This is a genomic window from Pectobacterium polonicum (assembly GCF_005497185.1).
Taxonomy (GTDB): Bacteria; Pseudomonadota; Gammaproteobacteria; order Enterobacterales; family Enterobacteriaceae; genus Pectobacterium; species Pectobacterium polonicum.
This window is the reverse complement of sequence record NZ_RJTN01000001.1, coordinates 172,687-288,029: the sequence shown is the minus strand read 5'-3', so window position 1 is coordinate 288,029 and position 115,343 is coordinate 172,687. Positions and strand designations below refer to the sequence as shown.

94 protein-coding genes and 1 other RNA gene (1 of these 95 running past the window's edge) are annotated in these 115,343 nt (G+C 50.6%); 37 read left to right on the top strand and 58 right to left on the bottom strand.

The features are described from left to right. Nucleotides 1-17: 17 nt before the first annotated feature. Nucleotides 18-497, top strand: coding sequence for a Cys-tRNA(Pro)/Cys-tRNA(Cys) deacylase YbaK (gene ybaK / locus EDI29_RS01245; RefSeq protein ID WP_137739395.1), 480 nt, complete (start codon nucleotides 18-20; stop codon nucleotides 495-497). A gap of 380 nt (nucleotides 498-877) precedes the next feature. Here ybaK and EDI29_RS01240 read toward each other — a convergent pair whose 3' ends face one another. The 6 genes from EDI29_RS01240 to ushA form a co-directional block, all read right to left on the bottom strand. Continuing rightward, a complete protein-coding gene (locus tag EDI29_RS01240) occupies nucleotides 878-2,260 on the bottom strand; it encodes a glycoside hydrolase family 28 protein (RefSeq protein WP_137739394.1) in 1,383 nt (460 codons plus the stop codon). Between the two features lie 268 nt (nucleotides 2,261-2,528). After that, nucleotides 2,529-3,530, bottom strand: a complete 1,002-nt coding sequence (gene yjiA / locus EDI29_RS01235) for a GTPase (RefSeq protein ID WP_137739393.1) — start codon at nucleotides 3,528-3,530, stop codon at nucleotides 2,529-2,531. A gap of 16 nt (nucleotides 3,531-3,546) precedes the next feature. Beyond that, nucleotides 3,547-3,750: a YbdD/YjiX family protein gene (locus EDI29_RS01230; RefSeq protein ID WP_137739549.1), complete on the bottom strand. Its 204-nt coding sequence runs from the start codon at nucleotides 3,748-3,750 to the stop codon at nucleotides 3,547-3,549. Between the two features lie 145 nt (nucleotides 3,751-3,895). Next, nucleotides 3,896-6,049: a carbon starvation CstA family protein gene (locus EDI29_RS01225; RefSeq protein WP_137739392.1), complete on the bottom strand. Its 2,154-nt coding sequence runs from the start codon at nucleotides 6,047-6,049 to the stop codon at nucleotides 3,896-3,898. Between the two features lie 293 nt (nucleotides 6,050-6,342). Then, nucleotides 6,343-8,340, bottom strand: a complete 1,998-nt coding sequence (locus EDI29_RS01220; RefSeq protein WP_137739391.1) for a discoidin domain-containing protein — start codon at nucleotides 8,338-8,340, stop codon at nucleotides 6,343-6,345. Nucleotides 8,341-8,575: 235 nt separating this feature from the next. Beyond that, on the bottom strand, nucleotides 8,576-10,225 hold the full coding sequence (gene ushA / locus EDI29_RS01215; protein ID WP_137739390.1) for a bifunctional UDP-sugar hydrolase/5'-nucleotidase UshA: 1,650 nt from the start codon (nucleotides 10,223-10,225) through the stop codon (nucleotides 8,576-8,578). 666 nt (nucleotides 10,226-10,891) lie between these two features. Between ushA and ybaL the strand changes: the two genes are divergently transcribed. Next, the gene (gene ybaL / locus EDI29_RS01210; protein WP_137739389.1) at nucleotides 10,892-12,577 is read left to right on the top strand and encodes a YbaL family putative K(+) efflux transporter; all 1,686 of its coding nucleotides are present in this window, start codon (nucleotides 10,892-10,894) and stop codon (nucleotides 12,575-12,577) included. Nucleotides 12,578-12,686: 109 nt separating this feature from the next. On the opposite strand, the gene hemH is transcribed toward ybaL, so the two are convergent. From hemH to EDI29_RS01170, 8 genes are all read right to left on the bottom strand, one after another. Further along, nucleotides 12,687-13,649, bottom strand: a complete 963-nt coding sequence (hemH, locus tag EDI29_RS01205) for a ferrochelatase (protein ID WP_137739388.1) — start codon at nucleotides 13,647-13,649, stop codon at nucleotides 12,687-12,689. A gap of 418 nt (nucleotides 13,650-14,067) precedes the next feature. Next, nucleotides 14,068-14,712, bottom strand: coding sequence for an adenylate kinase (adk, locus tag EDI29_RS01200; protein ID WP_137739387.1), 645 nt, complete (start codon nucleotides 14,710-14,712; stop codon nucleotides 14,068-14,070). Nucleotides 14,713-14,974: 262 nt separating this feature from the next. Beyond that, nucleotides 14,975-16,858, bottom strand: coding sequence for a molecular chaperone HtpG (htpG, locus tag EDI29_RS01195; RefSeq protein ID WP_193555631.1), 1,884 nt, complete (start codon nucleotides 16,856-16,858; stop codon nucleotides 14,975-14,977). Between the two features lie 175 nt (nucleotides 16,859-17,033). Then, nucleotides 17,034-17,639 carry a recombination mediator RecR gene (recR, locus tag EDI29_RS01190; protein WP_014914551.1) on the bottom strand — a complete coding sequence of 202 codons (606 nt, stop codon included), beginning with the start codon at nucleotides 17,637-17,639 and terminating at the stop codon, nucleotides 17,034-17,036. After that, nucleotides 17,639-17,968 carry a YbaB/EbfC family nucleoid-associated protein gene (locus tag EDI29_RS01185; protein ID WP_010286242.1) on the bottom strand — a complete coding sequence of 110 codons (330 nt, stop codon included), beginning with the start codon at nucleotides 17,966-17,968 and terminating at the stop codon, nucleotides 17,639-17,641. The genes recR and EDI29_RS01185 overlap by 1 nt, the downstream gene beginning before the upstream one ends. A 40-nt stretch (nucleotides 17,969-18,008) precedes the next feature. Further along, nucleotides 18,009-20,072 (bottom strand): DNA polymerase III subunit gamma/tau, encoded by a 2,064-nt coding sequence (gene dnaX, locus EDI29_RS01180; RefSeq protein WP_137739385.1) that lies wholly within the window; start codon nucleotides 20,070-20,072, stop codon nucleotides 18,009-18,011. A gap of 74 nt (nucleotides 20,073-20,146) precedes the next feature. After that, the gene (gene apt, locus EDI29_RS01175) at nucleotides 20,147-20,701 is read right to left on the bottom strand and encodes an adenine phosphoribosyltransferase (RefSeq protein ID WP_137739548.1); all 555 of its coding nucleotides are present in this window, start codon (nucleotides 20,699-20,701) and stop codon (nucleotides 20,147-20,149) included. A gap of 217 nt (nucleotides 20,702-20,918) precedes the next feature. Then, on the bottom strand, nucleotides 20,919-21,314 hold the full coding sequence (locus tag EDI29_RS01170; protein ID WP_137739384.1) for a DUF454 family protein: 396 nt from the start codon (nucleotides 21,312-21,314) through the stop codon (nucleotides 20,919-20,921). Nucleotides 21,315-21,542: 228 nt separating this feature from the next. Here EDI29_RS01170 and priC point away from each other — a divergent pair, with 228 nt between their 5' ends. After that, nucleotides 21,543-22,079, top strand: a complete 537-nt coding sequence (priC, locus tag EDI29_RS01165) for a primosomal replication protein PriC (protein ID WP_137739383.1) — start codon at nucleotides 21,543-21,545, stop codon at nucleotides 22,077-22,079. 35 nt (nucleotides 22,080-22,114) lie between these two features. Then, nucleotides 22,115-22,285 (top strand): pleiotropic regulatory protein RsmS, encoded by a 171-nt coding sequence (gene rsmS / locus EDI29_RS01160; RefSeq protein ID WP_137739382.1) that lies wholly within the window; start codon nucleotides 22,115-22,117, stop codon nucleotides 22,283-22,285. Between the two features lie 57 nt (nucleotides 22,286-22,342). Here the strand turns inward: rsmS and acrR are convergent, their stop codons facing one another. After that, nucleotides 22,343-22,984 carry a multidrug efflux transporter transcriptional repressor AcrR gene (acrR, locus tag EDI29_RS01155; protein ID WP_040031230.1) on the bottom strand — a complete coding sequence of 214 codons (642 nt, stop codon included), beginning with the start codon at nucleotides 22,982-22,984 and terminating at the stop codon, nucleotides 22,343-22,345. A gap of 165 nt (nucleotides 22,985-23,149) precedes the next feature. Here acrR and EDI29_RS01150 point away from each other — a divergent pair, with 165 nt between their 5' ends. From EDI29_RS01150 to EDI29_RS01125, 6 genes are all read left to right on the top strand, one after another. Further along, nucleotides 23,150-24,346 (top strand): efflux RND transporter periplasmic adaptor subunit, encoded by a 1,197-nt coding sequence (locus EDI29_RS01150; RefSeq protein WP_137739381.1) that lies wholly within the window; start codon nucleotides 23,150-23,152, stop codon nucleotides 24,344-24,346. A 28-nt stretch (nucleotides 24,347-24,374) separates the two neighbouring features. Next, nucleotides 24,375-27,503 carry an efflux RND transporter permease subunit gene (locus EDI29_RS01145; protein WP_137739380.1) on the top strand — a complete coding sequence of 1,043 codons (3,129 nt, stop codon included), beginning with the start codon at nucleotides 24,375-24,377 and terminating at the stop codon, nucleotides 27,501-27,503. Between the two features lie 228 nt (nucleotides 27,504-27,731). Further along, complete coding sequence (locus EDI29_RS01140; protein WP_137739379.1) at nucleotides 27,732-27,980, top strand: type B 50S ribosomal protein L31; 249 nt, start codon at nucleotides 27,732-27,734, stop codon at nucleotides 27,978-27,980. A 17-nt stretch (nucleotides 27,981-27,997) separates the two neighbouring features. Further along, complete coding sequence (gene ykgO, locus EDI29_RS01135) at nucleotides 27,998-28,141, top strand: type B 50S ribosomal protein L36 (RefSeq protein ID WP_005976091.1); 144 nt, start codon at nucleotides 27,998-28,000, stop codon at nucleotides 28,139-28,141. A 596-nt stretch (nucleotides 28,142-28,737) separates the two neighbouring features. After that, on the top strand, nucleotides 28,738-29,106 hold the full coding sequence (gene tomB / locus EDI29_RS01130) for an Hha toxicity modulator TomB (RefSeq protein ID WP_005976089.1): 369 nt from the start codon (nucleotides 28,738-28,740) through the stop codon (nucleotides 29,104-29,106). Nucleotides 29,107-29,159: 53 nt separating this feature from the next. After that, nucleotides 29,160-29,363 carry an HHA domain-containing protein gene (locus EDI29_RS01125; RefSeq protein ID WP_005976087.1) on the top strand — a complete coding sequence of 68 codons (204 nt, stop codon included), beginning with the start codon at nucleotides 29,160-29,162 and terminating at the stop codon, nucleotides 29,361-29,363. Nucleotides 29,364-30,020: 657 nt separating this feature from the next. On the opposite strand, the gene ffs is transcribed toward EDI29_RS01125, so the two are convergent. After that, nucleotides 30,021-30,117: signal recognition particle sRNA small type (gene ffs, locus EDI29_RS01120), an RNA gene on the bottom strand. A 174-nt stretch (nucleotides 30,118-30,291) separates the two neighbouring features. On the opposite strand from ffs, the gene EDI29_RS01115 reads away from it, so the two are divergent. After that, a complete protein-coding gene (locus tag EDI29_RS01115) occupies nucleotides 30,292-30,612 on the top strand; it encodes an MGMT family protein (protein ID WP_137739378.1) in 321 nt (106 codons plus the stop codon). A gap of 19 nt (nucleotides 30,613-30,631) precedes the next feature. On the opposite strand, the gene EDI29_RS01110 is transcribed toward EDI29_RS01115, so the two are convergent. Continuing rightward, on the bottom strand, nucleotides 30,632-31,216 hold the full coding sequence (locus tag EDI29_RS01110; RefSeq protein ID WP_137739377.1) for a YbaY family lipoprotein: 585 nt from the start codon (nucleotides 31,214-31,216) through the stop codon (nucleotides 30,632-30,634). Between the two features lie 212 nt (nucleotides 31,217-31,428). On the opposite strand from EDI29_RS01110, the gene tesB reads away from it, so the two are divergent. Beyond that, entirely contained in the window at nucleotides 31,429-32,292 is an 864-nt protein-coding gene (tesB, locus tag EDI29_RS01105) for an acyl-CoA thioesterase II (protein ID WP_137739376.1), read from the top strand. Nucleotides 32,293-32,375: 83 nt separating this feature from the next. Here tesB and amtB read toward each other — a convergent pair whose 3' ends face one another. From amtB to EDI29_RS01080, 5 genes are all read right to left on the bottom strand, one after another. Then, nucleotides 32,376-33,662 carry an ammonium transporter AmtB gene (amtB, locus tag EDI29_RS01100; protein WP_165800659.1) on the bottom strand — a complete coding sequence of 429 codons (1,287 nt, stop codon included), beginning with the start codon at nucleotides 33,660-33,662 and terminating at the stop codon, nucleotides 32,376-32,378. A 39-nt stretch (nucleotides 33,663-33,701) separates the two neighbouring features. Then, the gene (glnK, locus tag EDI29_RS01095) at nucleotides 33,702-34,040 is read right to left on the bottom strand and encodes a P-II family nitrogen regulator (protein ID WP_002208627.1); all 339 of its coding nucleotides are present in this window, start codon (nucleotides 34,038-34,040) and stop codon (nucleotides 33,702-33,704) included. A 359-nt stretch (nucleotides 34,041-34,399) separates the two neighbouring features. Then, the gene (locus EDI29_RS01090; RefSeq protein ID WP_137739375.1) at nucleotides 34,400-36,175 is read right to left on the bottom strand and encodes a SmdB family multidrug efflux ABC transporter permease/ATP-binding protein; all 1,776 of its coding nucleotides are present in this window, start codon (nucleotides 36,173-36,175) and stop codon (nucleotides 34,400-34,402) included. After that, the gene (locus EDI29_RS01085) at nucleotides 36,168-37,937 is read right to left on the bottom strand and encodes a SmdA family multidrug ABC transporter permease/ATP-binding protein (protein WP_137739374.1); all 1,770 of its coding nucleotides are present in this window, start codon (nucleotides 37,935-37,937) and stop codon (nucleotides 36,168-36,170) included. The genes EDI29_RS01090 and EDI29_RS01085 overlap by 8 nt, the downstream gene beginning before the upstream one ends. 77 nt (nucleotides 37,938-38,014) lie before the next feature. Then, a complete protein-coding gene (locus EDI29_RS01080) occupies nucleotides 38,015-38,476 on the bottom strand; it encodes an Lrp/AsnC family transcriptional regulator (protein ID WP_137739373.1) in 462 nt (153 codons plus the stop codon). Between the two features lie 265 nt (nucleotides 38,477-38,741). Here EDI29_RS01080 and EDI29_RS01075 point away from each other — a divergent pair, with 265 nt between their 5' ends. From EDI29_RS01075 to queC, 3 genes are all read left to right on the top strand, one after another. Continuing rightward, nucleotides 38,742-39,188, top strand: coding sequence for a hypothetical protein (locus tag EDI29_RS01075; RefSeq protein ID WP_241664873.1), 447 nt, complete (start codon nucleotides 38,742-38,744; stop codon nucleotides 39,186-39,188). A gap of 155 nt (nucleotides 39,189-39,343) precedes the next feature. Next, nucleotides 39,344-40,420, top strand: a complete 1,077-nt coding sequence (locus tag EDI29_RS01070) for a PLP-dependent cysteine synthase family protein (RefSeq protein WP_137739372.1) — start codon at nucleotides 39,344-39,346, stop codon at nucleotides 40,418-40,420. A gap of 141 nt (nucleotides 40,421-40,561) precedes the next feature. Beyond that, complete coding sequence (queC, locus tag EDI29_RS01065) at nucleotides 40,562-41,257, top strand: 7-cyano-7-deazaguanine synthase QueC (RefSeq protein ID WP_137739371.1); 696 nt, start codon at nucleotides 40,562-40,564, stop codon at nucleotides 41,255-41,257. 83 nt (nucleotides 41,258-41,340) lie between these two features. Here the strand turns inward: queC and EDI29_RS01060 are convergent, their stop codons facing one another. The 9 genes from EDI29_RS01060 to bolA all read right to left on the bottom strand — a co-directional run bounded on the left by EDI29_RS01060 (nucleotide 41,341) and on the right by bolA (nucleotide 52,301). Then, nucleotides 41,341-41,739 carry an acyl-CoA thioesterase gene (locus EDI29_RS01060; protein WP_137739370.1) on the bottom strand — a complete coding sequence of 133 codons (399 nt, stop codon included), beginning with the start codon at nucleotides 41,737-41,739 and terminating at the stop codon, nucleotides 41,341-41,343. A gap of 122 nt (nucleotides 41,740-41,861) precedes the next feature. Continuing rightward, nucleotides 41,862-42,227, bottom strand: coding sequence for a helix-hairpin-helix domain-containing protein (locus tag EDI29_RS01055; RefSeq protein ID WP_137739369.1), 366 nt, complete (start codon nucleotides 42,225-42,227; stop codon nucleotides 41,862-41,864). 138 nt (nucleotides 42,228-42,365) lie between these two features. Then, nucleotides 42,366-44,246 (bottom strand): peptidylprolyl isomerase, encoded by a 1,881-nt coding sequence (gene ppiD / locus EDI29_RS01050; RefSeq protein ID WP_137739368.1) that lies wholly within the window; start codon nucleotides 44,244-44,246, stop codon nucleotides 42,366-42,368. 416 nt (nucleotides 44,247-44,662) lie between these two features. Then, entirely contained in the window at nucleotides 44,663-44,935 is a 273-nt protein-coding gene (gene hupB, locus EDI29_RS01045) for a nucleoid-associated protein HU-beta (protein ID WP_005976031.1), read from the bottom strand. 261 nt (nucleotides 44,936-45,196) lie between these two features. Continuing rightward, on the bottom strand, nucleotides 45,197-47,578 hold the full coding sequence (gene lon, locus EDI29_RS01040) for an endopeptidase La (RefSeq protein ID WP_137739367.1): 2,382 nt from the start codon (nucleotides 47,576-47,578) through the stop codon (nucleotides 45,197-45,199). Between the two features lie 190 nt (nucleotides 47,579-47,768). Beyond that, nucleotides 47,769-49,043, bottom strand: a complete 1,275-nt coding sequence (clpX, locus tag EDI29_RS01035) for an ATP-dependent protease ATP-binding subunit ClpX (protein ID WP_137739366.1) — start codon at nucleotides 49,041-49,043, stop codon at nucleotides 47,769-47,771. Between the two features lie 162 nt (nucleotides 49,044-49,205). Continuing rightward, nucleotides 49,206-49,829, bottom strand: a complete 624-nt coding sequence (gene clpP / locus EDI29_RS01030; protein WP_014700831.1) for an ATP-dependent Clp endopeptidase proteolytic subunit ClpP — start codon at nucleotides 49,827-49,829, stop codon at nucleotides 49,206-49,208. A 536-nt stretch (nucleotides 49,830-50,365) separates the two neighbouring features. Further along, a complete protein-coding gene (gene tig / locus EDI29_RS01025) occupies nucleotides 50,366-51,670 on the bottom strand; it encodes a trigger factor (RefSeq protein ID WP_137739365.1) in 1,305 nt (434 codons plus the stop codon). Between the two features lie 316 nt (nucleotides 51,671-51,986). Then, nucleotides 51,987-52,301 (bottom strand): transcriptional regulator BolA, encoded by a 315-nt coding sequence (gene bolA / locus EDI29_RS01020; RefSeq protein WP_137739364.1) that lies wholly within the window; start codon nucleotides 52,299-52,301, stop codon nucleotides 51,987-51,989. A gap of 336 nt (nucleotides 52,302-52,637) precedes the next feature. Here bolA and EDI29_RS01015 point away from each other — a divergent pair, with 336 nt between their 5' ends. The 8 genes from EDI29_RS01015 to EDI29_RS00980 all read left to right on the top strand — a co-directional run bounded on the left by EDI29_RS01015 (nucleotide 52,638) and on the right by EDI29_RS00980 (nucleotide 61,649). Continuing rightward, nucleotides 52,638-53,216 carry a lipoprotein gene (locus tag EDI29_RS01015; RefSeq protein ID WP_137739363.1) on the top strand — a complete coding sequence of 193 codons (579 nt, stop codon included), beginning with the start codon at nucleotides 52,638-52,640 and terminating at the stop codon, nucleotides 53,214-53,216. Between the two features lie 59 nt (nucleotides 53,217-53,275). Beyond that, nucleotides 53,276-54,763 carry a muropeptide MFS transporter AmpG gene (ampG, locus tag EDI29_RS01010; protein ID WP_137739362.1) on the top strand — a complete coding sequence of 496 codons (1,488 nt, stop codon included), beginning with the start codon at nucleotides 53,276-53,278 and terminating at the stop codon, nucleotides 54,761-54,763. A gap of 421 nt (nucleotides 54,764-55,184) precedes the next feature. Continuing rightward, entirely contained in the window at nucleotides 55,185-56,147 is a 963-nt protein-coding gene (gene cyoA, locus EDI29_RS01005; protein ID WP_137739361.1) for a cytochrome o ubiquinol oxidase subunit II, read from the top strand. 4 nt (nucleotides 56,148-56,151) lie between these two features. Further along, a complete protein-coding gene (cyoB, locus tag EDI29_RS01000; RefSeq protein ID WP_107169974.1) occupies nucleotides 56,152-58,143 on the top strand; it encodes a cytochrome o ubiquinol oxidase subunit I in 1,992 nt (663 codons plus the stop codon). After that, entirely contained in the window at nucleotides 58,133-58,747 is a 615-nt protein-coding gene (locus EDI29_RS00995) for a cytochrome o ubiquinol oxidase subunit III (RefSeq protein WP_011092735.1), read from the top strand. The genes cyoB and EDI29_RS00995 overlap by 11 nt, the downstream gene beginning before the upstream one ends. Next, on the top strand, nucleotides 58,747-59,079 hold the full coding sequence (locus tag EDI29_RS00990) for a cytochrome o ubiquinol oxidase subunit IV (protein ID WP_011092734.1): 333 nt from the start codon (nucleotides 58,747-58,749) through the stop codon (nucleotides 59,077-59,079). The genes EDI29_RS00995 and EDI29_RS00990 overlap by 1 nt, the downstream gene beginning before the upstream one ends. A 14-nt stretch (nucleotides 59,080-59,093) precedes the next feature. Continuing rightward, the gene (gene cyoE / locus EDI29_RS00985; protein WP_005976015.1) at nucleotides 59,094-59,984 is read left to right on the top strand and encodes a heme o synthase; all 891 of its coding nucleotides are present in this window, start codon (nucleotides 59,094-59,096) and stop codon (nucleotides 59,982-59,984) included. A gap of 300 nt (nucleotides 59,985-60,284) precedes the next feature. Then, nucleotides 60,285-61,649 carry an MFS transporter gene (locus tag EDI29_RS00980; RefSeq protein WP_137739360.1) on the top strand — a complete coding sequence of 455 codons (1,365 nt, stop codon included), beginning with the start codon at nucleotides 60,285-60,287 and terminating at the stop codon, nucleotides 61,647-61,649. A gap of 59 nt (nucleotides 61,650-61,708) precedes the next feature. Here EDI29_RS00980 and EDI29_RS00975 read toward each other — a convergent pair whose 3' ends face one another. Beyond that, nucleotides 61,709-62,200 carry a YajQ family cyclic di-GMP-binding protein gene (locus EDI29_RS00975; RefSeq protein ID WP_005976012.1) on the bottom strand — a complete coding sequence of 164 codons (492 nt, stop codon included), beginning with the start codon at nucleotides 62,198-62,200 and terminating at the stop codon, nucleotides 61,709-61,711. A 188-nt stretch (nucleotides 62,201-62,388) separates the two neighbouring features. Between EDI29_RS00975 and panE the strand changes: the two genes are divergently transcribed. Both panE and yajL read left to right on the top strand, forming a co-directional pair. After that, the gene (gene panE, locus EDI29_RS00970) at nucleotides 62,389-63,297 is read left to right on the top strand and encodes a 2-dehydropantoate 2-reductase (RefSeq protein ID WP_137739359.1); all 909 of its coding nucleotides are present in this window, start codon (nucleotides 62,389-62,391) and stop codon (nucleotides 63,295-63,297) included. After that, on the top strand, nucleotides 63,260-63,850 hold the full coding sequence (gene yajL / locus EDI29_RS00965) for a protein deglycase YajL (RefSeq protein ID WP_137739358.1): 591 nt from the start codon (nucleotides 63,260-63,262) through the stop codon (nucleotides 63,848-63,850). The genes panE and yajL overlap by 38 nt, the downstream gene beginning before the upstream one ends. Before the next feature lie 36 nt (nucleotides 63,851-63,886). Here the strand turns inward: yajL and thiI are convergent, their stop codons facing one another. Beyond that, complete coding sequence (gene thiI, locus EDI29_RS00960) at nucleotides 63,887-65,335, bottom strand: tRNA uracil 4-sulfurtransferase ThiI (protein ID WP_137739357.1); 1,449 nt, start codon at nucleotides 65,333-65,335, stop codon at nucleotides 63,887-63,889. 253 nt (nucleotides 65,336-65,588) lie between these two features. On the opposite strand from thiI, the gene xseB reads away from it, so the two are divergent. Genes xseB through dxs form a run of 3 tightly spaced genes read left to right on the top strand, consistent with a single transcriptional unit; the run spans nucleotide 65,589 to nucleotide 68,628 of the window. Next, the gene (xseB, locus tag EDI29_RS00955) at nucleotides 65,589-65,837 is read left to right on the top strand and encodes an exodeoxyribonuclease VII small subunit (protein ID WP_137739356.1); all 249 of its coding nucleotides are present in this window, start codon (nucleotides 65,589-65,591) and stop codon (nucleotides 65,835-65,837) included. Continuing rightward, nucleotides 65,834-66,745, top strand: a complete 912-nt coding sequence (gene ispA / locus EDI29_RS00950; protein ID WP_137739355.1) for a (2E,6E)-farnesyl diphosphate synthase — start codon at nucleotides 65,834-65,836, stop codon at nucleotides 66,743-66,745. Before xseB ends, ispA begins: the two co-directional genes overlap by 4 nt. Before the next feature lie 17 nt (nucleotides 66,746-66,762). Further along, complete coding sequence (gene dxs / locus EDI29_RS00945) at nucleotides 66,763-68,628, top strand: 1-deoxy-D-xylulose-5-phosphate synthase (RefSeq protein ID WP_137739354.1); 1,866 nt, start codon at nucleotides 66,763-66,765, stop codon at nucleotides 68,626-68,628. 134 nt (nucleotides 68,629-68,762) lie between these two features. On the opposite strand, the gene thiL is transcribed toward dxs, so the two are convergent. The 5 genes from thiL to nrdR form a co-directional block, all read right to left on the bottom strand. Beyond that, nucleotides 68,763-69,743: a thiamine-phosphate kinase gene (gene thiL / locus EDI29_RS00935; RefSeq protein WP_137739353.1), complete on the bottom strand. Its 981-nt coding sequence runs from the start codon at nucleotides 69,741-69,743 to the stop codon at nucleotides 68,763-68,765. Nucleotides 69,744-69,811: 68 nt separating this feature from the next. Further along, nucleotides 69,812-70,231 carry a transcription antitermination factor NusB gene (gene nusB / locus EDI29_RS00930; protein WP_010282066.1) on the bottom strand — a complete coding sequence of 140 codons (420 nt, stop codon included), beginning with the start codon at nucleotides 70,229-70,231 and terminating at the stop codon, nucleotides 69,812-69,814. Nucleotides 70,232-70,255: 24 nt separating this feature from the next. Continuing rightward, complete coding sequence (gene ribH, locus EDI29_RS00925; protein ID WP_137739352.1) at nucleotides 70,256-70,732, bottom strand: 6,7-dimethyl-8-ribityllumazine synthase; 477 nt, start codon at nucleotides 70,730-70,732, stop codon at nucleotides 70,256-70,258. A 110-nt stretch (nucleotides 70,733-70,842) separates the two neighbouring features. Next, nucleotides 70,843-71,979, bottom strand: a complete 1,137-nt coding sequence (gene ribD, locus EDI29_RS00920; RefSeq protein ID WP_137739351.1) for a bifunctional diaminohydroxyphosphoribosylaminopyrimidine deaminase/5-amino-6-(5-phosphoribosylamino)uracil reductase RibD — start codon at nucleotides 71,977-71,979, stop codon at nucleotides 70,843-70,845. Nucleotides 71,980-72,013: 34 nt separating this feature from the next. Beyond that, the gene (gene nrdR / locus EDI29_RS00915; RefSeq protein ID WP_005975999.1) at nucleotides 72,014-72,463 is read right to left on the bottom strand and encodes a transcriptional regulator NrdR; all 450 of its coding nucleotides are present in this window, start codon (nucleotides 72,461-72,463) and stop codon (nucleotides 72,014-72,016) included. Nucleotides 72,464-72,672: 209 nt separating this feature from the next. Between nrdR and EDI29_RS00910 the strand changes: the two genes are divergently transcribed. Further along, nucleotides 72,673-73,242 (top strand): SadB/YajI family lipoprotein, encoded by a 570-nt coding sequence (locus tag EDI29_RS00910; RefSeq protein ID WP_137739350.1) that lies wholly within the window; start codon nucleotides 72,673-72,675, stop codon nucleotides 73,240-73,242. 75 nt (nucleotides 73,243-73,317) lie between these two features. Here EDI29_RS00910 and secF read toward each other — a convergent pair whose 3' ends face one another. The 5 genes from secF to queA all read right to left on the bottom strand — a co-directional run bounded on the left by secF (nucleotide 73,318) and on the right by queA (nucleotide 78,929). Further along, nucleotides 73,318-74,229 (bottom strand): protein translocase subunit SecF, encoded by a 912-nt coding sequence (gene secF / locus EDI29_RS00905; RefSeq protein WP_241664878.1) that lies wholly within the window; start codon nucleotides 74,227-74,229, stop codon nucleotides 73,318-73,320. 72 nt (nucleotides 74,230-74,301) lie between these two features. After that, a complete protein-coding gene (gene secD / locus EDI29_RS00900) occupies nucleotides 74,302-76,149 on the bottom strand; it encodes a protein translocase subunit SecD (protein ID WP_137739348.1) in 1,848 nt (615 codons plus the stop codon). A gap of 27 nt (nucleotides 76,150-76,176) precedes the next feature. Beyond that, nucleotides 76,177-76,509 carry a preprotein translocase subunit YajC gene (gene yajC / locus EDI29_RS00895; protein ID WP_010282033.1) on the bottom strand — a complete coding sequence of 111 codons (333 nt, stop codon included), beginning with the start codon at nucleotides 76,507-76,509 and terminating at the stop codon, nucleotides 76,177-76,179. Between the two features lie 109 nt (nucleotides 76,510-76,618). After that, complete coding sequence (gene tgt, locus EDI29_RS00890; RefSeq protein ID WP_137739347.1) at nucleotides 76,619-77,764, bottom strand: tRNA guanosine(34) transglycosylase Tgt; 1,146 nt, start codon at nucleotides 77,762-77,764, stop codon at nucleotides 76,619-76,621. 97 nt (nucleotides 77,765-77,861) lie between these two features. Next, entirely contained in the window at nucleotides 77,862-78,929 is a 1,068-nt protein-coding gene (gene queA, locus EDI29_RS00885) for a tRNA preQ1(34) S-adenosylmethionine ribosyltransferase-isomerase QueA (protein ID WP_137739346.1), read from the bottom strand. Between the two features lie 131 nt (nucleotides 78,930-79,060). Here queA and EDI29_RS00880 point away from each other — a divergent pair, with 131 nt between their 5' ends. The 3 genes from EDI29_RS00880 (at nucleotide 79,061) to EDI29_RS00870 (ending at nucleotide 81,933) form a co-directional block, all read left to right on the top strand. After that, entirely contained in the window at nucleotides 79,061-79,642 is a 582-nt protein-coding gene (locus EDI29_RS00880) for an acyl carrier protein phosphodiesterase (RefSeq protein WP_137739345.1), read from the top strand. A gap of 211 nt (nucleotides 79,643-79,853) precedes the next feature. Next, nucleotides 79,854-80,456 (top strand): peroxiredoxin C, encoded by a 603-nt coding sequence (locus EDI29_RS00875; protein ID WP_010299049.1) that lies wholly within the window; start codon nucleotides 79,854-79,856, stop codon nucleotides 80,454-80,456. A gap of 202 nt (nucleotides 80,457-80,658) precedes the next feature. Beyond that, nucleotides 80,659-81,933 carry a mechanosensitive ion channel family protein gene (locus EDI29_RS00870; RefSeq protein WP_137739344.1) on the top strand — a complete coding sequence of 425 codons (1,275 nt, stop codon included), beginning with the start codon at nucleotides 80,659-80,661 and terminating at the stop codon, nucleotides 81,931-81,933. A gap of 274 nt (nucleotides 81,934-82,207) precedes the next feature. On the opposite strand, the gene proY is transcribed toward EDI29_RS00870, so the two are convergent. The 6 genes from proY to phoB all read right to left on the bottom strand — a co-directional run bounded on the left by proY (nucleotide 82,208) and on the right by phoB (nucleotide 89,989). Then, a complete protein-coding gene (gene proY, locus EDI29_RS00865; RefSeq protein WP_137739343.1) occupies nucleotides 82,208-83,584 on the bottom strand; it encodes a proline-specific permease ProY in 1,377 nt (458 codons plus the stop codon). 140 nt (nucleotides 83,585-83,724) lie between these two features. Further along, complete coding sequence (brnQ, locus tag EDI29_RS00860) at nucleotides 83,725-85,044, bottom strand: branched-chain amino acid transport system II carrier protein (RefSeq protein ID WP_137739342.1); 1,320 nt, start codon at nucleotides 85,042-85,044, stop codon at nucleotides 83,725-83,727. A gap of 603 nt (nucleotides 85,045-85,647) precedes the next feature. After that, on the bottom strand, nucleotides 85,648-86,754 hold the full coding sequence (locus EDI29_RS00855; protein WP_137739341.1) for a cobalamin-independent methionine synthase II family protein: 1,107 nt from the start codon (nucleotides 86,752-86,754) through the stop codon (nucleotides 85,648-85,650). 241 nt (nucleotides 86,755-86,995) lie between these two features. After that, a complete protein-coding gene (locus EDI29_RS00850; protein WP_137739340.1) occupies nucleotides 86,996-87,934 on the bottom strand; it encodes a PstS family phosphate ABC transporter substrate-binding protein in 939 nt (312 codons plus the stop codon). Nucleotides 87,935-87,949: 15 nt separating this feature from the next. After that, nucleotides 87,950-89,272 (bottom strand): phosphate regulon sensor histidine kinase PhoR, encoded by a 1,323-nt coding sequence (gene phoR / locus EDI29_RS00845; RefSeq protein WP_137739339.1) that lies wholly within the window; start codon nucleotides 89,270-89,272, stop codon nucleotides 87,950-87,952. A 27-nt stretch (nucleotides 89,273-89,299) separates the two neighbouring features. Then, a complete protein-coding gene (gene phoB, locus EDI29_RS00840; RefSeq protein ID WP_137739338.1) occupies nucleotides 89,300-89,989 on the bottom strand; it encodes a phosphate response regulator transcription factor PhoB in 690 nt (229 codons plus the stop codon). A 295-nt stretch (nucleotides 89,990-90,284) separates the two neighbouring features. On the opposite strand from phoB, the gene sbcD reads away from it, so the two are divergent. Continuing rightward, nucleotides 90,285-91,511, top strand: a complete 1,227-nt coding sequence (gene sbcD, locus EDI29_RS00835; protein WP_137739546.1) for an exonuclease subunit SbcD — start codon at nucleotides 90,285-90,287, stop codon at nucleotides 91,509-91,511. Next, complete coding sequence (locus EDI29_RS00830) at nucleotides 91,508-95,191, top strand: AAA family ATPase (protein WP_137739337.1); 3,684 nt, start codon at nucleotides 91,508-91,510, stop codon at nucleotides 95,189-95,191. Before sbcD ends, EDI29_RS00830 begins: the two co-directional genes overlap by 4 nt. A gap of 3 nt (nucleotides 95,192-95,194) precedes the next feature. On the opposite strand, the gene mak is transcribed toward EDI29_RS00830, so the two are convergent. Beyond that, nucleotides 95,195-96,106: a fructokinase gene (gene mak / locus EDI29_RS00825; RefSeq protein ID WP_137739336.1), complete on the bottom strand. Its 912-nt coding sequence runs from the start codon at nucleotides 96,104-96,106 to the stop codon at nucleotides 95,195-95,197. 288 nt (nucleotides 96,107-96,394) lie between these two features. On the opposite strand from mak, the gene rdgC reads away from it, so the two are divergent. Then, nucleotides 96,395-97,324, top strand: coding sequence for a recombination-associated protein RdgC (gene rdgC / locus EDI29_RS00820; RefSeq protein ID WP_137739335.1), 930 nt, complete (start codon nucleotides 96,395-96,397; stop codon nucleotides 97,322-97,324). 92 nt (nucleotides 97,325-97,416) lie between these two features. Here the strand turns inward: rdgC and EDI29_RS00815 are convergent, their stop codons facing one another. Next, nucleotides 97,417-99,207 (bottom strand): methyl-accepting chemotaxis protein, encoded by a 1,791-nt coding sequence (locus EDI29_RS00815; protein WP_137739334.1) that lies wholly within the window; start codon nucleotides 99,205-99,207, stop codon nucleotides 97,417-97,419. A gap of 664 nt (nucleotides 99,208-99,871) precedes the next feature. Here EDI29_RS00815 and EDI29_RS00810 point away from each other — a divergent pair. Then, nucleotides 99,872-100,618, top strand: a complete 747-nt coding sequence (locus tag EDI29_RS00810) for a GntR family transcriptional regulator (protein WP_137739333.1) — start codon at nucleotides 99,872-99,874, stop codon at nucleotides 100,616-100,618. On the opposite strand, the gene EDI29_RS00805 is transcribed toward EDI29_RS00810, so the two are convergent. The 7 genes from EDI29_RS00805 to EDI29_RS00775 all read right to left on the bottom strand — a co-directional run bounded on the left by EDI29_RS00805 (nucleotide 100,592) and on the right by EDI29_RS00775 (nucleotide 108,524). Next, nucleotides 100,592-101,569, bottom strand: a complete 978-nt coding sequence (locus EDI29_RS00805; protein WP_137739332.1) for a PfkB family carbohydrate kinase — start codon at nucleotides 101,567-101,569, stop codon at nucleotides 100,592-100,594. The genes EDI29_RS00810 and EDI29_RS00805 overlap by 27 nt on opposite strands. Then, on the bottom strand, nucleotides 101,569-102,570 hold the full coding sequence (locus EDI29_RS00800) for an ADP-ribosylglycohydrolase family protein (protein WP_137739331.1): 1,002 nt from the start codon (nucleotides 102,568-102,570) through the stop codon (nucleotides 101,569-101,571). Before EDI29_RS00800 ends, EDI29_RS00805 begins: the two co-directional genes overlap by 1 nt. Nucleotides 102,571-102,791: 221 nt before the next feature. Beyond that, nucleotides 102,792-104,039, bottom strand: a complete 1,248-nt coding sequence (locus EDI29_RS00795) for a nucleoside permease (RefSeq protein WP_137739330.1) — start codon at nucleotides 104,037-104,039, stop codon at nucleotides 102,792-102,794. A 261-nt stretch (nucleotides 104,040-104,300) separates the two neighbouring features. Continuing rightward, on the bottom strand, nucleotides 104,301-104,585 hold the full coding sequence (gene ppnP / locus EDI29_RS00790) for a pyrimidine/purine nucleoside phosphorylase (protein ID WP_010298499.1): 285 nt from the start codon (nucleotides 104,583-104,585) through the stop codon (nucleotides 104,301-104,303). A 140-nt stretch (nucleotides 104,586-104,725) separates the two neighbouring features. After that, nucleotides 104,726-105,247, bottom strand: coding sequence for a shikimate kinase AroL (aroL, locus tag EDI29_RS00785; protein ID WP_137739329.1), 522 nt, complete (start codon nucleotides 105,245-105,247; stop codon nucleotides 104,726-104,728). 385 nt (nucleotides 105,248-105,632) lie between these two features. Then, nucleotides 105,633-106,682 (bottom strand): type II asparaginase, encoded by a 1,050-nt coding sequence (locus EDI29_RS00780; RefSeq protein WP_193555628.1) that lies wholly within the window; start codon nucleotides 106,680-106,682, stop codon nucleotides 105,633-105,635. Between the two features lie 195 nt (nucleotides 106,683-106,877). Then, on the bottom strand, nucleotides 106,878-108,524 hold the full coding sequence (locus EDI29_RS00775) for a multidrug ABC transporter permease/ATP-binding protein (protein ID WP_137739327.1): 1,647 nt from the start codon (nucleotides 108,522-108,524) through the stop codon (nucleotides 106,878-106,880). 709 nt (nucleotides 108,525-109,233) lie between these two features. Here EDI29_RS00775 and EDI29_RS00770 point away from each other — a divergent pair. Then, nucleotides 109,234-115,343: the beginning of an Ig-like domain-containing protein gene (locus EDI29_RS00770; RefSeq protein ID WP_137739326.1), read on the top strand. It continues 8,494 nt past the right edge of the window; the window shows 6,110 of its 14,604 coding nt (coding positions 1-6,110); its start codon is at nucleotides 109,234-109,236; the stop codon falls past the right edge of the window.

Genomic DNA, 115,343 nt, shown 5'->3' with positions numbered 1-115,343 from the left:
TTAAGGATAGTGAAGTCATGACACCCGCAGTCAATTTACTCGAAAAGAACAAGATCGCCTTTACACTACACAGCTACCACCACGACAGTGACGAAACCAACTTTGGCGAGGAAGCAGCCAGAAAGCTGGGGCTGAATAAAGAACAGGTTTATAAAACACTACTTGTTTCCCTGAATGGTGATGCGAAAAACCTCGCCGTGGCTGTCACACCGGTCGCAGGGATGCTGGATCTCAAGAAAGTCGCTCGCGCGCTGTCTGCCAAAAAAGCCGATATGGCCGATCCGGTCATCGCCCAGCGTGTAACGGGTTATCTGGTGGGAGGAATCAGCCCGCTCGGGCAGAAGAAACTACTGCCGACCGTGATTGATGAACCGGCACGCCAGTTCGATACCATTTTCATTTCCGGCGGTAAACGTGGATTGGACATTGAACTATCGGCAAACGATTTGGCGCAGCTACTGCGTGCCACCTTTGCTGATATCGCCAAGCATGATTAATTCCTGCGATTAAACAAGCATAACCTGCCTGACGATGTAGCATCAAAACGAAGCAGATAGCAGAGGACTCCACGGCCAGTGTGTCCCCTGCTACCGCTTCATATACTCGTCATACTTCAAGTTTCATGTGCGTTAGCTACGTTACTCGCTCCACTTGCGTGGACCTCGCCCCGTTGGGGCCGCTGCATGCAGCGTTCAAATCTGCCTTTGGCTGATTTGTCAGTCACCCGAATCACTTACTTGAGTAAGCTCATCGGGATTCCTTCCCTTGCCGCGTTACGATGCTCCTTGATGAGCATCGCCCTAAAGGGCTAACGCTTCGCGTTATTCAAAACGAACTCGTTTTGTCCCGAAACTCGAATTATTTAGGGTATGATCGATTACTGATCGACTTTCGCCCCTTTATCCAACTGCATCACCGGACCTTCCTTCACATTCAGTGTCAGGCCTTTGGTTTGCAGCTCCGCGTTCCTGATGCGAATACCTTTATCCGCATCAATGCGCACGTTATCAAAGTGGAAACCACTGAGTGGCGCTTCCGGTACGCCGATAATGTACGCTGCGGCTTTGGTCTTCCCGGTCGATTCCAAATTCTCGATCGTCACATTGCTGAAATGCGGTGTCTTGTACTGATCGAACGGCTGCTCTGGATCGGTATCCGGTGGGTAAATCTGCTCACCCATCGTGAAGCCACCTTCGGCAAGCATCTTATCTACCTCAGCCTGCACAATCGGCGCAGCTTTGTAGTAAGCGGCAAAGACCAACGGGATTTCGACATCCACCATTTTGGTATTACGGTAAGTGATGTTTTTCACTTCGCCGCCTTTACCACGCAGAGTTTTAATACGGATACCGTACATGGAACCTTCAAACTGGTTGTTTTCAACCAGCACGTTATTCACGCCGCCAGACGTTTCGCTGCCGATGGAAATACCGCGTCCCTGCTTCAGGATATTGTTGGCGATGTAGATGTTATCCACAACGCCATTCGGGAAGCGGCTATCCGGCTTCTCAGCTTTTATCGCGATATGGTCGTCATTACAGTCGATGTAGTTATTAGTAATGCGGATGTTCTGGCTATCAATCGGGTCGATAGCATCGGTGTTCGGCGCATGCCATGGTGACAGAATCCGCGTACCGTTAACATCCACATCGTGCGAGTAACGCATCACAATATGGAAGCTAGGGGAATGGGTAAGTGTGACACCATCCACCAGCACGTTGCTGGAGCTTTTGATATAAATCAGACGGGGGCGATCTGTCCCACCTTTCTTGCCCGTAGCACGAATATTCTCACGCCAGCGCTCCCACCAGACAGCACCCTGCCCATCGATAGTGCCTTCGCCGGTAATCGCCACATTCTGCGCATCGGCAATACTGATAAAGGGAAGCCAGCCATTTTCTGCTTCAGCATATTTAGTTTTTTCCGTCGCGCGATACGCCGCGACCTCGGTCGACGCGACGATAGTGGCATCTTTTGCCAGATCCAATCGGATGTTACTTTTCAGGAACAGCGGATCGACCAGATAGTTACCGCGAGGAACATGTACCGTTCCACCGCCAGCCGCAGCGCAATCATCAATTGCCTTCTGGAAAGCTTCGGTATTTAGCGCGATCTGTAGACGATGGCCTTCAGCCCCGTATTGCGTGACGTCACAGATTTTATCTGGGAATTTCACTGAACTGGCTGCCTGTGCCGTACCAGCTTGAATACCCAGTGTGATGCAGGAAGCCATTAATGACAGAGCAAGACCACTACGCATACTTAACCTCGCAGAATAATGAAATATCGTTTTAATAAAATATCACCAACACTTCATTAAAAAGCGAGGGGCGATCACGTTTTAGATCTATTTGTAATAATTACAATAAGGTAGGATTTTTTTCATGCAATTGCACTATTCCCATCCTGAGAATCAGCACTCCCCTGTCAGACCGAATGCGACACAAGCAGAACCAGGAATAGAGCGAGAATAGGATTGAAGAGACAATAGTGCTGGCCTGAATGACCAGCACAAAAAGGCAGGAACGTTATGCCGTCAGGCGAGCGAAAGCATCACGGATTTCCTGTTCAGGTAAATCCACACCAATAAACACCAGCACGCTCTTTCTGTCTTCATCTGCCTGCCATTCTCTGTCCCAGTCGGCGCTATACAAGCGCTGAACACCCTGAAACAGCAGGCGGCGGTCATCACCGTTGATGGCCAGAATGCCTTTATAGCGCAGTAGATTATCGGAGAATTGCAGCAGCAGGTTTTCCATCACATCGGAAACAGACTGAAGCTCAACCGCCTTATCGAGATACACAACGATTGATTGCACGTTATTCTGCGTGGGTGCAACAAAGCGAAATACCGGTGTTTTCACGTCCAGTTTGTCGCTGAGGACATTATCGCCAAGAACAAAGCCGTCGATGTTAAACAACACGTTCAGATCGATATCCCCGTGTACTACAGGGTAGATCGGCGCACGCGCATTGATGCGTTGCAAACGCGGTAGCAGCGTTTCGTCTTCGCTTGCCACATCAGTTTTAGTTAGCAGTATGCGGTCAGCATAGCCAATCTGCGATTGTGCAATGGTGAACTGATCGAGCTGTTGTTGCGCATGTACCGCGTCCACCAGCGTGATAATTCCGTCCAGAACAAAACGCTCACAGATAACGTCATGGGAGAAGAAAGTCTGTGCCACCGGTCCCGGATCGGCCATACCGGTGCATTCAATGATGACGTGATCAAAATCTATCGTGCCGTTATCCACACCATCGACCAGATCGAGCAGCGCATCAGCCAGCTCATTGGACTGTGTGCAACAGATGCAGCCGTTGCTCAGCGTCGTAATCTGGCTGGCACGTTCACCGATTAATGTATTATCGATTGGGACTTCGCCAAATTCGTTTTCAATCACGGCAATCTTGTAGCCGTGCTCGGCATTCAGGATATGCCGTAATAAGGTCGTTTTCCCCGCACCGAGAAACCCGGTCAGAATAGTGACATACACGGGTTTAATCACATCAGATGATAAAGGTTCAGTCATAACAGATTCCAAGTCGTTAACAGCAACGCATCCCGCCTTTGCCGTCTCCGCCGTAACGCGCCTGCTGGCGTTCGCGGAAAAATTCTTCGTACGTCATCGCAGGTTTATCCGGGTGGTTGGCCTGCATATGCTGCACATAGGTATCATAATCTGGCATACCAACCAGCATGCGCGCCGCCTGGCCCAAATATTTTCCTGCTTTTCCCAGATTGCCAAACATCATTACCTCCAGACCATCGCCTGCAATAGCAGCGAGATAAAAAATACCCTGTATAACGTTATACATTATACAGGGTATCTGTACCCGTCATCTTTCGCGTTCAACCTTGCTAGCGGTCTCGCAAAATCTGACGGGCGCGAGTGGCTTAGTGACCGGAAGAAACTTTCACGCCACCTTCAGGAACCGGAACATACGGGGTTTCCTGATCGGTGCGTTCAGCCACTTTACGTGCAGCCAACGCCGCTTTAATACCGTACGCAATAATACTGTACACCACGATCAGGAACAGAATGCTCAGACCGGCGTTGGTATAGTTATTAGTCACGATATGGTTCATATTCGAAATCTGCTGCGCGCTCAGATCCGCACCGCCTTCCGCAATTTTGCCCTTGAACATGTTCGCCATGTAGAAGAAGCCTTCCAGCTGTGGGTTGTCGCTGAACAGTTTCAGACCCAGCGCCCAGGTAGTACAGATCAGCAGCCAAATCGCCGGAACCAGCGTGACCCAAATGTACTGTGTACGTTTCATCTTAATCAGGATAACCGTACCCAGAATCAGCGCCACGGCAGCCAGCATCTGGTTAGAGATACCGAACAACGGCCACAGGCTCTTCACGCCGCCCAGTGGATCAACCACGCCTTGATACAGCAGGTAGCCCCACAGACCGACACAGCCCGCTGTACCGATCATACCGGCAATCAGCGAGTCAGTTTTCTTCAGGAACGGAACGAAGTTACCCAACAGATCTTGCAGCATGAAACGGCCAGCACGCGTACCCGCATCCAGTGCCGTCAGAATGAACAGCGCTTCAAACAGAATACCGAAGTGATACCAGAAGCCCATGTCAGCACCAGGAATGATCTGGTGGAACACGTGTGCGATACCGACAGCCAAGGTTGGTGCACCGCCTGCACGGTTCAGGACGGAAGGCTCACCGATATCTTTCGCCGTTTGCAGAATTTGCTCAGGAGAAATCACGAAGCCCCAGGAGCTAACGGTTGCCGCCGCGTGTGCGGATACATCCTGCAACTGCGCCAGAATCATTGGCGCATCCGCCGTGCCCAATCTATGCAGATCTGGCATCGTAATACCCAACGCCGCTGGCGGGGTATTCATCGCGAAGTATAGACCGGGTTCGATGATAGACGCCGCAACCAATGCCATGATCGCCACGAAAGATTCCATCAGCATGGCACCGTAACCGATGAAACGCGCATCGTTTTCGTTAGCCATCAATTTCGGCGTAGTACCGGAAGCAATCAGCGCGTGGAAACCAGATACGGCACCACAGGCAATCGTAATAAACAGGAACGGGAACAGCGTACCTTTCCAGACCGGACCTGTACCATCTACAAACTGCGTTACCGCTGGCATTTTCAGATCGGGATTCAGAATCACGATACCAATCGCCAGACCGACGATGACACCAATTTTCAGGAAGGTCGCCAGATAGTCACGCGGCGCCAGAATCAACCATACAGGCAGCAGCGCAGACACGAAGGCATAGCCAATCAACGTATAGGTGATGGTGGTATCTTTGAAGGTCAGCGCTGGCCCCCAGTACGGGTCATGTGCTACGACGCCACCAAACCAGATTGCCAACACCAGCAGCACAATCCCGATCACCGAAATTTCACCGACTTTACCCGGACGGATAAAGCGCATGTAGACGCCCATAAACAGCGCGATCGGCACCGTAGAACAAACGGTAAAGACGCCCCACGGACTTTCTGCCAGCGCTTTCACCACGATCAGTGCCAGTACGGCAAGAATGATGATCATGATAAGGAAGCAGCCGAACAGCGCAATCGTACCCGGTACCGGGCCTAATTCCTTCTTAACGATTTCGCCTAACGACGCGCCGTTACGACGGGTCGAAATAAACAGCACCATGAAGTCCTGCACGGCTCCCGCAAGCACCACACCGCCCAGCAACCATAGGGTGCCCGGCAGGTAACCGACCTGCGCGGCCAGTACCGGCCCAACCAACGGACCTGCACCGGCGATAGCGGCAAAGTGGTGCCCGAACAGCACGTTACGGTTCGTTGGCACATAGTTAAGGCCGTCGTTATTCACAACGGCAGGGGTTGCTCTGGTTGGGTCCAACTGCATGACTTTTTGTGCGATATACAGGCTGTAGTATCGATAAGCCACGAGGTAAACGGCGACAGAAGCAACAATAATCCATAAGGCACTGACATGCTCACCACGACGTAGTGCGACTACGCCGAGGCAGGCAGCCCCAATGATTCCAAGAATCATCCAGGGGATGTGTTTAAGAATGGAATTGCTCTTCATAAGACATCCTTCAATTAAAAATCACAATCGTTTGATTTTGTTAGCTGTGGAAAAATAAACCCTGGTAAAACGTTGTGCGATAACACGAGCCATCGCGTATTTCAGATAAAGGAAAATAGTGGCGGCACAGTACGTCATCGCGTACGCGCGTGGAGCAGGTATTTGAGTAGGCGGCAGAATAGCGTGCTAAGCGGTTAGAATGACGTAGTGAGTGGCTGGAGAAAAATGGGGCTACATCAAAAAGAGAAGGCCGCGAAATTCGCGGCCAGTAAAATGTTGAGTATCGTGAGCGATTACGGAACCTGATACGCCAGTTTGTAATTGCCTGCCGTCGCGGTACGGAATGTCACGCTATCGGTGCGCCAGCGGATTTCCACTTCCGCAGGGGATTGCATTTTCCAGCTAGACGCATCGTTAACGTTCAGAGCAAGTCGGTCAATGGTCGCGACATCTGCCACCGGATCGGTGATATCAAGTGCGAATGCAAACGCAAGCGCGTCCGGTACACCATTGTTGGATGCAAACAGTTGCGTCCACTGTGCAGCCGTAATCCCGCCGAGTTCAGTTGGTGTCATACCATCAGCGATCAGTTTCGTTGCGCCTACCGTATCTGCTGACAGTGCGCCAACATCAACCCATATCCCGTTTCGCAAAACATGCCAGTTCACCAGATCTCGCGTGACGGCAACACGCACTTTGCCGTTGCCAGTTTGTGTTGCCGTTAAGGTGGCGGAGTTAATTTTTGCCCACATGGCGGACGTCAGTGATTTTTGAATGGCTATTTGTGTATACGGAATATACGACGACCGTAAATCAATTTGAGCGCTGCCAACAATCTTGATTGGTAGCATGTCAGAGATTGATGCATTTGATACCCAATCCGAATTAGTGAAACCACTATCGAAATCAGCAGTAGAAATTTCAGTCAAGACGCCATTATTCGCAGAATACCACTTATCATTACTGCTAATTAAAACCTTTTCAGGCTGAAATAAATTAAATTTCTTTAATGTCAGATAGTTATTATTGTTCCCCCCAGCAGTAACCAGCAGCCGGAAGCTTTTATATTTCCCAGGGGATGGCAAGCTATAACTACGCACAGCACCAAGTGTATTATTGATGTCATTATTTACAACATGCAAATCATCCCAGCTGTTGCCATTATCATTAGAACCCTGAAAAACCCAGTTCTTCGGGCCATTATTGTAAATGACCGTTCTGTTAGCAAAACTATAACTTGAAATTGTAGTCGGGGTTGGTAAATCAACCCTAATCCAGTGAGGATTGGCTACAGTCGCAGCATTTAACCCTCCCCAAGAATCATATTCATTGCTAGATAAATTATTGTCATTATCAAATGAAAAATAGGGTAAAAACTGAGGTCTGGACATATCACTAGCACTAATAACATATCCAACTGGACTTGTATTTGATGTCATCTTCGGAACAACAGATTTTTTAACAACGGAAATATTAACAGACTTCCCATCAGCTCTAACTGGTGCTGAGAAAAAATCCCCATCGTTCTTAAGTGTGAACATTTCACCAGTGTATTCATGCATTGTACCATCAAAAATAACCGCATTCGTCACGTGATAATTTGGCTCACTCGACGCATTAAACTCATCAACAACATAAGTCTGATTTACCGCACCCACTTCTTCTTTCAGCGCATACGCCGCGAGATTAAACGTATTTTGTGGGCTAATACTGAACGCATGATTTTGCCCCGCCGTTGCCCCCTGACGATCGGCAACAACATAGCCAGAGCCACCGCTGCTGGAACCTCCGCCCGTAGCACTGATTACCGTTTTCTCACTTGCAGGGTTATAGCTCAGCGTCACGCCCGTACCAGCTTCCAGCGAGGAATGGATGAGCTGTTTTGTTTTTTGTGTGTAGTCGGTGATTTCCGCTGTGGTATGAGTATGTCCTACCGCTGCTGCGCCCATTTGTGCTGGCGTTAGTGAAAGATCACCGCTGCCTAACAATGACTGGCCAAAGAGCGTGCGGATAGTGGTGCCAGAGATTAATGCATCCTGCTTTGCATTCCAGACTGCTTTTTCATCCGGCGAGGCAAATTTTCTGGTGGCGGTTTCGGTAATCTGATCGGCGGTATAGTCGCCGACTTGTGCCGTTACAATGCCAGTCCGTCCGAATACAGAGGTGACACCCGAAACACCGGGTTCTTGCTCGCTTCCATTATCAGAATGACAGCAAGTGTGAGGATGAACAGTACATGTTGATTTACCTGTGCTGTCACAGACGTTGATTTCAATATTAATATCTTTCATGGTTCTGACGACTCCGTTGATAAAAGGCATCAGGAGTGTCGTTTATTTGGCGGGGGAATTATTTTAAAACGCATTAAGAAAAAAATAATATAATTTAACAAGTTACATCAATTAATTATATTATTTCAATTTAACCACTAAGGGACTAAATCAAACATATTTCTTGAAGAGACCTCCGAGAAAAAACAGCGGTTTTCGCCACCAGCGAAGAGACAAAAACCGCCATAATTATTAGTTACTTATAAACAATTTCACCTTTCGGCGCGTAGGCTTCTGCGTCCAGCGGTGAATGCTTCTCGATATATTGCTTCAGCACTTCCGCATCGACAAAACCGGTGTTCACATAGCCAGGCAGATTATCAAGACGCGGGTAGCCATCGCCGCCCATCGCATTAAAGTTCAGCGTTGCCATACGATAAACTTTATCGACCTGCAACGGTTCGCCTTTGATTTTCACGTTCTGCACACCCTGACCATCGGCCGTCAGGCTGACGTTAAGGAATTGTGCATAGGCACCAGAATCCACCTTTTTATTGGCGGCGACAGCCAGATATTTCTCAACGTCACTGCCTTTCATATCGACATAAACCAGCGTATTCGCAAATGGCTGAACCTTCAGTACATCTTTATAAGTGATATCACCCGGTTCAATCGAATCACGTACACCACCGCCGCTCATAATCGCAAAATCTGCCTCTGCACGCTCAAGCTGCGCTGACAGCAGCACGCGTGCCAGATTGGTCTGACGGAAACGTACCTGATTGCGATCGCCTTCCAACTTGCCTTTCACGCTACCAATCTTAACACCTAGTTGCGCCTGCCCTTTTTCCTGGAACGGCGTCAACATTTTCATAACGTCAGAATCCTGTGCGATTTCATGCGTATAGAACACACGTTCGGTTTTGCCGTCTTTTTCTACTTTCTTCTTCAGGTTGATCGGTATCAGCTGATAGTGTTCAAGCTTCAATTCGCCATTACGGAATGTGAAATCAGCACGACCGACATATTTACCCCACTCATGCGCCTGAACAATCCAAGTGCCGTTCTGGCGATCGGGTGCACAAGGCGTACCCGGCACATAATCCACCTGTTTTTTATTTTCCTGCGCCATACAGACCGGGTCCTGCGAGTGACCACCGACAATCATGTCCAAATAGCCAGCAGGCAGGCTACGCGCCATTTCCACATCACCTGGCGCATTAGAGCCGTGATTACCATCGTCATAGTGCCCCATGTGCGTCGCGGCAATAATCACATCCGGTTTTTCGCTCTTACGCAATTGCTCAACAACCTGTTTAGCTTCCGCCGAAGGATTACGGAATTCGATATCGGTAAAATACTCAGGATTGCCTAATTTGGCCGTATCATCCGTTGTCAGGCCGATAACTGCGATTTTCACACCTTGCTTGTCGAACAGGGCATAAGGCTTGAACAAGCGCTGATTAGTACTTTTTTGGTAGATATTAGCCGATAACAGCGGGAATTTTGCCCATTTTTCCTGCTGACGCAGCACAGACAATGGATTATCGAATTCGTGGTTGCCGAGCGCCATTGCATCATAACCAACCATGTTCATACCACGAAAATCAGGCTCCGCATCCTGTAAATCAGATTCAGGGACGCCGGTATTAATATCACCGCCGGAAAGCAGTAATACGCTGCCACCTTTACTCGCCACTTCCTGACGAATCTGGTCGACCAACGTTTTTTGTGCCGCCAAACCATATTCGCCGTGATCGTTATGCCAGAAATGGCCGTGGTGGTCATTCGTATGCAAAATAGTGATGGCGTATGTTTTGTCTTTTTCCCAAGCCATTGACATAACAGGCGTTAGCGCCAGCGATACCGCCATCGCACATCCCAGAGCTTTTAGTGAAAAGCGCATGATAAATCTCCGTTTATTTTAAAACTTCAGTGGAACCACTGAGAAATTCATTGCACAAATTATCACAGCCAGATGAACAATGCGCCAAGCACGTTCACGCCGTTCGTCAACAATGTGCGATAGCCGACAAAATCAGATTAGGCATCGTAGCTAGAGTCACATCGCACTGACCTTGCACTGTCGTCGCGCCGTCATGAACTCTTGTTAATATGGATGCTTCATCGTAATAACCCCGTATCACACCGTTTATCCTCTGTTTTCCGGGGTTTTACACCGGTGGAAAATTTTTTTTCACTGAATACACAGAAAAGCAGTAAGGCATTACAGTCAGAACATCATGCCATCAGAATAATTACGCATGTTTATCAATGCTTATCACCAGAAACCATCACTAAATCTGTGTTACACTACCTTTAGCTGGAGAAACTGATATTTTTCATAAAATACCACTTTTACCCAAGCAACATTTCGCTACATGCAATAGAATTTATGTATACCCAGAATAATTGGCGTTGCAGCCAGACAGCAAACGAACGAATCCCAATACACTTTTCGGTACATAATAAGAGTGATAAGGGTACGTAAGGCCGCTCACCACGCTGTAACTTCAAGGCAAGAAGGGTAAATCCGCTCAATTACGTTTCACCTATGGCACAAGGAGTTGGGATGCATGCTGCAACACCGCTAATTTCTACTATCGCTGGGGGGCTGGTTCTTGCTTTCCTCCTTGGTATTCTGGCACACCGCCTGCGTATCTCTCCCCTTGTTGGTTACCTTGCCGCAGGCGTACTCGTCGGCCCTTTTACCCCCGGCTTCGTTGCCGATGCCTCACTGGCATCAGAACTGGCTGAACTTGGCGTAATCCTGCTGATGTTTGGCGTTGGCCTACACTTTTCGTTGAAAGATCTCATGGCGGTAAAGTCCATCGCCATTCCCGGTGCGATAGCCCAGATTGCCGTGGCTACGCTACTTGGAATGGGGTTATCCGCCATGTTGGGTTGGAGCCTGGCGAGCGGCCTGGTTTTTGGCCTCTGTCTGTCTACCGCCAGTACCGTGGTTCTGCTACGTGCGCTGGAAGAACGTCAGCTTATTGATAGCCAACGTGGTCAAATCGCCATCGGTTGGCTGATCGTAGAAGATCTGGCTATGGTGCTTACGCTAGTCCTGCTGCCCGCCTTCGGCGACATGATCGGATCTGAACATGCCGATACCAGCAAACTGCTGGCTGATTTAGCCTGGACCATCGGTAAAGTCATTGCGTTTATCACCCTGATGATTGTAGTAGGTCGCCGTCTGGTGCCGTGGGTGTTGGCAAAAAGCGCCAGCACAGGCTCACGCGAGCTTTTCACGCTGGCAGTGTTAGCGATGGCACTGGGTATTGCCTTTGGCGCAGTGAAACTGTTTGATGTCTCCTTTGCTCTAGGTGCATTCTTCGCTGGCGTGGTATTGAACGAGTCTGAACTCAGCCAGCGGGCAGCGCACGATACCTTGCCGCTGCGCGATGCCTTCGCTGTACTGTTCTTCGTTTCCGTCGGCATGCTGTTTGATCCGATGATCCTACTGAACGACCCCATTTCCGTGCTGATCACGCTGGCAATCATTGTGTTCGGTAAGTCAGCGGCCGCTTTCGTGCTGGTTCGTCTCTTTGGTCACTCAAAACGGACGGCATTAACGATTTCCGCCAGTCTGGCGCAGATCGGTGAATTTGCATTTATTTTGGCCGGGCTCGGCATTGTGTTGGGGCTGTTATCCGAAGAAGGAAGAAATTTGGTGCTGGCCGGTGCCATTCTCTCCATCATGATAAACCCGCTCCTGTTTACGCTGCTTGAACGCTATCTGGCGAAGAACGAAACAATAGAAGAGCAAATCGTGGAAGAAGCTATCGAGGAAGAGAAACAGATTCCTGTCGATATGTGCAACCACGCGCTGCTGGTCGGCTATGGCCGCGTCGGTAGTCTTATTGGTGCCAAGTTACATCAGGCTGGAATTCCCGTAGTAGTCATTGAGAATTCACGCACTCGTGTCGATGCGCTGCGTGAACAAGGAATCAAAGCCGTATTGGGCAATGCCACCAAGCCTGAAATTATGGATATTGCTCGTCTCGACTGTGCTCGTTGGCTATTACTGACGATTCCAAACGGCTATGAAGCCGGGGAAATCGTCGCAGCAGCCCGTGAGAAGCGCGCCGATCTGGAGATTATCGCGCGTGCGCACTATGACGATGAGGTTAGCTACATTACCGAGCACGGAGCGAACGAGGTGGTAATGGGCGAGCGGGAAATCGCCAACAGTATGATTACACTATTGAAGCTGGATGACATTCCACCAGCACCTCAGACGTGTCCTATCTAAGCAGCTATATACTGAATACAAAAAGTGGCGGGCAAATTATGTCCGCCATTTTTTTATGCTATCAGATGTAAGCACGATATCTTCAAGCACCAGCAAACAGACACCAATCTTACCCATTTCTTCCGACTAACTGTTCCAGCAGATCGATATGCAGCGGATCATCATTGAGCGCAGGAATGTAGTGGAAAGCCTCTCCACCTGCGTGCAGGAAGATTTCACGGTTCTGTTCCTGAATTTCTTCCAACGTTTCCAGACAGTCAGCAGCAAAACCGGGACACATAATCTGAATATGTTTAACGCCCTGCGCAGGCAACCCCTGCATGGTTTCATCCGTGTACGGCGTCAGCCAGGGTTCACGACCAAAACGCGACTGGAAGGTCATCATTATTTTTCCTTCCGGCAGCCCCAGCGCGGCAATCAGTGCCTCAGTCGTCGCCCGACAGCGCTGCGGATAGTCGTCCCCTTCGTTTGCATAACGCACAGGAATACCGTGATAGGAAATCACCAATATATCCGGTTCACCATGCTTCGCAAAAGACTGTTCAACACGATGCTTCAACGCCGCAATATAAGCAGGATGCTCAGCGTAATCACGGATAAAGCGAATCGCAGGCAGTTGGCGATTATCACGCAGTTGCGCCGCTAACCCATCCCACACAGCGGCGGTCGTTGAGCAGGAATATTGCGGATACATCGGCAAGACCACCAGTTGCGTTACTCCCTGCGCCAGTAGTTTATCCAGCGCTGAACGCAGGCTGGGTGAACCATAGCTCATCCCCAGCTCAACAGGCGTTTCAGGCATGCGCGCAGCCAGTGCCTGCTGCTGTCGGCGGCTAATCACCAACAGCGGCGATCCCCCTTCCATCCAGACCGATTGATAGAGCTTTGCCACACGTGGTGAGCGAGTGGGTAGTATGATGCCGCGCAGCAGAGGCCACCAGAGCAAACGCGGCGTATCCACCACACGTCTATCGCTCAAAAATTCAGCCAGATAACGTCTCACCGCCTGCGGCGTCGGGGCATCGGGCGTCCCTAAGTTCACCATCAGCACGCCGTATTTCTCTTGTTTCATCGCCGTCTTCCTTTTATGGAGAAGCAGACTTTCTCTCAGCCCGCCCATGCGTAACATCAAATTTCCATACCCTAAATAATTCGAGTTGCAGGCAGGCGGCAACCGCACGAATCCCCAGGAGCTTACTCAAGTAAGTGACTAGGGTGAGCAAGGACAAATTGGCTAAGCCAATTTGAACGCCGCTTGCGGCGGCTCTTCGAGCGAGGCTCAGAAGTGAGCCGAGTATTGCCAACGAACATGCAGCTTGAAGTATGACGGGTCTATTGTAGCGAAAAAAAGCTAAACAAATACGGGTAGATAGCAGGGATAACGCCGATGCTATCAATAGATGAAACGAAGAAAACGCGGGATTCAGAACGACAAAATGCCAGACAATTGTCTGGCATTCAGAGGGTTGGGCTCGGTTCGCTTAGAACAATTAGCCCAGAATGGTTTCCAGTTCTGCGCGAACTTCTTCCACTTTACGCGTGCCTTCCACTTTGAAATAGCGCGTGTTACCCGCGTCAGCTTCTTTCTGATAGTAAGAAACTAATGGTGCAGTCTGCTGATGGTACTCAACCAGACGTTTACGCACGGTATCTTCCTGATCGTCTTTACGAATGCTCAGGTCTTCGCCGGTCACGTCGTCTTTGCCTTCAACTTTAGGCGGATTGAATTTTACATGATAGACACGACCGGACGCCGCATGCACGCGACGGCCAATAATACGATCGATGATCAGTTCGTCAGGAACGGCAAATTCGATAACGTAATCCACATTGATGCCTGCCTCTTTCATCGCATCAGCTTGTGGAATGGTGCGTGGGAAGCCATCCAGCAGAAAACCGTTACGGCAATCCTCCTGGGCGATGCGCTCTTTAACCAGAGCAATGACCAGCTCATCAGTGACCAGTTTACCTGCGTCCATGATTTCTTTAGCCTGCTTGCCCAATTCAGTACCCGCTTTTACCGCTGCACGCAGCATGTCACCCGTGGAAATCTGCGGAATACCGTATTTCTCCATGATGAATTGAGCCTGAGTACCTTTGCCTGCGCCCGGAGCGCCCAGCAGAATAATACGCATCGCGTAAATCCCCTTGCTATGTAATATTTATAAAATAAATTTGAAAAACGCTAAACCATACCATTCCAGACGCTTATGCTCAAGGAACGGGCTCGCTTCAGCAATGTATAGACAGATGAAAAAAAGCCAGATATCTAAAAATACGGTTTGCCGCCTGCCCAATGTTGCCATTTAGTGTAGACGAATAAACCCTCGTCAGAGGAAGGAAGCGTAAAAGTCGGGGAAGATCCCGGTTAGCACCGGGATCTGGAGGGAATCAATATCAGGCGCTTAATAGTTGATTCATACGACGAATGAACAGGTTCGGATCGTCCAACGTACCACGTTCGGCCAGCAAAGCCTGATCCAGCAGCAGCTCAACCCACTCACCAAATTCAGCTTCGTCAGAAACGTCGGCTGCACGTTTAATTAACGCATGCTCCGGGTTCAGTTCAAAAATGTACTTCACTTCCGGTGCCTGTTGACCAGCGGCGGCAAACAGTTTTGCCATCTGCGTGCTCATCTCGTCGGCATCTGTTACGACAATCGCAGGCGTGTCGGTCAAACGGTACGTGAAGCGCACGTCTTTAACACGCTCACCCAACAACGTTTTCACACGCTCAACAAACGGCTCCAGCGCTTTTTGTGCTTCTTTCTGCGCATCGTTTTCTTCATCAGCCAGTTTATCCAGCGCATCATCCGCCTTGCTGACAGACTGGAAGGATTTACCGTCAAACTCGGTCAGGTAGCTCATCATCCATTCGTCAATGCGCTCAGACAACAGCAACACCTCAATGCCTTTCTTACGGAACAGCTCCAGATGTGGGCTGCTCTTCGCCGCGGCATAGCTGTCTGCGGTGATGTAGTAGATCTTATCCTGACCTTCTACCATTCGACTGACGTAATCTTCCAGCGATACCGTCTGCGCGGAACTGTCAGATTGCGTGGTAGCAAAACGCAGCAGTTTCGCGATCGCTTCACGGTTGCTGCCGTCTTCTGCCGGACCTTCTTTCAGCACCAGGCCAAACTGCTGCCAGAACGTCTGGTATTTTTCCGCATCGTCTTTCGCCAGTTTATCCAGCATTTGCAGCACGCGTTTAGTCAGCGCATTACGCAGGTTCTGCGTCACACGGCTATCCTGCAAAATCTCACGGGAAACGTTCAGCGGCAGATCGTTGGAATCAATCAGGCCACGCACAAAACGCAGGTAGTTCGGCATAAACTGCTCGGCGTCATCCATAATAAAGACGCGCTGAACGTACAGTTTCAGACCGTGCTTATGATCGCGGTTCCACATATCCCACGGTGCACGAGCTGGGATATAAAGCAGGCTGGTGTATTCCTGTTTACCTTCCACACGATTGTGGCTCCAGCTCAATGGATCGGTAAAGTCATGGGAGATGTGCTTATAAAATTCGTTGTACTCATCATCGCTGACTTCAGATTTACTGCGTGTCCACAACGCTTGCGCCTTGTTAATTTTTTCCCAGCTAACGGTGGACTCACCGCCTTCTTCTTCGCTTTCTGTCCGGGATTCGATTTCTACCGGCAGCGCGATATGGTCGGAGTATTTGCTGATGACGGAACGCACGCGCCAGTCATCCAGAAACTCGTCTTCACCTTCACGCAGATGCAGCGTGATTTCCGTACCGCGATCGTCTTTGGTGATGTCGGCAATGGTGTAATCGCCTTCACCCGCGGATTCCCAATACACGCCCTGATCGGCATTCGCGCCCGCAGCACGGGTACGCACGGTCACTTTATCCGCAACAATGAACGCGGAGTAAAAACCCACACCGAACTGACCGATCAGTTGACTATCTTTAACCTGCTCAGACCCCATGGATTCCAGAAAGGCCTTGGTGCCGGACTTCGCAATCGTACCAAGGTTATCAATCACTTCATCACGGCTCATACCGATACCGTTGTCAGAAATCGTCAGAGTGCGTTTTTCTTTATCGGTAGACACTCGCACGCGCAAATCGCCATCGCCTGCATACAGTTCAGGGGTAGACAGCGCGCGGAAGCGCAATTTGTCCGCCGCATCGGAGGAATTGGAGATCAATTCACGCAGAAAAATTTCTTTGTTGGAATAAAGCGAATGGATCATCAAATGCAGGAGTTGCTTAACTTCGGACTGGAATCCGCGAGTTTCTTGGCCTTTCATACTCATTGTTGCTTACCTCAATCCTAATATTATTCAGGCTGATTAAACTGACGATAAGTAGCAGATGGGGATAAATCGGGGTGATTTCAAGGGGTAAATTTCAGCGGTTCAAGAAAATGGTGGGAGAAGAAAAGAAGACTGCGGCTGCCAGAGAATGACGCTGACAGCCGACAAATTAAAACCGGAAAGGCTGACGACCCGCGAGCGAATGAGAAAGCGTGGTGCCATCGACCATTTCCAGCTCACCGCCAACGGGAACACCGTGTGCAATGCGGCTGGCCATCACGCCGTGTTGCGCACAGAGTTCAGCGATATAATTCGCCGTGGCATCACCTTCTACCGTCGGGTTGGTAGCCAAAATGACTTCGCTGATCGACTCCACTTGCAGTCGCTCTTCCAACCGCCCCAAACCGATATCGTCTGGGCCAATGCCATCCAACGGTGACAAATGTCCCATCAGCACAAAGTAACGGCCAGCGAACTGCCCCGTCTGTTCAATCGCATGAATATCAGCCGGGCTTTCTACTACGCAAATCTGCCCATTTTGCTGACGGCGCGGGTTCGAGCAAATCGCACAAACGTCCTGCTCGGTGAATGTCCGACAATCGCTACAGTGACCGATTTCGGACATCGCCCGCGTCAACGCCTGCGCCAAGCGCATACCGCCGCTGCGATTGCGTTGCAGCAGTTGAAACGCCATGCGCTGCGCCGACTTGGGCCCAACGCCCGGCAGGCAGCGCAGCGCTTCCATCAATGATTCAAGAAGCGGACTGGTCTGCATTAGAACGGCATCTTGAAGCCCGGCGGCAATTGCATACCGCTGGAAACCGCTGCCATCTTCTCTTTCTGCGTTTCAGCGATGCGACGAGCAGCATCGTTGAACGCCGCAGCGATCAGGTCTTCCAGCATCTCTTTGTCGTCTTCCATCAGGCTTGGATCGATCTCAACACGGCGGCAATTATGCGCACCGTTGATCGTGATTTTCACCAGACCCGCACCCGATTCGCCCGTGACTTCCAGATTCGCCACTTCTTCCTGCATCTGCTGCATTTTTTCCTGCATCTGCTGGGCTTGCTTCATCAGGTTGCCAATTCCACCTTTACCAAACATAGTTTTCTCTCTATCACGTCGGGCTGCGCACTCGCAGCGGTTAAACAGGGCGGATACTTTCTTCGTCCAGTTCCGCATCAAAGAAACGCCGCAGCGTTTGAATCGTCGTATCGGCCAGAATCGACTGACGCGCCTGCGCCAGCTTCTCTTCATAGATAGCCTGACGCCACTCCAGCGGCGTTCGCACCGTCGGGTTGTCGTCTTCAGTAATCAGTAATTCTACAGGATGCCCGTAGTGAGCCGTCAATGCATCTATCAGCGTCTTTTGCGCCGCAGGCGAATTCAGATGCCGCTGGGATGAACGCAGATGCAGATGAACCTTGCCAGCCTCGTCACACTCTTTAAACGCATTAAGCGCCAGCTGTTGTACCAACTTTGGCAACGTCAGGCGATGGATTTCCGCCGCCCAGGCATCCCGCTCCAGCGACTCTTCCGCCAGCCGTGCCGCCAGTTCCGGCGTCTTTTCGTGCTCTAAGGCCGAACGCAGTGCCTTTGGCGTCGCCACATCGGCCTTCACCTCATCGACCTTGTTTTGCGCCCGCCAACGATACGCTTCCGGTTTTTTAGGTTCGGAAGGCGAGGTTTTCGCGTTTTGCCGTTGAATGCTACGCTCAGTTACCGAAGCCAATCGCTCCAGCGCTGAAGTTGCCGGCCGCGTGTTGTCAGACGCTGCCGGTTCAGCCTTTTTTGGTGGCGTACTCCCCTGTTTTCGCAAGAGCTGACTACGCGCCTGTAACAGCTGAGACGTCGCATCAGGCAATTCGCTCTCATCATGCTGCTCCGCTGAAGCAGGCGCTTCCCCTAACGGCGGCGCATAGGCAGAGGCATCCATCGGCGGCTCGGGAGAGTAAGATGACGGCGGCATGTCTTCGGGAGATGCTGTATTTTGTGGCACTGGCGCACGGACCGTCGCCGATACCGTCGCAACGGGCTGCTGCACAGGAGGCTGAATAGAAGGCACACGCGTAGCCTGAACTGGCACGACGCTTATTGGTGCAACAGGTTCGGCAATAATCTGACTGGGATGAAACGCCAACGCTCTCAGTAGCGTCATTTCCACGCCCATCCGGCGATCGGGCGCAAAAGGCAGTTCTTTGCGGCCAATGAGTATCGTCTGATAGTAAAGTTGCACCTCTGCGGGCGGCAGTGCTCGCGCCAACTCTCGCATACGCGCTTCAACAGCAGCATAATCATCGCCCAACGCCGCAGGCAGCAGTTGAACCATCGCAATACGGTGTAACAGCGTCTGGGTTTCCACCAGCAGCGATTCCCAGTCCACACCCCGTGCCGCAACCTGATCTAACAGCGACATCACCTGTGCGCCATCGCCTTTCGCCAGCGCTTCGATAAGCGCTAGCGGTTGCTCGTCGTCCAACGTACCAAGCATTTGGCTGACAGAAACGGTCGTGACCTGCCCCTGCCCCATGGCAATAGCCTGATCGGTCAAACTCAGTGCATCACGCAAACTACCATCGGCAGCACGCGCCAAGAGTTGCAGTGCTCGTGGTTCACTGACCAGATTTTCCGCCTGTAATACCTGTTCCAAATGCGCGCGAATCTGTTCGACATCCAGCGCTTTGAGGTGAAATTGCAGGCAGCGCGACAAAATGGTCACCGGCAGTTTCTGCGGATCGGTGGTCGCTAGCAGAAATTTGACGTGTGGAGGCGGTTCTTCCAACGTTTTCAGCAGCGCATTAAAGCTGTGACGAGATAGCATGTGTACTTCGTCAATCAGGTACACCTTGAATCGCCCACGCGCAGGGGCATATTGCACGTTATCCAGCAGATCGCGTGTATCTTCTACTTTTGTGCGAGAAGCGGCGTCGATTTCGATTAGATCGACAAAACGCCCCTGTTCAATTTCTCGGCAGTTATCACACTGGCCGCACGGCGTTGCCGTCACGCCCTGTTCGCAGTTCAGCCCTTTTGCCAGCAAACGGGCAATTGTCGTCTTCCCAACACCACGGGTGCCAGAAAACAAATAAGCGTGATGAATTCTGCCTAGAGAAAGGCCGTTAGCCAACGCGGTCAGGACATGTTCCTGACCGACAACATGGGCAAAGGTTTGGGGACGCCACTTACGGGCAAGAACCTGATAGCTCATCAATACCGCAACAGTCGAGTTATTGAGGCGATCATGCTAACACAGCCACGCCGCTATCGGCGAGACTGTTATGATTAATGTCCGGGGAAGTCAACCAGGCTATAGCAGGTGACACCCATCTCGGTCAGGCGTTGCTCGCCACCCAGATCGAACAAATTGATGATAAAAGCGGCATCGTTGACCGAACCACCCAGACGACGAATCAGTTTCACCGTCGCTTCTAGCGTACCGCCTGTTGCCAGCAGATCGTCAATCACCAGCACATTATCGCTCGCGGAGATTGCATCTGCATGAATTTCCAGCGTATCTGAACCGTATTCCAGTTCATAGCTTTCACTGATAGTCGGGCGTGGCAGCTTGCCCGGTTTACGCACGGGAACAAAACCTACGCCCAGCGCCAACGCAACTGGGGCGCCAAACAGAAAACCACGCGCTTCCGTACCGACAACCTTCGTCACACCGTTGTTGCGGTAACGGTTCGCCAGCATCTCAATACTGGCCGCATAGGCTACGGGATCTTCCAGCAGGCTGGTGACATCACGGAACAGTATGCCCGGCTTCGGATAGTCGGGGATGCTTTTGATACTGTTTTTAATTAATTCTGCCTGCTGCTGCGCTGTTACGGTCATCATAGTTGTGCCTGATAAAACGTTCTAAACATACAAATGCCGGTCGCCACAAGGCTTTCACCATCGCATGATGTGATGAATAAGCATTATGACAAAGAGGGAAATGGCGACCCGCGCACGAAAACGCCCAAATCTAGTCAAAGTGGCGGACAAATGCAACTATCCGCACTCTGGATGGGTATTTTTTGTATTCCCGTCACAGAGCCCGCCGCTTACGCTATCTTTTCGGATTCACGCCTTGCACTTGTTGTTCTGGATCAACCACAGGCAAACGAAGCATGAAGGTCAGCAAAATTGCCAAAATCACCAAGAGCAAAATCCTGACCCAAACCAGTTTAACCAGCCAGAGCGAAAGCGCGAACGTTAACAGAATCATGGTGACAGCCTTCCATTTTGCTCCCGGCGGCAATGCCCGATGTTGTTGCCAATGGCGCAGATAGCTGCCAAACCAGGAACGGTACAGTAGCCAGTCATGGAAACGCGGGGACGAGCGGGCAAAACACCAGGCGGCCAGTAACAAGAAAGGCGTTGTCGGTAATAAGGGCAACACAACACCCAACGTTGCCAGCACAACGGAAACCCACCCCAATATCATCAGCAACACGCGATACATATTCACCTTTCTGCTTTGTTCACTACCAATATGTTTTGTCTGCTCAATATATTTTTGTCTGCGACAATGTCCATCACACTTTATCATCACCTTGCCCGATGGATTAGTTAAGATATCCTCATGCAGTGCAGTAAAGCGACGTAGACTACGATGCTGATATATACCACGCGCCGACACACCGCGCGAAGCTAGCTCGCTGAATCATCAGCCTGACCGTAAGGGAAAAAAGTGAACACGCATCGATTGCTACAAGCGCTTGAACAACAAATTAACACGCTAGCGAAAGAGCTTGAGCCGCTGGCGGATAAAGCCGTGCCGCAATCACGCTTCGATCGTCAACTTTTTAGCAGCTACGGCACCCGGCTACGTGATTATCGCGCCGAAGTTGAACAAAATTTACAGGTGATAAAGCAGTTAGTTGCAGAACAGCGCACCGATCGCGTAGCATTTCTCGCTGAAAAGCTGGTCAGCCAGATAGCCGCATTGCAGCGTGAGCTGGCAACGCAGTCATTACGCAGGCAGGAGCAAAGTAATGCACCACAGCCGGAAGATCTGTATCACAAGCTGGCGGAGCATCAGTATTATGAACGCCGTCTGCTTTCCATGATTCAGGATAGAGAAAGCCTGCTCATCACGCAGACGCAATTCAGCGAGCAACAGCGGCTACAGAAAGAGCTGGCGGCGCTGGAAGGACGGCTGTCACGCTGTCGTCAGGCGCTGGCACGTCTGGAACGTCAAATCGAACGCCGTGAGCAAGGATTGTAGTGCGGCGGGCTCGCCAAGAAATGAGGAACTGATTCATGTCACTTGAAAACGCCCCACCCGAGGTCAAGCTGGCGGTCGATTTGATTATGCTGCTGGAAGAAAACCAAATCGAACCGCGTATCGCGCTGGCCGCCTTGGAGATTATACGTACCGATTTTGAGAAAAAACTCTCGCAAGAAGGTGGTGACGCTAAATCCTCCGCCTAAGGTAACAATAGCTCCGGAGCTTAAAGGCAACAGGTGTTAACGCCGTCGATCAACGGCTTATTCCGCGGGTTTACGTAGCGCCGGGCTAAAATGCAGCATATCAATAAAAGCATCCACCAGCGCGGGGGCTTCCTGATCGAGATCGAAACTTTCCGGCATAAATAGCCAGTTTTCCATCACGCCAGAAAAGTAGGCACGCATCGCGATCGCCGCACGACGTGGATGAATGTCCGTCGGCAACATCCCCACCCGGATGCACTTAATCAGGTTTTCTTCAATATCGACATAGCAGGAGAGATAAAGCTCTTTGCGCGCATTGTACGATTGCAACATTTCACCGACAAACTCACATTTGTGAAAAGCGATCTCCATAATGGATCGCCAATGCGTATCGCTAACGGTTAAACGCAGCATATAAATCAATAATTCACGCATCACGCGGAGTGGATTATCAGGGAATTTTGTCTGATACTCTATTTCAAACTCACTGATTTTTGACTCTGCCAGAGCCCAGATCTCATCAAAGATTTCGGCTTTGTTCTTAAAATGCCAATAAATAGCACCCCGTGTCACACCAGCAGCGGTGGCAATGTCAGACAATGAGGTCGCGGACACACCATGCTCAGAGAAGACTCTTAACGCAGTATCCAGTATATGTTGTCGGGTTTCCTGAGCCTGTTTTTTGGTTTTTCGTGCCATGATAATTTGGTTTTTCGTGCCATATCGCTGTATTTGAAGGAAAGCGTGATTTACATACATTCGAGAATGTATGTAACATAGCATGAACATAAGACTATAGCAGCAATGGGTTTTTAAGCTTGTGATCCATTGGTCAATTTCAAATCGGACACTTGAGGTTTATCTATGAACAAAAACAGAGGGCTAACGCCTCTGGCGGCAGTTCTGATGCTTTCTGGCGGCTTAATGCTCGCAGGATGTGATAGCGGCAACAATCAGCAGGGCGGCGGCGCACAGCAGCAGATGCCTGAAGTGGGGATTGTTACGTTAAAAACGGAAGCACTGAATGTCATGACCGAACTGCCGGGCCGTACAAGTGCTTACCGCATTGCTGAGGTTCGCCCACAGGTTGGCGGAATTATCCTAAAACGTAACTTCGTTGAAGGATCTGACGTTAAAGCTGGTGCATCGCTCTATCAGATCGATCCTGCGACCTATCAGGCAAACTACAACAGCGCCAAAGGCTCTCTTGCTCAAGCTCAAGCTCAGGCAGAAATTGCCCGTCTGACGGTTAACCGCTATAAGCCGCTGTTGGGCACTAACTACGTCAGCAAGCAGGATTACGATCAGGCTGTCGCCACGTCCCGTCAGGCTGATGCTGCCGTTCTGGCTGCCAAAGCGGCAGTGGACACCGCGCAAATCAATCTGGCTTACACCAAAGTTAATTCGCCGATCGAAGGCCGCGTAGGAAGATCAACGGTAACAGAAGGCGCATTAGTAGGAACCGGGCAAACGTCAGCATTAACGACCGTGCAACAGCTTGATCCGATCTATGTTGATGTCACCCAATCCAGTAATGATTTCTTGCAACTGAAAAAAGAGCTGGAAAACGGCACGCTGAAGCAGGATCAAGGTAAAGCGAATGTGCGTCTGCTGTTGGAAAACGGTACTGAATATGCAGCAGCGGGTACATTGGAATTTTCTGATGTTACGGTAGATGAAACCACAGGTTCCATCACGCTGCGTGCCATTTTCCCGAACCCACAGCATAACCTGCTGCCCGGCATGTTTGTGCGTGCTCGCCTCGATTCCGGCGTTAATCCGACCGCCTTATTAGTACCACAGCAAGGTGTCACCCGCGACCCACGTGGTCAGGCTACTGCGATGGTGGTGGGAGAAGGCGATAAAGTGGAACCTCGCACGCTTAAAACCAGTAAAGCCGTTGGTGACAAATGGTTGGTTACCGAAGGCTTGAAAGCGGGCGATCGCGTTATTGTCACCGGTCTGCAAAAAATCAGACCCGGTGCACAGGTGAAAACTAAAGAAGTCGCTCCAGAAAATCAGCAGGCGCCGCAAGCGTCAGCAGAACCCGCGAAGTCTTAAGACGTTCTAACAGGAGCCGGTATAATTCATGGCTAAGTTTTTTATAGATCGACCCATTTTTGCATGGGTACTCGCCATCATGGTGATGCTGACGGGGTTGCTGGCAATTGTTAAATTACCTATTGCCCAGTATCCGACGATCGCACCACCTACGATTGATGTAACCGCAAACTATCCAGGTGCCGATGCCAAGACACTGCAAGATTCCGTTACGCAGGTTATCGAACAGAACATGAACGGCATCGATAACCTGATGTATATGTCATCTAATAGTGACTCATCAGGTTCTGTGCAGATCACGCTGACGTTTGAAGCGGGTACAAATGCAGATATCGCGCAGGTTCAGGTGCAAAACAAACTGCAACTGGCGATGCCGTTGCTGCCGCAAGAAGTACAGCAGCAAGGCGTTAACGTCGAGAAATCCAGTAGCAGCTTTTTGATGGTTGCCGGTTTCATCAGTGAAGACGGTAAGCTCGCACAGCAGGATATTTCTGACTACATTGCCGCTAATGTTCGCGAGCCAATTAGCCGTACTTCTGGTGTCGGTAATGCGCAGCTGTTTGGTGCCCAATATGCGATGCGTATTTGGCTAGACCCGAACAAGCTGAACAACTACCAATTGACAGCAGGTGATGTGACCGCAGCGATCCGTGTTCAGAACAATCAGATTGCTGCTGGACAGTTGGGGGGCTCCCCTCCTGTTCCCGGTCAACAGCTAAACGCCTCAATTATTGCGCAGACCAGGCTCAATTCAGCAGAAGAGTTTGCCAAAATTTTGTTGAAAGTGAATCCTGACGGTTCTCAGGTTCGCCTAAAAGACGTTGCCCGTGTTGAACTCGGTGCTGAAAGCTATGACGTCATTGCACGCTACAATGGTCAACCTGCATCTGGTATCGGTATTCAGTTGGCGACAGGGGCAAATGCCCTGGATACCGCCTCTGCGGTTAAGGAACAAATTGCTAAATTAGAACCTTTTTTCCCTAGCGGGATGAAAGTGGTTTACCCATACGATACAACGCCGTTCGTTAAGATCTCCATCAACGAAGTAGTGAAAACGCTGGTGGAAGCTATCGTACTGGTCTTCCTGGTGATGTACCTGTTCTTGCAGAACTTCCGTGCCACGCTGATCCCAACAATCGCCGTGCCAGTCGTCTTGCTAGGGACATTTGCTATCCTCTCCGCGTTTGGCTATTCCATAAACACCTTGACGATGTTCGCGATGGTTCTCGCCATCGGGCTTCTGGTGGATGACGCCATCGTCGTCGTGGAAAACGTGGAACGTGTCATGGCAGAAGAAGGTCTGCCGCCTAAAGAAGCAACCAAACGATCCATGGAGCAAATCCAAGGCGCATTGGTCGGTATTGCGCTGGTATTGTCCGCCGTATTCGTCCCGATGGCGTTTACCGGTGGCTCCACAGGGGCAATCTATCGCCAGTTCTCCATCACAATCGTTTCTGCGATGGTGCTGTCAGTTCTGGTTGCATTGATTTTGACACCTGCCCTTTGTGCAACACTGCTAAAACCGATCGCCAAAGGCGATCACGGTGAGAAAAAAGGCTTCTTCGGCTGGTTCAACAGACTGTTTGAGAAGAGCACGCATCACTACACCGACAGCGTGGCAAATATCCTGCGCAGCACGGGTCGTTATCTGGTCATCTATCTGCTGATTGTGGTCGGTCTGGCACTGTTGTTCTTGCGTTTGCCAACCTCTTTCCTGCCAGACGAAGATCAAGGGGTTCTCCTGAACATGGTTCAGTTGCCTTCAGGGTCGACGCAGGAAAATACCCAGAAAATCATGGACAGAATGACGCAGTACTATCTCGAAAATGAGAAGGCCAACGTTAAATCTGTATTTACCGTAACAGGATTTGGTTTCTCTGGCCGTGGGCAAAACGTCGGTTTAGCTTTTGCCAGCTTGAATGACTGGAGTGAACGAAGCGGTAAAGAAAATAAAGTTCAGGCTATTGCTGGTAGGGCAAACGCAGCGTTCAGCCAATACAAAGAGGCCATCGTTTTTGCAGTTAACGTCCCTGCAATTATTGAACTCGGTACTGCGCTCGGCTTCGATTTCCAGTTGATCGATCAGGCTAACCTTGGACATGCAAAACTAACGGAAGCTCGTAACCAATTGCTGGGCATGGCTGCGCAACGCCCTGACACGCTGGTGCAAGTTCGTCCTAATGGGATGGAAGATACACCGCAGTTCCGTCTTGATATCGATCAGGAAAAAGCGCAGGCGCTTGGCGTGTCACTGTCAGACATCAACTCAACGCTGGCGACAACGCTAGGTGGCTCCTACGTGAATGACTTTATCGACCGTGGTCGTGTGAAGAAAGTTTACGTTCAGGCCGATGCCCCTTTCCGTATGCTGCCGGATGACATCAAGAACTGGTACATCCGCGGTAGCAACGGGCAAATGGTACCATTCTCCGCCTTCACGCAAAGCCACTGGGAATACGGTTCTCCACGTCTGGAACGTTATAACGGCCAGCCATCGATGCAGATCCAGGGGGAAGCTGCGCCAGGTAAGAGTACTGGTGAAGCGATGGCGCTGATGGAAGAATTCGTCACCCAATTACCGCAAGGTATCGGTTACGAATGGACGGGAATGTCTTATCAGGAACGATTGTCTGGTAATCAGGCACCGGCAATCTATGCCATTTCATTGATTGTCGTATTCCTGTGTCTGGCTGCGCTTTATGAAAGCTGGTCAATACCGTTCTCCGTCATGCTGGTTGTTCCATTAGGGATCGTCGGTGCATTGATTGCAGCGAATATGACGGGTCTTGAAAACGACGTTTACTTTAAGGTGGGCCTGCTAACAACCATTGGGCTATCCGCAAAGAACGCCATATTGATCGTCGAATTTGCTAAAGATCTGATGGAAAAAGAAGGTAAAGGGCTGATAGAAGCAACGCTGGATGCGGTTCGTATGCGTTTGCGTCCAATTCTGATGACATCGCTGGCCTTTATCCTCGGCGTAATGCCTCTGGTAATCAGTAGCGGTGCAGGTTCCGGTGCACAAAATGCCGTTGGTACTGGCGTAATGGGCGGGATGATTACAGCGACCGTGCTGGCCATCTTCTTCGTCCCTGTGTTCTTTGTTGTGGTTCGTCGCCGCTTCAGTAAGAAAGCAGACGATACAGCAGCCCACTAATACTTCAAACAACCCATATCTACTCTAAAAGGCCGCCTAGCGGCCTTTTTTATCTCTCTGCCCTATACCCGATTAATCCAAACTAAACGGCACACTATGCTTTTTTTCATCGATTCGTATTTACAATGATTTAGATAATGCTGCCGCCTCACTGCAACATAATGGTTGATCATGATGATAAAAAAGCGCAACATATAGATATGTTATAACATAACAATAGAGGCAATAATGAAGGCAGGAATTCACCCTGACTATCGTACAGTGGTATTTCACGATACCAGCGCAGATGTCTATTACAGGACAGGGTCAACTATTAAAACCGATCGGACAATCGAGCTTGAGGGCGTCAACTACCCTTACGTAACCATTGATGTTTCTTCGGCATCGCATCCCTATTACACTGGGAAGCAAAAAGAATATTCCAAAGAAGGCAGCACAGCGCGCTTCCAGCAGCGCTTTGGGAACTTCTTCAAGTAATCAGAGAGGGTTATTAAATGCAGGTGCTTAGTTCGCTGCGTTCAGCAAAAAATCGTCACAAAGATTGTATTGTGGTCCGCCGTCGCGGACGAGTTTACGTTATATGTAAATCCAACCCGCGCTTTAAGGCCGTGCAGGGCGGAAAAAAGAAAAAAGGTTAATCTTTCTCTACCACATCCCGATACAGTCGATGTTATGACGTGAGTAAGTCTGTACGGGATGTGCTTTCGTTAAAAAACTTATTAAACAATAAGATAACAATAATCACGATAGCGTACTACCGAACAATCTCTTCGCATTTCTTCTACCCTTTCTCATATTTTCAGATAGAAACAATTAAATAAGCCGCCGACGAGTTTATTCTATGCTCATTGTTACAAAAAAATCTGAGGATTAATCAAAATAAATAGCGGTGAAAACCTTACCTATTATCCGCGAATTTTACGAACGCTTTTGCTATAGTCATATATAGAATGACCTAATCGTAGCCAACATGGTATAGCTATACTTAAGGTTAAGTCATGATATGTTGGTATTTACGCCAACCCTATTTCACGACATAGTAATATGTGAGAGGTTCGAAAATCGCCGTTGTCTCATTCAATGCTGAACGAATCACAATGGCTAAACACATTGTTTGTAACAACATCAATACGAAACAATGCTAACGTCTTTATCTTGCAGGCTTCATCAGTCTACCTGTTTACCAGGTGTTAACCGCAGTAACACTGAATAACGGCTTAACGGAGGGATTGATATGGATGAGTACACACCAAAACATTATGATATTGCCCAACTCAGATTCTTATGTGAGAATCTGTGTGATGAAAGCATAGCAACGTTAGGCGATAGCAGTCATGGCTGGGTCAATGATCCAACCTCTGCGATCAATCTCCAATTAAATGAACTTATTGAGCATATCGCTACGTTTATTCTCACATTTAAAATAAAATACCCTAACGAAAGTGAGCTTTCAGAGCAGGTTGAAAAGTATTTGGATGATACTTACGTCTTGTTTAGCAACTATGGTATTAATGATGCTGAACTACGGCGCTGGCAGAAGTCTAAAGCAAAATTATTCGGAATGTTCTCAGGGGAGAACGTCTGTACGCCTGCTAAAACTTAAGCAATAATTTATTTATATTTTTTAACCACCAGGTACTGTTTGCATAGGCCATTATGAAAAAAATCGATTATTTGATGCGTTTGCGTAAATGCACAACCATAGACACTCTCGAACGCGTTATTGAAAAAAACAAGTATGAACTCTCCAATGATGAGCTGGAGATGTTCTTTTCTGCAGCCGATCATCGCCTGGCAGAGCTGACGATGAACAAACTCTACGACAAAGTTCCGACCGCAGTATGGCGATACGTCCGTTAATTTCTAACGGCGTGCATACAAAAACTGACATTAAATACACTGTGCCGATAATATTATCGGCCTTTGTTTTTATTATCTTTTTAACGTATTAATTAAGTAAGACTTGTAACAAATTGTATTCCCCACATAAAAATTGAAATACTATTTCACCCCATTTATTTATTTCCTGCCGTTTATCATTTATCCCCAAATAATTCGAGTTTCAGGACAAAACGAGTTCGTTTTGAATAACGCGAAGCGTTAGCCCTTTAGGGCGATGCTCATCAAGGAGCATCGTAACGCGGCAAGAGAGGGAATCCCGATGAGCTTACACAAGTAAGTGATTCAGGTGAGTGAACGTAGCCAACGCACATGCAACTTGAAGCATTACGGGTATATAACGGGAATATAGCAATCGCATTGATATCATCGTAAATAGTATATCCCGTGATGAAAACAGGGGTTGTAATAATTGGTGCAATTATTAATCGCGAAGTAAAGAGCCCCGCGAATCCTCCAGAAAAAGCAGAATTGAACCAACGACGCCTGTAGAATCGAGAATGACGGCTCAAAGATTATGTATGAGAGTGGATTTATGGCGGCGAGTCGAATTTATCGACAGAGAATGAATGCCTGCTCGACGATGAAGCATCCATACAAGAGCAGAAATGGTGGAGGCCCTGCCAGCTACATCCCGGCACACACGTCTCCTGCTGCGGCTGCTTCCTTCCGGATCTGACCGAGTCCACAGGTTAGTGTTGCGGGAGAACCGACAGGGCCTCCATTGACGACTTTATAACAATGCTACTGCTCGTCACAAAGCGGTGGGCATTATCGGCGATGAGATAGGCAATTGCAAGCTAACACATGCTAACCGTTGTTTTCTTACCCACCCCGCTGTGCCACTATGGCATCCAATCGATTCAGGAGCAGCCAGGAATATGCGCTGATGTCAGAAGAAAACGATAATTTCCGCCAACGCGTTTTTCAAATTGTCGCGGCGATTCCCTATGGAAAAATAGCAACCTATGGCGACATCGCGCAACTTGCCGACTCACCCAGAGCATCGAGGCAAGTCGGCGGTGTGTTAAAACGTTTGCCGAAAGACAGCAAACTCCCCTGGCATAGGGTAATCAACCGTAAAGGCGAAATATCACTCGTCGGTGGAGATTACATACGCCAAAAATCAGCGCTACAAGCGGAAGGCATTATTTTCAATCGTCAGGGTAAGGTTGATCTTGCTAAGTATCGCTGGCAATACGCGCCATAACGGCGCGTATACTGATGAATTACCAGATTGGCTGAGCAGGCACCATAGAGGATGAAGCCGGTTGCCCCTGAAGCATATGAGGGGTTTCATTCGCAGGATTGGATATCATCGCTCCCTGACTTTTCGCGGGTAACGGGACTGAAGCAACAGGCACCAACACCAAATCGGCACGGTTCACCCCATTGCTAATAACGGGTAAGACGTTCTCCGTCACCATGACGACGCGATTATCGATCGCAACTGCCGCGCTGAGCAAGATACGCGCGTTGGGCTGAATATCAGCCGGGTTATACGGTAACTCGAACTGGAAAGGTGACTGCTTTCCTTCTGTACGCGTCACACTCTGAGTAATCACTTTTGAAGGCGCATCCGCCAGCGATGCATCAGACACCGTAACGGTCAAAACCGCGTTATGAGGCAGCGCAATACGCTGACGAATATTCACTGTACCCGTTACCGCAGGCATTGCGACAGCCGGGCGCGGTGAGGAAACAGAGGTAACAGGTGCGCCAGTCTGAGGAGAAACGCCATAATCACTTCTCTGTGCACATGCGGCCAGAGTCATCGATAACGTGATACCGCCTAAGATATGCCATAATTTCATTCGGTCAGTCTCCTTTATTATTGTCAGACTACCGGCATCGTAAACCGGCACTCACAAATAGTATGATTCAATAAACATAATAGTGATGGTGCAAAATTCTGATATTTTCCTAAAAACCACACATTCGTTATAGTAAAAAGCTACAAATAGATATTTTAAACCTTACAGAACAAATAGATAACTAACCATCCGCATCCATTGAGGCCGATACCATGAGTCAATCACTACAACACCTTCTCGACCTCTTGCATTTAGAGAAACTCGAAGAAGGGCTATTTCGCGGACAAAGCGATGATTTGGGGCTGCGTCAGGTCTTTGGTGGGCAAGTCGTGGGGCAGGCGATGTCAGCCGCCAAGCAAACCGTTCCTATCGAGCGCAACATTCACTCTTTTCACAGCTACTTTTTGCTACCCGGCGACAGCCAGAAACCGATCATTTATGACGTTGAAAACCTACGCGATGGCAACAGTTTTAGCGCCCGGCGCGTTAGCGCTATCCAAAATGGCCGACCCATTTTTTATATGACGGCCTCTTTTCAAAGCCATGAGGAAGGGTTTGAACACCAAAATGTGATGCCAGACGTCGCACCGCCAGAAACACTAAAATCCGAACAAGAAATCGCGCAAAGTATGCAGCACCTTCTGCCGCCCCGCTTTCGCGATAAATTTATTCAAGCTAGTCCGATTGAGATGCGCCCAGTTAAATTCCACAATCCCCTGAAGGGAGAAGTGGATGAGCCAGTAAGACACGTTTGGTGTCGTGCCAGTAGCACGCTGCCGGACGATAAGCGTATTCACCAGTATCTTCTCGGCTATACGTCTGACTGCAATTTCTTACTCACCGCTTTGCAGCCTCATGGCGTCGGCTTTTTGGAACCGGGTATGCAGGTTGCCACGATCGATCACTCAATGTGGTTCCACCGTGATTTCCGGCTGGATGACTGGCTGTTATACACCGTGGAAAGCACGTCCGCATCCGGCGCTCGTGGCTTCGTGCGCGGGCAATTCTATACCCGAGAAGGCGTGCTGGTTGCATCCAGCATGCAGGAAGGCGTCATGCGTCGCCGCCAGCCGTAAATTCACTATATACCGTAAATAAAACAGGCGTGGAGTTTCCCCCACGCCTGTTTGTCGATCTCACTTACTGGTTATAGGCACAATTACTGGTTGTAAGCGCTCTCGCCATGGCTGTTGACGTCCAGACCTTCGCGCTCTTGCTCTTCAGGTACACGCAGACCGACAATCATATCCGCCACTTTGAAAGCGACGAATGCCACTACGCCAGACCACACCAGACAAACAATCACGCTGAACAGTTGCACCCAAACCTGATGCGCCATCGTCACGCCTTCTGCATAGCCAGTACCCCCCAGCGAAGCCGAAGAGAATACCCCCGTCAGGATACAACCAACGATACCGCACACGCCGTGAACACCGAACACATCACACGGGTCATCCACACGCAGCCATCTTTTCAGTACCGTTACGCCCCACAGACCAGCAACACCACCAGCCAGACCGATGATCAATGCGCCACCCACACCTACCGTGCCTGCCGCTGGGGTAATGGCCACCAGACCCGCGATACAGCCAGAGCACGCACCTAGCAGAGAAGGTTTACCGCGAACCAACCACTCACCGCCGACCCATGCCAGAATGGCAGCAGCAGTCGCAACAACCGTGTTCAGGAACGCCAGAGCAGCAATACCGTTCGCCGCGCCCGCAGAACCGGCATTGAAACCAAACCAGCCGATATACAGAATCGCCGTACCGATAAAGACCATCGGCAGGTTATGCGGTTTGAACGCTTCTTTACCAAAGCCGGCACGCTTGCCCAGCAGGTAAGCACCAACTAACCCAGCAACCGCAGCGTTGATGTGAACGACTGTACCGCCAGCGAAATCCAGCGCGCCATCCGCAGCCAGATAACCACCGCCCCATACCATGTGTGTCATTGGCAGATAAGAGAATGTCAGCCATAGCGCAACAAAAATCAGCACCGCAGAGAAACGAATACGCTCAGCAATTGCCCCGACAATCAGCGCAACGGTGATGCAGGCGAAGGAAGCCTGATACGCTACGTGCACAAACTGATAGAAGGTGCCACTGATAGACTCAATCCCAATGCCTTTCAGCATAAAGGTGCTGAACCCACCGAAGAACGCGTTACCTTCGCTGAAGGCCAAACTATATCCATAAACAACCCACAGGATACAGACCATAGCGAATGTTACGCTCACCTGCGTCATCATAGACAGAACGTTCTTTGAACGGATCAGGCCACCATAAAACAGTGCGATGCCCGGTATAGTCATAAAGAGTACCAGCGCGGTACAAATCATAATAAAAGCGTTATCCGCTTTATCAATCGTCGGTGTTGCAGCCATTGCCCAGGTCGGGAGTAATGCCGCCACACCGAGACCTAATGAAGAGAGTAGTTTTTTCATTTTCATCCATCCCTATTTACGTATCTACGCTAGGTGTTGTTAAAGTGCGGCTTCGTCAGTTTCACCCGTACGAATACGGATAACCCTTTGCAACTCGGCGACAAAAATCTTGCCATCACCAATTTTTCCGGTGTACGCGGCTTTGCTGATGACGTCGATGACTTCGTCCAGTTGGTCGTCTGCAATCGCGATATCAATTTTTACCTTGGGCAAAAAGTTAACGCTGTATTCAGCACCACGGTATAGCTCCGCGTGCCCTTTCTGACGACCAAATCCTTTCACCTCAGTGACAGTAAGCCCCTGAATGCCGACAGAAGATAACGCTTCACGTACATCTTCCAGCTTGAATGGTTTTATCACCACAGTAACCAGTTTCATTTATCTTCCCCCTAGCCATTACGTTCAGGCTTTCGCCCGCCACTTGTTCGATTACGCGCTCTATGAAGTCGGTCTACGCAATGATTAAAGCAAACGGTGTGCCATAAATGATTTATCTGGCATAAATCAGGAAAGATAACGAGATTAAAGATGGGAAAGGGTAAAAATCAAATTCAATAGGAAAGAAAGATGGGAAGATGTGGGCAAAAAATGCACCAAATTAGTGCATCAAGAGTGTTTTCAGTGCAGAGCGAGCAAAAAGCTGAATCATGATGCTTACTGATGGTGCGAAGACATGATCTGACTGTCGTTCTGCACCACTCGACGCGGTGCAGAACGTGGAATCACAGATAATGGTGTTATACGGTACAAGGCTCGGTACTGGTGCTAGCAAGATCCTCTCCGGCCAGTTGCAGCTGATACATTTGGTAATAGCGCCCCTGCTGTTGCAGCAGTTGCTTATGTGTTCCCCGCTCAACGGTTTGTCCATGATGGAGCACCATAATCGTGTCGGCCTCCACAATGGTGGAAAGTCGATGAGCGATGATAATCAAGGTTGTCTGTTCCCTGATAATACGCAGCGCCTTTTGCACCGCTTGCTCCGTACCAGAATCAATATTCGCCGTCGCTTCATCAAGAATCAGGATTTTAGGCGTTTGCACCAGCACCCTTGCAATCGCCAACAGCTGTTTTTGTCCAGTAGACAGGTTATTCCCCTGCTCACCAATACGCGTATGTAACCCTTCAGGGAGATCGCGAACCAATTCAGCGAGCTGCACCACTTCCAGCACCCGCCAAACGGCTTCTTCGCTGATATCACGCCCCAGAGTTACATTCACAAACATGGACTCCGCCAGCACAACCGGGTCCTGTTGCACCATTGCCACATTTTGGCGCAAAACCGCATGAGAGAGCGTCGATAGCGGCCGGCCATCGAGCCGAATCTCACCCTCCCCTGCGGCGTAATACCCCATTAGTAAGCTGGCTAATGTACTTTTTCCACTACCAGTATGCCCCACTAAAGCGACAAAGCCGCGATCGGGTATCGTCAGAGAAATATTCTGTAGCACACGTTTTTCTGTGCCATATGAGAAAGAGACATCATTAATATCAACGCGTCCAGACGCCAAAGGACGATCGTCATTTCCGTAGCGCTGCTTTGTGCCATCCATCAACTCAAAGATACGCTCACCGGCAACAACCGCCTGCTGCAACATCGATTGCTGGGTCGTCAGTTCAATTAGCGGTTCATTCAAACGGCCAAGGTAGTTGATAAAGGCATACAAGACCCCAACACCAACCGATCCCATCGAGCTAAAACCGAATTGGATCAACAACCCACACAGCACCATCGCGGCAAATAAGCTCAGCAGCGGCCGTAGCAGGAAACCTTCCAGACGCAAGGCCTTCATCCGCGCTTCGTAATGCGCATGGCTGGCTACGCCTAGCTTCTTCCCAAAGCGTGCCTGCTGACGGAATTGCTGAATGACGCCCATACCATTAATGACTTCGTTGAAACCATCGTTAATGTCCGCCAGATAGCTTCGCACCTTGCGTACAATCGGCGTACTAAAGCGGTGGTAAAGCGCCATAACCGTCGCGACTGCGGGGAAAATCATCAGCGCAACCAGCGCCATCTGCCAGTTCAGACTGAACATCGCCACCAGCATCGCACCAACCAGCGCCGCACTGCGTAATACGGTTGACACCACCATGACGTACAAATCTTTCACGACTTCGGTGTCATTGGTGACGCGTGAAATCAACTGCCCGACAGGTTGCGTATCAAATGTGCTCAGCGGTTGGCGCAATGCAGCATCCATGACATCAATACGCAGTTGCTGCACGACACCAACCGCGACCCGGTTAAACAACAACGTCTGAAAATAGTGCAGAGAAGCCGCCAAAATTTGCAGCAGGATATAGGCCATTGCCAAGCCAGCTGCAATTGCCAACGGAAAGTGGCCTTTAGCCACCAAATTATCAATGAAATAGCTCACCAATATGGGGCCAGAGACTTCAGCAATAGCCGCAACCCACAGCATCAGGACACCGAACATCAGCGGTTTTCGCCAGGGGGAACCATAGGCCAGCAAACGTTTCAGGGTTGGCCAAAACTGTTGGGGGCTATTCATTTTTCGATCCTTCCAACTGCGGCACATCATCCAGCGCCGCCTCCAACTGTTGATAACGATACATATCCCGATACCAGCCAGGTTCTGCCGCCAGCGCTCGGTGCGTGCCACGCTGCACGGTTTGCCCCTGTTGCAGCACCACAATTTCATTCGCCTCGGTTAGGGCTGACAGGCGGTGTGCACTGATGATCAGCGTCCGCTTTTCGCCCCATGTTTTGAGATTCTGCAAAATCTGGTGCTCCGTTCGCCCATCAACCGCAGACAGCGCATCGTCCAGCACCAAAATCTCAGCATCCAGTAGTAGCGCTCGTGCGATCGCGATCCGCTGTTTTTGGCCGCCAGAGAGCATCACGCCGCGCTCACCAACTTCTGTCTGGTAACCCTGGGGCAAACGTAAAATATCATCATGCACACTCGCAAGCTGTGCCGCCTGTTCAATCTCCTGCTGCGTGGCATTTGGGCGACCCAGTGCAATATTTTGTGCCACCGAATCCGAGAACAAAAAAGGCATTTGTCCGACAACGGCAAAACGGCTCCTGAGCTCATCCAACCGAATGGCATTCAATGGACGATCGTGATAACGAATCTCTCCCGATTGGCTATCGAAATGACGCAAGATCAGGGCTAGCAGCGTACTTTTCCCCGAGCCTGTCGGCCCGCATAACCCCAACATATTGCCCGGAGCCAAGGTAAATTGAATATTTTTTAAAGCATCGCGGGGATTATCGGGATAGCGAAACGCGGAGATATTCACTGCCAACACGCCCCGATCGGCAGGCAATGATTCCTCACCGTCTTTCACCACAGCGTCTTCCGCGAGTAGCTGTCGAATACGGCCATATGCCGCACTGCCGCGCTCAACAATATTAAACATCCAGGCCAGCGCCAGCATCGGCCATATCATCAATCCCAGATACATGACAAAACTGGTCAACAAGCCTAATGTCAGCGAACCATTGATCACCATCCAACTGCCGCCGCCAATCGCCAGCAAATTCGACAGTCCGACGGCAATATAAATCGTGGGATCGAAGCGGGCATCGACTCGGGCAACGTGCATATTTTTAGCGCCAGCATCCGCGGCAACCTGCGCGAAACGTGCAGATTGATAGTTTTCCAATCCAAAGGCTTTAATCATCCGAATACTGGTCAAACTTTCCTGCGCCTGATCGTTAAGCGAAGAAAATGCCGCCTGTGCGGATTTAAAACGGTTATGCAGTTGGGTGCCATAACGTTTAATGAAAAGTGCCATGATGGGCATCGGGAGCAGCGCCAGCAACGTGAGCTCCCAACTAATCTGCGTACACATGACCACCAGCACAGCACAGCCCATCACCATCGAATCGACCAGAGTCAACACACCTTCGCCAGCAGCAAATACCACGCGATCGACATCGTTAGTCGCGCGCGCCATCAGATCGCCAGTACGGTGGCGTTGATAAAATGCAGGATGCTGGCGGCTTAACTGGCGGTAAAAATCTTCTCGTAACTCGACCGCCAACTGGTATGAGGCCCCAAACAGGAATACACGCCACACATAGCGCAGCAGATAGACCATGACGGCGGTCACTAGCATCACGCCAATCCACTGCATCATTTCAGCCATCGACATGCCATGTTGCGTCACACCATCGACAATCACGCCAACCAGTTTTGGGGGCAGTAATTGCAAAATAGCAATCGCAATGAGTAGTGCGACAGCGCCCAGATAGCGACGCCATTCACGGCGAAAATACCAACTTAGTTGAGCAAACAGTCTCACGCGGTTTTCGTTCCAATAGTCAGACGGGTCATGACAGACTCAGAAAAGTGATTATTAAAAGACGGATATACGATGAATCACAGGGATAAGGGCAATGCCGTGGTATGCTTGATTCGTTCCATAGCAAAGCTAGATGTTACATCGACTAGCCCGGGAATGCCATTCACTAACCGCTTATAGAAATCATCATAGCTTTTCATATCAGCGACCTGAACCTGCATCAGGTAATCGTATTCGCCAGCCATACGATAGAAAGCCAGTACCTCCGGCATGTCGGACACCACACGAGTAAAGGTCTGATACCAGTCCCGATTGTGTTGTTGCGTTTTCAATAAGACAAACGCCGTCAACCCTAAGCCCAGACGTTCATTATCCAGTAGCGCCACTCGCGCTCTGATGATCCCCTCTTCTTCCAAACGCTTCAGACGTTTCCAGCACGGTGTGGATGTCAAATTGACCGCATCGGCCAGCGTCTGTAACGAGAGCGTGCAATCCTGTTGCAGCATATTCAGCAATATGCGATCAATTTTATCCAACATAGGGCCACTCCATAGAAAATTTTTCTCTACTTTCCGCGATTGAGAGAGAAAAGCAATGTTCTTTCCGCCCCAAATTGGCTTCAACACTCACTGACGACATCAGAAAGCCACATCACCACTCGATAATGAAAAAACATAATGAACTGTATAATATGGGAATTCATTACCTTTTACAGAGAGTGATACGATAAACAGGCTGGTTGAGTTCTACGATTTGTGGCGATATCGACCAACAGCGTATTTTATGCCAATCAGGAGTGGCGAAATGATGACAACAGATAAAAAGAGTAAATTCAGCACGATTGGGATGGTACTTGGTGCATTGGCACTGCTTATTGCCGTTTCCTACTTTTGGGCAGGGCCATCAACGCCCGAAGTCACCATTGAAGAACAAATCGCAGAGAAAATTGTTTCTATCCGAGATACAACCCTAAACAGGCTGATGGGGAAAGCCCCCCCGACACAACAGCCCGAATCCCCCTTTAATGAACGACGACTCGTTATTGCTGCAACATCAGCATTAGGCTGTCTCGCGATTATTTTCGCCGTTTTCGGCTTCGCTCGCCGTGAATCTGCCAGACCTTGCATAAGCGCAGCAATGCTCGGCATCGCCGTCATCGCATTCCCTTTCATTATCAGTGCCATCAATATGGCATTTACTTTAATGGCTCTCGTAGCCATAGCCGCCGCGATTGCTATGATTTTTGGGTAACGATGCCATCGTATTTCAATAGAAAGGAAAACTACAAAAATGAATTAAAGGGGTTAATTTTTCTATAAAATCGGTCATGAAGAGATAAAAAGATAATTTTTTTATCCTGAAAACTCGTTAATCTATTCGCATAGTTATCTAACCGAGTTTTCATCATGACCAATACCTGGGTTAAAAATGCCATCAGCGCTATCGAAGCAGATTTTCAGCGTTCGGCTGATACGCATCTCATCCGTCTGACCCTGCCGGATTATCCCGGTATCTATTTTTACCTCAAAGATGAAAGCACCCACCCCAGCGGCAGCTTGAAGCACCGTCTGGCTCGCTCTTTGTTTCTCTACGGGCTGTGCAACGGTTGGATTAAAGAAGGCACACCAATTATCGAAGCGTCATCTGGTAGCACTGCCGTGTCAGAAGCGTATTTTGCACGCTTGCTCGGCCTACCGTTTATCGCCGTCATGCCCTCCTGCACAGCAAAAAGAAAAATTGAGCAAATCGCTTTCTATGGTGGACGCTGCCATTTTGTTGAACAGGCGGGACAAATTTATGCGGCATCTGAACAGTTAGCGCAAGAGATGAACGGCCATTATATGGATCAGTTCACCTATGCAGAACGCGCCACTGACTGGCGTGGCAATAACAATATCGCTGACAGCATTTATCGACAAATGGCACGTGAACCGCATCCCGTACCGGACTACATCGTGATGAGCGCAGGAACTGGCGGCACGTCGGCAACACTCGGACGCTACATTCGTTATCAGGGGTTAAATACGCAATTGGTCGTTGTCGATCCAGAAAACTCCGTCTTCTACGACTGCTACCAGAAACGGGATCGTTCCCTCATCGGCCCCTGCGGTAGTCGAATAGAAGGTATCGGCCGCCCGCGAGCCGAGCCTTCTTTCATTCCAGGCGTGATTGATAGCATGATTAAAGTACCGGACGCAGCCAGCATCGCAACACTATACTGGCTGGAAAGCGTATTAGGCCGCAAAGCGGGAGCCTCTACCGGCACCAACGTCTGGGGTATGCTGAAACTGGCGAAAGAGATGGTTAGCCGTGGTCAAAAAGGCGCAATTGTGACCTTGCTATGCGACAGCGGCGAACGCTATCTGGATACCTACTACAACAGCAGTTGGGTAGAAAAGAATATCGGCGACATTAGCCCGTACCTCAATGCCCTGAACAACCCAGAGATATCTCATCTGCTGCCTGAACCCAGCCCGGCGTGAGGTCTGTGTATTCGGCACGCAGCCGCAGCGCTGAATACAGGCCATTTTTCAGGTAACAGGGTTTTCAGGTAACATAGCGACTTTGTACCGCAGTGCATGACAAACGTATTGCGGTTAACGTCGCGTTAAGGTGAATGAAGAATGAAGCGTGCTGTTGTCGTTTTTAGCGGTGGACAAGATTCCACAACTTGCCTGATCCAAGCTCTGCAACATTATGATGATGTCCACTGCATCACCTTCGATTATGGGCAACGCCACCGCGCAGAAATTGATGTCGCTCGGGAACTCAGCCAGAAACTGGGGACAACGGCACATAAGGTTCTGGATGTGGGCTTACTCAATGAACTCGCTACCAGCAGCCTGACACGCGACAGCATCCCGGTTCCTGATTACGATGCCAATGCGCAAGGCATCCCCAACACCTTCGTTCCAGGAAGAAACATTCTCTTCCTAACGTTAGCCTCAATCTACGCCTACCAGGTTGGTGCAGAAGCTGTCATTACTGGCGTATGCGAAACCGATTTCTCCGGCTACCCAGACTGTCGTGACGAATTCGTCAAATCATTGAATCAGGCCATCGTTTTAGGTATTGCTCGCAATATCCGTTTTGAAACCCCGCTGATGTGGCTTAATAAGGCCGAAACCTGGGCGCTGGCGGATTATTACCAGCAGCTCGATACCGTTCGTTACCACACACTAACCTGCTATAACGGCATCAAAGGTGATGGATGTGGCCAGTGTGCCGCCTGCCATTTACGCGCAAACGGACTCGCACAATACCAAGAAGACCCTGTAGCGGTCATGGCTTCACTGAAGCAGAAAGTCGGGTTACGTTGATATTTCACACCACCGTACTTAGGCACTACACCAATTAAAAAAACAGCAGGCCATTCCGTATAGTAATGGCCTGCTGCTTCATGTTAACGCCGAATTTCGTTTAGGTGTTCCAGCAATTCTCCCTCCAACGGCAGTGCTTTTTGCGTCAATAAATCGATGCAGACAAATGTCAGCGTGGCATCCGCCACATCACTATCATCAGACACTTGGGTAATCTTCTGACTGATCACGCCACTTTTCGTATTCATCTGTAGTAGTTCGCTATCAATACACAGCGCGTCACCGAGAACGGCGGGTTTGCGATAGTTGATATTGATGTTCACCACCACGAAAGCAATATTGTTACTCTGCATCCAGCCAAACGCGGGCAACGTTTCCAGCCACTGCCAACGCGCCTCTTCCAGAAACTCCAAATAGCGCGCGTTATTAACGTGCTGATAAACATCAATGTGATAACCACGAACAGTAATGAAAGTCTGCATAGCGTTAATGCTCCTGTGACGACACCAATAACTGGTATGACCTGATAATTAGCCTAGCAGAGGTTCACAGCCCAGAGAGGATGCTCGACTGGGCTGCGACTGATATCACAATTTTAAAAACGTCACAGTTTTAAACGAGAGAGATTACGTTCAACTAATGCAGCCCCAATTCCTGGGACTTCAGTTAATTGATCGAGCTGGGTAAAAGGGCCATTTTGCTCACGATAGCTAACGATCGCCTCCGCCTTTTTAAGGCCGACACCGTTCATGATTTCAGCCAGCTCAGCCGCCCCCGCCGTATTAATGCTTACCTTATCCTCATCGCCATCAGGAAGCGTTGCTTTTTCCGCTTTCTGATCTGCTGGCGCAGACTTCACCACCGTCGCCGTACTGTCAGCGACTTTAGGTGCTGCCTGCCCCAGCAATGGCAACCCAGACAAACTCATACCAATTATCAAGCACAGTGCTTTTATTCCTGATTTTTTCATGCTGTTTCCTCCTTGTGTGTGACAGCACGGCTACCTTGCCGCAGACCCATCAACACCGCAAACAGCAGAATTTAAATGTGGAAAAGGCCGCGAAAGCGGCCTTTTGTTGTTGCAACGATTTGCAAATTTTTGCGGAGCTTATTGCTGTTCTTGCGCCGCATTGCCCATCTTGATTTTCGCTTCGCTGCGCAAGCTGGACAACAGAGAATCGAACAGCGCGCCCAGAGAACCTTGCTGAACCTGGCTGGCAAACTGTGTTTTCTGCTCTTCATTTAGCTGATGTGGCGTCACGCTATCCAGCGCAGCCAACACAACGTTACCGGCCTGATCCTGAGTAATCGCATAAGAAGGTTTATCTTTCTCTGGATGCGGCATAGCAAAAATGGTCTCGGCCGTTGCATCGCCCTGAGAGATAGATGACAGCGTTTTTGCCTCACCAAAGCTCAATCCAGCAGCTGTAAGTGCATCGTCCTTACCTTGCTTCAGTTCAGCCAGAATTTTTTCAGCGTCTACGCGAGCCTGCTGTTCAGCTTTTTGGCGTTTCAGCGTCTCTACGATCTCGGTGCGAACCTGATCCAGAGGGCGAGTACTCTCAGGCTTGTGCTCAGCGATGCGCAGAACGAAAGCACGGTCACCGTCAACGTTAATCACATCGGAGTTGTTGCCCGCAGTACCGTTTTCCCCCAGCAGCGCACCGCTAAAGATAGCCTGCGTTACTGGCTGGAAGTTCAGCGCGGCGGGAACCTGCTCACGCGTAAACCAGTCGGTCTGCGTTGCTTTCACACCGGCAGCTTCTTCTGCTGAAGCCAGAGATTCATTGTCATTGCTAGCCGCTTCGCTGACTTTTTGTTGCAACGCATAGTAGCCATCCTGCGCCTTCTCATGCTTTACTTTCTCAGCAATCTCAGCACGCACTTCGCTCAGCGGTTTGACCTGCTGCGGCTGAACATCATCCAGACGCACAATAAGATAGCCAACAGAGGATTTAATCGCTGCGGAAACCTGACCTTTCTCCGTCAATTTTGCCTGCTTAAGCTCATCAATCATGCTGCTCTCGTCCATCCACCCCAGATCGCCACCGTTACGACGTGAGATGATGTCGGTTGATTTCTCTTTAGCCAGCGTAGCGAAATCACCACCTTGCTTCAGCGCATCCAAAACAGACGTGGCATCCGCCTCATTCTTCACCTGAATGACGCTGAATTTCTTGCGTTCAGGTTGGGAATAGTCGTTCTTGTTCTGTTCGTAGAAATCATTGATGGCTTTATCATCCACTTTCACACTGTCCATGATACTTGCAGCATCCAGTGCGATGTAGCTGACCTTGAATTCTTCTGGTGCGATGAAACGCCCTTTGTTTTGATCGTAATAACTCAGGACTTCATCATCAGCCACCGTCTGGGCTTTCGCCTTGGCTGCGACATCAATGGTTGCCACACGAACAACGCGATCTTGTGCAGCCAGTTTCACCAGATTATCAATCTCCTGCGGCAGCAGGAATGCTGTATTGCCAAAACCGCGAATCAACTGTTGTGAAGTCAATTGCTTACGCAGCATCTGAGCATACATATCCGGCGTTACGCCAAGACGGCGAACCTGATCCAGATATTTTTCATTATCAAAACGGTTGTTTGTCTGAAACGCGGGAACGTCAAAGATTGCCTGTTTGATTTGCTCATCACTGATGTTCAATCCTAGCTTATTGGCATACTGATCCAGCAAGGTTTCATCAATGAGTTGGGAGAGTGCCTGCTTACGCAATTGCTGCATGTAGCCGTCATTACTCGCCAGGATAGAGAAATTCTCACCCAGGGTTTCCTGCTGACGACTGCGTTCGTTTTGTACCGCTTGCTCAAGCTGTCCACGGGTAATTTCCTGCCCGTTCACCTTTGCAGCGTAATCTCCTGAACCACCAATAAGATAATCACCAACGCCAGTTAAAACGAATGATGCGATGATCAAAGCAAGAATAATTTTGAGCACGACGTTATTCGCGGCCGTACGTAAATTGTCCATCATAATGTGACAACACTCCGCTGTAGAATGAATAAAACTCCCTGCGCTGGCCGGAGCCATGCATCCTTGCTATAGCCCAATACAAGGCTAGGGCGCACTTACATACTTCAAACTGCATGTGCATTAGCTGCGTTACTCGGCACACATACGTGTACCTCGCCGCGCAGGAGCCGCTGCAAGCAGCGTTCAAATCTGCCTCTGGCAGATTTACCAGCCACCTGAATCACTTACCGGAGTAAGCTCATCGGAACTCCCTCTTTTGCCGCCTTCACGCAACTCGAATTATTTAGGGTATGGTTCTATATAAATAAAAGGCACATCACAAAATGATGCGCCTCGTATCTTACCTTACCAATATCATTGCGTCAGGTATTGTTTGGCACCCGAAGTGGTTATCAGCCAAACCTGTGACGTAATAATCAGTTAACGGCGTCTTTCAGCGTTTTACCAGCACGGAATCCTGGTACTTTTGCCGCAGGGATACTGATTTCCTTACCCGTTTGCGGGTTACGGCCGGTACGAGCAGCACGTTCACGTACGGAGAAAGTACCAAAGCCAACTAAAGCAACATCATCCCCTTCTTTCAGGGATTCGGTAACGGAACCAATAATTGCATCTAACACACGCCCTGCTGCCGCTTTGGAAATATCAGCATCTGCGGCAATTTTGTCGATCAATTGTGACTTGTTCACTCTGTCATCCCCTCTGGAATTCTCTTATCGCGCTTCGATGTCCCAAGACGCGACACGTAACTTATACCCGTCATACTTCAAGCTGCATGTGCGTTGGCTTTCCTGCAACTCGAATTATTTAGTGTATATTATCAATACTGTCATGCTTAGCCAGTTACGGCTAAAACTAACAGTGCTCTAACTTAGCGGTACAAAAAAAAGCTGGCAAGCACGATTTCACTCACCAGCCCTGATTTTCTCAAGGGTTTTTGCGACAGGTCACTATTTTGCCTTAGCCTTGGTTCTGGCTTTAGGGGTCGAGACCACCTGGATGCCAGAAGGCGCATTCAGCAACGCTAACGCCAACACTTCCTCGATACGTTTCACCGGATGAATTTCCAGATCGGCAATCACGTTCTGCGGGATATCTTCCAGATCGCGCTTGTTGTCATCTGGGATCAATACCGTCTTGATTCCACCGCGATGTGCAGCCAGCAATTTCTCTTTCAGACCACCGATCGGCAACACCAGACCACGCAGAGTAATCTCACCCGTCATTGCCACATCAGCACGTACCGGATTCCCTGTCAGACAAGAAACCAGCGCAGTACACATAGCAATACCCGCACTTGGCCCATCTTTCGGCGTCGCACCTTCAGGAACGTGAACATGAATATCACGTTTCTCATAAAAATCAGCGTTGATGCCTAATTTTTCCGCACGAGCACGAACCACAGTAAGCGCAGCCTGAATCGACTCCTGCATTACTTCACCCAACGAACCGGTATAAGTCAGCTTACCCTTACCCGGAACACAGGCGGTTTCAATCGTCAACAGATCGCCACCGACTTCTGTCCAAGCCAGGCCAGTCACCTGCCCTACACGGTTTTCATCGTCCGCACGACCATAGTCAAAGCGCTGTACCCCAAGGAAGTCCTTAAGATTATCGCCCGAAATCTGGATGTGTTTAGTCGATTTATCCATCAGCAGCGTTTTCACTGCTTTGCGGCACAGTTTGGAGATTTCACGCTCCAGGCTACGCACGCCCGCTTCACGTGTGTAATAGCGGATAATACCCACAATCGCACTGTCCTCTACCGACAACTCGCCATTTTTCAGTGCGTTACGTTCGATTTGTTTCGGCAGTAAATGCTGCTTGGCGATATTCAGTTTTTCATCTTCGGTATAGCCGGAAAGACGAATAACCTCCATACGGTCAAGCAACGGCGCCGGGATATTCATGGAGTTAGACGTGGCAACAAACATCACATCGGACAGATCGTAGTCGACTTCCAGATAGTGATCGTTAAACGCCACGTTCTGCTCAGGATCGAGCACCTCCAGCAAGGCAGAAGCCGGATCGCCACGCATGTCGGAAGACATCTTGTCGATCTCATCCAGCAGGAACAGCGGGTTTTTCACACCGACTTTCGCCATTTTCTGGATCAACTTGCCCGGCATTGAACCGATATAGGTACGACGGTGACCGCGGATTTCCGCTTCGTCACGCACGCCACCCAGCGCCATGCGCACATACTGACGTCCGGTCGCTTTGGCGATGGATTGACCGAGCGAGGTTTTACCCACGCCAGGAGGCCCCACCAGACACAGAATTGGCCCTCTGATTTTGCTGACACGGCTCTGTACTGCGAGATATTCAAGAATGCGTTCTTTGACGCGATCCAGACCATAATGGTCGGTATCCAGCATTTCCTGCGCTTTCAGCAAATCTTTCTTCACTTTGCTGCGCGCATTCCATGGCACCTGCACCATCCAGTCGATATAGCTACGCACCACTGTCGCTTCCGCAGACATTGGCGACATCATCTTCAGCTTTTGCAATTCAGCTTCGGCTTTTTCACGCGCGTCTTTCGGCATTTTTGCCGCTTCAATCTTACGCTTTAACGCTTCGTGTTCATCCGGTGCGTCATCCATCTCGCCCAGCTCTTTCTGAATGGCTTTCATTTGCTCATTCAGATAGTACTCACGCTGGCTTTTTTCCATTTGCTTCTTAACACGGCCGCGGATTCGTTTTTCTACCTGCAACAGGTCGATTTCAGATTCCATCATCGCCATCAGGTACTCCAAACGTTCAGTAATATCGAACATTTCAAGTACAGACTGCTTATCAGCCAATTTCAGCGGCATGTGCGCAGCAATAGTGTCGGCTAAACGCGCAGCGTCATCAATGCTGTTCAGAGACGTCAGCACTTCTGGTGGGATCTTCTTATTTAGCTTGATGTATCCCTCAAACTGATTGATCGCCGTGCGCATGAGCACTTCCTGCTCACGTTCATCAATCGCTGGGGAATCAAGATATTCGGCGTGTGCAGCGAAATGTTCACCGCTGTCAGAAAGCGTCGTAATACGCGCACGCTGTAACCCCTCGACCAGCACTTTTACCGTACCGTCAGGCAGTTTCAGCATTTGAAGAATTGAGGCTACCGTCCCTACCGAGAAAAGATCGTTAATACTTGGCTCATCCGTTGAAGCTTCTTTCTGTGCCACCAGCATGATCTTCTTGTCATGATCCATTGCGGCTTCAAGGCACCGAATCGATTTCTCCCGACCAACAAACAACGGAATGACCATGTGCGGATAAACCACCACATCGCGCAAGGGCAATACGGGGATTTCTATGCGTTCGGAACGCTCAGGGTTCATAGAGCTCTCTCTTAGTTTCGTTTCCGCCAGGTTATGGGAATCTCGTGAAACGCGGTTTTCACGGTTTCATCAAATAGGTATTTGAGTATATGGGGATAAATGTCTCACATTCAACGACCAGAATACGTGTAAAAACAAATGGGGGATAAAATCCCCCATTTTTATTTTTTGATACGACTTAATTGATTAATTATTCGCCGGAAGCCTGCTGCGTCTCAGGCTTGCCATAGATTAATAATGGTTCCGACTGCCCAGCAATTACGGATTCATCAATGACGACTTTATCCACACTTTCCAGCGACGGCAGGTCGTACATCGTTTCCAGCAACGCGGCTTCAACAATGGAACGCAAACCACGTGCACCAGTCTTACGAACCATCGCTTTCTTGGCAATCGCCGTCAATGCTTCATCACGGAATTCCAGCTCAACGCCTTCCAGATTGAAAAGCGCCTGATACTGTTTGGTCAGTGCATTCTTCGGTTCACGCAGAATCTGAATCAATGCATCTTCGCTCAATTCTCTCAGCGTTGCGACAACTGGCAGACGTCCGATAAATTCAGGAATCAAACCAAATTTGATCAAATCACCCGGCTCAACATGACTCAACAGTTCGCCTTCGGTCGCTTTTTCAGCCGATCCTTTAACCATCGCGTTAAAGCCAATACCACGCCCCGTGTCGGTACGCTGCTCGATCACTTTGTCCAGCCCCGCGAACGCACCACCACAGATGAAGAGGATCTTGGAGGTATCAACCTGCAAGAACTCCTGCTGCGGATGCTTACGTCCACCCTGCGGTGGCACCGCGGCAATGGTTCCTTCGATCAGCTTAAGCAGGGCCTGCTGTACGCCTTCGCCAGATACATCGCGAGTGATCGATGGGTTGTCTGACTTCCGAGAAATTTTGTCGATTTCATCGATGTAGACAATCCCACGCTGCGCTTTTTGCACATCGTAATCACACTTCTGCAACAGCTTCTGAATGATGTTTTCAACGTCTTCGCCGACGTAACCCGCTTCAGTCAGCGTGGTGGCATCTGCCATCGTGAACGGAACATCCAGGAAACGCGCCAGCGTTTCAGCCAACAGTGTTTTACCACTCCCTGTCGGGCCGATCAGCAGGATGTTACTTTTACCCAGTTCGATCCCGTTGCTGCTGTCACCATTACGCAAGCGTTTATAGTGGTTATAGACCGCAACGGCCAGCACCTTCTTGGCCTGCTCTTGACCAATGACGTAATCGTCAAGGTGGCGGCGAATTTCGTGCGGCGTCGGCAACGCACTGCGCTCACGGTGAGGCGCTACTTCCTTAATTTCTTCGCGAATAATGTCGTTACACAAGTCAACACATTCATCGCAGATATACACCGACGGCCCGGCAATCAGCTTACGCACTTCATGCTGGCTTTTGCCGCAAAAAGAGCAGTACAGTAACTTTCCTGAACCGTCTTTGCGCTTATCTGTCATGAGTCAAACCTCTTTTCGTCTTTTGCCCGCAGGCCAACCACAGCGATACCGCTACAACGAGCGCCGATACTTATAGCCAATACGCGTAAAACAACCCCGTACAACAGACTATCGGTCGAACACTGATTTTTAGCCACACCAGACCGCTAATATGGCGAATTATCACCCACGGTTAGTAAATACGGAGTCTACTAAACCGTATTCTACTGCCTCACTCGCGGAGAGGAAACGATCGCGCTCAGTGTCTCTCTCTATCGCTTCAAGAGGTTGCCCCGTGTGCTTCGCCATCAGCTCATTCATTTTGGCTTTCACTTTCAGTATTTCTTTGGCATGGATTTCAATATCCGTTGCCTGCCCCTGGAAACCACCCAACGGCTGGTGAATCATGACGCGCGAGTTAGGCAAGCAAATACGTTTGCCTTTAGCGCCTGCCGTCAGCAGGAACGCGCCCATTGAACAAGCCTGCCCCATACAGATCGTACTGACGTCCGGCTTGATAAACTGCATGGTGTCGTAAATGGACATGCCAGCAGTAATAACGCCACCTGGAGAGTTAATGTACAGATAAATGTCTTTTTCTGGGTTTTCGGCTTCCAGAAACAGCATCTGTGCCACAACCAGATTCGCCATGTGATCTTCCACCTGACCAGTCAGGAAGATTATCCGTTCTTTTAGCAGACGGGAATAGATATCGTAAGAACGTTCCCCACGTGAGGTCTGTTCAACCACCATCGGCACTAACGCCATATGAGGTGCTTGTCTTTCTTGTTCGCCACTGTATGACATTCACGTCTCCTAGATAAAATGCGCCCGGCACTTTTATTGCGTCGTTCAATCATTATATTGCTCAATTCTACTAGAGATAGGGGGGGATGACTATGGAACCCTACCCTACCCTACCCTACCCGTTCCTGAGCCCCTGTTGAACAACCCAACCGCCGATAATCTTTACCTGCTGTGCCAACTTTTCCTCTTCAGTGAGTGGGGGCACATACATTGTATTTCAAGCTTACACTATCAATCGCTCTGTATTAAAGCGCCAATTATTTTATTATTAACATGTTATCGGCACAGTAAACTTGTGGTTTAACTCTTTGCCTGACCGAATAAATTCTTCACTGAGTTAATAATAGTGCAATTTCAGGCGCTCATACTTTGAGTCTTCTCTGACGGGAACACCGAAGATAATGTAGCGTCCAAACGCGAATCATCAGTATCAAGATGGCATAAACCTATAAGCAAAAAGCCCGCGCCATAAGGCACGGGCTTTTAATAGGGAAGCATCCCCGCTACACAATAAACAATGTTGATATCAACAAGGCTTATGCCGTAGTCGTTTGATTCATCAGTTCGTTGAAGCTTACTGATTTCTCAACGACTTTCGCTTTAGCAAGAACAGTTTCTACCGCTTGTTCTTCCAACGCAACGTTACGCATGTTGTTCAGCAGTTCTTTATTTTTGCCGTAGAACTCGATAACTTCCTGAGGATCTTCGTAGGCAGAAGCCATTTCTTCGATCAGCGCATTAACGCGCGCTTCATCAGCTTTCAGCTCATTGCTGCTGATCACTTCGCCCAACAGCAGACCGATCACAACGCGGCGCTTAGCTTGCTCTTCGAACAGCTCACGCGGTAATTCCAGCGCTTGCTTCTCGTTGCCACCAAAACGCTGTGCAGCCTGACGGCGCAGAACATCGATTTCGCCATCGATCAGTGCAACAGGCACTTCGATGTCGTTTGCGCCGATCAGCCCGTCCAGAACCTGAGTTTTCACACGGTTACGCACTGCGCCTTTCAGCTCACGTTCCATATTTTTACGGACTTCAGCACGCAGGCCTTCCTGAGAACCATCAGCCACGCCGAAACGCTTGATGAATTCTTCAGTCAGTTCAGGCAGCTCACGCTCTTCAACTTTCTTCAGGACGATAGCGAACTGAGCCGCTTTCCCTTTCAGGTTTTCTGCGTGGTAATCTTCTGGGAAGTTCACGTTGATAGTGAATTCTTCACCCGCTTTGTGCCCAACGATGCCATCTTCAAAGCCTGGGATCATGCGATTCTGGCCCATTGCCAGAACGAAGTCGGATGCTTCTCCGCCTTCGAAAACTTCACCGTCAATAGAACCGGTGAAATCGATAGTGGCACGATCTTCCGCTGCCGCAGCGCGGTCAGTTTCTTTCCAGGTCGCCTGTTGCTTACGCAGCGTGTCCAGCATGGTATCAACGTCAGCGTCAGTCACTTCAACAATCGGTTTTTCAACTTCGATTGCTTCCAAACCTTTCAGTTCGACTTCTGGGTACACGTCAAACTCAACAGAGTAAGTGAAGTCGCCACCGACAGCGTATTCGCCAGGAATATAGTTAGGCGCGCCAACCGGATTAATTTTTTCTTTGATGATAGCGTCAACAAAGTTGCGCTGCATCAGGTCACCCAATACGTCCTGACGCACTGAGGCACCATAACGCTGAGCAACAACATTCATCGGCACTTTGCCTTTACGAAAACCGTCAATACGTACTTTTTTGGCCGCGTTGACCAGCTCGCTCTTCACCGCACTCTCAATGATGTCAGCTGCAACGGTAATCGTTACGCGACGTCCCAGACCTTGAGTGGTTTCAACTGAAACTTGCATCTTGTTACCTCAAAAAATCACAGTGATCGGTCAACCCCAAAACTATTCTCGCGACGAAAAACTCTCACGACAGCAAGATTAATTCAGACGGCCAGCACCAAAGCGCACAGCTCGAATCAACCCAGCAGAACCGGGAAATTGCCAACCCCGTCCTTGTAGTCAGAAGCGTCCCGAATACATTCAGGAAAAATAGACGCAGCATTATAGCGATATAGAGAGGATGAGTCGAGAACGGCGGGCAGACTATTACAGCAACAAATTCACACTTTTGTTAGTAACCCGCTCCGATATGTCAGGAACGGGTCATATTTATGACTTAAGAAAGGATGCCAGCGCCGCCACAGGGCGGTGAAGAAGGAACGGCATTTTGCAAACTGACCCACTCTTTTGTCGTGTATGTATGTAGCGCTAGGGCATGCACGGAGCCTGCAAGTTCCACAGCTAATACGGCATAGACGGAACGGTGTCGCCCAATCACGCGTTCGCCCGTGAATTTATCGCTAACCAGCACAACTTTAAAATGGCTTTCCGCTCCCGCAGGCACGTTGTGGCGATAGCTCTCATCAGTCACTTCTAAATGAACGGGTTCAAAACCCACACGCAGCTTTTCTTCTATCGTTTCACGCATCATACGACGACCCTTTCGGCTTGGGGAAAATGTGATATCAACGCGACATTGCTGCCACTCAACTGCAACTTACCGATGCCCGAATCAGTATAACCTTAGCGCTTTTTCAACCTGTTATGCGTAAAAGCGGCATCGCAAAGAAGAAAAGGGATCGCAAAGGGTTGATATATCATCGGCGGTATTGATGTGATAAAAACGGTTTTTCCGGGTCAACGGCATGAAAAAGATGAATTTCAGGACAATTTACCTACTATCTGCTCTTTTTCCTGCCAGTGGCGATGATATGATATCAACAATATTTGTCAGCTCACCACACTAATCATTACTGAGAAAATACGAATGTTAAAAAAATTATTTTTCCCTCTTCTGGCCGTTATCCTACTTGCCGGGTGTGCAGCAAAAAGCAACACGCTGAACATCACCCCCAAAATTAGCCTGCCTTCTCAGGACCCGACGCTGATGGGCGTAACGATTAGCATCAACGGTGCAGACCAGCGAGCCGATCAGGCTTTGGCAAAAGTGAATCGCGACGGCCAACTGGTTACGCTGACACCTTCCCGCGATCTGCGTTTCCTACTGCAAGAAGCGCTGGAAAAACAAATGACCGCGCGTGGTTATATGATCGGAACGGGCGGCCCAGTTGCCTTGCAGATTGTGGTTAACCATCTGTATGCCGATGTCTCCGAAGGTAATCTGCGCTACAACATCACGACCAAAGCGGATATCTCAATTATTTCTCAGGCAGCAAATGGCAACAAGCAGGTGAAAAACTACCGCTCAACCTATAATGTTCAGGGCGCTTTCACTGCGAGCAACGAAAAAATCACCGATGCAGTTAACACCGTGTTAGGCGATGTCATCAACGATATGGCGCAAGACACCAGCGTAAGTAGCTTCGTCAAAGAAAACGCTCGTTAATTTCTGTACGCCGCTTCCCTTGCTCCTGATTTCTCATGGAGCAAGGGAAAGGACTCTTCATGTTTAGTCGCATCATTACTTTGTTCAGCCAACGTAATTCGCTTTTTATGCTATTGCTTGGCTTCGCTTCCGGTTTGCCCCTGGCCTTGACATCCGGCACGCTACAAGCGTGGATGACCGTCGAAAACGTCGATCTGAAAACCATTGGTTTTTTCTCTTTGGTTGGCCAAGCCTACGTATTCAAGTTTCTGTGGTCTCCCCTGATGGACCGCTACACCCCACCGTTTCTTGGCAGACGCCGCGGCTGGCTGATTCTCAGCCAACTTCTGTTGATTGCTGCGATCATTGGTATGGGGTTTATGAACCCGGCACGCGATCTCTGGTGGCTGGCTGCGCTGGCGGTCCTGGTCGCGTTTTGCTCCGCATCTCAGGATATTGTTTTTGATGCCTATAAGACGGATTTACTTCCTCCAGAAGAACGCGGTACGGGCGCAGCCACCTCGGTATTAGGCTATCGGATTGCTATGCTGGTTTCTGGTGGATTGGCATTGTGGATGGCCGATCGTTACCTCGGCTGGCAATCAACCTATTGGCTAATGGCAGGACTCATGCTGATCGGTGTATTCGCCACGCTATTAGCACCAGAACCATTGAATAGCCAGCCAGCGCCGCGCACCATGGAACAAGCGATTGTTGCCCCACTGCGCGATTTCTTCGAGCGCAACAACGCCTGGCTTATTCTTCTGTTGATTGTGTTATACAAGCTCGGTGATGCTTTTGCGATCAGTCTGACGACAACCTTCCTGATACGCGGCGTTGGCTTCAATGCTGGCGATGTCGGGCTGGTTAACAAAACCCTTGGACTCTTCGCCACCATTGTCGGTGCGATTTACGGCGGATTGCTGATGCAGCGGCTCTCATTGTTCAGAGCTCTGATGCTGTTTGGCATCCTTCAGGCCGTTTCCAATGCTGGGTACTGGCTCTTGGCTATCACAGACAAAAGCCTGTTCACGATGGCCAGCGCTGTTTTTCTGGAAAATCTCTGTGGCGGGATGGGAACGGCAGCGTTTGTCGCCCTGTTGATGACGTTGTGTAATAAGTCGTTCTCAGCCACTCAGTTTGCCCTGCTTTCTGCCCTTGCAGCCGTCGGGCGGGTTTATGTTGGCCCTATCGCTGGCTGGTTTGTCGAATCTTACGGCTGGGCATGGTTCTATCTATTCTCGATTTTTGCTGCATTGCCGGGTCTGGCAATCCTGATGATTTGCCGTGAGACGCTGGAATTTACCCAAAAAACCGACACCTTTCAGTTACGCACAAGTTTCCAGAATTATTACAGGAAGGCTTTGCATGTGTTGGGATTGGGGGTGATATTGCTGGCATTGTGGCTCATTTTGCTCATCAGTAATGCGCTGGAATGGTCTTCATTGCCGCTGTTAGCAGAATACCTGCTCGCCGCAGGCTGCACGCTCGCGCTGCTGGGAATTTTCTTCGGTAGTCTGCTGGATTATCTGTCACTCAGACGCGCATCTAAGCCGTCCGTACACTAACGATATTGGTTCAGGCAGCGCCCCTACTGCCTGAACCAATTACCCATTCCTTTATTTAATTATTTTTTTCATAATTATCTTGCTAGAGGGAATTTTATTTCCTCGTAAAATCTCCCCAGAACTAATTTCATTCGTTATCAAACACACAGATTGGGCAAAAATCCCAGCAAACTAAAAATAGAAAATAAGCGTTACGGTAAGTTGTAATTTCTTATTATCCATCCATACTCTCATCTGGGTAGCTACTTAATTTGCTGTTTTTAAATACCATTTTTATTTTGGCTATCTTTGTGACATTAAGGGCAAAAAACGGCAACAATCGGCTGACATAACCTTAATCATGTTTACAGTACAGTAACCTTCCCGTAAAATGCCCGCTCGCATGAAATGACAATAGAGCCCTTGTTATTGAGGTCGCTAGATGAGACTCAAGAAATACAATAAAATTTTTGGGATGCTGTCTTTATTTGCAGCCACTGTTCTACTGAGCGGTTGCGATATGGCGCTGATGAACCCCAAAGGAGAGATCGGGTTAGAACAAAGATCGCTAATACTGACTGCCATCGGGCTGATGTTGATCGTTGTGATTCCCGTTATCGTTATGACGATAGCTTTTGCCTGGAAGTTCCGTGCTTCCAATGAAAAGGCAAAATATACCCCGAACTGGTCACACTCCAATAAGATAGAAGCCGTAGTCTGGACTGTACCAATTATCATTATCGTTATTCTTGGCACGATTACCTGGAAGACGACCCACTCGCTTGATCCGTACAAGCCTCTGGTATCAGACGTCAAACCTATCAATGTCGAAGTTGTTTCGCTTGACTGGAAATGGCTGTTTGTTTACCCGGATCTTGGTATCGCTACGGTTAACGAATTGGCTTTCCCTGCCAATGTGCCTGTGGCATTTAAGATTACATCCGACTCAGTGATGAACTCCTTCTTCATCCCTCGTCTTGGTGGACAGATTTACGCCATGGCTGGAATGCAGACGAAGCTCCACTTAATTGCTAATGAACCAGGAAAATATGACGGTATCTCTGGCGGTTATAGTGGTAAAGGCTTCTCTGGAATGAAGTTCACCGCGATTGCCACACCAACCCAACAGGAATTCGATCAGTGGGTTACGAACGTTCGTGCGTCCGCCAAAACACTGAATACCATGGATGAATTCAATACGTTGGCTAAGCCAAGTGAATTCCATCCTGTCGAATACTTCTCCAGTGTCCAGCCGGATTTGTTCAATAATATTATTCGCAAATTCATAGGCAACGACATGAACATGCAACATCATGGTGAAGGCATGAAGCCCGATGAAAACATGCAGCACGGTGAGGGTATGAACATGGGCGAGCATAGCTCGCACAAAGGAGCCGAGGGATAATACGATGTTCGGAAAACTTACACTCGATGCGGTTCCGTACCACGAACCCATTATTATGGTCACCGTGGCGGCGATCATCGTTGGTGGCCTTGCGCTACTGGCGGCAATAACCTATTTCGGTAAGTGGAAATGGCTGTGGGCCGAGTGGTTCACCTCTGTAGACCACAAAAAAATCGGTATCATGTATATCATCGTCGGCTTGGTGATGATGATACGTGGCTTTGCCGATGCCATCATGATGCGCGGTCAGCAGGTTCTTGCCTCTGCCGGGCAAGAGGGCTTCCTAAACGCTCACCACTACGATCAGATCTTCACCGCGCATGGTGTAATCATGATCTTCTTCGTGGCAACCCCGTTCGTTGTTGGCTTGATGAACCTTGCGGTTCCCTTGCAGATCGGTGCGCGTGACGTTGCTTTCCCCTTCCTGAACTCCCTCAGCTTCTGGTTGTTTGTGGCTGGTGTTGTCTTGATCAACCTCTCTCTCGGAGTGGGTGAATTCGCGCAGACTGGCTGGGTAGCCTACCCACCGCTGTCAGGTAAGGAGTACAGTCCCGGCGTCGGGGTCGATTACTGGATATGGAGTCTACAGATATCCGGTATAGGTACCACGCTGACGGGTGTTAACTTCTTCGCGACCATTCTGAAAATGCGCGCACCGGGCATGACGCTGATGAAAATGCCGGTATTTACCTGGACAGCGCTGTGTACCAACGTGCTGATCATTGCCGCATTCCCGATATTGACCGTTACCATTGCGCTGCTGACGCTTGACCGTTACCTCGGCACCCATTTCTTTACCAATGATATGGGTGGCAACATGATGATGTACATCAACCTGATTTGGGCATGGGGTCATCCTGAGGTTTACATTCTGGTGCTGCCGATATTCGGTGTTTACTCCGAAGTGGTTGCTACCTTCTGTAAAAAACGTCTGTTTGGCTACACCTCATTGGTATGGGCAACCATTGCGATTACGGTTCTGTCGTTCATCGTTTGGCTGCACCACTTCTTTACCATGGGGTCCGGCGCGAACGTCAACGCCTTCTTTGGTATAGCCACCATGATTATTTCAATCCCTACCGGGGTTAAAATCTTCAACTGGCTGTTCACCATGTATCAAGGTCGTATTCAGTCTCACTCCACGATGTTGTGGACGACGGGCTTCATCATCACCTTCACCATTGGTGGGATGACAGGGGTACTGCTGGCCGTACCGGGTGCGAACTTTGTCCTGCACAACAGCCTGTTCCTGATTGCTCACTTCCATAACGTGATCATCGGCGGCGTGGTGTTTGGTTGCTTCGCAGGTATTACTTACTGGTTCCCGAAAGCCTTTGGTTTCACCCTGAACGAAACCTGGGGTAAACGCGCGTTCTGGTTCTGGATTATCGGCTTCTTCGTTGCCTTTATGCCGCTGTACATTCTCGGCTTTATGGGGATGACGCGTCGTCTGAGCCAGCAAATCAACCCTGAGTTCCACGCCTTGTTGGTTGTGGCTTCCATCGGCGCAGTATTAATCGGTATCGGTGTACTGTGCCAGGTTATCCAGTTCTACGTTAGTATCCGTGACCGTGACCAGAATCGCGATCTGACGGGTGACCCGTGGGGTGGACGCACGCTGGAGTGGGCAACGTCTTCTCCTGCGCCGTTCTACAACTTCGCTATCGTGCCACATGTTGACGAGCGTGATGCTTTCTGGGAAGCGAAAGAGAAAGGTGAAGCTTACAAACGTCCTGCCAGCTATGAAGAGATTCACATGCCGAAGAATACCGGCGCTGGTGTGATTATCTCTGCATTTAGCCTGGTATTCGGTTTTGCTATGATCTGGCATATCTGGTGGCTGGTCATTGCTAGCTTCGCAGGCATGATTGTGACCTGGATTGTGCACAGCTTTAATCAGGACGTGGATTACTACGTACCGGTTAAAGAAATTGAGCAAATTGAGAATCAGAATTTTGATCAACTCAGTAAGGCAGGCGTGAAACATGTCAACTGAAACTCTGACTAACCACAATACCGCCCATGCAGAGCATGGGCACCACGACACAGGAGCCAACAAGGTATTTGGCTTCTGGGTCTACCTGATGAGCGACCTGATCATTTTCGGGTCACTGTTCGCGACCTATGCGGTACTGGTTAACGGTACTGCGGGTGGCCCTAGCGGGAAAGACATTTTCCAACTGCCTTTCGTGCTGGTGGAAACGTTCGCACTGTTGTTCAGTAGTATTACCTACGGCATGGCGATGATTGCCATGAACAAGGGCAACAAATCTCAGGTTAATACCTGGTTGGGTGTGACCTTCTTGTTCGGTCTGGTGTTTATCGGGATGGAAATCTATGAATTCCATCACCTGATCGTTGAAGGCTATGGCCCGGATCGCAGCGCGTTCCTCTCCGCCTTTTTCGCGCTGGTCGGAACTCACGGGCTCCACGTAACGGGCGGTCTGATCTGGTTGGTCATCATGATGATTCAGGTGTCCAAACGTGGCCTGACTGCAACCAACAAAACGCGTCTGATGTGTCTGAGCCTGTTCTGGCACTTCCTTGACGTGGTGTGGATTTGTGTCTTCACCGTTGTTTATCTGCTGGGGGCAATCTAATGAGTCATTCAACAACCGATCATGCAGGTGCCAGCCACGGTAGCGTTAAGTCTTATGTGATAGGTTTTGTTCTGTCTGTTATTTTGACAGTCATTCCTTTCAGTATGGTCATGAGCGGCACTGCATCGCATAACGCCATTCTTTTCACCGTGGTGGGATGTGCAGTGGTTCAAATTCTGGTGCATCTGGTGTACTTCCTGCACCTGAATACGTCCTCAGAAGAGCGCTGGAACGTGGTGGCTCTTGTGTTTGCCGTCCTGATTATCGCGATTGTCGTCGTGGGCTCCATCTGGATTATGATGAGCGCACACCACAATATGATGATCCAGTAACAGAGCCGTAAAAGATGATTAAGCAATACCTGCAAGTTACTAAACCAGGAATTATTTTCGGAAATCTGATTTCCGTTATCGGTGGGTTTCTCCTTGCGGCCCAAGGCCGCATTGATTATCCCTTGTTTCTCGCCACCCTAGTGGGTGTGTCGTTAGTCGTTGCGTCTGGCTGCGTGTTTAACAACGTTATTGACCGCGACATCGACAAGAAAATGGAGAGAACCAAAAATCGGGTTCTGGTAAAAGGACTGATTTCGCTGAAGGTAACGCTGGTTTACGCATCGCTGTTAGGTATTGCGGGCTTTGCTCTGCTGTACATCGCGGCTAATCCGCTGGCTATGTGGCTGGCGGTGATGGGCTTCGTTGTGTATGTCGGTGTATATAGCCTGTATATGAAGCGGCATTCTGTTTATGGCACGCTAATTGGCAGCCTGTCCGGCGCAGCACCACCGGTTATTGGTTACTGCGCCGTCAGCAACCAGTTCGATGCTGGTGCGTTGATTCTGCTGTTGATCTTTAGCCTGTGGCAGATGCCGCATTCCTACGCGATTGCGATCTTCCGCTTCAAGGATTATCAGGCCGCCAACATCCCGGTACTACCTGTCGTGAAAGGTATCTCCGTTGCGAAAAACCACATCACGCTCTATATCGTCGCGTTTGCGGTCGCAACATTGATGCTGTCTCTCGGCGGTTATGCAGGCTACAAATACTTGATAGTTGCCGCAGCAGTTAGCGTATGGTGGTTGGGTATGGCGTTGTCAGGCTATAAAAACGCGATTGATGACCGCGTATGGGCAAGAAAGCTGTTTGTTTTCTCCATCGTCGCGATTACCTCACTGAGCGTGATGATGTCTGTGGATTCAATGGCACCAGCGCATGAAGTCCTGCTGACCTATCTGCGTTAATCACAAGCGGTACGCTGTACACGAAGAAAAACAGGTGGCTTGTCCGCCTGTTTTTTTATGACGTGCGTCCTGCACGTCCCCCTCCGGGCCGTCGCAAGCGACGTTGAAAAACGTTCCCTACGTTTTTTTATGACGTGCGTCCTGTACGCCCGCCGTCACTAGCGATGTTGAAAAGCGCGCCCTGCGTTTTTTATTTCCCCCTCCTCCATATAATCCCCCGCCAAATCACGTAACAAACCTATCGTTTACTGTATGGTCGATAACGCACTAAAATAGCGCCAATTGTTTTCAGAGGTACGAATGAACGATAATAAAATGACCCCTGGCGAATTGCGCGCCACATGGGGCTTGGGAGCCGTTTTTTCACTACGCATGCTCGGCATGTTCATGGTTTTGCCTGTTCTGACAACTTACGGCATGGCCTTGCAGGGCGCCAGTGAAGCACTGATCGGTATTGCGATTGGTATTTATGGCCTGATGCAGGCTATTTTCCAGATTCCCTTCGGACTGGTCTCTGACCGCATAGGCAGAAAGCCGTTGATCGTCGGGGGTCTGCTAATTTTTGCACTTGGTAGCGCCATCGCTGCACTGAGCGACTCCATTTGGGGCATTATCCTTGGCAGGGCATTACAAGGTGCGGGCGCCATCTCCGCCGCCGTCATGGCGCTGCTTTCCGACCTGACGCGTGAACAAAACCGAACCAAAGCGATGGCGTTTATCGGTGTTAGCTTCGGCATCACCTTTGCTATAGCCATGGTCGTTGGCCCTATCGTTACTCACGCCTTCGGCTTGCAGGCACTTTTCTGGGGCATCGCCGTTCTATCGCTCGCGGGCATTGCTATCACGCTGACGCTGATTCCTTCCGCGCCGGCGCACGTTCTGAATCGAGAATCAGCGATGGTACGCGGCAGTTTCCGCAAGGTGCTCGGTAATAGCCGCCTGCTGAAACTGAATATCGGCATCATGTGTCTGCATATTTTATTGATGTCGAGCTTCGTTGCCCTACCCCGCGCGATGGAATCCGCAGGACTGGAACCGCAGGATCATTGGAAAGTTTATCTAATCACCATGTTGGTTTCATTTGCCGGTGTCGTCCCCTTCATTATCTATGCCGAAGTGAAAAGGCGGATGAAGCAGGTTTTCATCGGCTGCATCGTAGTATTAATCGCCGCAGAGGTCGTCCTGTGGGATGCGGGTAACCATCTCTGGCAAATTATCATCGGCGTACAGCTGTTCTTCCTGGCTTTTAACGTCATGGAAGCGCTGCTACCATCGCTGATCAGCAAGGAATCGCCTGCCGGATACAAAGGCACTGCAATGGGGGTTTACTCCACCACACAGTTTATCGGTGTAGCAATCGGAGGAAGTTTCGGTGGCGGGCTGTTTGAGCTTTATGGCGCATCTGTCGTGTTTATGGCTGGCGCAGCCATTGCGGCTATCTGGCTATTCGTCAGCTTCACCATGCAGGAACCGCCCTATCTCAGTAGTCTGAGAATTTCGCTGACTGATTTAGCATTGCAGGATAGTGAGCTGGAACAGAGAATTCGTACTCAGCCCGGCGTTGCTGAAGTCGTTATCGTACCAGATGAGTACAGCGCCTATGTGAAGATCGACAACAAAAAGACCAATCGGCAGCAGTTAGAACAAGTCGCGGGCCAAGTTTAAGTCAAGCAAAAGGCCAGCTTGCGCTGGCCTTGTTGGTCACCGGCATGGGACTAAAAGTATCAATCGCGGAAGTTGGTAAACTGGAACGGCTGCCCCAAATTTCCACCACGAATCAACGCCATCACACCTTGTAAATCATCACGTGATTTCCCAGTGACGCGAACCTGTTCACCCTGAATCTGCGCCTGCACTTTTAGCTTGCTGTCTTTAATCAGCTTGATAATTTGCTTCGCCAACGTAGTTTCAATACCTTGCTTTAGCTTCGCTTCCACGCTGTACGTTTTTCCGCTGTGTTCCATCTCTTCTGGAATTTCCAGCGCGCCGCCTTCAATACCACGCTTGACTAGCTTTTCGCGCAGAATATCAACCAGTTGTTGTACCTGAAAATCAGACTCGCTGGCCACTTTGATGCTTTGTGATTTCTCATTCAGCTCAAAGCTAGCCGGAACATTGCGAAAATCCCAGCGGGTGCTCAGATCGCGCGTCGCATTTTCCACCGCGTTACGGACTTCCTGCATATCAATTTCCGAAACAATATCGAAAGATGGCATAATTCGCTCTCCTGACAAATTTGGCTGGCGAGCATAATAACCGCTCTTCTGCGATAAGCAAGATGCCAGACACGATCTCGATTTTTACGCAGTATCAGGCAAGCAGACCGAATAACACAAAATTATGGTGTGAATGATGGCCTGTAATAGGAGATCGACAGCGCACGCATCAAATAAGGGAGACGCACATGAAAATCACCGTTCTTGGCTGTGGCGCGCTGGGGCAACTTTGGCTCGCTGCGTTGCATCAGCAAGGGCATGATGTCCAGGGATGGCTGCGCATTCCGCAACCGTATTGTGCGGTCAATGTCACCATGCTGGACGGCCGGCACTGTAATCTTAACCTGACGGCTAACGATCCCGATCATCTTGCCCAGAGCGAGCTGCTGCTGGTCACGCTAAAAGCCTGGCAGGTTTCCGATGCCGTTAGCATACTGTTGCCCCAGCTCAACCCGCATTGCACGATTCTGCTATTACATAACGGCATGGGTACACAGGAAGAATTACCGCGGTTACTGCAACCACTGGTACTCGGCATCACCACCCATGCAGCCCGACGCGACGCGAATAACGTTGTACACGTTGCCGCAGGCACCACGCACATAGGTACGTTTAACGGGGACAGTAGCCAAAGTCATTTAGCTGAAATACTCCATCAAGCCTTACCGGATGTCGCCTGGCACAGCAATATCAGCGCCACCTGCTGGCTGAAATTGGCGGCTAACTGCGTCATCAATCCGCTCACGGTGAAATATCACTGCACCAATGGCGAGCTTTCTGCGTACCCAGAACTGATTGCATCGCTTTGTCAGGAAGTGACCAGCGTCATGGAACGGGAAGGCTTCCATACATCGCGAGATAGCCTGCTGCTCTACGTGAATCAAATTATTCAGAACACCGCGGCAAACACCTCATCGATGTTGCAAGACATCCTCGCTCAGCGACATACCGAAATTGACTACATTACCGGGTATTTACTGCACCGTGCGCGTCTCCACGGTCTGACACTCCCCGAAAATGCCCGTCTGTTTGACTACATTAAGCAAAAGGAAAATGATTATGACCGCATCGGCACTGGTGTGTCTGGCACCTGGTAGTGAAGAAACTGAAGCCGTCACGACCATCGATTTGCTTGTCCGGGCAGGTATTCAAGTCACACTTGCCAGCGTAGCCAGCGATGGCAATCTGGAAATCGTCTGCTCACGCGGGGTAAGGCTACTGGCGGATGCACCGCTGGCTACCGTTGCCGATCGGCCTTTCGATGTGCTGGTGTTACCGGGCGGCCTGCAAGGTGCGGAGTGCTTTCGTGATAGCCCAATACTGGTGGAATGTATTCGGCAAGCGCATCTGGAAGGAAAAATTGTCGCTGCAATGTGCGCAACCCCTGCGCTGGTACTTGAACATCATCAGCTGTTCCCCGTGGGGAACATGACGGGCTATCCGGCCTTCAAAGATCGCATCGCGCCAGAGAAATGGATGGAAAAACGCGTCGTCTACGATCCACGCGTGAATCTGTTAACCACACAAGGGCCGGGCACCAGTATGGATTTCGCGCTGAAGATCATCGATTTACTACTAGGGAAAGAAAAAGCTGCCGAGGTTGCTGAACAGCTTATCCTGCCACCGGGAATTCATAATTATCGCGATTAAGACTGACGAAAAAGGCGCTTGCGCGCCTTATTCCTATTACGGACGGTATACCTTCACATTGCTGAAACCTTGCTCACGCAGGTACAGCGCCTGCAAGCGGCTCATCACACCACGCTCGCAGTAAAGCAGATAGGTTTTGCTCTGATCCAAATCGCCAAACTGCGTACCCAGCTTGTAGAACGGTAAAGATTTGATTTCGATTTGATCCAGTTGAAGTGGCTTATCGTCCTGCTCATCTGGCGAGCGGATATCCAGCAGTATGTCGGTTGGTGCAAATGAGGCAACCGTTTCGACTTCAACCACGTCTTGCTTGGTCTGCTCGGCGATCTCACGAATATCAATATTCCGCGCTTCGCTCACCACACGATCCAGAATAGCGAAATCAAAATGCCCTTCTTCGGCCTCAATCTTCGCTTTTACCGCCTTCACCGTCGGGCTTTTGGAGATCACACCACAGTATTCCGGCATCGTTTTGGCGAAATCTTCCGTCCCCAACTCACGAGCCTGTTTGATAATGTGCTCTTTATCGTGAGAAATCAGCGGGCGCAAAATCAGGGTATCAGAGGCGTTATCGATCAAACGCAGGTTGGTCAGCGTCTGGCTGGACACCTGCCCTAACGCTTCGCCAGTCACCAACGCCTGAACGCCATAACGCTCAGAAATTTTTGAGGCCGCACGCACCATCATACGCTTCAGCACGACGCCCATCTGGCCGTCGTCGACCTTCTCGAGAATTTCACCCACGACAGGATCGAAATCGATAGCAATAAAACGCACCCGATGCGAGCTACCAAAGCGGTTCCACAGATAGTGTGCTACCTGTTTCACCCCAATCTCATGGGCTGCACCACCGAGGTTGAAGAAGCAGTAATGCACACGGCATCCGCGACGCATCAACATATAGCTGGATACGCCGGAGTCGAAACCACCGGAAATTAATGACAGTACATCTTCCTGCGTACCGATCGGATAGCCGCCGATCCCTTCATAGCGGCCTTTAATCAGCAGCAGACGATCCTGCTCGATTTCCAGATTTACAGTGATCTGCGGAGAAGTGAGATTGACTCGCGCCGTTTCAATGTGCTGATTCAGCCCGCCGCCAACATAGCGTTCCACATCCTGTGAGCTAAATTCATGCTTACCGCGGCGTTTTACCCGCACACAAAACGTCTTGCCTTCCAGTTGTTCACGGTATAGCGCCAACGCCTGTTCAAAGATGTTGTGCACGTCAGTATAGGCGTGATCTTCAACTTCCAGAATATGGTGAATACCCGGAATTCTCGTCAGCGCATCACGAATCGCACCACGCTGGCTTTCGTCTTTGGCCCGAACTTCGATATGATCCCAGTGACGGACAACCGCCAGCGTTTCATCATAGTGTTTTAATACGTTGCGAATGTTTCCGGTTAGAATCTTGATAAAGCGCAACCGCACAGATTGGCTCTTGATGGTGATTTCCGGGAACAATTTAATGATAAACTTCATGGTGGCTGTCGTTACTTGGTCAGACAGGTGTAAATAAATTTACCCTGAGCACTAAAATCACGTTATCGGTAAAATCAGCCAGAACAGAGATGATTTTACCAATAGCATCCAAGGCGCGGAGTATATCATTATATGCAGATATACTGTGCGTTTTAACCGTATAATCGTCACGCCATCCACGGATGACTAAACGCAATACCACGCTTTGCCGCTACAAGCCAACGGCGTATAACACCAGGATTCTGAAACCACTATGCCTAAGAAGACCGAGCAGCCAGTCAGCTTTGAAAGCTCGCTGAACGAACTGGAAAAAATCGTTACCCGCCTCGAATCGGGTGAACTGCCGCTGGATGATGCGCTAAATGCGTTCGAACATGGCATCCAGCTCGCTCGTCAGGGACAGCAAAAGCTGCAACAGGCCGAACAACGCGTACAAATCCTGCTGAGCGACAACCCCGATGCACCGCTGTCACCATTTACGCCGGATAATGAGTCGCTATGACCGATTTCAGCACGCAACTGAATGCGCATTACCAACGCACTAACCGTATGTTGGGGCACTTCATCGCTGCTCTCCCCTTTCAGAGTAGTCCACTGGTCAATGCAATGGAGTATGGCTCACTCTTAGGTGGCAAACGCCTACGTCCCTTTCTGGTTTATACTACTGGCGAACTGTTTGGCATGTCGCTAGAGAGCCTGGATGCCCCAGCAGCGGCAGTAGAATGTATCCATGCCTACTCATTGATTCATGATGATCTGCCAGCAATGGATGACGATGATTTACGCCGCGGACAACCGACCTGCCACATCAAATTTGGTGAAGCCAACGCCATTCTGGCAGGTGATGCACTGCAAACGCTGGCATTCTCTATTCTGACCGATGCGCCGATGCCGCAGGTTTCTGACCGCGATCGGTTGGCAATGATCTCAGAATTAGCCCAGGCAAGTGGCGTAGCAGGCATGTGCGGCGGTCAGGCTTTTGATCTGGAAGCGGAAGGCCATCAGGTCGATTTAGCTGCGTTAGAGCGGATTCATCGCCACAAAACGGGAGCCTTGATCCGCGCCGCAGTCCGACTTGGCGCATTCGCCGCAGGTGACGCAGGGCGTGCAGCCTTACCTCACTTGGATCGTTATGCTAACGCGATTGGGCTCGCCTTTCAGGTTCAGGACGATATTCTCGATGTTGTTGGCGACAGTGCGACAACAGGCAAACGTCAAGGTGCAGACCAGCAGTTAGGTAAAAGCACCTACCCCAGCCTGCTGGGGTTAGATAACGCACGAAAAAAAGCACAGGAGCTTTATCAGGAATCACTGGCATCGCTGGACGATCTCGTTGCATCTAGCTCTACGTCCCTGAATATTGCACCACTACAAGCGCTGGCGAATTTCATCGTTGAACGCGATAAGTAATTACCTAATGAGTCTCTATGAGTTTTGATACCGCGAAGTACCCTACATTAGCGTTAGTGGAAACACCGGATGAACTTCGACTGTTGCCGAAAGAGAGCCTGCCAGCGCTGTGCGATGAACTGCGCCAATATCTGCTGGATAGCGTCAGCCGTTCAAGCGGGCATTTTGCGTCAGGATTGGGGACGGTTGAATTGACGGTTGCACTACACTACGTCTACAACACCCCTTTCGATCATCTGGTATGGGATGTTGGTCATCAGGCTTACCCGCATAAGATCCTGACGGGCCGTCGCGATCGTATTTCAACGATCCGCCAAAAAGGCGGTCTGCACCCCTTTCCGTGGCGTGATGAAAGTGAATATGACGTATTAAGCGTCGGACATTCATCCACTTCAATCAGTGCTGGGCTGGGCATGGCCGTCGCAGCAGAGCGTGAAGGCAAAGGTCGCCGTACCGTTTGTGTGATTGGCGATGGCGCGATTACTGCGGGCATGGCCTTTGAGGCGATGAACCACGCAGGCGACATCAAATCCGATCTGCTGGTGGTGCTGAACGACAATGAGATGTCGATTTCGGAAAACGTCGGTGCATTGAACAACCACCTGGCGCAACTGCTATCCGGCAAGCTCTACGCCAGTTTGCGTGAAGGCGGTAAAAAGGTTTTATCTGGTTTGCCTCCTATCAAAGAATTGGTGAAACGCACCGAAGAACACCTTAAAGGCATGGTCGTACCGGGTACGCTATTTGAGGAACTTGGCTTTAACTATATCGGCCCAGTCGATGGTCATGACGTTCAGGCTCTGGCGCATACGCTGAAAAATATGCGTAATCTGAAAGGCCCGCAGCTCCTGCACATCATGACGAAAAAAGGCAAGGGTTACGCCCCCGCCGAGCAGGACCCGATCAGCTGGCACGCGGTACCAAAATTCGATCCTGCCAGCGGCACATTGCCAAAAAGCAAAGAAGGCGCACAGCCCACCTATTCCAAGATCTTCGGCCAATGGTTACAAGAAACCGCCGCCAAAGACAGTAAGCTCATGGCGGTCACGCCAGCAATGCGTGAAGGCTCCGGCATGGTGCAATTTTCCCGCGACTATCCGCAACAATATTTTGACGTGGCGATTGCCGAGCAGCATGCTGTAACGTTTGCTGCCGGTCTGGCCGTCGGTGGCTATCATCCCGTCGTTGCGATTTACTCTACTTTCCTGCAACGTGCTTACGATCAGGTTATCCACGATGTGGCGATTCAGAATCTACCGGTTCTATTTGCGATCGATCGCGGTGGTATTGTTGGTGCAGACGGGCAAACGCATCAGGGGGCATTCGATCTCTCTTTCTTACGCTGTATCCCGAATATGGTCATCATGACACCCAGCGATGAAAATGAATGTCGCCAGATGCTGCACACCGGCTATCACTACCAGAAGGGCCCTACAGCGGTGCGCTACCCGCGTGGAAACGGTACGGGTACGGAACTGACCCCATTATCAGAACTGCCAATCGGTAAAGGTGTGGTGCGTCGTCAGGGTGAAACGATCGCTATTCTGAATTTTGGTACGCTATTACCAGAAGCGCAGATTGCAGCTGAGAAGTTAAATGCCACCCTCGTCGACATGCGTTTTGTGAAGCCGCTAGATGAAGCGTTACTTGAAGAGTTGGCGCAGTCTCACAGCACATTCGTGACGCTGGAAGAGAACGCAGTCATGGGCGGTGCCGGGAGCGGCGTGAATGAATTCCTGATGGCGAAACGCCTTGCCATCTCGGTGCTGAACATCGGGCTACCAGATGTATTTATCCCGCAAGGTTCGCAGGAAGAGATCCGTGCCGACTTCGATCTGGATGCCGCTGGCATCGAGCGAAAAATCATACAGTGGACGAAATAAGAGACTATCGGCAGCCGGGGCGACACATAGCCCCGGTGCAATGATACAGTAGAGTCGCCAGCAGCAAATGCCACGTGTTACCCAACCATAAGCGGTGTTTTGTTACGCCAGCACCCTTCGTTTTGTTCGCTGAGTCAGTCTTGCTCGCTAAAATGGTCATACCCTTTCCAGCTCAACTCGGTCACTTTATTATCTCTGAAAAAGCGTAACCCTTCGGATGACGGCCCGATTTGCCCGATACAGGTATAGTCAGCCCCAAGATGCCCCAACGCAAGTTCCAATGCACCGCGGTTAATTTCCGGTACGGTAAAGCACAGTTCATAATCTTCGCCACCAGATAGCGCCCAGCGCAACGCCTGCTCTTCGTCAGTGCAGCTTCTCAACCAGTTAGATTGTGGAATCGCATCCAGATGGATACGTGCACCACACTCGCTGGCTTTAAGTATATGCTGTAGATCGGAGATGAGACCGTCGGAAAGATCGATGGCTGAACTAGCCAGATCGCGCAGCGCCTGCCCTTGCAAAATTCTAGGCTGAGGACGAAGGTGACGCTGAATCAATCCCTGACGCGTTTTCTCATCATCAACATGCAGTGAATTCTGGAGGATAGCCAGACCGGCCGCGCTATCGCCTAATGAACCGGTAACATAAATCCAGTCGCCAATTCTCGCCCCGCGACGCGTCAATGCCCGCCCCACAGGCACCAGACCGTGGATAGTCAATGTCAGGCTCAATGGACCACGCGTCGTATCGCCGCCTACCAACTGCATGCCATAATAATCAAGCAGCTCAAACAAGCTATCGCTATAGGCGGACAGCCACTGGCTATTGCTTTTAGGGAGAGTAATAGCCAGAGAAAGCCAGGCAGGATCGGCACCCATTGCAGCCAGATCGCTTAAATTGACCGCCAGAGATTTGTAACCCAGATCGGCGGGATCGATATCAGGTAGGAAATGAATGCCAGATACGAGTGTGTCGGTGCTCACCGCCAACATCTGCTTATCTGCCACCGTCAGTAACGCACAGTCATCACCGATGCCTAACTCAACATCGCGACGTGAACTTCGAACCCGATTAAAATAGCGGGCAATAAGGTCAAACTCACCTTCAACCATAACCTTTCCAGCCAGCCTATCATTCAAAAGCGATCAGGGCCGGATATCCGGCCCTGATGCGATTCATTTTACTTCTTGCCTTTCCGTACGCTCGGAGCAGCTTTGTCTAGCACGCCATTCACAAACTTATGGCTATCTTCAGCACCGAAGATTTTAGCCAGTTCGATGGCCTCGTTAATCGCCACTTTGTAAGGAACATCTTCGCGCTTGCTCAGCTCAAACATAGCCAAACGCAGAATCGCCTTTTCAACCTGTCCCAATTCCTCGATCTGGCGAGACAGGAAAGGTGCCATCAGTTGATCCAGCTTCTCAGCTTGAGTGGCAACACCCGCCAGCAATTCACGGAAATAGGTAATGTCGACATCTTTGACATCCTGCTCGCTCAGGAATTGGTGTTCAACATCGGCAATATCATTTTTAGATAATTGCCAGGAGTAAAGCGCTTGAACCGCACATTCACGAGCGCGGCGACGAGCAGCAGGTTTCACGGAATTCCCCTTACTTAATCAGGCTTACTTAATCGCTTTCAATACATTAATCATTTCTAGCGCGGTCAAGGCGGCTTCTGCACCTTTGTTCCCCGCTTTCGTGCCGGCACGCTCAATCGCCTGCTCAATGCTTTCAGTCGTCAGAACGCCGAAAGCAACAGGAATTTCGCTATCCATCGCAACGGAGGACAGGCCTGAGCTACATTCACCAGCAACAAATTCAAAATGCGCTGTTCCACCGCGAATGACCGTTCCCAGAGCAATCACAGCATCATATCCGCCATTTTTCGCACTTTTGGCTAGCGCACGAACCGTCAATGGCAGTTCATAAGCACCCGGCACCCAAACAACGGTGATATTTTCGTCTTTAACCTGACCGATGCGTTTCAATGCATCAACCGCACCTTCCAGCAGGCTATCGTTAATAAAATGGTTAAAACGCGCAATCGCAATCGCCACACGGGCATCAGGAGTAGCAACAACACCTTCGATAACGTTCATAGCTTTCCTTGTATTTGGTCTTTATGGCCCGCAGGGGGGCGGATTCTATCATAATTTTTGTTGGCACGTATCCGGTTTTGTCAGGCCTGTGCCACGTATTTACATATGTATCAGAATTTGGGTCTCAGGCGTAATCGCAAATCTGGACCAATCTGGCGAACCTCTACGATGTCAAATTCCGGTGCCTGAGACAGTTGATTCAGCCCTGGCAAGAGGCACAGCGAGCGGGCATTTTCACCCAGCAGTTTGGGGGCAAGATAAACGATGAGTTCATCAACAACACCGGCATTAAGCAGCGCCCCAGCCAGACTGGCACCGGCTTCAACCCAGACAGAGTTAATCTGACGTCTTCCCAACACCATCATCAGTGCCACCAGATCAACACCGCCATTGTGCTGCGGTAGCATGACTTGCTCAACGCCCTGCGGCCATGTCCGTTCATCTGCCTGAACACGCGCCAGCCAGGTCTCACCCGGTTGGTTAACAACACGATGTTGCGGCGTGACCCGCTGCTTGCTGTCCACAATCACTCTAACAGGCTGCCTGAGGTCCGCCTCTGAATAGCGCTTCTGGACATCAGCATCCAGTTCTGACCACCGGACGGTGAGAGAAGGGTCGTCGGCCAATACCGTCGCGCTGCTGCTTAGAATCGCCGCACTCTCGGCGCGAAAACGCTGTACATCCTGCCGTGCCTGCGGTGAAGTAATCCACTGACTTTCTCCCGACGCCATCGCAGTACGCCCATCCAAAGACGCCGCCATTTTGAGCTGCACGTAAGGAAAACCCGTCCGCATACGTTTCAGGAAACCAACATTGGCTTTCTCTGCTTCAGCCATCATCACACCATGGCTAACGGTAATCCCTGCTTGCTGTAAGCGATGCAAACCACGGCCAGCAACCTGTGGGTTGGGGTCCTGCATCGCGGCCACCACGCGGGAAACGCCAGCCGCAATCAGCGCGTCGGCACAAGGCGGCGTTCGTCCGTGGTGGCTGCACGGTTCCAGTGTGACATAGGCCGTCGCACCACGTGCGCGTTCCCCCGCCATTCTCAGCGCATGTACCTCAGCATGGGGTTCACCCGCACGGAAATGGTAGCCTTCACCGACAATTTCACCATCACGCACGATCACACAGCCAACATTGGGGTTAGGTGCCGTCGTAAAACGGCCACGACGCGCTAGCTCTAACGCACGCGCCATGTAGAATTCATCCTGCGGCAAGTGACCGTTTTCCTGAAAAGCGCTCATTCCGACCCTCTTATCTCTTTCAAATCGACGCGACTTAATCCTGCAAGCGTGCAATCTCTTCGCCAAATTCGCGGATATCTTCAAAACTCCGGTACACCGAGGCAAACCGGATATAAGCCACTTTATCCAGCTTTCTCAACGCTTCCATTACCAGGTTGCCTACCATTTTAGTCGTCACCTCACGTTCTCCGGTCGCCCGGAGATGAGATTTTATGTGATTAATCGCCATTTCGACGTCATCAGAACTCACTGGCCTTTTTTCCAGCGCTTTCAACATCCCGCTACGCAATTTGTCTTCATTAAACGGCTCGCGTACTTCATTGCTTTTGATGACTCGCGGCATCACCAGTTCAGCCACTTCAAACGTGGTGAAGCGTTCATGACAAACCAGACACTGCCGACGACGACGGACTTGCGAACCTTCGCCGACCAGACGGGAATCAATGACTTTGGTATCAACAGCGGAACAAAATGGGCAATGCATGATGTGTCCTGACCAGTAATCCTTAACGTAAAGACAGTTTACCCTGAATTAACGGACTAACCAAAACTCCTGATTCACGTTGCGAAGGGTTTCGCATCTCTTCCGGTAAGCGGATGAAAAAAGCTGTCTCACCTATGACTTAGGCTTAATCACAGCTAAACTCAGCAACAGGGATCAATGAATAAGACATCGAAAGGGGAACCACAGATATGAGAACCCGATATCGCGTACTGACCTTCCTGCCAGCGCTGTTATTGCTAGCAGGGTGCGCCGAACAGCGCCAGATGCCCAAATTGCAGAATCAGATAGGTCAGCTAAACCACCAATTACAAACGCTGACCGATCAGGCCACGGCGTTGGAGCGGCAAAATGCGTTGAATTCCCAATCTACCTCTGGTGTTTATTTACTGCCGGCTGCGCAGACGAGCATACCGTTAGAGAGCAGCATTGGCAGGCTCAGCGTATCGTTACGCAATATAGAGACTGAAGCGAACGGAACCAGCGCGTTGTTACACATTCGCACGCTTGATGCGAAGGGATTACCCGCCTTTGGCGCACAGTTGGACTGGGGACGCCTCGACCCCGTTAGCGGGAAGCCTTTAGTGGGGGATACGCAAACACAGTCCTTTGTTGTCTCGCCCACATTGTTACCCAAAGCTGAAGCGATTATTGAATTGCGCCTGAGCGGTTTGTCGCCGGAAGAACTTGGCTTTGTTCGTTTACATCAGGTCCAAGAAATACAGGCTCCGCCGCCTGTTGCCGCAACCGAGTCTCCCTAGTAAACATATTTCCCAACGCTAAGATGCAAAAAACCCCGCAGCGACGCGGGGTTTTTCATATTTACAGTCAGCAGATTAAGGCAGGATAGACGGTTGGTCCGCCCCTTCTTTTTCCACTTTCTGAACGATCAGGTGTTCACGCTTCATACCCAGTTTCAACGCCAGAGCAGAAGAAACATAGATGGAAGAGATCGTCCCGATGATCACACCAATAAACATCGTTAACGAGAAGCCATGCAACAAGGCTCCACCGAAGACCATGAGGATCACGATCATCGCCAACGTGGTCGCGGATGTGATAATGGTACGGTGCAGCGTCTGCGTCAGAGAAATGTTGGTAATTTCGTAAGGCGTCCCACGACGAACCTTACGGAAGTTCTCACGAATACGGTCAGATACGACGATCTTATCGTTAAGTGAATAACCAATTACCGACATCAGTGACGCAATGATCGTTAGGTCAATCTCAATAGAGAACAAAGACAGCAGACCCATCGTGATGATCGCATCGTGCGCCAAAGCCAGCACGGCCCCCATCGCCAGACGCCATTCAAAACGAAAACCGATGTAAATGAGGATAGCAATCAGCGCAGAAAGCAGCGCCAGTGCGCCCGCCTGTGCCAAATCGCTACCCACACTCGGCCCGACAAACTCAATACGTTTCACCGTAGCATGCTGCTGGAAGGTATCATTCACCACCTTCAGCACTTTGTTACCAAGCGCTTCGTTCTCGCTGCCAGAAACCGGTGGCATACGTACCATCACGTCACGGCTGCTACCGAAATTCTGTACCTGCGGCTCTGAAAAACCAGAAGTCTCTAACGAGCTACGCAGCACATCGAGATCGATCGGTTTCTCAAGGTTAATCTCAATGACCGTACCACCGGTGAAATCGAGCCCCCAGTTAAAACCACGAACGCCCATAATCGCGATAGAAGCAATGATCAGCAGGCCGGAAATGACAAATGCCAATGTATCCCAGCGCATGAAATCATAGACTTTACGCCCATGGTTTAGTTGTTCAATGTTGTATTCCTGTTCCTGTGCCACAACGCACTCCTAGATAGACAGCTTGTTGATACGTTTACCGCCGTAAAGCAGGTTAACGATGGCACGAGTACCGACGATCGCCGTAAACATTGAGGTCGCAATCCCAATCGCAGTGGTGATAGCAAACCCTTTGATAGAACCGGTACCCACCGCATACAGGATGATAACTTTAATCAACGTCGTGACGTTCGCATCAACAATCGAACTGAATGCACCTTTGTAGCCCTCATGAATGGCCTGTTGCACGGAGCGACCATTACTGAGTTCTTCTTTGATACGTTCGTTAATGAGTACGTTAGCATCGACTGCAACCGCCAGCGTAAGCACGATACCCGCGATACCCGGCATGGTCAGCGTCGCCCCAGGCAGCAGCGACATCACGCCGACAATCAACACCAGGTTAGCAACCAGCGCACTGGTCGCGATGACACCAAATTTCTTATAGAAGAAGACCATGAAGAGGATCGACGCGATCAAGCCCCACAAACAGGCTTCCAGACCCTGAGTGATGTTTTGCATCCCCAACGTTGGCCCAATAGTACGTTCTTCCACAATCTGGATCGGCGCAATCAGCGCACCCGCTCGCAGCAGCAGAGAAAGCTGACGCGCTTCATTCGGGTTATCAATACCGGTAATACGGAAGCTGTTACCCAGTCGCGACTGAATCGTCGCTACGTTGATCACTTCTTCGTGTTTTTCCAGTATCGAACGACCCGTCGCATCTTTCTTACCGCTGTCTTTGTATTCCACGAACAGCGTCGCCATCAGCTTACCGATACTGTCTTTGGTGAAGTTGGACATGGTGTTGCCACCCGCGCTGTCCAGAGAAATATTCACCTGAGGACGGTTGTATTCGTCATTGCTTGATGTTGAGTCAGTGATGTGATCGCCCGTCAGAATGACGCGTTTGAATAGCACAACAGGTGAACCGTCACGCATATTCTTCACTTCGGAATCGCCCGGAACGCGGCCGTTCGCCGCAGCAGTCGCATCAGCATTACTGTTGACCAGACGGAATTCCAGCGTAGCGGTGGCACCAAGAATTTCTTTCGCGCGCGCCGTGTCCTGAATACCCGGTAACTCAACAACGATACGATCGGCGCCCTGACGCTGTACCAGCGGTTCGGCAACACCCAGTTGGTTCACACGGTTACGCAGGATATTGATGTTCTGCTGTACGGCGTATTCACGTGCTTCACGCAGACGTTCATCAGACATCACTGCACGTAGCAGGTTGCTGCCGCTGCTGCTGAGAACCAGATTGCGATGGCGGGACGTCAGATAGTTGATACCGTCATCACGCGTCTGAGCATCACGGAAACGAATTTCGACGCCGTAATTATCAATTTTACGCACTGCGGCATAAGGGATGTTCTTTTCACGCAGATCGCTGCGCAAAGAGTCCATGGTTTGTTCTTGCAGTTTACCCAGCGCCGTATCCATATCCACTTCCATCAGGAAGTGAACGCCGCCGCGCAGGTCGAGCCCCAATTTCATCGGTTCAGCGCCTAACAACCGCAGCCAGGTTGGCGTGGCGGGAGCAAGGTTAAGTGCGACGACGAATTTTTCGCCCAGCTCATTAACGAGCGCTTCGCGCGCGCGGAGCTGAACATCAGGGTTAGAGAAGCGAGCCAGGATTGCACCATTTTCCAATGCAATCGACTTACTGGTAATGTTTTGTTCTTTTAAGACATTCTGGACTTGGATCAGCGTCGTTTCGCTGGCGGCGGTTCCCCGCGCGCCAGTAACTTGTACCGCCGGATCCTCACCATATAGGTTAGGAAGTGCGTAGAGCAGGCCGACGAACAACACCACGACCAGCATCAGGTACTTCCACAAAGGATAACGATTTAACACGGCAGTTCCCTTCGGGAAAATCGGAAATTACAGGGCCTTAATCGTGCCCTTCGGCAGCACGGCAGCCACGAAATCACGTTTGATAACCACTTCATTGGTCTCGTTCAACGCAATCGCAATATAGCCAGTTTCGGACACTTTAGTCACGCGACCAACCAGACCGCCAGTCGTCAAGACTTCATCACCCTTGCCGATGGAATCCATTAACTTCTTGTGTTCCTTGGCGCGTTTTTGCTGAGGACGCAGGATCATAAAGTAGAAAATCAGACCAAAAACGGCCAGCATAATAACCAGAGAGTACGGGCTTCCCTGAGCCGGAGCGCCGGTTGCAGCTACAGCATCGGAGATGAAAAGACTCATTTAAATATCCTCTTTTTTGTCAAAAGATAAGCTATCAAAAAGATAAATTATCAACCTTACAATCGTAAAAACGCTTCACAGCAAAATGCTATTCATAGCAAACGGGCTGTCAGTTGCTTGCGGCAACGTCTTTTTCAGCAAGCGGCGGAATGGGTTTGCCTATCCGTTGGTAAAAATCCACCACAAAGTGCTCTAATTTACCCTCTTCAATGGCCTGACGTAAACCTGCCATTAAACGCTGATAATAACGCAAGTTATGAATGGTATTGAGTCGTGCTCCGAGTATTTCGTTGCAACGGTCAAGATGATGCAAGTAGGCGCGACTATAATTGCGACACGTGTAGCAATCACAGTGTTCATCCAGCGAGCTGACGTCATCTTTATGCTTCGCATTACGGATTTTCACCACGCCATCAGTCACGAAAAGATGTCCGTTACGTGCGTTACGCGTTGGCATCACGCAGTCAAACATATCGACACCGCGGCGTACACCTTCCACCAAATCTTCCGGTTTGCCCACGCCCATCAGATAGCGTGGTTTATCTTCTGGAATCTGTGGGCAAACGTGCTCCAGAATGCGGTGCATATCCTCTTTCGGTTCACCCACTGCCAAACCGCCCACAGCGTACCCATCAAAGCCAATGTCTACCAGACCTTTTACGGATACATCACGTAAATCTTCGTAAACGCTGCCCTGAATAATACCGAACAGCGCATTTTTATTCTCGAGTTCGTCAAAACGCTGGCGGCTGCGTTTCGCCCAGCGCAGGGACATCTCCATAGAGCGCTTGGCATAATCCCAATCGGCGGGGTACGGCGTACATTCATCAAAGATCATCACAATATCGGAACCGAGATCGTGCTGAATCTCCATCGATTTTTCCGGGCTAAGGAAAATCGAATCTCCGTTGATCGGGTTACGGAAATGCACGCCCTGTTCGGTAATCTTGCGAATATCGCCGAGGCTGAACACCTGAAAACCGCCGGAGTCCGTCAGAATCGGGCCGTGCCAGTTCATGAAATCGTGCAGATCGCCGTGCAGCTTCATGATTTCCTGACCGGGGCGCAGCCAAAGATGGAACGTATTGCCGAGCAAAATCTGTGCGCCAGTTTCTTTCACTTCTTCCGGCGTCATACCTTTCACCGTGCCGTACGTCCCCACGGGCATAAAAGCCGGGGTTTCCACTACACCACGTTCAAAAATCAATCTGCCGCGTCGCGCACGGCCATCTGTTGTTTGTAATTCGTACTTCACTTAACCTCCGGCATCAGAAAAACAGTCTGATGATAATGATGTATTAACGCCTGACAGAACGTGGTCTGTGACGTTCCTATTGTACGGAAAGCAGGATTTATCCCACTTTTTCCTGTTCAGCCAGCGGGTTGTGCGTAATAAACATCGCATCACCGTAGCTGAAAAAACGATATTGCTCTGCCACGGCTTCACGGTAGGCAGACATCGTGTTTCGGTAACCGGCGAAGGCGGAGACCAGCATGATTAACGTCGATTCGGGTAAATGGAAATTAGTGACTAGCGCGTCAATAACGCGGTAGTGATAACCCGGATAGATAAAAATTTTGGTATCGTCGAAAAACGGTGCAATCAGTGCATCCTGGCTGGCCTGCGCGGCACTTTCCAGTGAGCGAACCGAGGTAGTGCCAACAGCAATGACGCGATTGCCCCGCGCCTTGCACGCCAGCACGGCATCAACGACATCCTGCGGCACTTCAGCATATTCGGCGTGCATGATGTGATCTTCAATCGTATCGACGCGTACAGGCTGGAAAGTCCCCGCACCGACGTGCAGCGTGACGAATGCCATTTCAATGCCTTTCTCGCGTAGCGCGGCTAGCATCGGCTCATCAAAATGCAACCCCGCCGTCGGCGCCGCTACGGCCCCCGGACGCTGGCTATACACCGTCTGATAAAGCTCGCGGTCGGCGTCTTCATCAGGCCTGTCGATATAAGGCGGCAACGGCATATGGCCGATAGCATTCAGGATCGACAGAACATCGCGCGAGTCATCAAAATGCAGCTCAAATAGCGCATCGTGGCGAGCGGCCATCGTGGCCTTGACGCTTTCGTCATCGCCGAGCAGCAGTTCTGTGCCCGGCTTCGGCGCTTTTGACGCCCGAACGTGTGCCAGCACCCGATGGTCATCCAACACGCGCTCGACCAGCACTTCCAGTTTGCCGCCGCTGGCTTTACGGCCAAACAAACGAGCGGGAATCACGCGCGTATTGTTGAACACCAGCAGATCGCCGGGATTCAGTTTATCCAGCAAATCGGTAAACACACCGTGCGTCAGATTTCCCGTCGGCCCGTCCAGCGATAGCAGGCGGCACCCACTGCGTTCCGCTTGTGGATAATGGGCAATCAATGATTCAGGAAGTTCAAACGAAAAATCGGTAACACGCATGACAATTCACTTAGCTGTAATACATTAAAAATGGGCGGCCTAGTCTAGAGCCGCAAGCGCATGGCTGCAAGAAATAAGCATCTGAGTCGCGGAATGCATTATATCCAATAGAAAAGGGTTATACTGTCGCGATGAATTTTCTTGCTCACCTCCATCTGGCCACGCTGGCCGACAGCTCCCTATTAGGTAATCTGATGGCGGATTTCGTGCGCGGCAACCCGCAAGACAGCTACGCTGACGAGATCGTCGCGGGTATTCGTCTGCATCGTCGCGTTGATTCACTGACAGACAGCCTGCCGGAAGTCAAACAGGCGCGTCAGTATTTCAGCGATGAATTCCGCCGCGTGTCGCCCATTACGTTGGATGTGCTGTGGGATCACTATCTTGCGCGTCACTGGCTACAACTGGTGCCGGATACTCCCTTGCAAACCTTTATCGATGGCGCTCAGTCACAAATCGAGCCGTATCTGGCGCACACTCCCGAACGCTTTCAGAACCTGAATCGCTATCTGTGGCCGGAACGCTGGATGACGCGTTACGCAGAGCTGCCGTTTATCGCCGATGTGCTGCACAGAATGTCGGTACGCCGCCCGAAACTGGCCGCGCTGTCCGGCTCTTTTCAGGATATCGAGCAGCACTATCACCAATTTGAAACACTCTTCTGGCAGTTTTATCCACGGATGATGCAATTAGCGAAAGCGCAGCAGCTGTAAGATCGCAACGTTTCAATTTTTCGGCGTGACATATTGTCCTTTCCATCAAAAAGGTTAATGTGATTTATTGAAAGGAAATAGCGATGAGTTCAATAGACAAAAGCTATCTCATTGATTGGTCTCTTTGCCTGTATTCACTCAGGCAGAATCCCTATACTGATCGCTGTTTTTTATATCATCCGATCATTAACCGCTATCTACAGGAGTAATTATGGTCCTGGTAACTCGTCAAGCCCCAGACTTCACCGCAGCTGCCGTTTTAGGCAGTGGCGAAATCGTCGAAAATTTCAACCTGAAGAAGCACATCAACGGTAAAGCTGCCGTGATCTTCTTCTGGCCGATGGACTTCACCTTCGTTTGTCCGTCAGAGCTGATTGCTTTCGATCACCGCTATGCCGAGTTCAAGAAACGTGGCGTAGAAGTGGTTGGTGTTTCTTTCGATTCCGAGTTTGTTCACAACGCATGGCGTAAAACCCCTGTAGACAAAGGCGGCATCGGCGAAGTTCAATATGCGATGGTTGCTGACATTAAGCGCGAAATCCAGAAGGCCTACGGCATTGAGCATCCAGAAGCCGGTGTTGCACTGCGTGGTTCTTTCCTGATCGACAAAAACGGTGTGGTTCGCCATCAGGTAGTTAACGATCTGCCGCTGGGTCGTAATATCGATGAAATGCTGCGTACCGTTGACGCACTGCAATTCCACGAAGAGCACGGCGAAGTCTGTCCGGCACAGTGGGAAAAAGGGAAATCCGGTATGGGCGCGTCACCAGATGGCGTAGCGAAATACCTGTCTGAGAACGCAGACAAGCTGTAATCCCTCATCGGTAATGTGATAATCAAGCCAGTTGCTATGTGACTGGCTTTTTTTCGCGATGTTTATCTCATCGCTCTTCTCACTGCTCACCTTCTCTACGCGATCCCAAAAAATACAAAAGGTTGACTCGATGCGCTAAATCCTTAGCCTTAACGTCACATCGTGTTAACGCACGACAGGTTGATGGAATAAAGGAGAACGCATGCAACAAAACCTCGCGCTGTGGCTAAGAGAAGCAGAGATACAACACGCTGGCATCATTGCATTACTGATTGTTCTTGGGCTGATATTGCTCATTTCTGCCGTCATTCACCTGATTTTGCATCAGGTTGTGCTGAAACGGATGGTGCTACGCTCACTCAATAAACCAGGAAAAACCGAAGGACACGGGTGGAAGCAGGCGCTGACACAGCACAACTTGTTTAACCGACTCGCCTTCCTGCTGCAAGGGGTGATCCTGAATATTCAGGTCTTTGTGTGGCTGCCTTCGCAAAGTGAAACCCGTGAAGCGCTCATCATCTGCTCTCAAGTGTGGATCATGATTTTTGCGCTGCTGTCCCTGTTCTCGCTACTCGATGTGCTGCTCAATGTCTCCGCCCGAACCAAAGTCGCCGCTCAATTACCGCTGCGCGGTATCTTCCAGAGTCTGAAACTGATCGCCACCATTATCATCAGTATCATGGTGGTATCACTGCTCATCGGGAAATCGCCGCTGATTCTGATTAGTGGTTTAGGCGCCATGGCCGCCGTGCTGATGTTGGTGTTCAAAGATCCGATTATGGGACTCGTGGCGGGAATCCAGCTTTCCGCTAACGATATGTTGACGCTGGGAGACTGGCTCGAAATGCCGAAATATGGCGCTGACGGTGCCGTTATCGATATCGGGCTGACAACGGTAAAAGTGAAAAACTGGGACAATACTGTCACCACCATTCCCACCTATTCGCTGGTGTCCGACTCCTTCAAAAACTGGCGTTCGATGTCAGAATCAGGGGGACGACGCATCAAGCGTAGCATCAATATCGATACCACCAGCGTACATTTCATGACGGAAGACGAACAGGCGCGATTGCTGCGCAGCAAGTTACTGTCATCTTATATTCAGAACAAGAAGAGCGAACTGGAGCAGCACAATGCACAGTCCGATTCCGACCTGACATCGCCGCTAAACGGCCGTCGTCTGACGAATTTAGGCACGTTCCGCGCCTACCTTCAGGTTTATCTGCGCACCCATCCGGGGATTCATAAAGGGATGACGCTGATGGTACGGCAGCTTGCGCCAACGTCAGAAGGGTTACCGCTGGAGATTTATGCGTTTACCAACACCACCGCCTGGGTCGATTATGAAAGCATTCAGTCTGACATTTTCGACCATATCTTTGCGATCTTACCGGAGTTCGACCTCCGTATTCATCAAACGCCAACCGGCCACGATATGCGGGTTATGGCCCAGCAAATGACGGCCCCGAAAGCGTAATACCTCATACAAAAGAACGAAAGCGGCTGACAAGCCTATGTACCGAATGAAAACGGGAGTGACGGTATAGAAGAGTAAAGCGTTTGCGCCAGGGACAAAAACGTCAGGAACGTTTTTGAACGTCGCTTGCGACGGCCCTGAAAGGGTGAATCTCAGGGATGAGATTCATATCTGCGCAATCCGAGCTTACATGGACGTACTTGCAGCGTCTTTACGATCTATCCGTTACTCCCGCTCTGCGGACTTTGTCAGCAACCTCGCTTCTTCTGATAACTTAATTCTGCGCCGCTACCGCGTTCTGACGCTTCTTCTTCCAGACATAGCCCACTAAAAGCAGCAATATCCAGATGATGCCGACATACAGCGACACACGCGTGTCCGGGAAGTAGCCAATCAAACCGATGATGAAGAACAGGAAGATGATACCGAACACAGAGGTCGCGATCCCCCCGCGTAGCGGGAACGCCAACGCTTTCACTTCATCAGGGCTCAAACGCCGACGGAAGGCGATCTGAGAAAACAGAATCATGATCCACACCCACACCGTCGCAAACGTTGCCAGTGAAGCAATCACCAGGAACACTTTGCCAGGCATGATGTAATTCAGGTACACCGCCACCAGCAGCGCTGCCATCATCACAACGACTGTTACCCACGGAATACCACGTTTGGAAATGCGGCTAAACACCTTCGGCGCATGACCCTGTTCCGCCATCCCGTGCAGCATACGGCCTACACCGAAGACGTCACTGTTAATCGCCGATAGCGACGCGGTAATCACGACAAAGTTCAGGATACCTGCCGCAGCCGTAATGCCCATATGCTGGAACGTCAGCACAAACGGGCTACCGTTGGTGCCTACCTGATTCCACGGGTAAATCGACATAATGACGAACAGCGTGCCGACATAGAACACCAGAATACGCCACGGTACAGAGTTAATCGCGCGAGGGATAGATTTCTGCGGGTCTTTGGCCTCGCCGGCGGTGATCCCGATGATCTCCACGCCACCATACGCAAACATCACCAGTTGCAGCGATAGAATCATCCCCATCACACCGTTACTGAAGAATCCGCCATTGCTCCATAGATTATGGATGCCGGTGGGTTCTCCGCCGTTGCCAATCCCCCAAACGATAATGCCGATTCCAGCAACGATCATGATGATAATCGTGGCAACTTTGAAGAAAGAGAGCCAAAACTCCAGTTCACCAAACGCTTTCACATTCATCAGGTTGATGGCACCGATGATGAGCACCACGCTCAAGACCCACACCCAATGCGGCACCGCAGGGAACCAGACGCCCATGTAGATACCAAACGCGGTCACATCAGCAATGGCGACAATCAGCATCTCAAAGCAGTAGGTCCAGCCGGTGATATAGCCCGCCAATGGGCCGAGATAATCCTGCGCATAGCGAGAAAACGAGCTGGATTGCGGGTTATGCACCGACATTTCACCCAGTGCGCGCATGATGATATATGCGACAATCCCACCAATCAGGTAAGCCAGCAACACGCTGGGGCCAGCCATTTGGATCGCGCTAGCGGAGCCATAAAACAGACCGGTTCCGATCGCCGAACCAAGGGCGATAAAGCGGATATGCCGCGTGCTTAACCCACGCTTGAGCTTGGAAGATGGTTGTTCCATTGATAAGCAACCCTGTCTTATAAGAGAAAAACATTACAAAAAGAAAAACCACAGGCAAATACCTGTGGTGCAGAAACCCAACGCGGTGCTGGAACAGTAGGATACCCCTACCGCACCAGCGCTATCAGGTATTAACGATATTATTGATGTACCGTAACTTCCTGACGACCACACAGTCTGTCGTAAATCACTGCAACCAGTAAAATCAGCAGCGACGGTGGCAACCAGGCCAATCCTTGCTCACTCAGCGGCAGATTGAGGCTCCACTCTGGCAACAGCGATTTGAAAGCCGATGATTTTATACCATCAATCATGCCAAATAACAGACTGACTAGCATGACGGGGGCCACAATACGTGAAGCGCTATTCCACCAACGCAGCGTAAAACTCAGTAAAACCAGAATGATACACGGTGGGTAAATCGCCGTCAGTACAGGAATGGAAAGTTGGATTAAATGGCTCAAACCAAGGTTGGACACCACCATCGAGAACGTTCCCAACACAAATACCAGCGTGCGATAGGACAACGGCAGATATTGTGCAAAGAATTCAGCACACGCACAGGTCAACCCCACCGCCGTCACCAAACACGCGATAAAGATTAACAACGCCAGGAAGCTGCTTCCCATGTTACCAAACGTGTGTTGCACATAAGCATGGAGGATCTCTGCTCCATTCAGTGCCTGCGGTACCAGTTCACCGCTGACAGAACCGAGCTGGAACAGGCTCAAATAGACCAGCGTCAGGCCAATACCCGCAATTAACCCAGCCCACACGGTATAACGCGTCAGCAGCACTGAGCTTGTCACTCCGCGTGAACGCGCCGCATTGACGATCACAATACCAAAGACCATCGCGCCCAGCGTATCCATCGTCAGATAGCCATTAACGAAACCATTGGAAAACGGCAGATGTTCATATGCCTCTGTCGCAGGAATTGGTGTTCCCGCAGGCCACAGCACTGCGGCAATACCCAATACCGCCAGAGCGATGATCTTCAACGGCGCCAGCACATGGCCGACCGTATCCAGCAGTTTGCCCGGATACAGAGAAATCGCGATGACGATAGCAAAATAAATCAAGCTATAAATCAACAGAGGGGACGCGCCATTACCAACCAAAGGAGCCAAGCCGACTTCAAACGACACGGTTGCCGTACGCGGCGTCGCGAACAGTGGCCCAACAGCCAAATAGCACACGGTAGCCAAGACCACACCGGCCTTTTTACCAATCGGCGAGCTTAACGCATCAACGCCGCCGCCAACCCGAGCAAGCGCAATGACAGTTAGCACAGGTAGGCCAACCGCCGTCAGCAGGAAGCCGATTGCCGCAGTCCAAACGTGCTCCCCTGCCTGCAATCCCACCATAGGCGGGAAAATAATATTTCCAGCCCCCACGAATAAAGCAAAGGTCATAAAACCTAATGCCACAATATCTTTGGAAGTTAAACGATGGCTCATAGTTATGTCGTGTTGCCTGTATCAAATCGATAAAAAGAAAATCGTGTCGTTTATCGCCGCCAGAAGTCGTTCACAAAGGGCTAGCTCGAAGCATGACGCCAGTACTCCGGCGATACGAAAATGGCGGTCATATACTCTAAATAATTCGAGTTTCAGGAAGGCGGCAAGAGAAAGAATCCCGATGAGCTTACTTGAGTAAGTGATTCGGGTGACTAAACGCAGCCAACGCACATGCAACTTGAAGTATGCCGAGTATAGGGGAGTTATTTTTTGCACAGCCATATTGGGTGCTAAGTAAACCGTTTATAGCGTAAAAAGACAAGCGGAGATCTAAAAACCAGAGTATCTAGCCTTTTTATACTAAAAAATAAGGATATAAATTGGTTTATACTGATTTGCATGACACATGATTTGCGCATTTATCGATATTTCATTGCAATAAAACTGATAAAAAACGACATAAAATGCGTTGTTCGATCATAAAAAAAACATATTGCACAAAAACATCGCAGGTAGAAAGCAGGATAACAGCCACAAAAAAGGCCGGATCGTATGATCCAGCCTCTGTATATCCCTTATAGGGATAAGGTTACTTCATCGGTGTCACCACACGCGATTAGCAATATCCACAACAAGCTTCAGCTTATTCCACTGCTGCTCTTCCGTCAGGCTGTTGCCCTCTTCCGTTGAAGCAAAACCACACTGTGGGCTCAGGCAAATCTGGCTGAGATCAACATATTTTGCCGCTTCCGCGATGCGTGCCTGCACCACTTCGGCATCTTCTAGTTCACCGTTCTTGGTGGTGATCAGCCCCAGCACCACCTGCTGATGGCCCGGCTTCACAAAACGCAGCGGTTCAAAGCCCCCCGCTCGCTCGGTATCGTATTCCAGGAAGAAGGCATCGACGTTCACCTCACCGAACAGAATTTCTGCCACAGGCTCGTACCCGCCTTCAGAAATCCAGGTCGAGCGGAAATTACCGCGACAAACGTGTAAACCGATAACCAGATCGGCTGGTTTATCCGCCAGCGCTTTGTTCAGTACATCGGCATAGGTCCGTGCCAGCTGTGCTGGATCTTCACCACGTTCACGGATTTGACGTTTTTGATCGTCAGAGCACAGGTAGGCCCACACGGTGTCATCCAGTTGCAGGAAGCGGCAACCTGCATCATAAAATGCGTGGATCGCATCGCGCCAGGTTTGCGCCAAATCGTCAAAGTAGTCAGCCAGATCGGGATAAACTGTCGCATCAATCGCTTTTCGTCCGCCGCGGAAATGCATAACGCTTGGGCTAGGAATCGTCATTTTAGCAACCGCATCACCAGAAATGCTGTTCAGGTAGCGGAAATGATCGAGCATTGGGTGTTGGGGATTAAAACTCACTTTATCCACGACACGAATCGCATGGGATTTGGTCTGAATACCGTTGAATTGAATACCGTGATCGGCTTCGTAACGCTCTACACCGTGCAAGTCGGCAAAGAAGTCAAAGTGCCACCAGGCACGACGCAGCTCGCCGTCCGTCACAATCTTCAAGCCCGCTTCACGCTGCTTTTCTACCACCCGCAGAATCTCACGATCTTCAATATTCCGCAGCGCGACATCATCAATCTCTCCCGCCTGATGCTGAAGGCGTGCCTGCTTAATCGCAGCCGGACGTAAGAAACTGCCGACGATATCGGCACGGAAAGGGGATAAGGTATTCGCCATCTGTCGCTCCTGACATGTTACCAGCACCTATCTTTAGGAAAGAAGCGTACTGGCAGATAGTTTCAATATGAAATATTTGCCCAGAGGGATAGTTACATTTAATCTTATTTAGCCATCTGGACGTCTAAATTTAAAGCTATCCTGTCACGTGGCGAATCACAGGGCAATAGAAGATTTTTCACATCACGTGAATAAAATTCATGTAGCGTGAAAATAGCGCAAACTCATCATGGAAGAGAAATTATTCAGGCAAACCAATCTGCTGTCGCGCCTGACGACGCGTTTCTTCTGGCAACGGTAAATAACCATCCTGATTCACCAGCGACTGCCCCGTTTCTGACAGCACACGGGCTAAAAATGCCGCTGTCAGCGCTTCCAAGGGTTGACTGGGCGCTTTGTTGACATAGATATAGAGATAACGGGTGTAGGGATACAAACCGCTGCGGATATTTTCCGTCGAAGGATAAATGTAGTCGGTGCCTTGAGCGGCTAATGGCAACATCTTTACGCCGCTGGTACGAAAGCCCACGCTGGCGTAACCAATCGCATCAGTTGATGCCGCAACCGCTTGTACAACGGACGCCGAACCTGGCAATTCATTAACTTGAGGAAGGAAATCGCCGCGGCATAGCGCTTTTTGTTTAAAGAACCCATAGGTTCCTGAGGCAGAATTTCGCCCATAGCGTAATAACGTTCGTTTCTCCCAGCTACCGCGTAAACCGAGGTCGCCCCACTGTTTTATCGGCTGCTGATTACCACAGCGCTGCGTAATCGAAAAGATAGCATCCAACTGTGACAAGTTTAATCCAGACAGAGGATTATCCTGATTAACCAATACGACTAACGCATCCATCGCCACTGGCACCGCCAGCGGCGGGTAACCGTAGTGCTGAACAAACGCCTCAATTTCGCTGGCCTTCATCGCCCTGCTCATCGGCCCAAGCTGGGCTGCACCCGACGCCAGAGACGTTGGTGCAGACGATGAGCCAGCAGCCTGAATCTGTAAATTCACATTCGGATAATGCTGGCTGAAATCCGCCGCCCAAAAAGCCATCAGATTAGCCAGCGTATCCGACCCCGCGCTGGAGAGATTACCCGCCAGCATTTGACGGGGCTGCGCGGAGCAAAGCGCACTGAGCAGCAGTAAAAAAGCGACTGCGATACGTGTAGCGACTATCATGAATAACGTTTTCCGTCAGGCCGAAGGTTTCGCCGTATTTTCAGCCACAGAGGTGGGGACAATCAACCGATTCGGCAACGTAAAGACAAAACGCGATCCCAGACCGTCTTCACTCATGATCTCAAGACGGGAATCGTGATGGCTAAGTGCGTGCTTAACAATCGCCAGCCCCAGTCCGCTCCCGCCCGTCTGTCGTGAACGCGCCTTATCCACGCGATAAAAGCGTTCTGTCAAGCGCGGCAAATGCTCAGCCGCAATCCCCGGCCCGTTATCGCTGACCTGAAATTGTGCGCCCTGTGGGATCTTCTGCCAGCAGACTTCGATACGCGTTCCCGCTGGCGTATGGTTGACCGCGTTATACACCAGGTTGGATACCGCACTGCGCAGCTGTTCTTCATTACCAAACACGCGGAGGCTTTCGTTCACACGAAAGACGATCTCATGACGCCCCTGACTCAGGGTCTGCGCTTCACGCTGCAATACGCGCAGCATCAATGGAATATCGACTTTTTCATTCAGATCAATTGCCGTCGCCGCCTCAATACGGGACAAGGTCAGCAGTTGTTTGACCAGCCCGTCCATACGTCGGGTCTGCTCCTGCATGGTATTCAGCGCCTTCCCTCGCAGGGCCGCATCCAGCGTTTCTTCCTGCATCATTTCCAGATAGCCTTGCAACACCGTCAGCGGCGTACGCAGCTCATGGCTCACGTTAGCAAAAAAGTTACGTCTGGCACCTTCGAGTTGATGCATTTGCGTAATGTCACGCACTACCATCAGAAGTTGCCCTTCGGAATACGGCATCACGCGGAATTCAACATGGTGGGAATTATTCAACTGCAACGTGAGAGGACGGCTAAAGTCTTGCCCTTTCATGTAATTCGTGAATTCAGGATAGCGTAATAAGTTGAGGATATTCTGACCGTTATCCTCCGGCCAGCGGAAATTGAGTAGGTGCTGCGCCAGGTGATTACACCAGAAGATCGTTCCCTCTTCGGTGGTGATCACCACGGCATCCGGCAGTGATTCAGCGCCGCTGCGAAACCGTTTGATCAAAAGCGCCAGTTCCCGACGCCGGCGTCGATTACGCAACTGCATCTGATAGAGACCATAAAACAGTGGCTCCCAGCTCCAGCGACCGGGCGGTGGCGTCATACTGCGGTCAACCCACAGCCAATAAGAGAGTTTGAGCTGGTTATAAAAATTCCAGCAGAGTAGGCCTAATACGGCGACCAGCAGAAACCAGGGCAAATAGCCAAAAATCAGCCCCAGTAGTAAAGCAGGCAAACAAAAAAAAGCTAGCTCCAATGCCAGCCTTTTCCAGGATAAACGTTCTAGCACGTTAATGTTTCTCCGGTTACGATCACCTCAGTAACGCGTTGAAAAACGGTAGCCCGTTCCCCGAACGGTTTGCACCATTTTGTCATGTCCGCTGGTTTCCAGCGCTTTACGCAGGCGACGAATATGGACGTCGACAGTACGATCTTCAACATAAACGTTAGTGCCCCAAACGTGATTCAGCAACTGTTCCCGGCTATAAACACGTTCAGGATGCGTCATAAAGAAATGCAGCAGTTTAAATTCTGTCGGCCCCATCTCCAACGCGTGCTCTTCGGTCGTCACGCGATGGGAAGAAGGGTCAAGGCTCAGACCGCGCATTTCAATCACTTCTTCCACCGCCATCGGTGAAATTCGGCGCATCACGGCTTTGATACGCGCCACTAATTCTTTGGGTGAAAACGGCTTGGTAATGTAATCATCCGCCCCCACTTCAAGCCCACGCACACGGTCTTCTTCTTCGCCACGCGCGGTCAACATCATTACCGGAATATCACGCGTCAGCGCTTCGCGCTTCATATGCTTGATGAATTGCAGGCCCGAACCGCCTGGCAGCATCCAGTCCAATAACACCAGCTCTGGGAACGGCTCTGACAGTTGCGTGACCGCGCTGTCATAATCTTCGGCTTCCACTGGTTGATAACCATTTTGTTCCAGTACAAAGCAGACCATTTCACGAATTGGTGCTTCATCTTCCACGACTAATATGCGTTTTGCCATTGTTAATCCTGTCGTTAATCATCGTCGCTGTTAGCAGGCGAAAGGCATTATGCGTCAGTTTTATGACAGATTTATGAAAAACATACGCCTCCTCATCGCATGGTGTTACAGCGCGTACATCTGATTTTTCGAGCAGCTTTCCAAACTCTTGATTCCATCGCGACAGCTATCATCCCTGCTATATATAATCATGGCATTACGGTGACAAAGCACCATCACAATGACACACCCTGTCACATAATGGACAATGACAACGTCACCCACCGCCACGCGGCATGAATATCGAGAGAACACGATGCGCATTATCCACACCGCCGATTGGCATTTAGGGCAATATTTTTATACCAAAAGCCGCGCTGCTGAACATCAGGCTTTTCTACACTGGCTTATCGCCCAAGTGGAACTGCACCACGTCGATGCCATTATAGTCGCAGGCGATATTTTTGATAACGGCTCGCCTCCTAGCTATGCGCGGGAAATGTATTATAGCTTCGTGGTAGAACTCCAGCGCACAGGCTGCCAACTTGTCATTCTCGGCGGTAACCACGATTCCGTTGCGATGTTGAATGAGTCCCGTGGCTTGTTGGCCTGCCTGAATACGCGGGTCATTGCCTGTGCCAGCGACGATCCCGCCCAGCAGGTACTCCTGCTGGAAAACCATCAGCGGCAGCCCGGCGCCCTGCTCTGTGCGATTCCTTTTTTACGCCCGCGTGATGTGCTAACCAGCAAAGCTGGACAATCCGGTGATGAAAAACAGCTGGCGCTACAGGAAGCGATTACCGAGCACTATCGACAGTGTTACCAACAAGCTTGTCAGAAGCGAGACGAGCTTGGCCTGCCGCTACCGATTATTGCAACTGGCCATCTGACGACGATTGGTGCAAGCGCCTCGGAATCCGTGCGCGATATCTATATTGGTACGCTTGATGCCTTCCCTGCTCAAGCTTTTCCCCCTGCGGATTACATTGCACTTGGGCATATTCACCGCCCGCAGCGCGTGACCCAAAGTGAGCACATTCGCTACAGCGGTTCACCTATCCCGCTAAGTTTTGATGAACTCGGCAGCGAGAAATCCGTTTGTCTGGTCAGCTTTATACCCGATGCACCACCGAAAATAGATCTACTGCCCATTCCCGTAACCCAGCCGATGCAGCTAATTAAAGGCAGTCTGAGTGATATTGAACAACAGCTGTCCACCTTCCAGAACTATCAGGGCAATAAACCCGTGTGGCTGGATATCGAACTCAGCACGCAGGATTATCTGAGCGATATGCAAAAGCGTATTCAGGCGATGACCGAAAATCTGCCCGTTGAGGTACTTCTGCTACGCCGCACGCGCGAACAGCGTTTGCAGACGATTACCCGACAGGATAAGGAAACGCTGAACGAATTGAGCGTACATGACGTTTTTGAACGTCGTCTGGCAACGGAGACAAACATGGAAGACAGCCGCCAACAGCGTGTGCGCACGCTGTTTAATCAGGTTATTGATGAACTGGAAAATAGCGAGCCTGCCCAATGAAAATCCTCAGTCTGCGCTTAAAGAACCTCAACGCGTTGAAAGGCGAATGGAAAATCGATTTCACGCAGGAGCCGTTTTCCAGCAACGGCTTGTTTGCCATTACCGGCCCGACCGGCGCGGGGAAAACCACGCTGCTGGATGCCATCTGTCTGGCGCTGTACCACGAAACGCCACGGCTTGGCCTGCTTTCCGCCAGCCAGAATGACCTGATGACGCGCAACACCGCAGAATGTCTTGCCGAGGTCGAGTTTGAAGTTAAAGGCGTCGGATACCGTGCCTTCTGGAGCCAGCGTCGGGCAAGAAACGCCCCAGACGGCAATTTACAAGCTCCAAAAGCGGAGCTTGCTCTGATTGAGAATGGCAAAATTCTGTGTGAAAAAATCGGCGATAAAAAAGATAAGATAGAACAGATCACCGGACTGGATTTTGGCCGCTTTACGCGTTCTATGATGCTGTCACAGGGGCAATTTGCCGCCTTTCTCAACGCAAAAGCCAGCGACAGAGCGGAACTGTTGGAGGAACTAACTGGCACGGACATTTACGGACTGATTTCCGAACGTGTCTATGAAAAATACAATCAGGCAAACATCGCGTTGAGCACGCTACAGGCGCGCGCATCGGGTATTCAACTGCTGACCGATGAGCAACGCCAGCAGGTGGAAGAACAGCTTGCCGAGCTGCTCCAGCAGGAACAACAGGGCAACGCCGAGCGTGAGCAAGTACTGACTACGCTGCGCTGGTTTGAGCAATTGACGCAGCGGCAAGCGCAGCTCACCAACACGCAGTTACAACACGCAAGCGCCGAATCCGCCATTCAGCAGGCCAAGCCGCAGCTCGACAAGTTAGCCAACAGCGAACCGGCAGAAAAACTGAGACCACTACATCAGGAACGAGAGCGCAATCGGCAGGAAACGTTTACACTTGCCCAGCAGATTGAACAACTGACTGAGAAACAGAGCGCAGAACAGTTGGCTTTGGCTACGCTACGTCAGCAAGAAGAAAAGGCGGAGCAGAACGCGAATGAGCATAAACTGGAACGTCAGAAACAAGAGTTGTTGATCAACGAGCAGGTTGTGCCGCTTGACCATCGTATTGCCACGCTGGAACAGCAAAAAACCCAACAGCAGGACGAGCTGGCAAAAACACAGCGTCGCCTGCAAGCCGACGAAAGCAAACAAACGCAGATAGCGACAGAGCAACAGCAGACCAAACAACAGCTTGAACAAATCCAGTCTTATCGTCAGCAACACTCACATTATCAGCAGTGGGGAGAGCTGCTTCCTCTGTGGCGCACCCAGTTTCGGCAATTGCGCCAGCTTCAGGACGATCAGCAAAAGCTGAACCACAAGCAGGCACAGCATACCGAACAGTCAGCAACATTACAGCAAGAGGCTGTGACGCTGGCGGCACAGCAGCGTGAACAACAAGCGATCGTTGATGCAGCCAATAATCAGTTCGCACAACACGATGAGACACGGAAAAATCAGGAGACCCAGCAGCCGCTTTCCACCCTGTACCAGCGGTTTAACCAACTCAGCGACCAGCGAGCCGCACGCCAACAGTTCGCGGCAATCAGCGACCAATACCAACGTCTTCACGCCCGTAAGCAGCAGCACCTCACCAAACAGGGTGAGGTACAAGAGCATATTAGCCAGTCAAAAATCTTAAAGAAACAGCAACAGTCTGAGCACGAGCAGCGCACTCAGCATCTCGTCGATCTGGAAACGGTGTACCGTCAGGAAGAGCGCATCGTTAAGTTGGAAGCAGAAAGGCAGCGACTACAGGCTGGCGATCCCTGTCCGCTGTGTGGTTCAACTGAACACCCGGCGATTGAACGCTATCAGGCGTTACAACCCTCTGAAACTCAAAATCGCCTGACGGCGTTACGCCAAGAAGTCAGTCAGTTAACAACGGCACTGGCGAATACGACAGCACGGTTGACCTCGCTAGAGCAGCAGCGGGAACAGCACCGACAGGATATCACTCAGCTCGATAGCGAGCATCAAACTCTGTTGCAACAGTGGCAAGATGTCAGTGAGCGCTTACAAGTTAATTACGCGTTGGAACAGCATGATGAGGTTGCCGTCTGGTTTGCACAACGCGAGGCCGAAGAACAGGATATTCGCCAGCAGATTAGCGTACGCGAACAGCAGCAAAAGCGGTGGCAGGAAAGTAAGGATTCACTGACCGTCTCAGAGACATTATTGCGAGAACTCGACCAAAAAATTGCGCTGAATACCCAGCAACAGACCTCGCTACGCGTCACGCTGGAAGAAGCCACCCAATCGCTGCAAAACGTGCGGCAGCAGCTCACACAGTACGCTCAGGAAATCACGCAGACGCTGGCAAATGCAGGTCTCCTTTTGCCGGAAGATGGCGCTCAGGATAGCTGGTTGGTTCAGCGCGAGAACGAATGGCAAGATTGGAAAACCAAAGAACAGGAGCAGTCTCGCTTAATTCCTCTGTTAGCCACCTTGGAAAACGATTTTCAACATCTGCATCACAGCGTAATCGAGGCAAAACAGCAGCTACAGGTGCAACGGCAACAACTGGAACAGCACAACAACACACTTGAAATAAGCCAACAAGCGCGGCTGGCGCTTTTCGGTGACAGGCAAATCGCGGCTGTGCGCGAACAGCTACAGCGAACCAGCCAGCAGTATGACGATGCGCTTCGGCTAGCCCAGTCAGCACGTCAGCAGGCTGAAACCACGTTGAGCCGCCTGACGGGAGAACTGACCCGCACGCAGCAGCAGTATGAGCAGAGCATGTATCAACGCGATAGTGCGACTGAACGATTCACTCAAGCTTTGCAGCAAAGTGCTTTTGCTGATGAAACCACCTTCTTGAATGCGCTGCTTGATGAACAGGAACGACAGACGTTGCAGGCATTGAAGGAGAAACTGTATCAGAGCTTGCAGCAGGCAGCGGCGTTTCACCAGCAGGCTGAACAGGCACTAGTTGATCAGCAACAAAAACGGCCTGCATCCTTGCCAGAAGAAGCAACGCAGGAATCGGTGCAACAGCAGCTGTCAGACCAGGATGAAACACTGAAAGCCAACCTCCGGCAGCAGGGCGAATTCCAACGTCAGCTATCTGACGATCGACAACATCGCCAGAACCAGCAGGATTTGCTCAATGAGATCGCCCAAAGCCAGCAAAGGTATGATGACTGGGATGCGTTAAACTTGCTAATCGGCTCACAAAACGGACATAAATTCCGCAAGTTTGCTCAGGGGCTAACATTGGATCATCTGATCTACCTCGCCAATCTTCAGCTTTCACGCCTGCACGATCGCTATCAGCTAAAACGTAAGCCCGGTGGCGAGCTGGAACTTCTGGTGATGGATACCTGGCAGGCAGATGCCGAGCGCGATACAAAAACGCTATCCGGTGGCGAGAGTTTTTTGGTGAGTCTATCACTGGCGCTGGCGCTATCCGATCTGGTCAGCCACAGAGCCAGCATCGACTCGCTGTTTCTGGACGAAGGCTTCGGTACGCTGGATGCAGAAACATTGGATATCGCACTGGATGCGCTCGATAACCTCAACGCCTCCGGTAAAACCATCGGCGTCATCAGTCATGTCGAAGCCATGAAAGAACGCATTCCAGTACAGATCAAAGTGCAGAAGGTTAACGGACTGGGCGTCAGCCGACTGGCCCCACAGTACGCCGTTTAGCCATTACTCCGTCTTCGGCCAGAGCCAGGCGGCTCCGCGAACCCCGCTGGAGTCGCCGTGTATCGCCTGGCGCACAGGCGTTTCGCACTCACCGCCGAAGATCCACTGTTTAATCTTTTCCGGCACGGTCTGATAAAGACGAGAAACATTGCTCATTCCGCCTCCCAGTACCACTACGTCAGGGTCAAGCAGGTTAATCACATGCGCTAGCGATTTTGCCAAACGGTGCTCATAGCGCTGTAATGCCAGTTCCGCAATAGGATCACCCTGCTCCGCTAAGGCAATGATTGCCTCCCCCTTGTGCGGCTGGCCACTCAGGCGTTGATAATCTACCGAAAATCCCGTACCGGAAATAAAGGATTCAATACAGCCAGACTTGCCACAGTAACAGGGCACTGTCTGCCGATAACGCAGCTCATCGTCATCCATCCAAGGCAGCGGGTTATGCCCCCATTCACCCGCAATACCGTTACCGCCGACATGAGCCTGACCGTTCAGCGCAATGCCCGACCCACAGCCCGTGCCGATGATTACTGCAAAGACGGTCTGCTTCCCTGCCCCAGCACCGTCAACGGCCTCTGAAACAGCAAAACAGTTCGCGTCATTGGCAACCCGCACGGGTCGATTTAACAGCGTGGCAAGATCGAGATCCAGCGCCTGACCATTGAGCCAGGTAGAGTTGGCATTTTTTACCTTACCGGTAAACGGCGACAGCGTACCGGGAATCCCCACGCCGACACTGCCACGACAGCCAATCGCTTTTTCGGCCATCTCCACCAACGTGGCGATAGTCCGCAGCGTTTCCGGGTAATCATTTCTTGGCGTCGGCATACGTTGCCGAAAACGTTCCTTTCCCTCGTCATCCAGCGCAATGACTTCGGTTTTCGTCCCGCCCAGATCGATACCAATTCTCATGATGTCCCCCACGTGTGATAAATAGGTCCGCGTAAATTGGCCACTGACCTGAAAACTTTCTTATTTATAGATAGATACCCTAAATAATTCGAGTAACACAGCCAACGCACATGCAGCTTGAAGTATGACGGGTATAACCAGAGAAACCAATCAGCTGCAACCCAAAGCGTGACAGGTATTCCTCTGAATCCGGGTATTTTATTCCACATAACCGCGTCGAATTCGTTATCATGCGCGCAACATTACAAACCCGCGTGCAAACCTGCGCGCCCAGTCAGGGATAACACCATGTTGTGGTTTAAGAACTTAATGATTTACCGCCTAAGCCGGGACAGCGTGCTGTCCAAAGATAACGTTTTGTCTGCGGATGAAATGGAAAAACGGCTCAGCGCCTTCGCGTTCACCCCGTGTGGCAGTCAGGATATGATGAAAACGGGTTGGGTATCGCCAATGGGCTCCCATAGCGATGCATTAACACATGTCGTTAATGGACAAATCGTTATTTGCGTCCGCAAAGAAGAAAAAATCCTGCCCTCTCCGGTCATCAAGCAAACCCTTCAGGCCAAGATTGAACGTCTGGAAGCGGAGCAGCACCGTAAGCTGAAAAAAACCGAAAAAGACTCGCTGAAAGATGAAGTGCTGCATAGCCTGTTGCCACGTGCATTCAGCCGTTTCAGTCAGGTTTGGCTATGGATCGATACGGTTAACGGCCTGATTATGGTCGATGCCGCCAGCGCCAAAAAAGCGGAAGATACGCTGGCGCTGCTGCGCAAAACGCTGGGTTCGCTGCCCGTTGTGCCGCTGACGATGGAAAACCCCATCGAGCTGACGCTGACCGAGTGGGTTCGCTCCGGTGAGCCGGCGGCAGGTTTCGCGCTACAGGATGAAGCAGAACTGAAAGCCATTCTGGAAGACGGCGGCGTTATCCGCTGTAAAAAACAGGATTTGGTCTGCGATGAAATCGCCGTACACATTGAAGCAGGCAAACTCGTCACCAAGCTGGCGCTGGACTGGCAGGAACGGATTCAGTTGGTCTTGTCTGACGATGGTTCAGTAAAACGCTTGAAGTTCTCTGATACGCTGCGGGAACAAAACGACGATATCGATCGGGAAGATTTTGCTCAGCGGTTTGATGCCGATTTTATTTTGATGACCAGCGAGCTGGCGGCATTGATTACGAATCTGATTGAAGCGTTGGGCGGAGAAGCCCAACGTTAATGCTGTCGATTGTTGATACTATCGATTATTAATACAGTCGGTGATTGCCCGCCACCGTTCTGGCGGGCAATACATTCCGCTATAGCATCCTGTTAGACCCGGAACGCCCCGACAACAGCGTTCAGTTCTTCAGCCTGTGACTGCAACGCACCCGACGCAGCGGCAGATTCCTGCACCAGCGCGGCGTTTTGCTGCACCATCGAATCCAACTGCGCGACCGCTTTGTTGATCTCGTTGATCCCACGCATTTGCTCATCTGCCGCATGCGTGATTTCAGACATCACCGAACTCACCGTAGACACGCCGCCAACAATTTCATTCATCGTGTCACTGGCCTGACGCACCTGCACGGAGCCAGAGGTCACGCTGGAGACCGTCGATTCAATCAGCTCTTTAATTTCTTTTGCGGCCTGCGCACTACGCTGTGCCAGACTACGAACTTCACCGGCAACCACGGCGAAACCACGGCCCTGTTCACCCGCACGCGCCGCTTCTACCGCAGCGTTAAGCGCCAGAATGTTAGTCTGGAATGCAATGCCATCGATCACGCCGATGATATCGCCGATTTTACCCGACGCAACCACGATCTCTTCCATCGTGACAATCACATCAGACACCACTTTTCCGCCCGTACCGGCATCTTTCGACAGCAGCAGCGCTTTCGCGTTAACCTGCTGCGCCGATCCTGCCGACTGCGTGACCGCCGCAGAAATTTCTTCCAGCGAGGCTGCGGTTTGCTGAATGCTCGATGCCGCAGATTCAGTACGCGCAGAGAGATCGTTGTTCCCCGCCGAAATCTCATCCGCCGCGACCTGAAGCGATGCGCTGATATCGCGAATCTGCATCATGACCTGGCTGATTTTGTCGACAAAGATATTAAACGAGCGCGCAATTTGTGCCACTTCATCATGCCCTTCGTCCGGCAGACGCTGCGTCAGATCGTTATTACCGTTGCTGATATCATCCATTGCATCGCGGATTTGCAGCAGACGCTTGAGCGCCGACGCAATGATGAAACCAATCACCAGCGTGCCCAACAGTGCAATAACGACCAGCGTGATGACAGAGGTAGACAGCAGAGAATTCATGCCCGCTGTCGCTTCAGCTTTGTCCAACGCCACCAGCATGAACCAGTTCGTGCCAGCAATCGGTTTTGCCACCACCAGCTTTGTCACGCCAGAAAAGTCCACATCGCGGGCGCTATCGGCTGAAAGAATGTCGTTCAGATCAATCCCGGGGGCAATGTCGCTGATATTTTTCAGCGTCAATTTTTCATCCGGGTGAGCAATGATCAGACCGCTACGCTCGATGAGAACGCCGAAGCTATCTTTGGCTGGGTTAATCGCTTTGACGTTTTCAATCACGCTGTTCATCGTGACGTCGCTACCGACGACGCCTCTGACCGTTCCGCCTTCCACCACGGAAGCAACGAAAGACACCACCAGCGTATTCGTCACCGCATCAACGTAAGGGGCAGTGACCAGCGGTTTGCCCTCTTTCACTGCCTGCTGATACCAGGGCCGGACAGTCGGGTTGTAATCGGGAGGAATACCGCCAGAATCGGCAAACTTGGCCGTGCCATTGGCATAGCCCATGTACACATTCAAGAGTCCGCCGGATGCCACTATCTGTTTAAACAGCGGGATCGGATCTTCATCCTGTATAGCACGGTCATGCAGCGCGGAGATCATCTGTGTTTTAGAAGCAACCCAGTCGCTAATGGCTATACTATGGCTAGTCGCTACCGCATTCAGCGTATTCTGGATCGATGCCTTATTAGCGTTATTGGCTATGGTGTAGTTAAGAAAGGTATTAATAACAAGCGAAAGTACAACAATGGTCGAACAGGCCGCAAGAATGCGGGAACGCGTCGTTTTCAGCATAAAATACTCTTTGCGTAGAATAGTTATACTATCCATAACGGCAAAGAAAAATAAAACTTGAATGCGATCACATTCCGCCACTGCGATTTATCTTAAAACCTGAAAAAATAATTAATATGTTCAACCAAGCCTTTATGTAAAAAAAAGACATCAAGTGGGATTTAAATCACCAACCAATACAAAAAACCAAAACAAAGAAAAATAAAGGAATAAAAAACTTATCATTCCCCATAACATAAAATTATCGGTAAATGCTGCAATTTATTGTATTTTAACAATCTAGGGATTATTCCTAATAATCACACCATTCTTTTACATGATTAATTAATAAGTGCCATTCAATAAAATAACTCATATATGGAATTAATACGTCGTTTTACAAAAAGGATTGTGCAATTATCCCACAGATGATTGTACTGATTGTTATTAAACACATAACACTTCATGCTGTAACATAAATGAATTTTTTCAACATGGAATTATTTATCATTGATGAATAAACACCCAGAACGAATGCCTATATTAACGTGTTATCCATCAAGAACCACCGTAAACGCTAAAAGCGATGCATGATAATCGACAGCAACGTTGCCATTTTCGGTATAGGGACAATAATACCAGTGGTATTATAGAACCTACGCAGGCTGGCCAGGATCAGAGAAGAATGGAACACGCGCACACTCAATTAATAGAACAGCTTACCCAACGCTTTGCGACAGCAGACAATACCCCGCTCTACCTAAAGTTTGCCGAAACGGTAAAAAATGCCGTGCGCAGCGGCGCATTGGCACATGGCAATATTCTGCCGGGAGAGCGTGACCTAAGCCAACTGGCTGGTGTGTCGCGCATTACCGTGCGCAAAGCGATGCAGACGTTGGAAGAAGAAGGCGTGGTAACCCGCGTGCGCGGCTACGGGACGCAAATCAATAATATTTTTGAATATTCATTGAAAGAAGCGCGCGGCTTTTCACAGCAGGTCGTGCTGCGGGGCAAAAAACCCAATACGCTGTGGGTGAACAAACAAATCGTAAAAAGCAGCAAGGAAGTGGCCGAGCAGTTGGCTATTGCGCCAGACACCCCCGTTTTTCTGTTGAAACGTATTCGCTATGTCGATGAGGACGCGGTTTCAATTGAGGAATCGTATGTTCCTGTTGATCTGATCGCTGACGCTGAAGATATCGGCGTCTCACTTTATGACTATTTTCGTAGCCAGAACATCAATCCGCAGCGTACACGCAGCCGCGTCAGCGCCCGTATGCCCGATGCCGAGTTTCAGTCACACATCCAACTTGATAATAAAGTACCGGTTCTGGTCATCAAGCAGATTGCGCTCGACCCACAGAACCGGCCCATCGAGTACAGCATCAGCTATTGCCGCAGCGATCTATACGTTTTCATCTGCGAGGAGTAACCGGGCACGCAGTTCAGCCAGCGTAGGCGCGCAGTCTCCGCCACGGTGGCTCACAACATAAGCCGCAACGGCGTTCCCCAGCGTGACGGCATCGGCCAATGGCCACCCAGCGGCCAAGCCGGCCAATGTTCCGCCCGCGTGGCTGTCCCCTGCCCCGATGGTATCCACCACCGTTGCCGGAAACGGGGCGACGAGGCCCTCAGAAGCCGCGTCGAAATACCACGCTCCCGCTTTATCTTGACGAATAATCACCGGTGCACGATACGCCGCCCGCCAGGCACGCCCCAGCGTTTGTACATCAGCCGACACGCCGAGCATGTCCGCCGCCACGTCCGCTTCCTGACGATTAAGGGAAACGATGGGGTGAAGCGCCATAATCCGCGCCATCAGGCTTGCCGGTATATCGGCAATGCGTGGGCCAAAATCAATGAATGGCGTGACATTGGGCAAATTTTCCAGCCAGCTCACCAGACGTTCACCGCACGGTGCCGCCAGTTGATAGCCCGACAGGTAGACCAAACTCCCCGACGCGATGGATAACGACGCCAGCCACCTGTAACTCCACTGATTCTCGACCCCGCTGAAGGACATAAAAGTCCGTTCGCCGTCCGGTTCAACTAGCGCCAGACACCAGCCGTTGTCTCCCTCGTCGGTTTGTACCACCGTGGTGATATTCTGCTTTTCCAGACTCTGACGGATAATATCTGCCCACACGCCCTGCCCGACGGGCAAAGCGTTTTGCGCGGCGATTCCAAGGCGTTTAAGCGCAATGGCAATATTCAAGGCACAGCCACCAATATTCACGCTTTGCTGCTTCAGCTCGATATCACACCCGCGATACGGCAGGGCGTACGCATCGGCAATCACGTCAATCACCGCCGCCCCGATGATGGTCAGCGGCTGACGCGTCGTTAGCTCATCCAGTTTTGCAGCAAGTTCGCTGGCCTTCATCACGCCTCCCGTGCTGAGCGGTATTGCAGGAGCAGGCTGGCATAACGGGTAAAATCAAGCTGGTTAATGTCATCCAGCTCCTGCTTCAACGCGGCATCAATCGCCGTGACCCCGTGCAGCGCACCGCATATTGCAGTCGCCATCGCCCCGATAGTGTCGGTATCCCCTCCGAGGTTGGCACACAGAATCGCACAGCGATTTGGGTCGGTCTGCGCCAGTTCCACCATCGCGATTGCCGTAGCGACGGATTCAATGGTGCTCGTTCCCGCACCAATCAGCTGATAAAGCTGCTCGCTGGCGCTTTCCGTACCGTTTGCACGGCGCACTATACTTAGCGCCAGTTCCAGACGCGCGGCAAGGGAGGCGCTAAACGTCGTGATACGCTTTTCCTGCGCGTGGCGTGCAACAGACGGCAGTGCGTCGACGATCTCCTGCCAGCTGGCACCGTCAACCGCCCGGGAAATAGCCCAGGCAACGACGACCGCCCCCGCAATCGCCAAGTCGGATTTATGCGTCGGGCTGGATGCCAGCGCCACCTGATCGATAAATTCATCAAGATCGTGAGCAGGCAGCAGACAGCCTAGCGGAGACGCCCGCATCGCAGCGCCGTTTGTGACGCCATTGTTTTCCAGTTCACTGACCGGCGTGCCCTGACGGATCGCCTTCAACGCAATTTTAGAGGTGGGGCCGAGCACATTCTTATTAAATGCATCGAACGATTCCGCCCATTTCAGGATGTGGCGGCCAATCGCATCGGCATTGATTTCACCATCGCATTCAATGATGGCGTCGGCCAGACTCAGCGCCATCGAGGTATCATCCGTAAACTCACCGCGGCCAAAATAGCACGCCGCATTGTTTTCCGCCGGGCCGGGTAAAAAGCGATCAATCCAACCGAAATGCGCTTTCACACGCGTTCGGGGCCACAGTTCCGATGGCATACCCATCGCATCCCCTAAAGCCTGGCCGTATAAGGCACCGAGAATACGTTCTTGTTTCATTTGTTTTCCTCTGTACTGAAATGCTGATTTGCACCGTCTACACCCGTCATACTTCAAGTTGCATGTGCGTTGGCTGCGTTTAGTCACCCGAATCACTTACTTGAGTAAGCTCATCGGGATTCCCTCGCTTGCCGCGTTATTCGGCCTTACGGCCTCACCCCTCCGGGGTCAGCGTAAACGCTGTTCAAAAACGCCTTGGCGTTTTTGTCCTGAAACTCGAATTATTTAGGGTATACATCAATGGTCGAGATCGTCTTATCCGATTCACGGAAAAACAGGATAAAGATCAGCGCAATAATCGCGATCATCACCGCACCAAACAGCCACATACCGGTCCAGTTAAAGGTCAAGCCGTTCACTGGCTCGCCGTGGGCGAAAAGTTTCTCCATCATCACGCCACCCAAACGGTATCCCAACAGGCTGCCGAAGCCCTGACAGCAGAGCGTAATCAGCCCTTGTGCTGCCGTGCGCATATGTACCGGCGCTTTTTTATCAACGTAGATATAGGCGGTCACATAATAGAAGTCGTAACTCACGCCGTGTAGCAGGATGCCGAGGAACAGCAGTGCGTACGTGAAGTAATGATAAGCATCGCCGTAGACGAAGAAGACATAGCGGATAGCCGCCGTCACCAGCCCCAGCAATAATACCTTTTTAATACCAAAGCGTTTGGTGAAAAACGGCAGCGCCAGCATAAAGAAAATTTCCGAGAACTGGCCTAGCGTCATCCAGCCTGTCGCATTCTTCATGCCGACTTCGGTAAGGAAGCCCGTGGCAAAAATGTAATAAAACGCCAGCGGCATCGCGAATAAGAAGGAGCAGACAAAAAACACCAGAAAGTTTTTGTCTTTCAGTAACACAATCGCGTCCAACCCCAGCATGACTTTAACATCCATCTTGCCGGTGCTTTTCGGTGGCGTATTGGGCAGGAAAAACGCAAAGAAGCCGAGCAACGCGGAGCTGGCTGCGGTAATCAGCAGCGGAACATTGGTAGGGGAAATATCGCTAAATCCAAGCCACGTCGGCAGAAAACCGCAGACGATACCGGAGGCGATCCAGCCAATCGTTCCCAATACCCGGATGCGTGGAAAATCCCGTTCTACATCGGCAACATGCGAGAAGGCGATACTGTTAGTGAGTGCAATCGTCGGCATGTAGGTCAACGAATAGGCTAACAGCAGCGGGAAGAAATACATAAATTCCGTTTGCTGGGCCGCGAAGTACATCAGTATCGCCCCGGCGAACATCAACACCGCCAGCACCTTTTGTGCGGCAAAGAAGCGATCGGTGAGCGATCCCACCAGGATCGGCGACAGAATCGCGGCAATCGCGGTACAGGCATACGACCAGCCGATTTCACCCGCCGTAAATCCGCTTTTGCTCAGATACAGCCAGAGTGGAACAAACCAGGCTCCCCAGATAAACCATTCAACGAACATCATGAACGACAGCTTTGCTGTAGTTTTCATATTTACATCCTTCATGACAGAGTAAGGTACACCTTTAAAATACCAATTAATAATACCTTTTAAATACCTTTACGTTCATTACTTGAGCTACTTAACATTTTTGCAGCATTATTTATCCCCATCAGGGGAAGAATGGCAGAGAAAGGCGCTAACCGCGTTGGGGGAACAAGGGGAATGAAGCAGGATGAGCATAAAAAAACGCCGCATTATGTAGCACACAATGCGGCGATAATGATCTACTCTACAGCGATAGAATAGAAATTACAGGTACTTACACAGATAAGAGGTCGGTTCGACCACCTGCAAATTGAACTCGCTTTTTCCCGGAACGAAAAACGTTTCTCCCGGTGTAAAAACCTGCCAATCCGGTGAGCCCGGTAACAACACTTTCAATGCTCCAGTGATGACCGTCATTTCTTCCGGCTGTCCGGTTCCAAACGTGTACTCACCTGCATCCATAACACCGACACTGGCGCGGCCAATACTGTCGCCTTCAAAACCGATTGACTTGACCTTCCCTGCAAAATACTCATTTACATTCAGCATAGCGCGGCACCTATCGTCAAAAAATTCAGGAAATTCATCTTAAAAGGAGAGTCGAGCCACTGTCACGATCTATTCATTGAAAGTTAGTGCTCAGTAACACTGACTGACGATTATTTTACCAGTGACCTTCATCGACCGCCCTACGCAGCCGATGAACGCAGCGCTTTCAACACGCTTGCCACGATCGCTTCGGGTGCCTGCGATGCATCGATAACGTGATGCGAAACGCCACGATAAAGCGCGTCACGCGCAGCCAGTACGTCAGCCATTTCTTCGGCAATAGGGCGACCTGTCAGCGTAGGCCGCTGGTTATCCTGCGGGTTTTCCTCCAACCGCTGAGCCAACAATTCGGCATTCGCATGGAGGTAAATGACGATTCCGCGATCGTGCATAAAACGCCGGTTGGCTTCCGCCAATACCATACCGCCACCTGTCGCAACGATGCAGCGGTTGGACGTCACCTGCTGAAGCGCCAGACTTTCACGCTGGCGGAAGCCATGCCATCCTTCCTGCGCAACCACATCAGCCACCGTCATATTGGTCGTTTGCTGCATAAACAGGTCGGTATCGACAAAGTCATATCCTAGCGCCTGTGCCAATTGATGCCCTACCGTAGTCTTCCCACAGCCTCTGGCACCAACCATAAAAATGGGGTGTGTCATGTAATGACGTATCCTTCTTCTTTATTCACCCACTCCGCCATACTTCAAGCTGGACGCGCGTAGGCAGTCCCGCCGCTCGAATTATTTCGGGTAAAAGATAAATAAGGGTGATTACCTGCTTTGTCGTGGGCTGAATCATACCGATAAAATCAACAGAGAGGGAAGTGACTTCTCAGTGGGAATGAAAAGCTGAAATGCGCAACAGCAAAAAGCCACGCCTTTAAAGGCTAATACTCGTCACTTAAGCCCGTTGTTGGGGGAAATACAGGGGGAGGTTCCCGCAGGGAGGCCTCACCCCTGTGGTCGCCCCGTGTATCTCGATCCTTAAACGATCGGCATTACGCGCTTAAAAGCGGGGCTATCACACTAAAAACCGATCAGGCGATTAATACGCGTGGAAGTAATCCTGAATCACGGTTGGGTTCGTCGTTTTTGTCAGTGCCAACATCAGCAGAATACGTGATTTTGCCGGGCTCAGAGAATCGGCAACCAGACCCGGTTGGCCTGCATCGGGTGGTACGATACCGCTGCCAGTACGGCTGGAGCGCACAACCACCACGCCTTTGCTTTCCGCTTTACGGATGCCAGCATCGCCACGCTTGGATACGCTACCTGCCCCCATACCCGCATATACGATGCCTTTTACGCCATGTTTAATGGAGGCGTCATACATATATTCAGGATCGTCCTGGTAGCCATAAATAATGTCGACAGCAGGCAGTTTATCAATGTTGGTCACGTCAAACACAGAACGCGTGGTGTGAACTTTATCCAGACGCGTCTGGTAGTAAACTTTGTCACCGATAATCACGCCGAGATAACCTTCTTCTGGCGCTTTAAAGGTATCCAGCGTAGAAGCGTTGGTTTTGCTGATGAAACGAGCAGAACCGATACGATCGTTCAGCACCACCAGCACTCCACGGCCACGAGAGTTTTTATCCGCTGCCACTTTTACTGCACCGTACAGATTCATCGGGCCGTCAGCACTGATTGCCGTTGCCGGACGCATCGCAGCGACAAAGACGACCGGTTTGTCACTTTTCACCGTCAGGTTCAGAAAATAAGGAGATTCATCGAGCGTATCCGTACCGTGCGTAATAACCACGCCATCGACATCGCTGCGTGCCAGCAGCTCGTTCACCCGTTTGCTCAGCGTCAGCAACACATCGCTGGTCATATTTTCACTACCGATGCTGGCAACCTGCTCACCTTTAATATTGGCAAGCGTTTTCAGCTCTGGTACTGCTTGAATCAGCGTCTCTACGCCCAACGCTCCTGCTTTATATCCAGTGGTTTGCGTATTGGCCGCTGCGGAACCCGCAATCGTACCGCCCGTTGCCAAAATGACAATGTTAGGTAAATTTTCTGCCGCATTCGCCAGAGACGAAAAACAAACAAAAACAACAACGAATAATGCGTTAAACATCCTTTTCATAACCTATACCAACTTATTGAGTTAAGTGGCAGATCAGAAACGTCAGGTATCTGATCTGTAAGTAAAAAACACTCACTCTGTTGGCAGCCTGCCAACATTGGCGCTTATAATGCCCCAGAATTCAACGAATTAATATATGCCAGTCAGACTTCACACTTGAGGTCACAGCACGACGCGAAGCTACATAGATTGACGCTAGCGGCTAATCTGTGCGACGGCATCCTGCGAGGCCTGTTCACGCGCTGTCCCCGTCAGTTCTGACAGCGTACCCTGATGCATTTCAAGCAGGCGATCGGCGTGCTCAAAGTAGTGATCGTCATGGCTAATCGCCACAATCGTTTTCCCCAATGCACGCAACCGCGGTAATAGCTCAAGGTAGAATACGCGGCGGAATTGCGGGTCCTGATCGGCAGCCCATTCATCTAGCAATAAGATGTCCCGCTGTTCAGCGACAGCCAACAAGAGAGCCACGCGCTTACGCTGCCCCTGTGAGAGCTGTAAATTCATCACCTGATAATTCTCCAGCGTCAATTTATGTCGCATATTTAAGCGATCCAGCCACCCATCAACCAGTGCCGTATCTGGCTCCGTTCCCTGCGGTCCCATCATCTGCCCGAACAGGTGGAAATCGGTAAAAATGGCAGAAAATAGCTTTTGATAGTCCCCTCGCGTTTCTGCCGTAACCGGGCGGTCATCCAGCAATAACGTACCGGAAACGGGGGTATAAAGCCCGGTCAGCAGCATCGCCAGCGTCGATTTCCCGCTCCCGTTCCCGCCAATCAGAAACACCAGTTCACCACGCTTTATCACCAGATTGATTGGTCCAATTTCAAATCTGGAATCATCATAGCGAAATACCACATCACGCAGTTCCAGCGTGTGCCAGTCAGCAGGAGCTATCGCAGAAGAAAAAGATTCCTGATAGCTAGCCAGATCAAGACGTTTCAACTTATTAAACGCGACTTGTGCACTCAGTAACGTGGGGAGTGCGCCAACGGCTTGCAGCATCGGCGTGCGTAAAAAAAGCAGCGTGAGTGAATACGTCGCGGCAACATTGGTATCTGCCCAGCCGAGATTGTTTGCCATGAAAAAGACAGCACCAATCACGCCCAGCATCATAATATTTGACCAGTTCACTGCACTAAGATGGAAGGTGTCAGCGCGAATCACATTCTGTCGATAATCCTGCGCATTGGCCTGATAAACGTCTTCATACAGTTTCTGTGCCCGTTCCCGATTAAGCGTCAGCTCCTTACGCCCGTTAATCACGGTTTCGTAATCTTTCTGGAGGCGGTCTTCCGCTTCCCGAACCTGAGTAAGGTGACTGTAGACACGCGACACCAGCATAAATCCGCCCCAAAGGGTTACCGCAATCCAGACGGACGTCACCACCAGCATTTTGGGAGAAAGCCACGCCAGATAGGCCGCGGAGCCGATCGTAAGCACAATGCCCTGAATCAACTCCGGCAGGCGTACAAATGCGATAGTGATATTACGGATATCACTGGACAGGCTGGCGAGCAACTGCGCACTGCCAATCTGCTCAATGCGCGCAATGTTAGTATCCAGAATGCGCTTGATAAACTGCCCACGCAGACGATAAACGAAATGGTGTCCGAGCGTAGTCAACGCCAGTTGAGACACTAACGTCACGCCCATCAAAAGCAGCAGTAATCCCAGAAATTGCGGCAATACGCTTAATGATTGATTGACCGTTTCAATCAATTGCAGATTGATAAAAGCAATCAACCCAATACCCAATGCGGCGCTCAGCAAACTTAAAATGATAACGGCAAGAAATGGCCAACGGTATTGTTGATAAACAATGCGGAGCAACTCCATAACAACCTAATCTCTATAATGAAAACCATTGTCCGCAGTGTAATAGGGATAATCGTGATATCAATAATAATTCTCATATCCGACGCTATACCACACTCAACATCCTTAAGCGCGCACCAGTGCCACCGACAAATCCATTAGTAATCATGATAAATAATCATCAATTGTTAGCATTTCTCACCATTACCGTCGCTAACGTTCATACCTCATCGTAAAAAAAACAATAAACACAAACTGATACAATAAATACAGATAAAGACGCCATCCTCTCTGCAAGCATCTTGCCTTGCTTTACTCAAACTTGCGCAAAAAACGTCGCATTGCACCATCCCTAACGTTAAGTGATGGTAATTCAATATGATAATTATTGTGATAATGGTTCAAAAAGGGAATGAATCCGCTAAGCCATTTAATACGTAAGAATATTGTCATGATTTTTATTTTCAAAACATTTCAAAAAAATTGGATTTTTAGCTAGGCCACACCTATAAATATCAAGAATCGGACAAGTCTTATACCGTACCAATTCCCCATGGAAAGGGGATGCAGCACGACTCAGTTTAGCCACTCTTACTATTTTTCTGAACCAGGTCAGCTTTAGCACCCCATTTTTTGTTGGTGGTGCATATCCCATACGTCCCCCAGCGCGGCTCTAACCCGCCGGGAGAGGTATTAAGACAATGGTTGCAGATAAGCAAGAGGCTATTTCATGTCAGATATGAATGTTATTGCGGGAAATGCAAATATCCTGTCTCGTCAGGATGGTCAATTTATCAGAGCTGTCCCGGAAGGAACCACAAATGTCAAACTGCTGGAAAGCAGTACCGTAAGAGTCTATGGCACACCCGACATGGTGTCTCGCTATGAGCGCGTCGGCGACGATCTTATCTTGCACATGAAAGACGGTACCACCGTCCGCTACGAAAGCTTCTTCACTCTGGACACCGCGGGCTATCACAGCGAGCTGGTGTTTGACGATGGCACCCGACTGATCCACGCCCAATTCTCCGGCGCGGCAGCCGCAGAAGGGGCAGCGCTCGCGGGAGAAGCCATTGCCCTCACGCCAGAATACGCCGCACTGGGCGATATGACGTCATTACTAATTGGAAGCACCACCACTAGCACACTATCTGCCGCTACACTGGGGGGTATTCTTGGTGCCATAGCCATCGGCGGAGCGGCCATCGCCGTCGGCTCGTCAAGCGACGACAATAATTCCCCCCCTCCTGCTCCCCCTGAATCCTTAACGATTACCCCCTTCACTGGAGACAATATCCTGAACCGCGCAGAGATCGGGGAAACCCATACTCTCAGCGGGAAGACCACTGGTGTCAGCCCGGGGCAAACCGTTACTATCACATTGAACGGCGTGATTTACACCACAACGGTGGCCGCCGACGGCACCTGGCAATTAGCTCTACCAGCGGATGCCTTTACCGGACTGGAAGACGGCATCTACGTCTTAAAAGTGAGCGTGCCAGGCGCGGACGGCGTGATCCACGAAAAAACCCTCGACCTCACCATTGATACTCTACCTCCGCATTTAACCGTGGATAAATTTACGGGTGATAATTATCTCACCGTAGGAGAACTGGCAAATGGCCAGGTTCTCAACGGAACGGGTGAGGCGGGTCAAAACGTCACCATCACGCTCAATGGCAAAACCTATACCACGACCATTAATGCATCCGGTAACTGGACCCTGACGGTTCCTTCAACAGACCTACGTGCACTGAGTGAAGGCGAACACGCCATGTCGTTCACGATTAGCGACAATGCCGGCAATATTACCGTGGTCAACCGCACCATTATTGTCGACACCACGCCACCGGAACTCTCTCTGCTGCCGTTTACCGGGGATAACAAACTCACCATCGACGAGCTCCAATCCTCACAAGTTGTCTCCGGTACGGCTTCTCTATCGGATGTAGGACAGACCGTGACAGTGACATTCAACGGCATCACCTACACTACTACCGTAGAGAGCAACGGCGCATGGCGTGTTCTCATTCCCTCCAGCGATATCCAGGCGCTGACTAACGGCACCTACAGTCTGGTGGCGTCGCTAACGGATAAAGCAGGCAACACCACCACACTACCGCCACAAACCATCACGGTGGATACCAGCGCCGAAGCGGTCAACATCAGCATCGTCTCGACAGATGATCGCTTGAATGCCGTGGAAGCAGGACAGCCACTGACGGTCAGCGGGACGACTGCCAATGTTGCCACAGGACAAACGGTGACTGTCACATTGAACGGAAAGTCCTACACCACCACAACGGGGGCGGATGGAAAATGGTCTGTGAGTATCCCCAGCGCCGACCTGCTTGGCCTGACTGACGGCAGTAACACCATCACTGCCAGTGTACAAGGGATCAGCGGAGAAACCGTCACCGTCAACCACACGCTGGATGTACACATCAATACGCTTCCGGCCATCACATTAGCTGCCCCACCTTTCACCGACGGCGTATTAAACGGCACTGAGGCAGCGCAGGATCAGGTCATTAGTGGGGAAACCGGGATTAGCGGCAGGGGTCAGACCGTCAGCCTGACGATCGGCGGGTATTCCGTGACCGGAACGGTGGATGCCAATGGACATTGGACGGTCACGATCCCCAAAAACATCCTGCAAAACCTGCCATCGGACAACGTCAGCGTGCTGGAGATTGTGGTTCGCGATATCGCAGGCAACGAAGCCACTGTGACGCGGAATATCAGCGTTGATACGACGCCGCCGACACTCAATGTCTCCCCTGTCGCTCAGGATGACGTTCTGAATGGTGCCGAAGTGGCGGTCAATCAGGTCATCAGTGGAACGGCATCGCTGAGCGAGGCGGGCCGCACGGTCACCGCGACGCTCAGTGGCAAAACCTACACCACGACTGTTGGCAACGACGGCAACTGGAGCATTACGCTGCCGACAGCCGATCTGGTGGCTATCGCTGACGGTAGCCATAGCCTGACTATTACGCTAACTGATGCCGCAGGCAACACCACAACGGTGACCCGCCCGCTGACCATCGACAGCGGCACGACCACCGCCCCGACCATTACCATCAACAACGTCGCTGGCGATAATGTCATTGATGGCGCGGAAGCCAAAGTCAGCCAGCAGTTGAGCGGGACCACGACCAACGTTGAGGCTGGACAAGTTGTCACCATCAGCCTGAATGGAAAAACCTATTTTGCTACCGTCCAGTCTGGCGGCGTCTGGAGCATCAACGTTTCAACCGCAGATATTGCCCTGCTGGCGGACGGCGCGCATAGCATTAGCGTCAACGTGAGTAACAAAGCCGGCAATGCCGCGAGCGTAAATCGCGATATCAGCGTCGATAAATCTGGCGACAGTATTGCCATCAACATCATCGCCAGCGATAACCTGTTAAACCAGGTAGAATCGCTCCAGCCGCTGGCGATCAGCGGCAATACCGCCAATGTTCCTGCGGGGCAAACCGTTACCGTTACGCTGAACGGGAAAAATTATACCACCACCGTTGCCGTTGACGGCAGTTGGACGCTGCAAATCCCCAGTGCCGATCTTCAGCTTCTGTCAGACGGCAATGCCACCGTCAGCGCCAGCGTCAATGTGGCTGGCGGTGCCGCAACGGACACGCAGACGCTCGGCGTGCATATTCATACCCTGCCTCAACCGACGATTGATACCCCGTTCGGCAACGGTTCTCTAAACGGCGCAGAGGCATTGGTCAGCCAGACGATTACCGGTCACACGGGCATCAGCGGCGCAGGGCAGAGTGTCACCTTGTCTCTCGGCGGGAAATCTTACACGGGAACGGTTGATACGGCAGGCAACTGGAAAGTCACCGTCCCAGCGGCCGATCTCCAGCAGTTACCAGAAGGCAACAACACGCTGCTGGTCACCGCACAGGATGCCGCAGGCAATCAGGCTGGTCATACGTTTGTCAGCCATACCGATTTCACCGCCCCGACCCTGACTATCGGTACGGTTGCGGGTGATGACACCATTAATCTGGTGGAATCACAAAGTAACCAGACCGTTAACGGCACCGCTTCGGTGAGCGAAGCCGGTCGCACCGTCATTATCGCTTTTGATGGACAATTTTATACCGGCATTGTTGGCAACAATGGCAACTGGAGCATCAATTTACCCACGGCCGCGCTACGCGGTATGGCCGATGGCAGCTACACGCTATCCGCTTCGCTGAGCGATGCTGTCGGCAATACCGTCAGCGTCGAGAAGTCCATTACGCTCAGCGCCGATCCGGCATTCCAACCGACGATCTTCGTTAACGCTTTTGTTGATGAGAATAACGTCATCAGCGCAGCTGACCTTAAAGTCAGCCAGTGGCTGACGGGCACCAGTTCGAATGTGGAAACCGGTCAGGTCGCCACCCTTGTTCTCAATAACAAATTCTATTTTGCCACCATCCAGAACGACGGAAAGTGGAGTGTGGAAATTCCGGCTGAACATATGGCGGAACTTAGCGAGGGAATGGTCTCCATCTCTGCACAAGTCACTGATATGGCGGGTAATGAAGGGAGCTATGAAATCTGGTCCGATGTCGATATTAGCAATGACAGTATCTCCATAAGCATTGTCGCACTTGATAATCAGCTCAATCGTCTCGAAGCATCACAGCCGCTAACCATCTCAGGTTCTACGGTCAACGTCACACCGGGAGAAAGCGTTACCGTTACACTCAATGGCAAAACCTACATTGGTACGATTGCCGCGAACGGCAGTTGGAGCGTCACGATCGGCAGCAGTGACCTGCTCGCCTTACCGGATGGCACAGCAACCATTACCGCCAGCGTCGCCAACCCCGGCGATATTCCTGTAACGGCCAGTCGCAATATTGATATCCACATTAATAACCTGCCACAGCCCACCATTGACCAGCCTTTCGGTGACGGAATACTCAATATCATCGAATCGACCAGTGGGCAGAACCTGACAGGGAAAACCGGAATCAGCGGAGGAGGCCAAAGCGTCATCGTCACGCTGAACGGCAAAACCTATACGGCTACTGTGGATAACCAGGGTAACTGGAGTACGACACTTCCAGCCACCGACCTGCAATCCCTGCTAACTGGCGTACAAACCATCCGCATAGAAGCGACGGATACCGCAGGCAACAGCATAGAGAACACCCGTGATATTACCGTCGATATGGTTCGCCCCCTTCTGACGCTGAAACCGCTGACCAGCGACGGTGTCATCAACGCCGCCGAAAGTTTGAACGATCAATTGATCTCCGGTAATGCACTACAAGCGGATGCCGGACGCTCCGTCATTGTCACTATCAACAATAAAAACTATCAGGCGCAAATTCAGGCTGACGGCAGTTGGAGTACCACTATTCCCGCAGCCGACCTCCAGGTATTAGCTGACGGAAATTATACCGTTACGGCAACATTGACCGGGGCATCTGGTAACAGCACGACCAGCACAGGATCGTTAACGCTGGATGCCAATCCTGCCAACCTGCCTCTGCTCACCGTTAACGCCATCGCGCTCAACAACATCATTGACGGTGGTGAAATCAACGTCGCACAAATCATCAGCGGTAGCAGCCTGAATGTCGAAGCTGGGCAGCGCGTTACCGTTACACTCGGCGATAATACCTACACGACAACGGTTGACAGCAACGGCCAATGGCGCGTCAGCGTGCCGTCTGTCGATCTTATCCATCTGGCACAAGGCTCCCATACCGTCACGGTTGGCGTTAACGATCTCAGCGGTAACCCAGCAACGCTCAGCCAGACAATTACCGTGAATACCTCATTGAGCGGTATCGCCATCAATACCATCGCGGGCGATGACAAACTGAATCAAGCTGAAGCCGCGCAAGACCTCACCGTCAACGGCAGCAGCCAGAACGTGGCGGCTGGCACCGCCGTCACAATCATGCTGAACGGGAAAAGCTACAGTGGGACTATACAATCAGACGGTTCCTGGAGCATCACCGTGTCTGTGGCGGATGTCAGCGCGCTGGCCGACGGTTCATCAACCTTAACCGTTGCCACGGTAGACACCGCGGGGAATGTATTAAGCAGTAGCCGTACCATTGATGTGTTCACCCACAGTAGCCCGACGCTGACACTGAACACACCATTCAGCGACGGTATACTCAATGCCGCAGAGGCTGGCGTTACCCAGACGCTCAGCGGCACAACCGGTATCGCCTCACCAGGGCAAACCGTCACCGCAACACTCGGCGGCGTAACGTACACCGGGAGCGTTGATACGGCAGGTAACTGGACAATTTCTCTGCCTGTGAACAACCTGCAAAACCTGCCGAACGGTACCACAGCTTTGCAGGTTAATGTCAGCGACGCAGCCGGAAACAGCAGTACCTTAACCAGTAATGTTACCGTAGCTCGAACACCACCTACATTGACGACGGCCAGTTTTGCCACCGACAACATTCTGAATAGCACCGAAGTGCGGAGCGATCAGTCGCTAACCGGCACCGCCTCACCATCCAATGCGGGACAAACCGTGACGGCAACGCTGAACGGAAAAACCTACAGCGGTACTGTCGGCAATGACGGCACCTGGAGCATCAGTATTCCATCTGCCGATCTGAGCACGTTGTCCGATGGCAGTTACAGCATCGTGACACGTCTGACTGATGTCGCGGGCAATACGACCACCACGACACAAACTATTGGTGTCGATGCCAACCCACTAAATGCACCCGTCATCACGATTGGTACCTTCGCTGGCAACAACATTATCGACGGTGCAGAAGCGCGAGTCAGCCAAATACTCAGCGGCACCAGTAAAAATGTGGAGCAAGGCCAGACGGTGACGATTAGCCTCAATGGCAA

Coding starts and splice junctions, on each gene's coding strand:
- cyoE (WP_005976015.1), top strand. CDS start 59,094: ATGATTAAGCAATACCTGCAAGTTACTAAACCAGGAATTATTTTCGGA.
- EDI29_RS01075 (WP_241664873.1), top strand. CDS start 38,742: ATGATGACAACAGATAAAAAGAGTAAATTCAGCACGATTGGGATGGTA.
- EDI29_RS01230 (WP_137739549.1), bottom strand. CDS start 3,750: ATGTTTGGCAATCTGGGAAAAGCAGGAAAATATTTGGGCCAGGCGGCG.
- mak (WP_137739336.1), bottom strand. CDS start 96,106: ATGAGAATTGGTATCGATCTGGGCGGGACGAAAACCGAAGTCATTGCG.
- EDI29_RS00910 (WP_137739350.1), top strand. CDS start 72,673: ATGAGAACCCGATATCGCGTACTGACCTTCCTGCCAGCGCTGTTATTG.
- ppiD (WP_137739368.1), bottom strand. CDS start 44,246: ATGATGGACAATTTACGTACGGCCGCGAATAACGTCGTGCTCAAAATT.
- lon (WP_137739367.1), bottom strand. CDS start 47,578: ATGAACCCTGAGCGTTCCGAACGCATAGAAATCCCCGTATTGCCCTTG.
- yajC (WP_010282033.1), bottom strand. CDS start 76,509: ATGAGTCTTTTCATCTCCGATGCTGTAGCTGCAACCGGCGCTCCGGCT.
- dnaX (WP_137739385.1), bottom strand. CDS start 20,072: ATGAGCTATCAGGTTCTTGCCCGTAAGTGGCGTCCCCAAACCTTTGCC.
- brnQ (WP_137739342.1), bottom strand. CDS start 85,044: ATGAGCCATCGTTTAACTTCCAAAGATATTGTGGCATTAGGTTTTATG.
- secF (WP_241664878.1), bottom strand. CDS start 74,229: ATGCGCTGGGATACATTGGCATTTGTCATTTCCGGCCTGCTGATCATT.
- sbcD (WP_137739546.1), top strand. CDS start 90,285: ATGCGCATTATCCACACCGCCGATTGGCATTTAGGGCAATATTTTTAT.
- EDI29_RS01145 (WP_137739380.1), top strand. CDS start 24,375: ATGGCTAAGTTTTTTATAGATCGACCCATTTTTGCATGGGTACTCGCC.
- ushA (WP_137739390.1), bottom strand. CDS start 10,225: ATGCGCTTTTCACTAAAAGCTCTGGGATGTGCGATGGCGGTATCGCTG.
- queC (WP_137739371.1), top strand. CDS start 40,562: ATGAAGCGTGCTGTTGTCGTTTTTAGCGGTGGACAAGATTCCACAACT.
- EDI29_RS00855 (WP_137739341.1), bottom strand. CDS start 86,754: ATGGCGAATACCTTATCCCCTTTCCGTGCCGATATCGTCGGCAGTTTC.
- EDI29_RS00775 (WP_137739327.1), bottom strand. CDS start 108,524: ATGGAGTTGCTCCGCATTGTTTATCAACAATACCGTTGGCCATTTCTT.
- nrdR (WP_005975999.1), bottom strand. CDS start 72,463: ATGCATTGCCCATTTTGTTCCGCTGTTGATACCAAAGTCATTGATTCC.
- hemH (WP_137739388.1), bottom strand. CDS start 13,649: ATGAAACAAGAGAAATACGGCGTGCTGATGGTGAACTTAGGGACGCCC.
- EDI29_RS01150 (WP_137739381.1), top strand. CDS start 23,150: ATGAACAAAAACAGAGGGCTAACGCCTCTGGCGGCAGTTCTGATGCTT.
- clpP (WP_014700831.1), bottom strand. CDS start 49,829: ATGTCATACAGTGGCGAACAAGAAAGACAAGCACCTCATATGGCGTTA.
- glnK (WP_002208627.1), bottom strand. CDS start 34,040: ATGAAACTGGTTACTGTGGTGATAAAACCATTCAAGCTGGAAGATGTA.
- cyoA (WP_137739361.1), top strand. CDS start 55,185: ATGAGACTCAAGAAATACAATAAAATTTTTGGGATGCTGTCTTTATTT.
- xseB (WP_137739356.1), top strand. CDS start 65,589: ATGCCTAAGAAGACCGAGCAGCCAGTCAGCTTTGAAAGCTCGCTGAAC.
- rdgC (WP_137739335.1), top strand. CDS start 96,395: ATGTTGTGGTTTAAGAACTTAATGATTTACCGCCTAAGCCGGGACAGC.
- EDI29_RS01090 (WP_137739375.1), bottom strand. CDS start 36,175: ATGAATAGCCCCCAACAGTTTTGGCCAACCCTGAAACGTTTGCTGGCC.
- bolA (WP_137739364.1), bottom strand. CDS start 52,301: ATGATGCGTGAAACGATAGAAGAAAAGCTGCGTGTGGGTTTTGAACCC.
- EDI29_RS00850 (WP_137739340.1), bottom strand. CDS start 87,934: ATGATAGTCGCTACACGTATCGCAGTCGCTTTTTTACTGCTGCTCAGT.
- EDI29_RS00975 (WP_005976012.1), bottom strand. CDS start 62,200: ATGCCATCTTTCGATATTGTTTCGGAAATTGATATGCAGGAAGTCCGT.
- EDI29_RS01055 (WP_137739369.1), bottom strand. CDS start 42,227: ATGAAAAAATCAGGAATAAAAGCACTGTGCTTGATAATTGGTATGAGT.
- ppnP (WP_010298499.1), bottom strand. CDS start 104,585: ATGCTGAATGTAAATGAGTATTTTGCAGGGAAGGTCAAGTCAATCGGT.
- apt (WP_137739548.1), bottom strand. CDS start 20,701: ATGACCGTAACAGCGCAGCAGCAGGCAGAATTAATTAAAAACAGTATC.
- phoB (WP_137739338.1), bottom strand. CDS start 89,989: ATGGCAAAACGCATATTAGTCGTGGAAGATGAAGCACCAATTCGTGAA.
- panE (WP_137739359.1), top strand. CDS start 62,389: ATGAAAATCACCGTTCTTGGCTGTGGCGCGCTGGGGCAACTTTGGCTC.
- EDI29_RS01115 (WP_137739378.1), top strand. CDS start 30,292: ATGTCAGAAGAAAACGATAATTTCCGCCAACGCGTTTTTCAAATTGTC.
- queA (WP_137739346.1), bottom strand. CDS start 78,929: ATGCGTGTTACCGATTTTTCGTTTGAACTTCCTGAATCATTGATTGCC.
- ribD (WP_137739351.1), bottom strand. CDS start 71,979: ATGAGCGCTTTTCAGGAAAACGGTCACTTGCCGCAGGATGAATTCTAC.
- thiL (WP_137739353.1), bottom strand. CDS start 69,743: ATGGTTGAAGGTGAGTTTGACCTTATTGCCCGCTATTTTAATCGGGTT.
- EDI29_RS01170 (WP_137739384.1), bottom strand. CDS start 21,314: ATGTATCGCGTGTTGCTGATGATATTGGGGTGGGTTTCCGTTGTGCTG.
- thiI (WP_137739357.1), bottom strand. CDS start 65,335: ATGAAGTTTATCATTAAATTGTTCCCGGAAATCACCATCAAGAGCCAA.
- ribH (WP_137739352.1), bottom strand. CDS start 70,732: ATGAACGTTATCGAAGGTGTTGTTGCTACTCCTGATGCCCGTGTGGCG.
- EDI29_RS00795 (WP_137739330.1), bottom strand. CDS start 104,039: ATGAAAACTACAGCAAAGCTGTCGTTCATGATGTTCGTTGAATGGTTT.
- EDI29_RS01125 (WP_005976087.1), top strand. CDS start 29,160: ATGAAAAAAATCGATTATTTGATGCGTTTGCGTAAATGCACAACCATA.
- EDI29_RS01220 (WP_137739391.1), bottom strand. CDS start 8,340: ATGAAAGATATTAATATTGAAATCAACGTCTGTGACAGCACAGGTAAA.
- EDI29_RS01070 (WP_137739372.1), top strand. CDS start 39,344: ATGACCAATACCTGGGTTAAAAATGCCATCAGCGCTATCGAAGCAGAT.
- EDI29_RS00815 (WP_137739334.1), bottom strand. CDS start 99,207: ATGCTGAAAACGACGCGTTCCCGCATTCTTGCGGCCTGTTCGACCATT.
- amtB (WP_165800659.1), bottom strand. CDS start 33,662: ATGAAAAAACTACTCTCTTCATTAGGTCTCGGTGTGGCGGCATTACTC.
- cyoB (WP_107169974.1), top strand. CDS start 56,152: ATGTTCGGAAAACTTACACTCGATGCGGTTCCGTACCACGAACCCATT.
- EDI29_RS00830 (WP_137739337.1), top strand. CDS start 91,508: ATGAAAATCCTCAGTCTGCGCTTAAAGAACCTCAACGCGTTGAAAGGC.
- tig (WP_137739365.1), bottom strand. CDS start 51,670: ATGCAAGTTTCAGTTGAAACCACTCAAGGTCTGGGACGTCGCGTAACG.
- ispA (WP_137739355.1), top strand. CDS start 65,834: ATGACCGATTTCAGCACGCAACTGAATGCGCATTACCAACGCACTAAC.
- yjiA (WP_137739393.1), bottom strand. CDS start 3,530: ATGACTGAACCTTTATCATCTGATGTGATTAAACCCGTGTATGTCACT.
- clpX (WP_137739366.1), bottom strand. CDS start 49,043: ATGACAGATAAGCGCAAAGACGGTTCAGGAAAGTTACTGTACTGCTCT.
- tesB (WP_137739376.1), top strand. CDS start 31,429: ATGAGTCAATCACTACAACACCTTCTCGACCTCTTGCATTTAGAGAAA.
- aroL (WP_137739329.1), bottom strand. CDS start 105,247: ATGACACACCCCATTTTTATGGTTGGTGCCAGAGGCTGTGGGAAGACT.
- EDI29_RS00995 (WP_011092735.1), top strand. CDS start 58,133: ATGTCAACTGAAACTCTGACTAACCACAATACCGCCCATGCAGAGCAT.
- EDI29_RS01080 (WP_137739373.1), bottom strand. CDS start 38,476: ATGTTGGATAAAATTGATCGCATATTGCTGAATATGCTGCAACAGGAT.
- EDI29_RS01240 (WP_137739394.1), bottom strand. CDS start 2,260: ATGCGTAGTGGTCTTGCTCTGTCATTAATGGCTTCCTGCATCACACTG.
- EDI29_RS01225 (WP_137739392.1), bottom strand. CDS start 6,049: ATGAAGAGCAATTCCATTCTTAAACACATCCCCTGGATGATTCTTGGA.
- EDI29_RS01060 (WP_137739370.1), bottom strand. CDS start 41,739: ATGCAGACTTTCATTACTGTTCGTGGTTATCACATTGATGTTTATCAG.
- EDI29_RS00780 (WP_193555628.1), bottom strand. CDS start 106,682: ATGAAAAGGATGTTTAACGCATTATTCGTTGTTGTTTTTGTTTGTTTT.
- EDI29_RS01110 (WP_137739377.1), bottom strand. CDS start 31,216: ATGAAATTATGGCATATCTTAGGCGGTATCACGTTATCGATGACTCTG.
- ampG (WP_137739362.1), top strand. CDS start 53,276: ATGTTTAGTCGCATCATTACTTTGTTCAGCCAACGTAATTCGCTTTTT.
- EDI29_RS01185 (WP_010286242.1), bottom strand. CDS start 17,968: ATGTTTGGTAAAGGTGGAATTGGCAACCTGATGAAGCAAGCCCAGCAG.
- rsmS (WP_137739382.1), top strand. CDS start 22,115: ATGTCACTTGAAAACGCCCCACCCGAGGTCAAGCTGGCGGTCGATTTG.
- recR (WP_014914551.1), bottom strand. CDS start 17,639: ATGCAGACCAGTCCGCTTCTTGAATCATTGATGGAAGCGCTGCGCTGC.
- ybaK (WP_137739395.1), top strand. CDS start 18: ATGACACCCGCAGTCAATTTACTCGAAAAGAACAAGATCGCCTTTACA.
- EDI29_RS01015 (WP_137739363.1), top strand. CDS start 52,638: ATGTTAAAAAAATTATTTTTCCCTCTTCTGGCCGTTATCCTACTTGCC.
- EDI29_RS00875 (WP_010299049.1), top strand. CDS start 79,854: ATGGTCCTGGTAACTCGTCAAGCCCCAGACTTCACCGCAGCTGCCGTT.
- EDI29_RS00870 (WP_137739344.1), top strand. CDS start 80,659: ATGCAACAAAACCTCGCGCTGTGGCTAAGAGAAGCAGAGATACAACAC.
- yajL (WP_137739358.1), top strand. CDS start 63,260: ATGACCGCATCGGCACTGGTGTGTCTGGCACCTGGTAGTGAAGAAACT.
- EDI29_RS00805 (WP_137739332.1), bottom strand. CDS start 101,569: ATGAAGGCCAGCGAACTTGCTGCAAAACTGGATGAGCTAACGACGCGT.
- EDI29_RS00810 (WP_137739333.1), top strand. CDS start 99,872: ATGGAACACGCGCACACTCAATTAATAGAACAGCTTACCCAACGCTTT.
- ykgO (WP_005976091.1), top strand. CDS start 27,998: ATGCAGGTGCTTAGTTCGCTGCGTTCAGCAAAAAATCGTCACAAAGAT.
- EDI29_RS00990 (WP_011092734.1), top strand. CDS start 58,747: ATGAGTCATTCAACAACCGATCATGCAGGTGCCAGCCACGGTAGCGTT.
- proY (WP_137739343.1), bottom strand. CDS start 83,584: ATGGAACAACCATCTTCCAAGCTCAAGCGTGGGTTAAGCACGCGGCAT.
- tomB (WP_005976089.1), top strand. CDS start 28,738: ATGGATGAGTACACACCAAAACATTATGATATTGCCCAACTCAGATTC.
- dxs (WP_137739354.1), top strand. CDS start 66,763: ATGAGTTTTGATACCGCGAAGTACCCTACATTAGCGTTAGTGGAAACA.
- acrR (WP_040031230.1), bottom strand. CDS start 22,984: ATGGCACGAAAAACCAAAAAACAGGCTCAGGAAACCCGACAACATATA.
- htpG (WP_193555631.1), bottom strand. CDS start 16,858: ATGAAAGGCCAAGAAACTCGCGGATTCCAGTCCGAAGTTAAGCAACTC.
- EDI29_RS00880 (WP_137739345.1), top strand. CDS start 79,061: ATGAATTTTCTTGCTCACCTCCATCTGGCCACGCTGGCCGACAGCTCC.
- EDI29_RS00980 (WP_137739360.1), top strand. CDS start 60,285: ATGAACGATAATAAAATGACCCCTGGCGAATTGCGCGCCACATGGGGC.
- EDI29_RS01140 (WP_137739379.1), top strand. CDS start 27,732: ATGAAGGCAGGAATTCACCCTGACTATCGTACAGTGGTATTTCACGAT.
- ybaL (WP_137739389.1), top strand. CDS start 10,892: ATGCATGCTGCAACACCGCTAATTTCTACTATCGCTGGGGGGCTGGTT.
- EDI29_RS00800 (WP_137739331.1), bottom strand. CDS start 102,570: ATGAAACAAGAACGTATTCTCGGTGCCTTATACGGCCAGGCTTTAGGG.
- adk (WP_137739387.1), bottom strand. CDS start 14,712: ATGCGTATTATTCTGCTGGGCGCTCCGGGCGCAGGCAAAGGTACTCAG.